The sequence below is a fragment of the Nocardia sp. NPDC050408 genome (assembly GCF_044458905.1).
Lineage (GTDB): Bacteria > Actinomycetota > Actinomycetes > Mycobacteriales > Mycobacteriaceae > Nocardia.
On record NZ_JBITIL010000002.1, the window covers coordinates 837868 to 949822 of the forward strand.

At 65.8% G+C, this 111955-nt stretch carries 99 protein-coding genes and 1 pseudogene (1 of these 100 cut by a window edge); 36 read left to right on the top strand and 64 right to left on the bottom strand.

The features are described 5' to 3' along the window. Both ACIBJI_RS08645 and ACIBJI_RS08650 read right to left on the bottom strand, forming a co-directional pair. A protein-coding gene (locus ACIBJI_RS08645; RefSeq protein WP_397083536.1) for an SDR family NAD(P)-dependent oxidoreductase crosses the window boundary here: on the bottom strand, positions 1–312 show its beginning. Its footprint begins 456 nt before the window's first position; 312 of the gene's 768 nt are visible here — the first part of the coding sequence; the start codon lies at positions 310–312; its stop codon lies beyond the left edge, outside the window. 10 nt (positions 313–322) lie between these two features. Further along, positions 323–1471, bottom strand: coding sequence for an acyl-CoA dehydrogenase family protein (locus ACIBJI_RS08650; protein ID WP_397083538.1), 1149 nt, complete (start codon positions 1469–1471; stop codon positions 323–325). 165 nt (positions 1472–1636) lie between these two features. Between ACIBJI_RS08650 and ACIBJI_RS08655 the strand changes: the two genes are divergently transcribed. The 4 genes from ACIBJI_RS08655 to ACIBJI_RS08670 are packed head-to-tail and all read left to right on the top strand — an operon-like array spanning position 1637 to position 6421. Next, a complete protein-coding gene (locus tag ACIBJI_RS08655; RefSeq protein WP_397083540.1) occupies positions 1637–2401 on the top strand; it encodes a crotonase/enoyl-CoA hydratase family protein in 765 nt (254 codons plus the stop codon). Then, a complete protein-coding gene (locus ACIBJI_RS08660) occupies positions 2401–3585 on the top strand; it encodes a CaiB/BaiF CoA transferase family protein (protein WP_397083542.1) in 1185 nt (394 codons plus the stop codon). The genes ACIBJI_RS08655 and ACIBJI_RS08660 overlap by 1 nt, the downstream gene beginning before the upstream one ends. 11 nt (positions 3586–3596) lie before the next feature. After that, positions 3597–4742, top strand: a complete 1146-nt coding sequence (locus tag ACIBJI_RS08665) for a thiolase family protein (protein ID WP_397083544.1) — start codon at positions 3597–3599, stop codon at positions 4740–4742. 20 nt (positions 4743–4762) lie between these two features. Next, positions 4763–6421, top strand: a complete 1659-nt coding sequence (locus ACIBJI_RS08670) for a thiolase C-terminal domain-containing protein (RefSeq protein WP_397083546.1) — start codon at positions 4763–4765, stop codon at positions 6419–6421. 25 nt (positions 6422–6446) lie between these two features. Here ACIBJI_RS08670 and ACIBJI_RS08675 read toward each other — a convergent pair whose 3' ends face one another. Then, positions 6447–6854, bottom strand: a complete 408-nt coding sequence (locus ACIBJI_RS08675; RefSeq protein WP_364342479.1) for a hypothetical protein — start codon at positions 6852–6854, stop codon at positions 6447–6449. Positions 6855–6881: 27 nt separating this feature from the next. Further along, a complete protein-coding gene (locus tag ACIBJI_RS08680; RefSeq protein WP_364342482.1) occupies positions 6882–7553 on the bottom strand; it encodes a TetR/AcrR family transcriptional regulator in 672 nt (223 codons plus the stop codon). Between the two features lie 108 nt (positions 7554–7661). On the opposite strand from ACIBJI_RS08680, the gene ACIBJI_RS08685 reads away from it, so the two are divergent. Beyond that, entirely contained in the window at positions 7662–8033 is a 372-nt protein-coding gene (locus tag ACIBJI_RS08685) for a DoxX family protein (RefSeq protein ID WP_364342485.1), read from the top strand. Positions 8034–8123: 90 nt separating this feature from the next. On the opposite strand, the gene ACIBJI_RS08690 is transcribed toward ACIBJI_RS08685, so the two are convergent. Beyond that, on the bottom strand, positions 8124–9323 hold the full coding sequence (locus ACIBJI_RS08690; protein WP_397083550.1) for an acyl-CoA dehydrogenase family protein: 1200 nt from the start codon (positions 9321–9323) through the stop codon (positions 8124–8126). A gap of 147 nt (positions 9324–9470) precedes the next feature. Here ACIBJI_RS08690 and ACIBJI_RS08695 point away from each other — a divergent pair, with 147 nt between their 5' ends. Both ACIBJI_RS08695 and ACIBJI_RS08700 read left to right on the top strand, forming a co-directional pair. Next, positions 9471–10262: an SDR family NAD(P)-dependent oxidoreductase gene (locus ACIBJI_RS08695; RefSeq protein ID WP_396958168.1), complete on the top strand. Its 792-nt coding sequence runs from the start codon at positions 9471–9473 to the stop codon at positions 10260–10262. A gap of 229 nt (positions 10263–10491) precedes the next feature. After that, complete coding sequence (locus tag ACIBJI_RS08700) at positions 10492–11892, top strand: FCD domain-containing protein (protein ID WP_364343081.1); 1401 nt, start codon at positions 10492–10494, stop codon at positions 11890–11892. 276 nt (positions 11893–12168) lie between these two features. On the opposite strand, the gene ACIBJI_RS08705 is transcribed toward ACIBJI_RS08700, so the two are convergent. The 7 genes from ACIBJI_RS08705 to ACIBJI_RS08735 form a co-directional block, all read right to left on the bottom strand. Continuing rightward, complete coding sequence (locus ACIBJI_RS08705; protein WP_364342495.1) at positions 12169–13422, bottom strand: MaoC family dehydratase N-terminal domain-containing protein; 1254 nt, start codon at positions 13420–13422, stop codon at positions 12169–12171. 22 nt (positions 13423–13444) lie between these two features. Then, the gene (locus tag ACIBJI_RS08710; protein ID WP_364342498.1) at positions 13445–14941 is read right to left on the bottom strand and encodes an AMP-binding protein; all 1497 of its coding nucleotides are present in this window, start codon (positions 14939–14941) and stop codon (positions 13445–13447) included. 1061 nt (positions 14942–16002) lie between these two features. Continuing rightward, on the bottom strand, positions 16003–17118 hold the full coding sequence (locus tag ACIBJI_RS08715) for an acyl-CoA dehydrogenase family protein (RefSeq protein WP_396958167.1): 1116 nt from the start codon (positions 17116–17118) through the stop codon (positions 16003–16005). Then, positions 17118–17588, bottom strand: a complete 471-nt coding sequence (locus tag ACIBJI_RS08720) for a VOC family protein (protein WP_364342504.1) — start codon at positions 17586–17588, stop codon at positions 17118–17120. The genes ACIBJI_RS08715 and ACIBJI_RS08720 overlap by 1 nt, the downstream gene beginning before the upstream one ends. Positions 17589–17608: 20 nt before the next feature. Next, positions 17609–18808, bottom strand: a complete 1200-nt coding sequence (locus ACIBJI_RS08725; protein WP_364342507.1) for a cytochrome P450 — start codon at positions 18806–18808, stop codon at positions 17609–17611. A 340-nt stretch (positions 18809–19148) separates the two neighbouring features. Beyond that, on the bottom strand, positions 19149–20381 hold the full coding sequence (locus tag ACIBJI_RS08730) for a CaiB/BaiF CoA transferase family protein (protein WP_396958165.1): 1233 nt from the start codon (positions 20379–20381) through the stop codon (positions 19149–19151). 76 nt (positions 20382–20457) lie between these two features. Continuing rightward, entirely contained in the window at positions 20458–21117 is a 660-nt protein-coding gene (locus ACIBJI_RS08735; protein ID WP_397083553.1) for a TetR/AcrR family transcriptional regulator, read from the bottom strand. Positions 21118–21201: 84 nt separating this feature from the next. Here ACIBJI_RS08735 and ACIBJI_RS08740 point away from each other — a divergent pair, with 84 nt between their 5' ends. From ACIBJI_RS08740 to ACIBJI_RS08755, 4 genes are all read left to right on the top strand, one after another. Then, positions 21202–22221, top strand: a complete 1020-nt coding sequence (locus ACIBJI_RS08740; protein ID WP_364342516.1) for a phosphotransferase family protein — start codon at positions 21202–21204, stop codon at positions 22219–22221. A gap of 18 nt (positions 22222–22239) precedes the next feature. Further along, positions 22240–23559 carry an acyl-CoA dehydrogenase family protein gene (locus ACIBJI_RS08745; protein ID WP_364342519.1) on the top strand — a complete coding sequence of 440 codons (1320 nt, stop codon included), beginning with the start codon at positions 22240–22242 and terminating at the stop codon, positions 23557–23559. Beyond that, a complete protein-coding gene (locus tag ACIBJI_RS08750) occupies positions 23556–24302 on the top strand; it encodes a glucose 1-dehydrogenase (RefSeq protein ID WP_364342522.1) in 747 nt (248 codons plus the stop codon). The genes ACIBJI_RS08745 and ACIBJI_RS08750 overlap by 4 nt, the downstream gene beginning before the upstream one ends. Positions 24303–24381: 79 nt before the next feature. Next, complete coding sequence (locus tag ACIBJI_RS08755; RefSeq protein WP_364342525.1) at positions 24382–24981, top strand: cysteine hydrolase; 600 nt, start codon at positions 24382–24384, stop codon at positions 24979–24981. Between the two features lie 324 nt (positions 24982–25305). On the opposite strand, the gene ACIBJI_RS08760 is transcribed toward ACIBJI_RS08755, so the two are convergent. The 3 genes from ACIBJI_RS08760 to ACIBJI_RS08770 all read right to left on the bottom strand — a co-directional run bounded on the left by ACIBJI_RS08760 (position 25306) and on the right by ACIBJI_RS08770 (position 28489). Next, on the bottom strand, positions 25306–26376 hold the full coding sequence (locus ACIBJI_RS08760) for a phosphotransferase family protein (protein WP_397083556.1): 1071 nt from the start codon (positions 26374–26376) through the stop codon (positions 25306–25308). Between the two features lie 282 nt (positions 26377–26658). After that, positions 26659–28167, bottom strand: a complete 1509-nt coding sequence (locus ACIBJI_RS08765; RefSeq protein WP_397083558.1) for a class I adenylate-forming enzyme family protein — start codon at positions 28165–28167, stop codon at positions 26659–26661. Between the two features lie 10 nt (positions 28168–28177). Further along, the gene (locus ACIBJI_RS08770) at positions 28178–28489 is read right to left on the bottom strand and encodes a hypothetical protein (RefSeq protein WP_364342534.1); all 312 of its coding nucleotides are present in this window, start codon (positions 28487–28489) and stop codon (positions 28178–28180) included. 295 nt (positions 28490–28784) lie between these two features. Here ACIBJI_RS08770 and ACIBJI_RS08775 point away from each other — a divergent pair, with 295 nt between their 5' ends. Both ACIBJI_RS08775 and ACIBJI_RS08780 read left to right on the top strand, forming a co-directional pair. Then, positions 28785–29558, top strand: coding sequence for an enoyl-CoA hydratase/isomerase family protein (locus tag ACIBJI_RS08775; protein ID WP_364342537.1), 774 nt, complete (start codon positions 28785–28787; stop codon positions 29556–29558). A gap of 42 nt (positions 29559–29600) precedes the next feature. Continuing rightward, on the top strand, positions 29601–30593 hold the full coding sequence (locus ACIBJI_RS08780) for an LLM class flavin-dependent oxidoreductase (protein WP_396958161.1): 993 nt from the start codon (positions 29601–29603) through the stop codon (positions 30591–30593). 41 nt (positions 30594–30634) lie between these two features. On the opposite strand, the gene ACIBJI_RS08785 is transcribed toward ACIBJI_RS08780, so the two are convergent. Beyond that, positions 30635–32131, bottom strand: a complete 1497-nt coding sequence (locus tag ACIBJI_RS08785; protein ID WP_364342544.1) for an MFS transporter — start codon at positions 32129–32131, stop codon at positions 30635–30637. A gap of 298 nt (positions 32132–32429) precedes the next feature. On the opposite strand from ACIBJI_RS08785, the gene ACIBJI_RS08790 reads away from it, so the two are divergent. Both ACIBJI_RS08790 and hsaA (ACIBJI_RS08795) read left to right on the top strand, forming a co-directional pair. Then, the gene (locus ACIBJI_RS08790) at positions 32430–33908 is read left to right on the top strand and encodes an aldehyde dehydrogenase family protein (protein WP_397083561.1); all 1479 of its coding nucleotides are present in this window, start codon (positions 32430–32432) and stop codon (positions 33906–33908) included. A 79-nt stretch (positions 33909–33987) separates the two neighbouring features. Beyond that, positions 33988–35148: a 3-hydroxy-9,10-secoandrosta-1,3,5(10)-triene-9,17-dione monooxygenase oxygenase subunit gene (gene hsaA / locus ACIBJI_RS08795; RefSeq protein WP_397083563.1), complete on the top strand. Its 1161-nt coding sequence runs from the start codon at positions 33988–33990 to the stop codon at positions 35146–35148. Positions 35149–35166: 18 nt separating this feature from the next. Here hsaA (ACIBJI_RS08795) and ACIBJI_RS08800 read toward each other — a convergent pair whose 3' ends face one another. From ACIBJI_RS08800 to ACIBJI_RS08830, 7 genes are all read right to left on the bottom strand, one after another. Further along, a complete protein-coding gene (locus ACIBJI_RS08800; protein ID WP_364342550.1) occupies positions 35167–35706 on the bottom strand; it encodes a flavin reductase family protein in 540 nt (179 codons plus the stop codon). A gap of 128 nt (positions 35707–35834) precedes the next feature. Further along, on the bottom strand, positions 35835–36737 hold the full coding sequence (locus ACIBJI_RS08805) for an IclR family transcriptional regulator (RefSeq protein WP_364342553.1): 903 nt from the start codon (positions 36735–36737) through the stop codon (positions 35835–35837). Between the two features lie 80 nt (positions 36738–36817). After that, positions 36818–37645, bottom strand: a complete 828-nt coding sequence (locus ACIBJI_RS08810; RefSeq protein ID WP_396958159.1) for an NAD(P)-dependent oxidoreductase — start codon at positions 37643–37645, stop codon at positions 36818–36820. Then, positions 37642–39129: a class I adenylate-forming enzyme family protein gene (locus ACIBJI_RS08815; RefSeq protein WP_396958158.1), complete on the bottom strand. Its 1488-nt coding sequence runs from the start codon at positions 39127–39129 to the stop codon at positions 37642–37644. Before ACIBJI_RS08815 ends, ACIBJI_RS08810 begins: the two co-directional genes overlap by 4 nt. A gap of 36 nt (positions 39130–39165) precedes the next feature. After that, positions 39166–40359 carry a cytochrome P450 gene (locus ACIBJI_RS08820; RefSeq protein ID WP_364342562.1) on the bottom strand — a complete coding sequence of 398 codons (1194 nt, stop codon included), beginning with the start codon at positions 40357–40359 and terminating at the stop codon, positions 39166–39168. Between the two features lie 10 nt (positions 40360–40369). Then, the gene (locus ACIBJI_RS08825) at positions 40370–41365 is read right to left on the bottom strand and encodes a VOC family protein (protein ID WP_364342565.1); all 996 of its coding nucleotides are present in this window, start codon (positions 41363–41365) and stop codon (positions 40370–40372) included. Between the two features lie 152 nt (positions 41366–41517). Continuing rightward, positions 41518–41688, bottom strand: a complete 171-nt coding sequence (locus ACIBJI_RS08830) for a hypothetical protein (RefSeq protein ID WP_364342568.1) — start codon at positions 41686–41688, stop codon at positions 41518–41520. Positions 41689–41727: 39 nt separating this feature from the next. Between ACIBJI_RS08830 and ACIBJI_RS08835 the strand changes: the two genes are divergently transcribed. From ACIBJI_RS08835 to ACIBJI_RS08845, 3 genes are all read left to right on the top strand, one after another. Then, on the top strand, positions 41728–43338 hold the full coding sequence (locus ACIBJI_RS08835) for an FAD-dependent oxidoreductase (protein ID WP_364342571.1): 1611 nt from the start codon (positions 41728–41730) through the stop codon (positions 43336–43338). Between the two features lie 9 nt (positions 43339–43347). Next, positions 43348–43725, top strand: coding sequence for a hypothetical protein (locus ACIBJI_RS08840; protein ID WP_364342574.1), 378 nt, complete (start codon positions 43348–43350; stop codon positions 43723–43725). 324 nt (positions 43726–44049) lie between these two features. Further along, on the top strand, positions 44050–44586 hold the full coding sequence (locus ACIBJI_RS08845; protein WP_364342576.1) for an NUDIX domain-containing protein: 537 nt from the start codon (positions 44050–44052) through the stop codon (positions 44584–44586). Here ACIBJI_RS08845 and ACIBJI_RS08850 read toward each other — a convergent pair. Further along, positions 44570–45436, bottom strand: a complete 867-nt coding sequence (locus ACIBJI_RS08850) for a hypothetical protein (protein WP_364342579.1) — start codon at positions 45434–45436, stop codon at positions 44570–44572. The two genes, ACIBJI_RS08845 and ACIBJI_RS08850, sit on opposite strands and share 17 nt — an antisense overlap. 642 nt (positions 45437–46078) lie before the next feature. On the opposite strand from ACIBJI_RS08850, the gene ACIBJI_RS08855 reads away from it, so the two are divergent. The 4 genes from ACIBJI_RS08855 (at position 46079) to cyaB (ending at position 49069) form a co-directional block, all read left to right on the top strand. Then, on the top strand, positions 46079–46729 hold the full coding sequence (locus tag ACIBJI_RS08855; protein WP_364342582.1) for a hypothetical protein: 651 nt from the start codon (positions 46079–46081) through the stop codon (positions 46727–46729). A 118-nt stretch (positions 46730–46847) separates the two neighbouring features. Then, the gene (locus ACIBJI_RS08860; RefSeq protein WP_364342585.1) at positions 46848–47069 is read left to right on the top strand and encodes a hypothetical protein; all 222 of its coding nucleotides are present in this window, start codon (positions 46848–46850) and stop codon (positions 47067–47069) included. 61 nt (positions 47070–47130) lie between these two features. Next, positions 47131–48498, top strand: coding sequence for a hypothetical protein (locus ACIBJI_RS08865; protein ID WP_364342588.1), 1368 nt, complete (start codon positions 47131–47133; stop codon positions 48496–48498). A gap of 7 nt (positions 48499–48505) precedes the next feature. After that, positions 48506–49069, top strand: a complete 564-nt coding sequence (gene cyaB / locus ACIBJI_RS08870) for a class IV adenylate cyclase (protein WP_364342591.1) — start codon at positions 48506–48508, stop codon at positions 49067–49069. 275 nt (positions 49070–49344) lie between these two features. On the opposite strand, the gene ACIBJI_RS08875 is transcribed toward cyaB, so the two are convergent. The 12 genes from ACIBJI_RS08875 to ACIBJI_RS08930 all read right to left on the bottom strand — a co-directional run bounded on the left by ACIBJI_RS08875 (position 49345) and on the right by ACIBJI_RS08930 (position 62973). Beyond that, entirely contained in the window at positions 49345–49656 is a 312-nt protein-coding gene (locus tag ACIBJI_RS08875; protein WP_364342594.1) for a hypothetical protein, read from the bottom strand. A 16-nt stretch (positions 49657–49672) separates the two neighbouring features. Next, positions 49673–51145, bottom strand: coding sequence for a class I adenylate-forming enzyme family protein (locus tag ACIBJI_RS08880; RefSeq protein WP_397083567.1), 1473 nt, complete (start codon positions 51143–51145; stop codon positions 49673–49675). A gap of 222 nt (positions 51146–51367) precedes the next feature. Further along, entirely contained in the window at positions 51368–53041 is a 1674-nt protein-coding gene (locus ACIBJI_RS08885; protein ID WP_397083569.1) for an FAD-binding protein, read from the bottom strand. Beyond that, complete coding sequence (locus ACIBJI_RS08890; RefSeq protein ID WP_397083571.1) at positions 53041–55455, bottom strand: CaiB/BaiF CoA transferase family protein; 2415 nt, start codon at positions 55453–55455, stop codon at positions 53041–53043. Before ACIBJI_RS08890 ends, ACIBJI_RS08885 begins: the two co-directional genes overlap by 1 nt. 3 nt (positions 55456–55458) lie before the next feature. After that, complete coding sequence (locus ACIBJI_RS08895; protein WP_396958152.1) at positions 55459–56415, bottom strand: enoyl-CoA hydratase/isomerase family protein; 957 nt, start codon at positions 56413–56415, stop codon at positions 55459–55461. Continuing rightward, entirely contained in the window at positions 56408–57562 is a 1155-nt protein-coding gene (locus ACIBJI_RS08900; RefSeq protein WP_364342609.1) for a M24 family metallopeptidase, read from the bottom strand. The genes ACIBJI_RS08895 and ACIBJI_RS08900 overlap by 8 nt, the downstream gene beginning before the upstream one ends. Further along, the gene (locus ACIBJI_RS08905) at positions 57552–58787 is read right to left on the bottom strand and encodes a M24 family metallopeptidase (RefSeq protein ID WP_397083574.1); all 1236 of its coding nucleotides are present in this window, start codon (positions 58785–58787) and stop codon (positions 57552–57554) included. Before ACIBJI_RS08905 ends, ACIBJI_RS08900 begins: the two co-directional genes overlap by 11 nt. Beyond that, a complete protein-coding gene (locus tag ACIBJI_RS08910; RefSeq protein ID WP_327100537.1) occupies positions 58784–59956 on the bottom strand; it encodes an amidohydrolase family protein in 1173 nt (390 codons plus the stop codon). Before ACIBJI_RS08910 ends, ACIBJI_RS08905 begins: the two co-directional genes overlap by 4 nt. A 34-nt stretch (positions 59957–59990) precedes the next feature. Beyond that, a complete protein-coding gene (locus ACIBJI_RS08915; RefSeq protein WP_364342616.1) occupies positions 59991–61229 on the bottom strand; it encodes a cytochrome P450 in 1239 nt (412 codons plus the stop codon). Between the two features lie 9 nt (positions 61230–61238). Beyond that, positions 61239–61433 (bottom strand): ferredoxin, encoded by a 195-nt coding sequence (locus ACIBJI_RS08920; RefSeq protein WP_364342619.1) that lies wholly within the window; start codon positions 61431–61433, stop codon positions 61239–61241. Then, positions 61430–62239 carry an SDR family oxidoreductase gene (locus ACIBJI_RS08925; RefSeq protein WP_364342622.1) on the bottom strand — a complete coding sequence of 270 codons (810 nt, stop codon included), beginning with the start codon at positions 62237–62239 and terminating at the stop codon, positions 61430–61432. The genes ACIBJI_RS08920 and ACIBJI_RS08925 overlap by 4 nt, the downstream gene beginning before the upstream one ends. A gap of 221 nt (positions 62240–62460) precedes the next feature. Further along, positions 62461–62973, bottom strand: a complete 513-nt coding sequence (locus tag ACIBJI_RS08930; protein ID WP_364342625.1) for a hypothetical protein — start codon at positions 62971–62973, stop codon at positions 62461–62463. A gap of 307 nt (positions 62974–63280) precedes the next feature. On the opposite strand from ACIBJI_RS08930, the gene ACIBJI_RS08935 reads away from it, so the two are divergent. Both ACIBJI_RS08935 and ACIBJI_RS08940 read left to right on the top strand, forming a co-directional pair. Beyond that, positions 63281–64900 carry an MFS transporter gene (locus ACIBJI_RS08935; protein WP_364342628.1) on the top strand — a complete coding sequence of 540 codons (1620 nt, stop codon included), beginning with the start codon at positions 63281–63283 and terminating at the stop codon, positions 64898–64900. 320 nt (positions 64901–65220) lie between these two features. Next, the gene (locus ACIBJI_RS08940) at positions 65221–66816 is read left to right on the top strand and encodes a GMC oxidoreductase (RefSeq protein WP_397083576.1); all 1596 of its coding nucleotides are present in this window, start codon (positions 65221–65223) and stop codon (positions 66814–66816) included. A 47-nt stretch (positions 66817–66863) separates the two neighbouring features. Here the strand turns inward: ACIBJI_RS08940 and ACIBJI_RS08945 are convergent, their stop codons facing one another. Then, on the bottom strand, positions 66864–67469 hold the full coding sequence (locus ACIBJI_RS08945) for a TetR family transcriptional regulator (RefSeq protein ID WP_364342634.1): 606 nt from the start codon (positions 67467–67469) through the stop codon (positions 66864–66866). A gap of 135 nt (positions 67470–67604) precedes the next feature. Between ACIBJI_RS08945 and ACIBJI_RS08950 the strand changes: the two genes are divergently transcribed. Further along, positions 67605–68876: an amidohydrolase family protein gene (locus ACIBJI_RS08950; RefSeq protein ID WP_397083578.1), complete on the top strand. Its 1272-nt coding sequence runs from the start codon at positions 67605–67607 to the stop codon at positions 68874–68876. Between the two features lie 230 nt (positions 68877–69106). On the opposite strand, the gene ACIBJI_RS08955 is transcribed toward ACIBJI_RS08950, so the two are convergent. From ACIBJI_RS08955 to ACIBJI_RS08965, 3 genes are all read right to left on the bottom strand, one after another. Beyond that, entirely contained in the window at positions 69107–69829 is a 723-nt protein-coding gene (locus ACIBJI_RS08955) for an ABC transporter ATP-binding protein (RefSeq protein ID WP_397083580.1), read from the bottom strand. Further along, positions 69826–70638: an ABC transporter ATP-binding protein gene (locus ACIBJI_RS08960; RefSeq protein WP_397083582.1), complete on the bottom strand. Its 813-nt coding sequence runs from the start codon at positions 70636–70638 to the stop codon at positions 69826–69828. Before ACIBJI_RS08960 ends, ACIBJI_RS08955 begins: the two co-directional genes overlap by 4 nt. A gap of 76 nt (positions 70639–70714) precedes the next feature. After that, positions 70715–72739 carry an ABC transporter permease gene (locus ACIBJI_RS08965; protein WP_397083584.1) on the bottom strand — a complete coding sequence of 675 codons (2025 nt, stop codon included), beginning with the start codon at positions 72737–72739 and terminating at the stop codon, positions 70715–70717. Between the two features lie 189 nt (positions 72740–72928). Here ACIBJI_RS08965 and ACIBJI_RS08970 point away from each other — a divergent pair, with 189 nt between their 5' ends. Both ACIBJI_RS08970 and ACIBJI_RS08975 read left to right on the top strand, forming a co-directional pair. Then, positions 72929–74182, top strand: a complete 1254-nt coding sequence (locus ACIBJI_RS08970; RefSeq protein ID WP_397083586.1) for an ABC transporter substrate-binding protein — start codon at positions 72929–72931, stop codon at positions 74180–74182. A gap of 52 nt (positions 74183–74234) precedes the next feature. Beyond that, on the top strand, positions 74235–74936 hold the full coding sequence (locus ACIBJI_RS08975; protein WP_397083588.1) for a hypothetical protein: 702 nt from the start codon (positions 74235–74237) through the stop codon (positions 74934–74936). A 149-nt stretch (positions 74937–75085) separates the two neighbouring features. Here ACIBJI_RS08975 and ACIBJI_RS08980 read toward each other — a convergent pair whose 3' ends face one another. Beyond that, entirely contained in the window at positions 75086–76216 is a 1131-nt protein-coding gene (locus ACIBJI_RS08980; protein WP_397083590.1) for an enoyl-CoA hydratase-related protein, read from the bottom strand. Between the two features lie 34 nt (positions 76217–76250). Further along, complete coding sequence (locus ACIBJI_RS08985; protein WP_364342658.1) at positions 76251–77423, bottom strand: thiolase family protein; 1173 nt, start codon at positions 77421–77423, stop codon at positions 76251–76253. Positions 77424–77554: 131 nt separating this feature from the next. Between ACIBJI_RS08985 and ACIBJI_RS08990 the strand changes: the two genes are divergently transcribed. The 3 genes from ACIBJI_RS08990 (at position 77555) to ACIBJI_RS09000 (ending at position 80277) form a co-directional block, all read left to right on the top strand. Beyond that, on the top strand, positions 77555–78673 hold the full coding sequence (locus ACIBJI_RS08990) for an acyl-CoA dehydrogenase family protein (protein WP_364342661.1): 1119 nt from the start codon (positions 77555–77557) through the stop codon (positions 78671–78673). A 15-nt stretch (positions 78674–78688) separates the two neighbouring features. Beyond that, entirely contained in the window at positions 78689–79459 is a 771-nt protein-coding gene (locus tag ACIBJI_RS08995) for an SDR family NAD(P)-dependent oxidoreductase (RefSeq protein WP_364342664.1), read from the top strand. 68 nt (positions 79460–79527) lie between these two features. After that, the gene (locus ACIBJI_RS09000; RefSeq protein ID WP_364342667.1) at positions 79528–80277 is read left to right on the top strand and encodes a glucose 1-dehydrogenase; all 750 of its coding nucleotides are present in this window, start codon (positions 79528–79530) and stop codon (positions 80275–80277) included. 234 nt (positions 80278–80511) lie between these two features. On the opposite strand, the gene ACIBJI_RS09005 is transcribed toward ACIBJI_RS09000, so the two are convergent. Next, the gene (locus ACIBJI_RS09005) at positions 80512–81255 is read right to left on the bottom strand and encodes a hypothetical protein (protein ID WP_364342670.1); all 744 of its coding nucleotides are present in this window, start codon (positions 81253–81255) and stop codon (positions 80512–80514) included. Positions 81256–81484: 229 nt separating this feature from the next. On the opposite strand from ACIBJI_RS09005, the gene hsaA (ACIBJI_RS09010) reads away from it, so the two are divergent. Next, complete coding sequence (hsaA, locus tag ACIBJI_RS09010; protein WP_364343087.1) at positions 81485–82651, top strand: 3-hydroxy-9,10-secoandrosta-1,3,5(10)-triene-9,17-dione monooxygenase oxygenase subunit; 1167 nt, start codon at positions 81485–81487, stop codon at positions 82649–82651. Positions 82652–82726: 75 nt separating this feature from the next. On the opposite strand, the gene ACIBJI_RS09015 is transcribed toward hsaA (ACIBJI_RS09010), so the two are convergent. The 4 genes from ACIBJI_RS09015 to ACIBJI_RS09030 form a co-directional block, all read right to left on the bottom strand. Further along, a complete protein-coding gene (locus tag ACIBJI_RS09015; RefSeq protein WP_364342673.1) occupies positions 82727–83275 on the bottom strand; it encodes a flavin reductase family protein in 549 nt (182 codons plus the stop codon). 26 nt (positions 83276–83301) lie between these two features. Beyond that, positions 83302–84483: a hydroxylase gene (locus ACIBJI_RS09020; RefSeq protein WP_364342676.1), complete on the bottom strand. Its 1182-nt coding sequence runs from the start codon at positions 84481–84483 to the stop codon at positions 83302–83304. 164 nt (positions 84484–84647) lie between these two features. Continuing rightward, positions 84648–85493, bottom strand: coding sequence for an alpha/beta fold hydrolase (locus tag ACIBJI_RS09025; protein ID WP_364342679.1), 846 nt, complete (start codon positions 85491–85493; stop codon positions 84648–84650). Further along, positions 85490–86491: a VOC family protein gene (locus ACIBJI_RS09030; protein WP_364342682.1), complete on the bottom strand. Its 1002-nt coding sequence runs from the start codon at positions 86489–86491 to the stop codon at positions 85490–85492. The genes ACIBJI_RS09025 and ACIBJI_RS09030 overlap by 4 nt, the downstream gene beginning before the upstream one ends. 250 nt (positions 86492–86741) lie before the next feature. On the opposite strand from ACIBJI_RS09030, the gene ACIBJI_RS09035 reads away from it, so the two are divergent. Together ACIBJI_RS09035 and ACIBJI_RS09040 are read left to right on the top strand one after the other, a co-directional pair. Next, entirely contained in the window at positions 86742–88343 is a 1602-nt protein-coding gene (locus ACIBJI_RS09035) for an FAD-dependent oxidoreductase (protein WP_397083594.1), read from the top strand. Positions 88344–88600: 257 nt separating this feature from the next. Continuing rightward, the gene (locus ACIBJI_RS09040) at positions 88601–89494 is read left to right on the top strand and encodes an IclR family transcriptional regulator (protein WP_397083596.1); all 894 of its coding nucleotides are present in this window, start codon (positions 88601–88603) and stop codon (positions 89492–89494) included. Between the two features lie 49 nt (positions 89495–89543). Here ACIBJI_RS09040 and ACIBJI_RS09045 read toward each other — a convergent pair whose 3' ends face one another. The 4 genes from ACIBJI_RS09045 to ACIBJI_RS09060 form a co-directional block, all read right to left on the bottom strand. Next, positions 89544–90050, bottom strand: coding sequence for a DoxX family protein (locus ACIBJI_RS09045; RefSeq protein ID WP_364342692.1), 507 nt, complete (start codon positions 90048–90050; stop codon positions 89544–89546). Between the two features lie 32 nt (positions 90051–90082). Beyond that, a complete protein-coding gene (locus ACIBJI_RS09050; RefSeq protein ID WP_396958144.1) occupies positions 90083–90346 on the bottom strand; it encodes a hypothetical protein in 264 nt (87 codons plus the stop codon). Positions 90347–90500: 154 nt separating this feature from the next. Then, entirely contained in the window at positions 90501–92186 is a 1686-nt protein-coding gene (locus tag ACIBJI_RS09055; RefSeq protein WP_397083598.1) for a hypothetical protein, read from the bottom strand. A gap of 5 nt (positions 92187–92191) precedes the next feature. Then, a complete protein-coding gene (locus tag ACIBJI_RS09060; RefSeq protein WP_397083600.1) occupies positions 92192–93943 on the bottom strand; it encodes a protein kinase in 1752 nt (583 codons plus the stop codon). 317 nt (positions 93944–94260) lie between these two features. On the opposite strand from ACIBJI_RS09060, the pseudogene mftA reads away from it, so the two are divergent. Beyond that, positions 94261–94332 (top strand): annotated as a pseudogene (gene mftA / locus ACIBJI_RS09065) (mycofactocin precursor MftA); the annotation flags it as partial. Here mftA and ACIBJI_RS09070 read toward each other — a convergent pair. From ACIBJI_RS09070 to ACIBJI_RS09080, 3 genes are read right to left on the bottom strand one after another with little or no spacing between them, the layout of a single operon-like run. After that, a complete protein-coding gene (locus ACIBJI_RS09070) occupies positions 94326–95711 on the bottom strand; it encodes an amidohydrolase family protein (protein ID WP_397083602.1) in 1386 nt (461 codons plus the stop codon). The pseudogene mftA and the gene ACIBJI_RS09070 overlap by 7 nt on opposite strands. A gap of 19 nt (positions 95712–95730) precedes the next feature. Further along, positions 95731–97533: a CoA transferase gene (locus ACIBJI_RS09075; protein ID WP_397083604.1), complete on the bottom strand. Its 1803-nt coding sequence runs from the start codon at positions 97531–97533 to the stop codon at positions 95731–95733. Next, positions 97530–98585, bottom strand: a complete 1056-nt coding sequence (locus tag ACIBJI_RS09080) for an enoyl-CoA hydratase/isomerase family protein (RefSeq protein ID WP_397083606.1) — start codon at positions 98583–98585, stop codon at positions 97530–97532. Before ACIBJI_RS09080 ends, ACIBJI_RS09075 begins: the two co-directional genes overlap by 4 nt. Before the next feature lie 136 nt (positions 98586–98721). Here ACIBJI_RS09080 and ACIBJI_RS09085 point away from each other — a divergent pair, with 136 nt between their 5' ends. Then, on the top strand, positions 98722–99498 hold the full coding sequence (locus ACIBJI_RS09085) for an enoyl-CoA hydratase (protein WP_396958139.1): 777 nt from the start codon (positions 98722–98724) through the stop codon (positions 99496–99498). A 30-nt stretch (positions 99499–99528) separates the two neighbouring features. Here the strand turns inward: ACIBJI_RS09085 and ACIBJI_RS09090 are convergent, their stop codons facing one another. From ACIBJI_RS09090 to ACIBJI_RS09135, 10 genes are all read right to left on the bottom strand, one after another. Next, positions 99529–101073, bottom strand: a complete 1545-nt coding sequence (locus ACIBJI_RS09090) for a carboxylesterase/lipase family protein (protein WP_397083608.1) — start codon at positions 101071–101073, stop codon at positions 99529–99531. 110 nt (positions 101074–101183) lie between these two features. Further along, positions 101184–102239 (bottom strand): zinc-binding dehydrogenase, encoded by a 1056-nt coding sequence (locus ACIBJI_RS09095; RefSeq protein WP_364343090.1) that lies wholly within the window; start codon positions 102237–102239, stop codon positions 101184–101186. Between the two features lie 376 nt (positions 102240–102615). Next, positions 102616–103341, bottom strand: coding sequence for a hypothetical protein (locus tag ACIBJI_RS09100; protein ID WP_364342713.1), 726 nt, complete (start codon positions 103339–103341; stop codon positions 102616–102618). A gap of 24 nt (positions 103342–103365) precedes the next feature. Next, positions 103366–103872, bottom strand: coding sequence for a hypothetical protein (locus ACIBJI_RS09105; RefSeq protein WP_397083611.1), 507 nt, complete (start codon positions 103870–103872; stop codon positions 103366–103368). Positions 103873–104220: 348 nt separating this feature from the next. After that, positions 104221–104880, bottom strand: a complete 660-nt coding sequence (locus ACIBJI_RS09110; RefSeq protein ID WP_397083612.1) for a PaaI family thioesterase — start codon at positions 104878–104880, stop codon at positions 104221–104223. A 52-nt stretch (positions 104881–104932) separates the two neighbouring features. Continuing rightward, entirely contained in the window at positions 104933–105298 is a 366-nt protein-coding gene (locus ACIBJI_RS09115; protein ID WP_364342722.1) for a hypothetical protein, read from the bottom strand. Then, the gene (locus tag ACIBJI_RS09120) at positions 105295–106050 is read right to left on the bottom strand and encodes an ABC transporter ATP-binding protein (protein ID WP_396958135.1); all 756 of its coding nucleotides are present in this window, start codon (positions 106048–106050) and stop codon (positions 105295–105297) included. The genes ACIBJI_RS09115 and ACIBJI_RS09120 overlap by 4 nt, the downstream gene beginning before the upstream one ends. Then, positions 106047–106760, bottom strand: coding sequence for an ABC transporter ATP-binding protein (locus ACIBJI_RS09125; RefSeq protein ID WP_397083614.1), 714 nt, complete (start codon positions 106758–106760; stop codon positions 106047–106049). Before ACIBJI_RS09125 ends, ACIBJI_RS09120 begins: the two co-directional genes overlap by 4 nt. Continuing rightward, complete coding sequence (locus ACIBJI_RS09130; protein ID WP_397083616.1) at positions 106738–108858, bottom strand: ABC transporter permease; 2121 nt, start codon at positions 108856–108858, stop codon at positions 106738–106740. Before ACIBJI_RS09130 ends, ACIBJI_RS09125 begins: the two co-directional genes overlap by 23 nt. Before the next feature lie 15 nt (positions 108859–108873). Continuing rightward, on the bottom strand, positions 108874–110250 hold the full coding sequence (locus ACIBJI_RS09135) for an ABC transporter substrate-binding protein (protein ID WP_397083619.1): 1377 nt from the start codon (positions 110248–110250) through the stop codon (positions 108874–108876). A 279-nt stretch (positions 110251–110529) separates the two neighbouring features. On the opposite strand from ACIBJI_RS09135, the gene ACIBJI_RS09140 reads away from it, so the two are divergent. After that, on the top strand, positions 110530–111714 hold the full coding sequence (locus ACIBJI_RS09140; protein ID WP_364342734.1) for an amidohydrolase family protein: 1185 nt from the start codon (positions 110530–110532) through the stop codon (positions 111712–111714). Positions 111715–111955 lie beyond the last annotated feature (241 nt).

A 111955-nucleotide genomic window follows, 5' to 3' on the forward strand; every position in this document is an offset into this window, starting at 1 on the left:
TTCGCCCGGGGTGCGGTCGCGGTCGATGATCCGGACCCGGTCGCCGCCGCGGCCGGCGCAGTGCACGACGAAACGCAGCGGACCGCTCTTTTCGGCGGCATCGAGGGCGGCGGAGATCTCGGCCTCGTCGGTCACATCCGCACGAACGAACTGTGCCGCGTCGCCGAGTTCGGCGACGGCCTTGGCGCCCTGCTCCTCGGAGATGTCGGCGAGGACGACGCGGCCGCCGCGGTCGATGATCCGACGCGCGGTGGCCAGGCCGAGCCCGGAGGCGCCACCGGTGACCAGTGCCGAGGAACCGTCGATGTGCATACCAAACTCCTTATAAGCCAAGGGATTTACTGATGATGGTCTTCATGACCTCGCTGGTGCCGCCATAGATGCGGCTCACCCGGGCGTCGGCGTAGAGCCGGGCGATCGGGGATTCGAGGATGTAGCCGTAGCCGCCGTGCAGTTGCAGGCAGCGGTCGACCACCCGGCCCTGCATCTCGGTGCAGAAGAGCTTGGTCTTGGCCGCGTCGACGGGACTCAATTCGCCGGCGACCAATGCTGTGACGGCCGCGTCGAGCATGGTCTGGGCGGCCTCGACTTCGGCGGCGATGGCCGCGAGTTCGAATTTGGTGTTCTGGAAGTGCGCTACCGGTTTACCGAATACGGTCCGGTCCCGCACGTAGGTGATGGTCATTTCGAGCGCGGCCCTGGCCTGCGCGACCGCACCGACCGAGATGGCCAGCCGCTCCTGCGCCAGATTGCGGCCGAGGTAGGAGAACGCCTCGCCTTCCGCGCCGAGCAGATTGGCAACGGGGACGCGCACATCGGCGAAAGACAGCTCGACGGTGTCCTGCACGGTGAGACCGAGTTTGTCGAGTTTGCGCCCGACGGTGAAGCCCGCCATCCCCTTCTCCACCACCAGCAGGGAAAGGCCCGCGCGGCGATTGTCCGGATCGGTGCTGGTCCGTGCGACGACGATAACCAGGTCGGCATGGTAGCCACCGGTAATGAAGGTCTTGGCTCCGTTGAGAACGTAGTAGTCGCCGCCGCGGACCGCCTTGGTCGCGACGCCCGCCAGATCCGAACCGGTCCCGGGTTCGCTCATCGCGATCGCGGTGTAGAGCGCACCCGAGGCCAGGCCCGGGAACCAGCGGGACCGCTGGGGGTCGTCGGCCAGGCCGAGGAAGTACGGGACGACGATGTCGAGATGGGTACGCAGGCCGCCGAGCGTCACACCCGCCCGCGCGCACTCTTCCTGGAGCACCACGTTGTAGCGGTAGTCGTCCTGACCGCCGCCGCCGAATTCCTCGGGAACGGCGGTGCCGATGATGCCGAGCTTGCCCAGCGAGGTGAACAGTTCGCGGGGGACCAGGCCCGCCGCGCGCCACTGCTCGTACTCCGGGACCACCTCGCGGGCGAGGTAATCGCGGACCAGGAGGCGGAAGTCCTCGTGGTCCTGGGTGAACAGCGTCCGGCGCATCCGGTTACCTCCTCGTAGCGAGCGCGTCGCCATGGCCGCCAAGGGCCGCCGCGACGAATTCAGTATACGCATTCATTCGGAAAATTAGCCAAATTAAGTATACTGTTCTGAATCGACGGGCCCGAGAGCGGCGCCGATCGACGGCCAGTGCGCGAAGGAGAAGATGTGTCGGACGAAGTGCTTGTGGAGCGCCGGGGCGCGGTCCAGGTCATAACGATCAATCGCCCGGCGGCGAAGAACGCGCTCAACGCCGGGGTCGCGGCCGGGGTGGCGGCCGCAGTCGATGAGCTCGACCAGTCCGACGAGCTATGGGCAGGCGTGCTCACCGGCGCCGGAGGAACTTTCTCGTCCGGAATGGATTTGAAGGCGTGGCTGCGCGGTGAGAGTCCCGCGATCGAAGGCCGCGGCCTGTGCGGGATCACGATGACGCCGCCGCGCAAACCGCTGATCGCGGCGGTCGAGGGTTGGGCCGTGGCCGGTGGCTTCGAACTGCTACTGGCCTGCGATCTCGTGGTCGCGGCCCGCACCGCGCGGGTGGGCGTGCCCGAGGTGAAGCGGTCGCTGGTCGCCCGTGGCGGCGCCGCCTTGCTGCTGCCCCGGCGAGTGCCGTTCGCGATCGCATTGGAGTTGCTGCTGACCGGTGATCCGATCGGCGCCGAGCGAGCGGCCGAGATCGGCCTGGTCAATCGGCTCACCGAGGAGGGCGCCGCGCTGGAGGGTGCGCTGGCGCTCGCCGAAACGATCACGGCGAATGGACCTTTGGCCGTCTCGGCGACCAAGCAGATCGCCCGTTCCAGCGCCGACTGGACGCTGGAGGAGGGCTGGGCCGCACAGGTCGCGATCGCGCAGCCGGTGTTCTCCTCTGCCGATGCCGTAGAAGGCGCCACCGCCTTCGCCGAAAAGAGGGCACCGATCTGGAAAGGTCGCTGATGACCGGCGGACCGCTGGCGGGGTGCCGGGTGGTCGAGCTCGGCGGCATCGGTCCCGGCCCCTTCGCTGGCATGTTCCTCGCCGATCTCGGTGCCGAGGTCGTCCGGGTGGATCGACCGGAACGCGCCGATGAGCCGGACGCGAGCGGCCCGACCAATGTGACCGATCGCGGGAAGCGTTCTGTGGTACTCGATCTCAAGCATCCGTCGGGCCCGGCCGCACTGCTCGACCTGATCGAGCGTGCCGACGTCCTGATCGAAGGATTTCGTCCCGGCGTCACCGAGCGTCTCGGTATCGGGCCGCACGAATGCCTGGCTCGCAACCCCCGGCTGGTGTACGGCCGGATGACCGGATGGGGTCAGGATGGCCCGCTGGCCGCCGCGGCCGGGCACGATATCGGATATATCGCCCTCACGGGCGCGCTGAGTGCGATCGGATCAGCGGGCGGACCACCACAGATCCCACTCAATCTGGTCGGTGATTTCGGAGGCGGCGGTTGCTATCTGGTGATCGGGGTGCTCGCCGCGCTGTATGCCGTCGAGCGAACCGGCCGCGGCCAAGTCGTCGATGCGGCGATCGTGGATGGCACCGCGCATCTGCTCGCGAGCACCTTCGCCAAACTCGCGCGCGGTGCGTGGACCGACGAGCGCGGGGTCAACCAACTCGACGGTGGTTGGCCGTTCTATTCCGTCTACGAGACCAAAGACGGTCGACACATGGCCGTCGGTGCGCTGGAAGCGAAGTTCTACCGGCAGCTGATCGAACTGCTCGACCTCGATATCGATCCCGCACAACAGCACGACCGCTCGACCTGGCCGAAGCTGCGAAATATATTGGCCGAACGATTCGCCGAACGCACCCGCGACGAATGGGCCCAGTTGTTCGAGGGGACCGACGCCTGCGTCGCGCCCGTACTCGGCCTCACCGAGGCGGCAGCGCATCCGCATCTGGCCGCGCGCGGGAGTGTGATCACTCGAGACGGTGTGGTCCAACCCGCTGCGGCGCCGCGGTTTTCGGCCACCCCGGCGCGACCAGGCGCTACCGCACCGACCATCGGCGCCGACACCCGCGCGGTATTTCAGGATTGGGGCATCGGCAGCGGCGACGAGCTCGTCCACAGCGGTGCCGCCAGGCAGGCAACCAACACCAGACCGGGTCGCCACCGTGCCGACCCACAGGACTGAGGAGGTCCATCATGAGAGACGCCGTCATCGTCGATGCGGTCCGCACCCCGATCGGTAAACGCAACGGCACCCTCGGGCCGGTGCACGCGGCCGATCTGTCCGCGAAGGTACTCAATGCGCTGGTGGAGCGCACCGGAATCGATCCCGCCATCGTGGACGATGTGGTCTGGGGCTGTGTTACCCAGATCGGTGACCAGTCGAGCAATATCGGGCGGTTCGCGGTACTCGCGGCCGGGTGGCCGGAACACGTGCCCGGTGTGACGATCAACCGGGCCTGTGGTTCCAGCCAGCAGGCCATCGACTCCGCGGCGCACGCCGTCATGGCCGGGCAGTACGACCTCGTGGTCGCCGGTGGTGTGGAGACGATGACCCGGGTTCCGCTCGGCTCGCACCGGACCACGGGACAGCCTTACGGTCCCGCGGTGCTGGCCCGCTATGACAACTTCGAGTTCAACCAGGGCATCGGTGCCGAGTTGATGGTCGAACGGTGGGGCTTCACCCGAACCCAGCTCGACGAGTTCGCGGCACAATCGCATGCCAAGGCGGCCGCGGCGATCGACGACGGTGTGTTCGACGACCACATCGTGCCGATCGAGGTCGACGGCACCAAATTCACCGTGGACGAAGGACTGCGCCGGGGTACCACGGCGGAGAAGTTGGCCGGGCTGAAGCCGTCGTTCAAGCCCGACGGCACGATCCACGCGGGCAATTCGTCCCAGATCGCCGACGGTGCGGCCGCGCTGCTCATCACGACCAGCGAACGGGCCCGCGAACTCGGGCTCACCCCGATCGCGCGTTACCACTCCGGCGCGGTGAGCGGCGCCGACCCGATCCTGATGCTGACCGGGCCTATCCCGGCGACGGAGAAGGTGCTGCGCAAGGCCGGACTGTCCATCGACGATATCGGTGCGTTCGAGGTCAACGAGGCCTTCGCGCCGGTGCCGCTGGCTTGGCTCGCCGAAACCGGTGCCGATGCCGAAAAGCTCAATCCGCTCGGCGGCGCGATCGGTGTCGGCCACCCGCTCGGCGGTTCGGGTGCCATTCTGATGACGCGACTGCTGGCCCAGCTGCGACGCGAGAACCTGCGGTACGGATTGCAGACCATGTGTGAGGGCGGCGGCACCGCCAACGCGACCATTATCGAACTGCTGCACTGAAATTCGAGGATTGCGACATTATGACTTCCGCCCCGGATCGTCCGCTTCCGCAAACGACACTCGCGAGCGCGGAATTCTGGCGATCCGGTGCCGACGGCGTGCTCAGGATTTCGCACTGCGCCGACTGCGGGCGGTTCTTCCATCCGCCGATGCCGATATGCCCGACCTGCCGCGGGCGCGCGGTGTCGCTCGCACCGACTTCCGGGAAGGCGGTGGTCGTCGGGTTCAGCGTGAACCATCAGACCTGGTTGCCGAAGTTCCCGCCGCCGTATGTGGTTGCGGTCGTCGCGCTCACCGAGGACGATCGGGCGCGACTGACCACCAATATCGTGGGGTGTGAGCCGGACGACGTGCACATCGGGATGCGGGTGCGTGTGCGTTTCGAACAGGTCGAGGATGTGTACCTTCCGCTGTTCGAGCCGGACCCGGAAACCGAAGCGGCCGAAGGGCCCGGGCCGCTGCCCGAGCCGCGCGAGGTACGAAATGCGCTGCGGCCCATGGCTTCCACACGCAAGTACGAGGACAAGGTCGCACTCACCGGAGTCGGGCAATCACAAGTGGGTCGACGGCTCATGGTCGACCCGATCTCGCTGACCGTCGACGCTTGCCTGGCCGCGGTGGCGGACGCCGGGCTCGACCTGAGCGAGATCGATGGACTGTCCACCTACCCGGGAGCAGTCCCCGGCGGGATGAGCGAAGGCGGCATCACCGCCCTGACCGAGGCATTGCAACTGACTCCGACCTGGGTCAACGGCGCACGCGAGGTGCCGGGGCAGATCGGCTCCATCACCGCCGCCATGCTCGCGGTCGCGGCTGGGCTGTGTCGGCATGTGCTGTGCTTCCGCACGGTCTGGGAGTCCTCGCACAGTGCGCTGCTGCGCTCGGGCGAATGGCATCCCGACGGCGGACGCGCGAGCGGGATGATGGAGTTCCGGGCCCCATTCGGGGCCATGTCGGCCGCGCAGTGGATCGGCTGCAACGCCTCGCACTACCTGCACCGGTACGGTGTCGGCCGCGAAGCGCTCGGCGCCATCGCGGTCACCACACGCGCGGGGGCGGCCCGCAACCCGGAGGCCCTCTACCGCGACCCGCTCACCATCGACGACTACTTCGATGCCCGCATGGTGACCACGCCCTTCGGGCTCTACGACTGCGATGTGCCGTGCGACGGCGCGATCGCGGTCGTGGTCTCTGCGATCGAAACCGCCGACGACCGCCCGCACCCACCGGTGCTGGTCGAGGCCGTCGGCACCGCGATCCTGGAGCGGCTCAGCTGGGACCAGGACACCCTGACCCACACCCCACAGTCCCGCGGCCCGTCGGCCCACCTCTGGACCCGCACCGACCTGACCCCCGCCGACGTGGACGTCGCCCTCCTCTACGACGGCTTCACCTTCAACGCCCTCTCCTGGATCGAGGGGCTCGGCTTCTGCGGCCCTGGCGAGGCAACCGATTTCATCGCAGGCGGTAAAACCATCGCCCTCGATGGCCCCCTCCCCCTGAACCCGCACGGCGGACAACTCTCGGCCGGTCGGCTGCACGGCTACGGTTTCATCCGCGAGGCGATGCTGCAACTGCGCGGTGATGCCCACGGCCGTCAGGTCGACGACGCACGAGTCGCGGTGGTCACCGCGGGAGGCGGTGTCCCTTCCGGGGCAATGCTTTTGAAACGGGCGTAGGCACCCGATCACCGCAGCGTCGAAGCTACGCCCGGTCCTCGTAGGCCTTCATCAGTTCGCGGCGCAGGATTTTGCCGCTGGGGAGACGAGGCACCGCCTCGAAGGAGATCGATGTGGGGCATTTGTAGTGGGCGAGGTTTTCGCGGCAGTAGGCGATCAGGGTTGCGGCGAACTCCGGGCCTGGGGTGGCTGGGGCGGCGGGTTGGACGACAGCGTGGACGCGTTGGCCGAATTCGGCGTCGGAGATGCCGATCACGGCCACGTCGTCTACTGCGGGGTGCAGAGTGAGTGCGTCCTCGATTTCTCGGGGGTAGATATTGACGCCGCCGGACAGGATCAGGTCGGTGCGGCTTCCGATGTCCCGGTTCAGCTTCGAGTCACGTTCTTGTCGCGACCTGAGCACAGGGCGACCGACCAGGTGAACCCGAGGCACCCTGGCGATATTAGAGTATCCTGAATCCTATCCAGGATCGGCAGGCCCGCCGTGGCGTCCTACCGGAACGCCGAGACAGGTGTCCAACGGGTTCGACGTGGTGAGTCGTTCGACCAGCCGCTGCCACCCGTCAGCCAATTGATGTCGCGCGGCGGCGGCATCCGCCGCGGTCGCGGTGTGCAGATAGAGCAGGACGGGGGCTTCCAGGGCCGCGGTCAGCTGGATGGCGAGGACATCGGTGTCGGGAATGTCGACGCGCGCCTGGTTCAGCAGCATGCGGATGTGAAATTGGGAGATGGTGGCCGCGCCGACGGGGATCGGCTGGTTGGCGTCCAGGGATGCGCGGGCGATCGCGATGTGGTCGAACAGGAAATCCAGGCGGGCGCGGCCGAAGGCGATCAAGCGCTGGATCGGGTCGGCGCCGGGGCCCAGCGGCGGTGGGCCCGACAGCACCGATTGCTGGAAGACTTTTTCGTCCTCGTCCATCAGCGCGTGGAAGATGCCCGCTCTGGTCCGGAATCGGCGGAATACCGTGCCCTTGCCGAGTCCGGCACGTTCGGCCAGTCCGTCCATAGTCACTTTTTCGACGCCGAGTTCGTCGACCAACTGCCGTGCGACATCCAGCAGACGTCGTCGATTGCGTGCGGCATCACCGCGTTCATTGCGCGGCAGACCCAGGCGTAGTGCGGTCGGTTCCACGAGTTCCAAGGTACCGCCGGGAATGAAAGCGGGGTAAAGTCCGTTTTTGATTCTGTTCGCGTTTGCCCGCTCACCGCCTCCGGTCGAGCGATTGACTAGGAGTTCTCGATGAACGTCTTCCTCTGGATCCTGCAGGGCCTGCTGGCCGTGGTCTTGGTGGCCGCCGGCGCGACGAAACTGGCCCAGCCGCGCGAGAAACTCGCCGACAAGATGTCCTGGGTCGAGAGCTTCACCGATCAGCAGGTCAAGGCGATCGGCGCGGTCGAGGTGGTGGGCGGGCTCGGCCTCGTGCTGCCCGCGCTCACCGGAATCGTCCCGATACTCACCCCGATCGCCGCGGTCGGCGTCGCGATCATCATGATCGGCGCCGCCCTGACGCACGCGCGGCGGAGCGAATGGGCCGAAATCACGCCCAGCGTGGTGCTATTCGTGCTCGCCGCCGTGATCGCGTGGGGCCGGTTCGGTCCTTACTCATTCTGATGCCGCATCCGGCGCGGCCGCCCGCGCCGGATGGCGAGCGGCCGTGTACTACCTATCGCGGCACCATCTCGCGCGGAACGACGACCGTCATCACCGGGATTCTCGGGGTAACCCCAGTCCCCGCTCCGCAACCTGGGTTCGCAGGATCTCGTTCGCGCCACCGGCGATGGTGTAGGCACGCGAATACAGGTGCGCGTCCTGCCACCAGCCCGCCGCCACCGCATCCGGGTCGGCCTCGGTCAGTAGCGCCTCGGTGCCCTGCAGCCGCATCCCGAATTCGACCAGGTCGTAATTGAGTTCGCTGAAGAAGATCTTGCCGATCGGAGCGTCGGCGGGCCGTTCGGTGTGGTGCAGCATCCGGGACTGAGCGAGGCCGACCATTGCCGCGTTGACGTAGACCCGCGTGGCGAGCTCACCGATCGCCTGCCGCGTGGCCGAATCCTCGAGTGCGGGCCTGCCGCCGACCGATGTCGCCCCGGCCAGTCGCAGCAGATCGTCCAGCACGGCGAACAACTCCACCCCACGCGCGGCCACGCCGGAGCGCTCGTGGCCGAGGCTGCTCATCGCCACCCGCCAGCCGTCGTCCACCCGGCCGATCACATTCGCGACCGGAATCCGGACGCCGTCGAGGAATACCTCGTTGAAGTCGGTGGTTCCGGTGATCTCGCGCAGCGGCCGGATGTCGACGCCCGGACTGCGCATATCGAGCGCAAATGCGGTGATGCCCTTATGTTTCGGCGCATCACGGTCGGTGCGCGCGAGCAGATATCCCATATCCGCGTGCTGGCCGTTGGTGGTCCAGACCTTCTGACCGTCGATGACGAACACGGCGTCGTCGCCTTCACCCTCGAGCCGCGCGCGCGTCTGCAATGCCGCCAGATCACTGCCCGCACCCGGCTCACTGAACAACTGGCACCACACGTCTTCGCAGGTGCGGATGCGGGGTAGAAAGCGCGCCTGCTGCTCGTCGGTGCCGAATTCGATCACCGCGGCCGACGCGAGCGCGGCCGCGCCGATGGGCTGCCAGGTGCGGGCCCGGGTGATCTCTTCGACGACGATGAACGGTTCGAGCGGATGCGCGTCGGGCCGACCGCCGTATTCGGCGGGCCAGTTGATGCCGAGGAAGCCCGCCTCGAACAGCTTCGCGGTCCACTCGCGGATCGCGGGCATGAGTTCGGGCTCGGGCGCGCGCACACCGGTGTGGGTCTTGATTCCGGGCGCGTGTTCGGCGACGAATGCCCGCACCTTCTTTCGGAACGCTTCGAGCTCCGGCGTGGACTCCAGCTGCATCGCTATCTCCTCCTCATCGTCGCGCCACACGCCCCACGATGGGGCCACTCTAACCCACGGTTCGACCAGGGATTCGCGGCATTCTCCGCGATACACCTTGATCACACAGTAAAAAGAGTATACTCCTTTTTAACGAAAGGATCTGCGATGCGCACGACCTCCGAGGAGGAGCAGGTAGCGGCGGACCGCCCGCTCACCGGCCGCCGCGCCGTGGTGACCGGTGCGGCCACCGGAATCGGCGCCGCGGCCGTTGCCGCGTTCCTCGATGCCGGCGCCGATGTCGTCGGCCTCTTCCATCAGACACCCCCGCCGGATGAGTTGAAGGGGCGCTGCGACTGGTTGTCCTGCGATGCGCGCGACCGCGCTTCCGTCGCCGCCGCCTTCGAATCGGCCACCGCGATCCTCGGCGGACTCGATATCCTGCTGAGCGCGGCGGGCCTCTGGCAGGCCAGCACGCCGGAGACGCTGACCGAGGACGAGTTCGATTTCGTACTGGACGCCAACCTTCGGACCACAATCCTCACCAATCAGGCGGCGTTCGAGCGCATGCGCGACACGGGCGGTCGAATCATCAATCTCGGTTCGGGCGAAGCGATTCGCGGAAATCCGCTCGCGCCGCACTATGCGGCGGCCAAGGCCGGTGTGCAGGCATGGACCCGGTCCGCGGCGGCGGCATGGGGAAAGTTCGATGTCACGGTGAACGCACTCGCACCTGCGGTCGAGACGCCGGGCACCGAACGGCTTCGGGAGCATCTCGGCCCCGCGGGTTCGGCCGCGCTCGCCGAACGCCTGCGCGAGACCATCCCACTGCGCGGTGAACTCGGTGATCCGTACGCCGACCTCGGGCCCGTTATGGTGTTCCTGGCCGGACCGGGGTCACGCTATATGACCGGCCAGTTGATCGCGGTCAGCGGTGGATTGCAGATGCTGGGCGCTTGATCCGGTGAGTGAGTGACAAACAGTGGCCCTAATCCCGTCATTCACCACTTCCCCCCGCACGTCGCACACGCTTTTGGCCAACCGGCCAGTAGACTGAGGATCCGCAAAATCCGCATTGAGGAGTTGGCCCATAGTGACTGCCGTCGACGTCGAGCCCGCCGACAGCGAGCAGGACTCCGACCTCACCACCGTCGAGACCGGCGCACCGGTCGGCAAACTCGCGGCCCAGATCGCCCGTCGTATCGAGGCGGATGTCATGCGCCGCGGTTGGCCGGTCGGCGAATCCCTGGGATCCGAGGTGGACCTGCGCGAACGCTTCGGGGTCAGCCGAGCGGTGCTGCGCGAGGCGGTGCGGCTGGTCGAACATCATCAGGTCGCCAAGATGCGGCGCGGCCCCAATGGGGGCCTGTTCGTCTGCGCTCCCGATGCCGGGCCTGCGACACGAGCCATGGTGATCTACCTCGAATACATCGGCACCAGCGTGTCGGATCTGCTGCAGGCCCGGCTGCTGCTGGAACCGATCGCGGCGGGTCTTGCCGCGGAGCGGATCACCGAGGACGGAATCGATACCCTGCGCACGGCACTCGAACACGAACTCCGCCACGCCGAGGCGCCTGAGGTTCAGTCGCAGGATCCGTTGCATCCGATGCTCGGTGCATTGTCCGGAAATCCGGTGCTGCATTTGTTCATCGATGTACTGACCCGCCTCACCGCACGATATGCGCATACCTCACGCCGGCTCTCGAAGGCCGAGATACTGAGCTCCAAAGAGACTTCACGTATCGCGCATCGGGCCATCATCGAGGCCGTCATCGATGGCGACGGCGCGCGAGCCCAGACGGATCTGACCGCACACCTGGAGTCGGTGGCCGCCTGGATCGAAAAGCATCGGGTGCGTCGTGGCCAGCGGGTCGCGGGCAATGTGATCGAACCCGAAATGGTCGAGGGGCCAAGGGCAAAGCTGGCCGAGGTGGTCGCCGCCAGGATTCATGACGATATCGCCGCGCGCGGCTGGCAGGTCGGCATGGTGCTCGGCTCGGAGACCGATATGCTCGCCCGCTACGAGATCAGCCGTGCGGTGCTGCGCGAGGCCGTCCGACTGCTCGAATACCACGCGGTCGCCCAGATGCGCCGCGGGCCGGGCGGTGGACTGGTCGTCACCGAACCCGAACCGCAAGCCAGTATCGACACGATGGCGCTGTTCCTGGAATACGAGGGCGTCACCGCAGACGATCTGCGAATCGTCCGCAATGCCATCGAACTCGGCACCCTCGCCCGGGTGACCGCGCGCCACGCCGACGGCGACAACGAAGTGGCGCAACGTCTTTCGGCAGCGGTCCGGTGGCCGACCGACGGTCCCGCCGACGACCCGCGCAAGGCCGACCTCTTCCACACCGAATTGGCCGATTTGGCTGGGAATCCGGTACTTTCGCTGTTCCTGTCGATCATCACCGAGCTTTTCCGCCGCCATGCGGCCGGACACGATCAGCCTCTCCCCGGCGACACCGCCGCTGCGGAAGTCGAACACGTACACCAACTCATCCTCGACGCGATCGTCCAGGGCGATGCCGGAATCGCCCGGCACCGCATGCGCCGCCACCTCGACGCCCTCGCCCCCTGGTGGCACTGACCCTCCCTGCCACACGGCGGTGTCAGGCCGCCAACTCGGCGTGATGTGATGGTGCAGCGCACGGATTCGCGCGCCGCGCACGATCTCGCCGGGCAAACTCGCGCGCGTCACGCCAGAACATGCGCGGCATGGCACCGAACTCGTCCGTGCCACTGGGTGCTTCGGCGATCGGGAGCGCTGCCGTATAGCCGCTGACGGCCTCGCACAAGCTATATCGTGTTTCACTGTGTGCGGTCGTCAGTAGATCTGCGGCAGCGCGGTCCCGGTCGCCGGGGGTCAGCCGGTGACGCTGAACCGGGCCAGTTCGTGGGACACCATGCCGTCCAGATCAGGGGCGGGGGGCGTGGGGAGTTCGACGGGGTGATCTCGTGTCGGGAGCAGCACTACGGCGGTGCCGGGGGTGGTGATCTCACCTCGCTGGTTCTCGCAGCGCACCTCGAGGTGAATCTCGTTGCGCCCGTCGGCCTGTCGCTTGTCGACGACGGTGCCGCGCACCCAGGTGGTGTCGCCGATGTAGTTGAATTTGCGGTGTTCGCAGCGCAGCTTCCACAGCCAGCCGTCGTCGCCGATCCAGTCGGTGAGCAGGTGACACAGCCAGGTCTCGCGCATGCCGCCGTAGTCATAGGAATTCGGAAGGCCGAGCTCCTGTGCCCGCGCGGGCTCCCAATGCAGCCGCTGCACGGTATCCGGAATGTTCAACCCGTTGGCCGGGTACAGCCCCGGTGCCTTGCGCCGGATATTGGCGGCGATCTTGAATGCGCCCGGTGGGGTGAGCTGCATACCCCAGCCCAGATGCCAGACGACCACATCGGTGGTGGTCAGCGGCCCCTTCACCTTGGGTTGCAGCACCTCGCCGACCGCCACGTCCTCCCAGTAGCGCGGTTCGGTGCCGCGCCTGGTCTCGGCGGCGTACGCCGCGTCGATTTCGGCGAGTTGCGCTGGCGTATAGGGGGTTTGCTCCATTTTCTCTTTGGCCCGCTTACTCGAGGTGTGCCGCTCGGCATTGATCCAGGTACCGCGCCGCACGGCGTGCATCTCACCGGATCCGTTGGTGTACAGGTAATCCTGGGTGACGTGCGCGGTGCGGCCACCGAAGCTGCTGCGCTTGGGCTGCACGCCCACCTGTGTCTGTAGGACCCTGCTGCGGTCACCGAGGCGCAGCGGCTGCCACCACTCGAATTCCATTACGGCCTGATAGGAGCCCAGTCCGGCGAAGGGGTCGCCCTTCAGCAGTGCCTTGGTCTCGGCGTCCGGCTTCGGTGCGGCATCTTCGCCCATCGTGTACAGGAAGGTGGGTGGCGCGATGAGCGAACCCCAGCGGGTGCGTTGCGCGTATTCCGGGTCGCAGTACAGCGGATTGTCGTCGCCGTAGCCGAATGCGAAGTGGCGCACACCATCCCAGGTCACCTGGTAGTTGTGCGGCGGATTGCGCTGCGGATTCGGTATGCCGAGGCGGCGGCGGGACCGCTCGATCGCCTGGTCGGTCAGCACGCCGAACTGCTCGGCGGACTTGTCCTCGGTGCTCGTCACAGATCCTCCTCGATCCTTACGGTCAGGCCGTCGTGCGTTCGGCGAGTCGGGCTCGCACGATATCCAGCAGTTCCACGCGACTCACCTTGCTCGACGGTGTACGCGGCAATTCGTCGAGCACGACGATGTGCGCGGGCACCTCATAGGGCATCAGCTGAGTACGGCAGAGCGCGACGAGTTCGGCGACCGCGGGCGGCGTGCGTCCGGGTTCGATCTCGACGGCCGCCACCGGCACCGCGCCGAGTCGCGCATCCGGCAGTCCGGCCACCGCCGCCTCCCGCACCGCGTCGTGCGCTTCCAGTACGCGTTGGACCGTCTCCGGCTGCACCTTGAAGCCGCCGCGAATAATGGCGTCATCGGCGCGGCCCTCGATCCACAGGAACCCGTCCTCGTCGATTCGGGCCAGATCACTGGTGCGCACCCACACCGCGGCGCCCTGTGCGGTCTGCTCGGTTCGGACCTCGAGCCGTCCGGTCTTCCCGGTCGGCAGTTCGATGCCGTTCTCGTCGGTCACGCGCAGCTCGACGCCGTCCAAGGCGCGCCCGGTACTGCCGACCTTGCGGTCCCACCACTGCTCGTGCATCGGCAGTGTCCACCCGGCGACGGCACCGGCGAATTCGGTTGCGCCGTAGGTCATCAGGACGCGCAGACCGTATTTCTGAAAGAACGCGTCGGCGAGTTCGGGCGGACAGGGCGCGGTGCCGGAGGTAACCACCTGCAGGCTCGCCAACCGCTGCTTCGGCACATCGGCCTCTAGCACGGTGCGCAGGGCCGCGGGCACCAAACTCACCGCACGCAGCTGGTGGCGTTCCACCGCACGCAGCCACGGCTCCAAGGCGAATTTGGACATCAGGATCATGCGACGCCCGGTGGCCAGACAGGCCAATGCCCGCCACAGCCCGCCGATATGCACCAGCGGCGCGGATACGAGTGCCGCCGATCGTGTCAGCAGCCGACCAGGCTTCGGCGTTTGTCCACCCGAAACGAGGGCGTGGTCGAGCTGTCCGACGCGTAGGTGCACCCGCTTCGGCGGACCGGTCGTGCCGGAGGTGAGCATTTCGACGGCGACGCCCGGATTGGTCGCGGCGTCAGGGGCGGTGGCACCACCCGCCGGACGCAGCGCACCATCGGTGCCGAGTTCCATGGCGAGACCGTGCGCGGTCACCGCGGCGAGTACGCCCGCACGCGCGAGCGCCTCGGACCCGGCGATAACGATCGGAAGCTCGCAGCGGGCGATATCGGCCGCGAGCCGGGCGGCAGGCTGCAGCGGGCTGAGCATCACCACGCAGCGCCCGGAGGCGATCACCGCGGCGACGACCGCGACATGTTCGGGACGGTTCTCCAACACAACGCCGACGCGCGCGTCGGCGCGCAGGCCAGCGGCATCGAGCGCAGCATCGACGGTCCGCGCGGTCTGCTGGACCATGCCCCAGGTCCACCAGCGCTCCTCGTGCTCGATCGCCTCGGCATCGGCGGGCGCCTCGGCCAGCAACAGGGACAGTCGGTCGCGAATTCCCATGTGATCAGCCTTTCGGAAGGCCGAGCACCTGCTCGGCGAGAACGTCGGTCGAGGTGTTCGACTCCGCGCGATAGCGCCGCATCGGGCCGTTGCTCGGACCACTCCGTCTTGCGCGGAGATCGAGTCCACGAGCTCACCACTCGAATAAGAGTACACTGATTTATTCATTCGAACAGACACCCGAGAAGCCTGATAGATCACATCCGTGGCATGAAGGTGCAGATTTCCGCACCAGATTTCCAATCTGCCACCTGATTCCAGCGCGCGAACCGGACCGCGGCACCAGTAAAGAGAGCGGCGGACCTAATGCCTACTTTGGCTCAGCCGACTCATTTCAGGGCACCGTTACCCCAACCGTTTGCGGAATCAACGGATCCCACACCCGCGCCGACATCGCTACAGCGGCCGAGCGGATCCCGGCGGCACTACACGGATCACTTGCAGCGGCTACACCGCGACACCGCCGCTCCACCCGATACCCCAGCGCGGTCGGCGCCAGCAGCTCGAACTGGGGAGACAGCGACCGTCGGTTACGCGCGGCCGACCGGGTGACGCCCGCGGGCCTGGCCGCTGCCACAGTCGGTCCACGCGGTGTCAGGAAACCGTTCTGAACCAAGACCATGGATCTCGGCGACACGGTGCCGCCATGTCCGCGTGTACGCGGCCTGGCCCGCCACCCCGACGCTGCATTCCAGGCGTGATGCTGCGCCTGACAGGACCACCGAGACCTCCGCACGCGAGTCGCCGGAAAGCCTTGGCAGAGTGCGGATTCGGGGCCGAGCCAGCGCCGTCGACATCTCCTGGCCCGGCCGCTGCCGCAGTCGGTCCACGCGCGGTGTCAGGAAACCGTTCTGAACGAAGACCATGGATCTCGGCGGCACCGTACTGCCACTGCCACGTCCGCGTGTATGGGGCCTGGCCCGCCAACCCGCCGTTGCATTCCAGGCGTGATGCTGCGCCTGACAGGATCATGGCGACGTCCGCACGCAGTCGTCGGAAAGCCATGGCCGCGTGCGGATTACGGGCCGGGCCAGCGCCATCGACATCTCCCGGCCCGGCCGCTAGATTCCGACGAGGTCGGCCAGCCGCGCCCGATGCGAAGCCGGGCCGCCGAACAGCTGCTCGGAGGACTTCGCGCGCTTCAGATACAGGTGCGCGTCATGCTCCCAGGTGTATCCGATGCCACCGTGGATCTGGATGTTCTCCTTGGCGGCATGGGTACCGATCTGCGAGCAGTACGCCGCCGCCAATGCCGCGGCCGTCGACAGCTCGGTCGAACCGGCGGCCGCCACAGTGGCGGCATGGTAGGCGGCCGAGCGTGCCGCCTCGACCTCGAGCAGCATGTCCGCACACTTGTGCTTGATGGCCTGGAACGAGCCGATCGGCCGGTCGAACTGAACCCGGATCTTGGCGTATTCGACCGCGGCGTCCAGACATGCCTGCGCCACACCGACCTGCTCGGCGGCCAGCGCGACGACCGCGAGGTCGAGAACGCGGCGCAGATACGCCGGGGCATCCGTGGGCGGGCTGATCCGTTGCGCCACAGCGTTGTTCAGGTCGATCTTGGCCAGTCGGCGGGTCGGATCCAGCGTCTCCAACCGGGTTCTGGTGACCCCGGCCGCGGTTGCGTCCACGGCGAACAGTCCGAGTCCGGCCTCACCGCCCGCCACGACGAGCAGCAGATCGGCTTTGTCGCCGTCGACGACGAACATTTTGGTGCCGGACAGCGTCCAGGCCTCCCCCGCCCGCGTCGCCATGGTGGTGACATCCGCCAGCCGCCACGAGCCGCTCTCCTCGGCCAGCGCCAGTGTCGCGGTCAGCGAGCCGTCGGCGACTGCGGGCAGCCAGCGCGCCTTGGCCGACTCGTCATCGCAGGTGGAAAGCGCCTGGCCCGCTAGTGCGACCGTCGAGAAATATGGCGAGGGTAGCAGCGCCCGCCCCATCTCCTCGAGCACGATGCCCAATTCGACCGGACCGCCGCCCGATCCGCCGTACTCCTCCGGCAATGCCAGGCCGTGCAGGCCGAGTTGCTCGGCCATCTGCTTCCACAGCGCGAGATCGTGGCCCGGTTCGGTTTCCATCCAGTGCCGCACCGCCGCACTCGGGGATTTGTCCGCCAGGAAACGGCGCACGGTAGCGCGGAGTTCTTCCTGCTCCGCCGTGAACGAAAAGGCCATCACCGCGGCAACTTCGAGCGCAGATAGACATCGAAGTCCGGCATCCGCGACCGGTCGACGATCTCGAGCCGCACACCAGAAGGCGCCAGGTGGTAGGCGAAGATCGACGGCTCGCCGTCGACCACCGCGCAGGCCTCCAAGGCGAATCCCGCCGCCTCGAGCCGCTTCGATGTGGTCGCGACGTCGTCGCAGAAGTAGCCGAGATGGTGCGTCGCGACGTGCGGCGGCGCCGCCGTCCACGGTGTCCCGGGAATCTCCTGCACCAGTTCGATGTGCGGAGCGTCGAGCGAATAGGTGAAGCTCAGCTGCATCACCCGCTCGCCGTCGGCCAGCCGGACCGGCACTTCGGCGGTTTGCGTCGCGGTCCACCGGTAGCCCGCGAGCTCGGTCATCCGCACTTTCCATTCCTCGATATCCGGCACCACTATCCCGGTGTGATAGAGATCCGCGGCGCGGAGTATTTGTGTCACAGGGGAATCCGTCACGGCGATCACCACTCCAAGCGCAGTGACTGGATGCCGTACATGTTGCCGTGCTGCGACAGCTCCTGTCCGGGCACGATCCGATATTCCGGAATCCGCTTGTGCCACTCCTCGACCGCCACATTCAGCTCCAGGCGCGCCAGATGCGAACCCAGGCAACGGTGCGGACCGGATCCGAATGCGATGTGATTGGTCGCGGTGCGATGCAGATCCACCTCCAGCGGATTCTCGAACCGCTCGGGATCGCGATTGGTGACCGCCAGCGGCAGCATCACCATCTCGCCTGCCTTGACCGGGCAGCCACCGATCTCGGTGTCGCGCATCGCTTTCCGGGCGGGCACCACGAACGAGTAGACGCGCAGGATCTCCTCTACGCTCGTCGCGATCAGCGACGGGTCGGCGATGATCGCCTCGCGCTGCTCGGGATGGGTGGCGAAGTGATAGAGGGCCCAGCCGATGGAGATCGGGACCGTATCGAAGCCCGCCTGGAACAGCAGAATGCAGAACGCGTGCATATCCGCATCGCTGATCGGCTCGCCATCGATCTGGTAATTCATTGCCCGCGAGAGCAGATCGTCACGCGGGGCCTCGCGCCGCAGTGCGATCTGCTCGTCGAAGTAATCCGAAACGGCCCGCATCGCGGCAAGTTGTCGGGACCCTTCTGGATCCTCGTCGTAGGTCAGGTGCAGCATGTCGTGCACCCAGTCCAGGAAGATGGGCAGATCCGCCTCGGGCAGGCCGACCAGCCGCATGAAGATAATGGTCGGGAACCGGCGGGCGAATTCGTCGAGGACATCGGCACTGCCGCCGTCCTTCAGCTGATCGATCAGCTCGATCGCGACCTGCCGGATCTCCGCCTCACGGGCGGCGATGGTCTTCGGGGAAAAGTCGTTGCCGAGCAGTCGCCGCCATTTCGTGTGCACGGGCGGATCCAGCATCTCCGGAATCCAGAGGAACCTGGGATTCGGCTCGAGTGCGGTCACCGAGGTGTTCGAGAAGGTGCGCCAGTCCTGCAGCGCCTCCTGCACCGCCCGACCTTCCGTGACGACCCAGTACCCGCGCGCGATGGTGCTGCGGAATCCGGAATGGGTGCGGGCGATTTCATCCCATCGCCGCTGATGACTCAGGACCGGACCGCCGAGCCGGTTGTCGAAGTGATACGCGGGGACACCGTCGTAGGTGCCCTCGGGCTCGAGCGCAGTGCTCATCGCTGATCCTCTCTGGAAGGCGGCCGCACCGGGCTGCTGTATTCGCGTCCCCGCGGGCCGGTGGGCGTTACGGCCGCACCCATGCCGCATCGCGGCCTCGTAGTACGTCACGCGCATGCCGCGACCCGGCATGCCTCGACTCGTCGTGCTGGTCCAATATATCGGCCAGCCCTTATTTCGTAACCTCTTTTGCCTTCTGTTGACGAATTCTTCCTCGTCGTGCGCTGAAACAACTCGCAATTAGCAGCCTATTTGACTGCCAGCGCCAGTCGAGGCGCTATCCCATGGGATGGACATTCAGCTTCCGACGAGGACACATTCCCTTCGGCATGTCTCCCGGTCAGGTGACCGCGCCGTCGATCTTCAGCGCGATCAGCTCCTCCTCGCTGAGACCGAGCCCGAGCAGGATTTCGTCGGTATGTTCGGCGAATTGCGGTGCCCGCGTGAGGGTTACCGGCGTTTCGTCGAACTGGACCGGGTTGGCGACCAGTTCACGGTCGACGCCGTCGGCATCGACCACCGGGACGATCAAATCGTTGGCACGCAGCGACGGATCCCGACCGACCTCCCACGCGTTCTGCACCGCCGCCCATTGCCCCTCCCCACTGCCGAGGATCTCGACCCACTCGTCGAAGGGACGCGCCGCGATGATCTCGGCGACGAGCTCGGCGGCCCGCGCCGCATTGGCCATCAGCTTCTCGGTGCTGTCGAAGCGTTCATCGGCGGCCAATTCCGCGCGACCGGCCAGCCTGCAGAACTCGGGCCAGTAGCGGCCGGGTTGCAGCATCGACAATTCGAGCCACCGCTGATCTGAAGTGCGGTACGCCCCGATGAGCGGGTTCGTGGCCGAACCGTGCCGCGGCGGCGTATTCACCGGCAGCGGACCACCATTCATCAATGCGAGATTGACCGTGAACTGCGTCGCCCAGGCGCCGACGCCGAGCAGTGAGACGTCAACGACCGACGGTTCCCCCGTCATCTTCCGCGAGTAAAGGGCGGCCGCGATACCACCGGCAATGGTCATGCCGCCGATCGAATCGCCGTAGGCGCCCGCGGGCATCCGCGTCATACGGTCGGCGTCGGGCGGGGTCACCCCGGCGGCGCTGCCGCCGCGCGCCCAGAATGCCGTGCTGTCGTAGCCGCCCTTGGTCGCCTCCTCGCCGCGCACACCGAAGCCGCTGCCTCGCACGTAGATGATGTCCGGGTTGATCGCGCGCACGTCCTCGAGGTCGATCCGCAATTTGGCTCGCGCCTGCGGCAGGAAATTCGTCAGGAATACATCGCTGCTGCGGATCAACTCCTCTAGCACCCGGCGTGCGGACGGTTTCTCCAGTGCGAGACCGACACTGCGTTTGCCCCGGTTCGGGCCCTCCATGATCGGGAAGAACGACGATCCGGCGCTGTTCGCCTCGTAGCCGAGCACCCTGACCAGTCCGCGCTGGGCATCGCCCCGTTCCGCGTGCTCGATCTTGATCACGTCGGCGCCCCAGTCCGCGAGCACCGCACCCGCCGCCGGGACGAAGGTGAACTGCGCGACCTCGAGTACGCGCACGCCCTGCATCGGTTTGTGCATCGAACCAGCTCCTCTTAGCGTCGGTAATTCAAGAAGAGTATCCGCTATTCAACCGACACCACAAGGTTGTGCGGCCTCAGACCGCATCGGCCGCCCTGGGCTTCAATGGCACGATCCAGGCCACGAGATGCTCCACATCCAGGGCCGTCGGCACCCGCTCGGTCCACAGGAACTGCTCCATCACGGCGAAGATCGCACATGCGGCGACCATGGCGTCACGGTCCGGATCCGGGCTCCCGCCCGCCGCCAACGGCACCGCGAGCAGTTCGGCGATCCGGCGACGCAGCTCGACACCACCGAAGGCCGATCGCCCGTCGCGGGACGTATTGCGCAGCACCGCCCGTGTCGTCGCGGCCACCTCCCGGTCGGCCGCCTGCTTGAAAACCACCTGTATACAGGCCCTGACCTGATCGACGGGGTCGGTATAGCGAGCACATCGGCGACGGATATGACCGAGCAACCGCCGGGCTCCGTCGTCGGCGATCGCGGCCATGAGATCGTCCTTGCTCCGGAATGCCCGATAGAAGGCGTCATTGGAAACCCTTGCCCGGCGGACGATCTCGACGATTCGCGGATTTCCGTCCGGATCGTCGCGCATCAGCTCCATGCCCGCGTCGAGCAGGCGGCGCACTTCATCCCGTGCGATCGCGTAGCGATCCCCCGTTCGCCGCCGCACCGCCCGGGCCACCAGGGATTCGCCATCGACGGGGTCGTCCCCGACGTGTGGACTCGTCATATAAAAGAGTGTACTGTTCGAACATCGATTCACCAGAATCGTTTTCTTGCACGGTGGTATGGCGTTCTGTCGAACGGAGTTGGAATGGCCGAGGGGTCACAGGTCGTAGGACCGCGGATCGGCATTGCCGATCCCGCCGATATCGCGCTCCGTGCGGCCGCGGCGATCGGCCGTCCACTGCACGAGCTGACCCAGCTGACCGGTGGCACTTCCAGCCTCACCTACTCGGCCGTGACCGATGAGCGAGTTCGCGTCGTGGTCAAGGTCGCTCCGCCGGGTCTCGAGCCGGTCCGGAACCGGGATGTGCTGCGCCAAGCCCGCGCACTCACCGCCCTCGCCGCGGTGCCCGCCGTGGCCGTGCCGCGGGTGCTCGGTTCCGATGTCGGCGCACCGCCGCAAGTTCCGCCGCTGTTCGTCATGTCCTTCGCGGACGGTGAGGGTTACGAACCGCGCCATCTCGAGCTCGAACGTCGCCCCGCTCCGAACGAGGTGCGTGCGCGGGCGGCGGCGGCGGCCAGCATGCTGGCGGCACTGCATACGGTCGGCCCCGCCGAATTGGGCATCGACGAACCGGCGGTCGCCCTCGACACCGAGGTCGAGCGGTGGCAGCGGGCCTTCGCCACCTGTGTGCTCGAACCAGATGCCGAGCTCGACGAAGTCGAGTGCCGGACACTGCTCACCACGGCAGTTCCGAAGCCGCTGCCGCCCGCACTCCTGCACGGTGACTGGCGGCTGGGCAATATGCAGTGCGTCGGGACCGAAATCCGGGCTGTGATCGATTGGGAAATCTGGTCGGTCGGCGATCCGCGCCTGGACCTGGCGTGGCTGCGACTGATGTCCGATCCCGCCCATCCCACGGCCGTCGCGCCCGCGGCACCGACGCTCGAACCCGACGAACTGCTCGCCGCGTACGAGACGGCGCGCGGCACACCGGTCGCGGACCTCGGCTGGTTCGACGCCTTGGTCCGCTACAAACAGGCCGCCGCATCCGCGCTGCTGGTCAAGAACGCCGTACGCCGCGGGCAGGTCACCGAGCGGGTGGAACGGATGCGCCACGGCATCCGGCCGTTGCTCATGGCCGCCCGCACCTACCTGACCCACTGATCCCTTTCGGAGGACCCGATGCTGGATTTCACGATCGAACCCGAGTTCCAGGCCAAGCTGGACTGGGCCGCGGAGTTCGTGCGCAAGGAGGTCGAGCCGCTCGACCTGCTGTTCCCGCACGGCGGCGACCCGTACGACACCGGTAATGAAAAGGCCCGTGCGATCCTGCGGCCGCTGCAGGAGCAGGTCCGGGCGCAGGGCCTGTGGGCCTGTCACCTCGGCCCCGAACTCGGTGGGCCGGGCTACGGTCAGGTCAAACTCGCCTACCTCAACGAGATCCTCGGCCGATCCTATTGGGCGCCAACGGTTTTCGGCACCGCCGCACCGGACACCGGTAATGCGGAGATCCTGGCCATGTTCGGTACCGAGGAGCAGAAGACCCGCTACCTACAGCCGCTGCTCGACGGCGAGATCGTCTCCACCTTCTCGATGACCGAACCGCAGGCGGGCGCCGACCCGAAGGAGTTCGTGTGTCGCGCCTGGCGTGACGGGGATGAATGGGTGATCGACGGCGAGAAGTGGTTCTCCTCCAATGCCAGGTACGCGGCATTCCTCATCGTCATGGCCGTCACCGATCCGGATGCGCCGCCACACGCCCGCATGTCGATGCTGATCGTGCCCGCCGAGACGCCCGGCATCGAGATCAAGCGCAATGTCGGAACCATGGATGAACGCGACGCCCTCGATGAGGGCATCCACGGCTACATCCGCTACCACCAGGTCCGCGTTCCACTCGACGCCATGCTCGGCGCACCCGGCGAGGGCTTCAAGGTCGCCCAGGCCCGCCTCGGTGGCGGTCGCGTCCACCACGCGATGCGCACGGTAGGCAAATGCACCCGCGCCTTCGACATGATGTGCGAGCGAGCGCTGTCGCGCCGCACCCAGGGCACCCTGCTCGCCGATAAGCAGGCCGTTCAGCAGTTCATCGCGGACTCCTGGATCGAACTGCAGCAGTACCGATTGCTGGTGCTGAACACCGCCTGGATCATCGACACGCAGCCGCACGGCGCCGCCCGCACACAGATCGCGATGTGCAAGGTGGCGATGGCCAAGGTGCTGCACGACATCATCCAGCGCGCACTGCATCTGCACGGATCGCTCGGCACCACCAACGAGCTGCCGCTGGCGAAGTGGTGGATGGCCGCCCCGAATCTCGCCCTCGCCGATGGTCCGACCGAGGTGCACCGCACCACTGTCGCCAAGCAGATGCTGAAGAAGTACCGGCCCGCCGAGGGGCTGTTCCCCAGCGAGCACATTCCGCCGAAGCTCGAGGATGCGCGAAAGCGCTACGCGCACATCATTAATGACGACAGCCTGAGCGGTGGGGTGAACGCATGACGGCGGGGCTGTTCGACCTGTCCGGCAAGGTCGCGCTGGTCACCGGCGGCAGCCGCGGCCTCGGCCTGGAAATGGTGCGCGCCTTCGCCACCGCGGGCGCGGATGTGGTGATCACCAGCCGCAAACTCGAGGCCTGCGAGGTGGCCGCCAAGGAGGTCCGGGCGCTGGGGCGGCGCGCGCTGCCGTTCGCGGCGCATGTCGGTCACTGGGACGATCTCGGCCGACTCACCGACGCGGCGTACGAGGAGTTCGGCAAGGTCGACATCCTGGTCAACAATGCCGGTATGTCGCCGCTGGCGCCGTCCTCGGAGGAGACCAGTGAAGAGCTGTTCGACAAGGTGATCGGGGTCAATTTCAAGGGCCCGTTCCGGCTCGCATCGCTGATCGGGCGGCGGATGGCCGACGGCGACGGCGGCTCGATCATCAATATCTCCTCCTCGGGCGCGTTGCTGCCGCAACCGCGCTTCGGCCCTTACGCCGGAGCCAAGGCCGCCCTGAATGTGCTGACCACTGTCTTTGCCCAGGAGTACGGCCCGAAGGTGCGGGTCAACACCATCTCGGCGGGCCCGTTCCTCACCGATATCTCCAAGGCCTGGGCGGCGGAGAAACGACACACCACCCGCAGTGCGCTCGGCAGGCCGGGTAAGCCGGAGGAGATCATCAGCACCGCGCTTTACCTCGCCAGCGACGCCTCCAGCTACACCACCGACGCACTGATCCGGGTGGACGGCGGGCTGTACTGAGGGCTGATCCGACTGCCGGACAACGGAATTAATATTTCCGGTAGAGAATAACGTTGCTCTCGGACCGAAAGGTGATCACATGCCATTAACCGAAATAGATGCGCACACCGCGCTGGTCGTCGTCGACCTCCAGGATGCGGTGGTAGCGCTGCCGACCGTGCGCTCCGCGAAGTCGATTGTCGAGCAGTCGATCCGGCTGGCCGACGCGTTCCGGAAACGCAACCTGCCGGTCGTGATCGTGACGGCGGCCGGCGTCGCGCCCGGCCGCACCGAGGCGAGCCGTGCTCGCGCGGCGGGCGGACAGTCCAGCTCGGCGGCCGCGAATTCGGCGGCCGAGGCCGTCGCGCTGCTGTCCGAGTTGGGGCCGCGGCCGGGTGACCACACCGTGATCAAACGGGTCTGGGGCGCGTTCCACGATCCCGTGCTCGCGGCGTGGCTGCGCGAGCACGACGTCACCCAGGTCGTGGTTACCGGTATCGCCACCAGTATGGGTGTCGAATCGACCGCGCGTGGCGCACACGAGTACGGCTTCAACGTCACGATCGCCACCGACGCGGTGACCGATCTGGATCAGGAAGATCACGACTACGTGCTGCGCAAGGTGTTTCCCAAGATCGCGGAAACCGGCACCACCGACGAGATACTCGCCCTCCTCGACAGGTCCACGATCAGCGGATGAATCTCGCCGAGACGGCGGCCTGGACCAACCTCCGGACCCACCAGGGCGACCTGCGCAAAACCCCGCTGCGCGAATTGTTCAGCCGGGAGTACCGGCACGCCCGAAAGTAACCGACGGATCCACCGCACCGACAGCGGTCTTCGCTGCCTAAGTCGCACGCCCACCAGGATGGCCGACAGGATCGGAGCGACGGCGGCGCTGGCGGCCGCAGTAGCGAAAGCCACGGAATACGCAGTTGCCGAGGATATTTCGAGGCCCTCGACCCGCATTGTGAACGCGGCGACCGACTTCGACGTTCCGGGGGTGCGCCTCACCGCGTTCGCGCTATCGGCGCGCCCGATCCGTATCACCCCGTCTAGATCGGCGGTATCGGCCCAGCAGTTCCATCGCCTCGTCCAGCAGCAGCGGGAGGGCGGGCAGCATGCGTTGGTGCATGTCGTTCCACTGGCCGGACTTGCGGCCGCGTTTGATCAGCAAGGCGGTCGCGGCGGACTCCTTGTATTTGGTGAGCGCCTCGAACCACGGCAGGTCCCGCAGGGCGGCGCCGCGCGCCTCCTGGTAGGCGTCGACCAGTTCGGCCTTGCCCGGCATGCCGGTCGGCTCATCGGATACCGACGCCGGATGTGCGGCCTCGTCGGTGAAGAAGGTCAACCAGCTCACGTCGATCCTGGGGTCGCCGAGGGACCAGATTTCCCAGTCGATGATCGAGGTGATGTGGTCGGCCTCGCACAGTGTGTTGCCGAGTCGGTAATCACCATGGGTGAAGACCGGTGTCATGGCGGCGGGCACGGTGGCGCGCAGGCGGTCCGCGACCGCTTCGTATCCGGTGCGCAGATCGTCCGTCACAGTGATGAAAGCCCTTGTCCAGCGGTCGATCTCAGCGCCGAGAGTGACCACCGGCTCAGTCGCGAGCGCGGTGTGCCCTGGGTTCACCCGATGCAGATCGGCGAGCATTCTGGCCGCGTCCAAGGCACGAGCCCGCACCTGGTTCGCGGGCAGCGTGCCGCGCGGCACGAGCACCGGCTCGACGCAGGTACCAGGCACCCGGTCCATGGCGACGAACGGTGGGACCGTCGGCGGTGCGCCCCCGTCGTGGAACAGAACCTTCGGCACCCGCACCCCTGGTCGATCCGCCAGTGCTTCCATGATCCGCGCCTGGCGCAGCACATCTCGGTTGCGAACCGGTGCCAAACCGGGCGGCGCCACCTTCAGCACGACACGTTCGTATCCAGTTGGCGCACCCGTTAATTCGGCCAAGTAGGTCAGGCTCGATGTCCCGCCCGTGAGTGGTTCGATACCGACAACCGTGGCGCCGGGCGCCCAGCTACGGACCGCGGTCGCGCTACGCGCGGTTAGGTCCCGCATCAACGCCGAACTATTCGCGACAATGCTCATACTCACCCTTATCCTTTCGTCGGTACGATCGGCGGACCATATGTGCCGGCTCACGTTTCAGCGAAAGGCTCACGATGTCGTTGCTGCGCCTCCGCACAAGGCTCTGAGCGAGAAGGTGTTTCGCGACTGCGGTCGGCGCGGCGGCGATCAGATTGCAGGTGCCCTACGAGCGGATGCGCATCTCGGCGAGAGTGTTGCGTGCGTCCGGCCGGTCGAACCGCACCCATGCGACGGCCCCCTCGACCGTGGCGTCGTGCGATACCGGTCCCGGTTGGCTGATACTCACCCTGCGGTCGGCTGACGATCGGCCGTCAGCGCCGCGACGATATCTCGGCGCACCAACTTGCCGGTCGCAGTGCGCGGCAGTTCCGGCCAGTACGTGATGTGATCGGGAGTCTTGGAGCCGCGCAATGTCTTTCGCACCTGCGCGCGCAGTTGCTCGGCATCGACGTGCACTCCGCTGCGCGGCACGACGACGGCCTCGATCCGCTGACCCCACTCCTCGTCGGCCACACCGACGACCACCGCGTCGAGCACGTCGGGATGCCGCAGCAGGACGTCCTCGATCTCGGCGGGCGCGATATTCTCCGCGCCGCGGATGATGGTGTCGTCGACCCGGCCCTCGATGTAGAGATAGCCGTCGGCATCGAGGCGGCCGTGGTCGCGGGTGTTGAAGTAACCGCGTTCATCGACCGAGGCACCGTGCCCGGCGTATTCACCCGAGACCTGCTCGCCGCGCACCCAGATCTGGCCGGGCTGCCCGGACGCGGCGACACCGCCGGATTCGGTGCGAACCTCGAGTTCGATACCGGGCACCGGCCGACCGGCCGAACCGATGCGGGCACGCACCGCGGGATCGTCACTGGCGACGGCCGCGCGATGCTCCTCGGGCCCGAGCACCGAGATCGTGGACGAGGTCTCCGTCAGCCCATAGGCATTGACGAAATCGACATGGGGCCACTCGCGCAGCGCGGTCTCGATCACCCGTACCGGCATCTTGGCGCCGCCGTAAGCGAGCCCACGCAACGACGGCACCGCGCGGTCCAGCCCGTCACCGTCCATGATCCGGGCGAGCATGGTCGGCACGACCATCGCATTCGTTATCCGCTGCTCACGCACGAGTTCGAGCCACTGCTGGGGGCTGAACTGTTCGAGGGTGAGCACCCGACGCCCGGCATACAGGTTCGTCAAAACATTCGACACGGCCGCGATGTGGTACGGCGGCACGCTCATCAGCGCGGCCTCGTCGGCGTCCGCGCCCGCGAATTCCACCGTCCCGAGCACATACGACACCAAGTTGTGGTGCCGCAGCACCACACCCTTCGGCGCGGATGTCGTGCCGCTGGTATAGATCAATACCGCCGGTGTTTCCGGAGCCGCCGGAACCTCGTCATCGTCGCCACCGGCATCCGCCGCGGCAGCAATCCACTCTTCGGGACTCCGCACCGACAACCCCGCCCGACGCAATGCCTCGGCCTGCTCAGGATCTGCGATACCAAGTGCGCGTGGGTGATTCGCCAACAACGCGTCCAGTTGCTCCGCACCGAGGCGGTAGTTCACCGGCACCAACGGCACACCCGCCTGGGCCGCCGCGAACAGCGCCACCGGGAAGGCCGGACCGTTGACAGCGAGGTAGACGATCGCGTCGGCACCGGCCGCACGAACTACCCGCGCAGCACCGGCGGCCAGTTCACGCAGCCGAACCGGAGTCAGTCCATCGTCGGTCCGCCCGACCACGATTCGGTCGCCGAAGCCGTCGGCGGCCATATCCAACAGCATCGCTACGTTCATCGATGCGCTTTCAGTCCGAGGCCGGCAGCGGCTTGGCGTTCTTGAGCGGCAGCGCGACGCCGTTCGCCGCCAGCGTGCCCTGACCCGCTTTCGTGCAGAGCAGTTCCACACCGATTTCCTCGTCAGCGTAGCGCTTGCCGAGCTGCGAACCGCCGAGTTGTGCGGGATCGGCGGTGCCCACCGGGACGCCGTCGGGGCCCTTCGGATCGACCATCGCCGCACCGCCACAGGTGATCTCGAGGTCGACCTGCGGAGCGCGGACGACAATGACCGTCGTCGTGTCGACCGTGCTGGCGAGCGTCTGCCCCACGCGTGGCTTCATCGCAACTTCCTCCGTGGATCTCGTCGTGCATCTCGCCCCGACCGCCGCCGTCACGAGCACATCCGGACGACCGAGACCAGAGAAGAGTATACGACTTATCTAGAACCCGCAGCAGTCCGAGGCCAGCCCGAGGTGCCGGACAGCGCGCTGCTATTGCTTGTCTACCACATATTAAGCGGTTCGATTCGGACGGCGACCAGCACGCACTCCAATGTCGCTGGTAGAACAATTTGTTACACTCTAATCCGGCTGCTGCGCCGCATTCAGGCCGACCCACGAACATCGGAGTTTCCGGATGGAGCTGAAAACCGTCCTGTTCGACGTGACCGAGCACGTCGCGACGATCACCCTGAACCGACCGGAAGCGATGAACAGCTTCAATCAGGAGATGCTCGAGGACTTCGATCGCATCTGGCAGCGAGTGAAGTTCGATGACGATATCCGTGTCGTCGTGCTGCGCGGCGCGGGCGACCGCGCATTCTGCACCGGTATGGACGTCAAACAGGGCATCGACCGGCACACCAATGTCTGGTCGCAGACCGATCCCGGCGAGAAGTTGTCGCCCAAGCTCAACCAGGTGTGGAAACCACTGGTCTGCGCGGTGCACGGGATGGCGGCCGGTGGCGCGTTCTATTGGCTCAACGAGGCCGACATCATCATCTGCGCGCAGGACGCGAGCTTCTTCGACCCGCATGTCAGCTACGGACTGACCGCGGCGCTGGAGCCGATCGGGCTCGCGCGCCGCATTCCGCTGGGTGAGACATTGCGCATCGCGCTGCTCGGCCTGGACGAGCGCCTGTCCCCCGAGCGCGCCATGCAGATCGGCCTGGTCAGCGAGATACTGCCGCGCGATCAACTCTGGGATCGCGCCGACGAGATCGCCCGCATCATCGCCGCCAAACCACCCGCTGCCATCCAGGGCACGGTCCGGGCGATCTGGGAGTCGCTCGACACCGGCCGCACCCAGGCACTGCGCACCGGCCTGTCCTACACCCAGATCGGAAACCCCATCGGCAAGGCCGAAGTAGACCGCGCCGCGGTGCCGCGCAGCAAATGGACGCTGCGCTGACGCGCTTCCATCACCGATCACAAAGTCCAAGAGGAGAATTCGATGAAGTTCGGCATGCCGTGGCCCGGCCGCGACGTCGGGAGGGAGGCCGAGCAGGCCGGTGTGCAGGCCTTCTGCACCGGGGACTTCGTCGACCACGACGCCTACCTGACCGTGGCCGAGATCGTCGCCAATACCGAACGCGCACTGGTCGGCCCGGCCATCGCCTACGCCTTCGCGCGTACCCCGTACGCGCACGCCACCGCCCTGCGTCAACTGCACCGCCAGGCGCCCGGCCGATTGTTCCTCGGCCTCGGCACCGCCGCATTCCGGATCAACCGCGACTGGTTCGGCGTCCCCGCCGATCGTCCCGTGGACCGGATCGCCGAGACCATCGATGTGGTGCGCGCCTGGCTGCATGCGGAAAACGGCGAAAAGATCCAGTACTCCGGGGAGTTCTACTCGATCGACGCCGATGTCCGGGCTCCGGTGCTCGGCCGCCTCGATATCCCGGTGCTGCTCGCCGGATTCAACAGCCGGATGGCTGCCACCGCGGGCCGAGTCGGCGACGGTGTGATCGGCCACGGCCTGTTCACCCGCACCTGGTGGAGCGACGTCGTGCGCCCTGCGGTCGACCGCGGCGCGGCCGATAGTGGTCGGAGCCCACTCGAACACGGTTGGATCATCACCGCGATCGATGACAACGCACCCGAACGCGCCATCGCCGACGCCAAGCGGATGATCGCCTTCTACCTCACCGTCAAGACCTACGACCCCTACGTCACCCATCACGGCTGGGAAAGCCCTGTGGCACAACTGCGCTCGGCATTCCGGGCGGGCGATACCGACGGCATGGTCAAGGCGGTCACCGACGAAATGCTCGCCGAGATCGCGCTGTGCGGGACCACCGCCGACGCCCGTGCGGCCCTCGCGCGCCGCGCCGACGCACTGCCCCGCGATGTCGGCTACTTCGCCCCGCCGTCGTATCTGGTGAGTCCCAAACGTCGTGCGGCATATGCCCATTCCAGCCTCGCCCTGATCGGCGCCACATCCTGAGAGAGGGCGGCCGCGTTCGCACGCGGCCGCCCTCGGCTCGATCAGTGCGCCAGTACCGGAGCCTCGGCATCCTGCGCGACAGGCGCCGGAAGTTGTTCGATCTTACGGGGCAGCAGCACGGCGAGCAGCGCGCCGATGGCGCAGGCCACCGCGCCGATCAGGAATGCGACCTGGAATCCCTTTTCCGTGTAAAGCACGGCGCCATGAGTCATTTCGAGCGGGATCGGTGCCATATAGGAGTTGTTCAGCACCGTGAACGCGAGCACCGGCAAGACCGCCGCGATGACACTCTGCGCGGCGCCCGCGACACTCGCCGTACTGGCTTGCAACTGCGGCGGAACCGCTTCGATCAAGAGATTCGGAACCGATGCGTAGCCCAGCCCCATACCGGTGCCCGCCATACCAGCGAACACGAGCAGCAGCGCCTTGTCGTCATGCTTGACCGCGATGAGCACGAAAGCGAGCGCGAACAGCAGCAGGCCGACGATCATCAGCAACCGCGGCCGAACATTGCGGCCGACCAGAACGCCGACCACCACTCCGCCGACCACGACCATGCCGCCGATAGGCGCCTGGAAGACCGCGAATCCCTTTGCGCTGACACCGAATCCGTAGCCCAGTCCGATGGCGGCGGGAGTCATCACCATCATCGGCAGCAGAATCGTGATGAGGGCACTGCAGCCATAACACATGCCCGAGCCGATGGAGATCAGCAGGACCGGCCGCCTGCGCACCACATCCAGATCGAGCAGCGGATCGCGCACGATTCCGGCCGAAACCAACCAGGCCGCCACCAGCACGCCGCCGCCGACGAGGTACGCGAGCGTCGAACCGGTCGTCCAGCCCCAGCTGGGACCGAAGCTGACCGCGACGAGTATGCCCGCGATGCCGAAACCGAGCAGCAGCGCACCGGCGAAGTCGATCCGCGACCGCACCCGCACGGTGGATTCGCCGGTGGTGAGCGAGATCAGGGTGCCGAAGACCGCGAGCCCGATCACGAACAACCAGAAGATGCTGCGGAAACCGTAGTCATCGAGCAGCCAGCCGGTGATGAACGGAGCCGGTATCGCGATGAGTCCCAAACCACTGGTGGTAACGCTGACCGCGAGCGCGACTGTCTTCTTCGGGAACACATCCCGGATCAGCGAATAGGCCAGGAAGACACACGGCGTGAGTACCCCCATCAACGCTCGCCCGGCGATCAGCACCGCGTAACTGGTCGCGACCGCGGAGACCAGCGAGCCGAGCACCGAGACAGCGACGCAGGACAACAGGATCTTGCGCTTGCCGTACATATCGGCCAGCTTGCCGAGCAGCGGACCCGTCACAGCCCCGACCAGCAGGAATGCTGTCAGCAGCCAGGCACCCTGCGTCGTCTGGAAATGCATGGAGATTTCCGGGGCCGCCATCGAAACCATCATGTAGCTGAGGGTGAGTATCTCGAGCGTCAGCACGATCGAGGCCAGGGAAAGCACCAGCCGCGGCGTCCATGACTGTGCGACATCGGGCGATTCGTCGAATTGCATTGCAGGGCTCATCGAACGAGTCCTTTCGGGGGCTGCCACGGAGCTCTCGTTTCCGACTCGCACCGAGCAATCGAGCCGTGGCTGTGGTTGGTGATCGCGTTCGCCCTGCTCGGAGTGGGGCGAAGACGTACGCGACAGCACACTCCCTGTGGGTCGGGTCACACAATCGGACTTTCCACTCAGCGGCAATCGGACAAACGAATCAGCCAGTTCAGCTATTCAGTACACTTTTAAAGCGTGCTGTGCGGGCAGCGCCGCAGGTGAGCCTGCCCAGAAGACCGACGCAGATCCGGCAATCAGGAGACCGAACATGACCACGGCGTACTCGTTCTCGACGCAGCTCTATATCGACGGGCACCGCACCGACGGCGAATCGGACGAGCTCATCAGTGTGCGCAATCCCGCGACGGAGGAGACGATCGCCTACGTCCCGCAAGCCTCGATCCCGGACGTGCGTTGCGCGATCACGGCCGCGCGCAAGGCATTCGACGAGGGGCCATGGCCGCGGATGAAGCCTGCCGAGCGGGCGGCGGTACTGCTGCGCATGGCCGAGGAAATGGAGCGTCGCCTGCCCGAGCTCGTCGCCGTCAATATGTCCGAGGCGGGTTCGGTCCGCTCATTGGCCGAGACCCTGCAAACCCGGGTGCCGGTAGCCCATCTGCGCGATATGGCCGAACGCGTCATGCCGACCTTCGCGTGGGAGCGCCCGATGGAACCCACGATCGCGCCGGGCATCGGCATCTCCCAGGGACAGATCCGGCGCGAGGGCTTCGGGGTCTGCGCACTGATCGCGGCCTACAACTTCCCGTTCTTCCTCAGCATGATGAAGGTGATACCGGCCCTGGCCGCGGGATGCACCGCCGTGCTGAAGCCCGCGCCGACCACCCCGCTGGAATCCCTGCTGATCGGTGACTTCGCCGATGCCGCCGGTCTGCCGCCGGGTGTGCTGAACATCGTGACCGGCGATATCGACGCGGGCCGGGAGCTGACCACCAATCCCATGGTGGACCTGGTCAGCTTCACCGGATCGGACACCGTCGGACGGATGGTCTATACCCAGGCCGCGAGCTCGATCAAGAAGGTCGTGCTCGAGCTCGGCGGCAAGTCCGCCAATATCGTCCGCGCCGATGCCGACCTCGACGGGGCGGTCCGGTCCGCACTGATGGGCATCACGGTGCACGCGGGCCAGGGCTGTTCGATCCTGACCCGCACGATCGTGCACGAATCCGTCCACGACGAACTGGTCGCGCGGCTGCGCGTCGCGCTCGCCGGTGTCCGGGTCGGCGATCCGGCACAGGAATCCACCACGATGGGCCCGCTGATCACCGAGGCGCAGCGGGAAAAGGTAGAGAAGCTGATTCGTGTCGGCGAGGAGGAGGGTGCGCGGATCGTCGCCGGTGGCGGGCGCCCGGCCGGGCTGGACAAGGGCTACTTCGTGGAACCGACCCTGTTTGTCGATGTCGACAATTCGATGACGATCGCGCAGACGGAGTTCTTCGGCCCGGTGGGCGTCGTCATTCCGTTCCGCACCGACGACGAGGCGGTACGCATCGCGAACGACAGCCCATACGGTCTGGCCGGTGCTGTCTGGAGCGCCGACACCAAGGCCGCGTATGAGATCGCCACGCGCGTCCGCGCGGGCGGCATAGCGATCAACGGCGGCAGTGCGGGGGTCAACCCGCGCTCGCCGTTCGGTGGATACAAGCAGAGCGGAATCGGCAGGGAGTGGGGCGAATTCGGCCTAGACGAATTCCTGCAGACCAAGGCGATCAGCTGGGCCGCCCGCTGATCGGCCGGGCAGTGCCGGTGCCTGTTACGCTCCGCCGTGGAGCCAATGGCGTAGGGGGCGAGGACACGAGAGAGCCGGCATGAATGCAGACGTAGCCGCAGCGGTCGGCGAACTGTTGCCAACGCTCGCCGAACGGGCGGCGCTGGTCGACGAGACCGGCGAGATACCGGTCGAGACGATGACCGATCTGATCGGTACCGGCATCTTCCGACTGCTGCGCCCGAAAGCCCAGGGTGGGCTGGAGGCCGATCCGCTGGACTTCTACGACGCGGTGCGCATGGTCGCCACCGCGTGCGGTTCGACCGGGTGGGTGACGTCGGTACTCGGCTTGGCCCCTTGGCATGTGGCACTTTTCGATGAGCGCGCGCAACGTGATGTGTGGTCGGACGATCCGGACGCATTGATCTGCTCGTCCTATGCGCCGGTCGGCAGATTCGTTCCGGTCGCCGGAGGTTACGAAGTCTCGGGCCAGTGGCGATTCGCCAGCGGTTGTGCGCACTCGTCGTGGGCGCTGCTGGGCGGCACCATCGTGGCCGAGAACGGCCAGCCGGTGGATATGGTCAGCGGGCTGGTGCCCTGCGTCGACTATCGGATTTCGAAGGTGTGGGATGCGGCTGGACTGTGCGGCGCGGGCAGCGACGATCTGTACGTCGACCGGATTTTCGTCCCGGAACACCGGGTAACGCGGTTCTACGACATCGCACGACTGGAGAGCCCGGGACATAAGGCGAACCCAGGCCCGCTCTACCGGATGCCATACGGAACCATGTACACCTACGCGAACAGCTCACCCATGGTCGGCATGGCACAGGGTTGCCTCGATGTCTTTCTGAGCCGGATGCGCGACAGTAACCGGCTCAGTTTCGGTGGCGGCAGTATCACCGCGGATCAGCCGACCGCCGCGGCGCGCGCCAGCGCGGAAATCGACGCGGCCATCCTGCAGATGAGCCGGAGCCTTCGCGATTTGTACGAGTGCGTGTGTGCGCGACAGGAGATTCCGCTGGAGTTGCGGTTGCGCGCCCGCCGTGATCAGGCGTGTGGCGCCGAACGCGCGTTGACGTCGATCGATCTGGTTTTCGCGGCGACCGGTGGGATGCTGCTGCGCCGTCGCAATCCGATCGAGCGGGCCTGGCGTGACGCACATATCGCGGGCATTCACGCGTCCAACGATGTCGGCACGGCATTGACGCTCTACGGCCGCGGCACATTCGGATTGCCGGTCGACGACATGTTGGTCTGAGTCCGAATCCGGACCCGGTCACCACCAGCCGACGAGACGGTCCATCAGCAGCGTCGCACTGGCGAGGTAGTCGCCGTACCCACCGCGGAAGAAGAGCAGCGGTGTTCGCACCGACTCGATATTCAGATCGCTGACCCGGCCGACGACCAGATAGTGGTCACCGATTTCGACCACGTTTTCGAGCTTGCAGTCGACCCATGCCACGATGCCGTCCAGCACCGGATTGCCCAGCGGTGACGGTGCCCAGACCACGCCCTCGAAACGGTCCGATCCGCGAGCCGACAATCGGCGTGACGTCGGCTCCTGGTTGCCCGCGAGCGCGTTGGCGCAGAAGCCGCCCGCCTCCTGGATCATTGCCAGCGTCGACGAGGATCGGTTCACCAGAAAAGACACCAATGGCGGCTCGAGCGAAACCGAGGTGAAGGTACCGACGATCAACCCGTGCGGACGCCCGTCGGATGCCGTGGTGGTAATCGCGACGACACTCGTCGGAAAATGTCCCAGCACGTCGCGGAAGCGCCTGGCACCCATCGACACCGGATCCGGAAGCGGACTCATATGGGCCCTCACCTCTCTTGCGCAACGGTCGAGCCGACGGCCGACTGAACGCAAGTTTGGTCAGGAAACCCGGTGGACCCGTGGTTGTTTCCGCTCAGCGGAAAGCGGTCCGGATACGTGCGCGAACCTCAGAACCACTCACCGCGTTCGCCCAGTGCGACGATTCGTCCGAGGGTCTCGGTGAGTGCCGGGATCGGCGGTTCATCCCGCACGACGACGGGTTCGAAGCGCGCCGAATGTTTGCGCGCGGTGTCGCCCATCAGCTTTTCAGATATCGCGTGCGCGGTATTGGCGACCAGCGGCGCCAGCCGCTCGAGCGGTGCTCGCACATCGCCGACGAGCGAAATCCCGCCGACCGGCCCCTTGGGACCGCGGACGGCCGCACCCACACAGGCGATGTGCTGGAAGCATTCGCCGCGCTCGAAAGCCAGGCCGCGACGCGCACGAATGCGAATCAACTCCTGGTGCAGGACCTCGAGATCGCCGATGCTGTGCGCGGTCCGCTTGACCAGGACATCGCGGTACAGATCGTCGATCTGTTCCGGCGACAGCCACGCCAGCATGCTCTTTCCGACGGCCGTGCAGTGCGCGGGTACCCGGCCGCCGACGACGGACGGCACCTGGACGGCGGCCTTGCCGCCGAACTTGTCCAGGTAGTACGCCTCGGCGCCGTCCAGAACAGCCAGGTGCACCACCATTTCGGTGCGCACCGACAAGTTGTGCAGGAGTGGGAACGCCGCGGTCCGCAACGCGCCGTGGCCCTCTTCCCGGCCGCCGAACCCGAGCGCCCGTTGACCGAGGCCGTAGTCACGACCGTTGCGCTCGAGCCATCGCAGCCGAACCAGCTGTTCCAGGATGCGATGAGTCGTCGAGCGCGGCAGATTTGTGCGTCCGGCAACATCCTCGAGCGAGAGCCGGATCTGCGGACCACCGAACGAATCCATGATCAGTGTCATCCGCTCCACCATGGACGGTGGCGCCTCGTGTCGTTCGGAGGTGGCGACCGCATTGTCATTCACCACTGAGGCCATTGGCCAGCCTCCTTCTTGGAGCTCGAACCTCAGGCGCGAGTGTAGCGAAAGAGAGCCGCTGTGTAATGGTGATATCGAAATTAAGTTTCCTCTTTAGGGGCAATATCGCCGATGTCGATCGGTCCGCCGCAGGCCACGCCGAGCAGACCCGAGAAATCTACGCCGGAATCGGTCAATGCGGCTCGGCAGGCGGCGACGTCCTTGTGCAGAAAAGGTGCGACCGCGGCGGCGAAGGATTCCGATCCGCCACGGTCGGCGATATAGCGTCCAGCCGTCGTACCGCCACTGCTCACCGCGAGCGCCTCGAGCATTACGTCTTCGTCTATGCCCACCCCGCGGCCCAATGTCAGGCCTTGCAGGGTGAGCTGTGAGACCGCGGCGAAGAGCAGGTTATTGATCAACTTCACGCGCAGCGCCGACCCCCGCCCACCTGTTTCTATGACCGTTCCGGCATAGCACTCGACGACCCGTCGCGCGATCGAGACGTTTTCGGGCGTGCCACCGAGGAAGACCACCAGCTCACCCGCACGCACCGCCTCCGGTGTGCCACTGAATGTCGCGTCCACGAGCGCGGCCTGTCCGATCGGCGCGAACCGGTCCAGACCGTGCAGCACCTCCGGCGTCCCTGTGGTGTGCGACAGCAGTACCGTGCCCTCCCCCATCGCGCCGACGACCTCGGGCAGCAGCGTGGATATCTGCTCGTCGCCGAACAGGCAGCTGACGATGACATCCGCGGCCGCGATATCCCGGGCCCGATCGACGGGCTCTGCTCCGAGTGCCGCCAGCCGGTCCCGTACCTCCGGCCGCCGTGCGTACAGCCGGACCCGGTGCCCCGCCGCCAGTAATCGCTCCACCATCGCCGCACCGATCCGGCCGGCGCCGATGAATCCGATCGTCAGTGCCGTCATGATCGGCTCCTTCGCTCCCGAACGATGTCGAGCAGTTCCATCCTGCTCACCTTGCTCGATGGCGTGCGTGGTAGCTGGTCCAGGACCACCACGTGCACCGGTACCTCGTACGGCAGCAGGTGAGCGCGGCAGAGTTCGACGAGTTCGTCGCTGTCGGGAGGTATGAGTCCGGGTTCGGTTTCGATCGCCGCCACGGGTACGTGTCCGAGGCGGGCGTCGGGCAGTCCGGCCACCGCGGCCTCGCGCACCGCCGCATGCGTCTCCAGCACTCGCTTGACGGTCTCCGGCTGGACCTTGAAGCCACCGCGGATGATCGCGTCGTCCGCGCGGCCGTCGATCCAGAGGAAGCCGTCGACATCGATCCGCGCCAGATCGCTGGTCTGGACCCACTCGCCGGCGCCCGCCGCGGTCTGCGCGGTGCGGACCTCGAGCCGTCCGGTCGTCCAACCGCCGAGTTCGACGCCATCCTCGCCGGTCACCCGCAACTCGACGCCCGGGAAGGCGCGACCGGCGCTGCCCGCCTTCAGGTCCCACCACTGTTCGTGCAGCGCCAGCGTCCAACCCGCCACCGCGCCCGCGAATTCGGTGGCACCGTATGTCATCAGCACCGGGATGCCGTAGGTGCGAAAGAACGAGTCCGCCAACTCTTTCGGGCATGGCGCTGTCCCGGAGGTGACGACCTGTAGGCTCGCGAGCCGCGCCCGCGACACTCCGGAATCGAGCACCGCCCGCAATGCCGCGGGCACCAGACTCACGGCACGCAACCGATGCCGCTCCACGGCGCTGACCCATGGTTCCAGGACGAACTTGGGCATGAGAATCATCCGCCGACCGGTGGCCAGGCACGCCAGTGCCCGCCACAGGCCGCCGATATGCACCAGCGGCGCGTTCACCAGTACCGCGGAGGTGGAAAGCAATCGGTCGTCCCTGGCCGTCTGCCCGCCGGAAGTCAGTGCCTGATCCAACTGCTCGGTCCGCAGATGCACGCGCTTCGGCGCGCCAGTCGTCCCCGAGGTGAGCATTTCCACCACGGTCCCCGGATTCGTCACGGCCGACGCGCGGATCGTGCCGCTCACGCGTCGCACCGAACCGTCGTCCCGCAGTTCCAGGGCGAAACCGGCCGTCGTCGCGGCATCGAGTACGCCATCTCGGGCCAGCAGCACGGATCCGCACACAACCGCGGGCAGGTCACAGGCGATGATGTCGGCGGCCAGCCGCGGCGCCGGTTGCAGCGGAGCGAGGAGTACGACGCATCGACCGGTCGCGATCAGCGCGGCGACAACCGCGACATGTTCAGGCCGGTTCTCCAGGACCACACCGACTCGGGATCCCGCGCCCAAACCGGCGGATTCCAGTGCATCCACGACCGAGCGCGCGGTGGTCTGGATCCGACCCCAGGTCCACCAGGTCTCCTCGTGCTCGATCGCTTCGGCATCGGCGGGAGCCTCGGCAAGCAGTCGGGTCAGCCGGTCACGAATTCCCACGTGGTAATGCCTTTCGTATCGTGTGCCGGCCGTGGTTCACCATTCGAGGCGCAAGGACATCAGGCCATACATGTTTCCGGTCTGCTCGAGTTGCTGTCCGGGTGCGATCCGGTACTCCGGTATCCGCTTGTGCCACTCCTCCATCGCCACGTTCAGCTCCAGTCGAGCCAGGTGCGAACCCAAGCAGCGGTGCGGTCCCGAACCAAAGGCGATGTGGTTGTTCGTGGCGCGCTGCAGATCCACCTCGAGCGGATTGTCGAACCGCTCGGCATCCCGGTTGCTCACCGCTAGTGGCAGCATCACCATGTCGCCGGACTTCACCGGACAGCCGCCGATCTCGGTATCCCGTGTCGCCTTTCGTGCCGGAATGACGAACGAATAGACACGTAGGACTTCCTCGACGCCATTGGCGATCAGCGATGGGTCGGCCACGATGGCCGCGCGATCCTCATGATGCGCGGCGAAGTGGTACATGGCCCAGCCGATGGCGATGGGGACCGTATCGAAACCGGCCTGGAACATCAGAATGCAGAACGCGTGCATATCGGCGTCGCTGAGTAGCTCGCCATCGATGCGCCAGCTCATCATGCGCGACAGCAGATCATCGCGCGGGGCGTCGCGACGCAGCGCGATCTGCTCTTCGAAATAGGCCGACGCAGCGGTCATCGCGGCAAGTTGGCGACGGTGGTCGGGATCCTCGGCGTGCGGCAGGTGCAGCATCTCATGGACCCATTCCAGGAATTGGTCCAGATCCTGCTCGGGCAGGCCCATAAGCCGCATGAAGATCAGGGTCGGGAACCGGCGCGCGAACTCGTCGAGAACATCCGCGGCCCCCTTCGGCAGCAGCCGGTCGATCATATCCGCCGCGATCTTGCGGATCTCCGGCTCGCGGGCGGCGACCCACTTGGGCCCGAACTCGCTGCCCAGCAGCCGCCGCCACTTGGTGTGCAGCGGCGGATCCAGCATCTCCGGAATCCACAGGAATTTCGGATTCGGCTCGAGCACCGTCACCGAGGTGCTGGAGAACGTCCGCCAGTCCTGTAGCGCCTCTTGAATCGCCTGGCCGTCCGTAATGACCCAATAACCCTGTGCGACAGTACTTCTGAACGCGGAGTGGGTGCCGGCGAGTCGGTCCCACTGCTCATGATGGCTCAGCAGTGGACCGGATAGGCGATTGTCGAAATAGTAGGCGGGCACACCGTCATGGGTGCCCTGGGATTCGAGCGTCATACCGATCCTCTCACAACCCGGCCGACGGTGTGGTCGACAGGAACGCGCCGCCCGGGCCCACATCGAGGGCCTCGCCGTACCACGTCTGCCCCCACTGCAATTCGGGGATCTTCCACTCCAGCGCCTGCCAATCCGGATCCATGATCAAATACCCGCCGGAGTAGAGCTCGACGCGGTGACCGGAGCCGGGATCGTGGATGTAGAGGTACATCGCCTGCCCGATGCCGTGCTTGCCCGGACCGTGCCCGTAGTCGATCTCGAGATCACGGATCTCGTCTGCGGCCCGCAGAATGTCGTGGTAGTTCTCGATATTGAAGGCCACGTGGTGGAACGCCCCGTTCTTCTCCTCCCCGTTGACACCGATCGCGATGTCGTGCACCTGCGGGGTCACCGACAGCCAGGAAGCCAGGATGGTCTCCGGGAACTGCGGGATCATCGCGAACTCCCGCCGCTTGAACCCCAGCGCGTTGCGCAGCCAGCCCTCGGCCTGGTTCACCGTGGTCGGGCTGCACTGCACGTTCAGATGGTCCAGCCGCCGAACTCCGAAACCGCGGCGGCGGGAACTGTTGCTGAGCAGCTTCGAGCGCAATTCCGGTGGGGCAACCGGCTTTTCGATGTCGTAGTAGAGCTCGAAGGGATGCTCGCTGCCGGGCACGAGGAAGCGGATCGCGGTGCCGCGGCCGAGTTCGTGATCGACGGGCAACTCCACCGCCTCGATCTCCGCCTCGGTCAGCTGCTTGTGGAACAGCTCGACATCCTGGGGCCGTTTCACCCGGAAGCTGTAGCTGTTCACCCGCGCCTCGTCCTGCTGGGTGAGCACCAGCGAGTGGTGCACCAATTCCTGGTACCCGCGCAGATATGCCACACCGTCGGATTCGGCGACCACCTCCATGCCCAGCAGGTCCCGGAAGAACCAGATCGAACGCCGCAGATCCGGCGTCCCCAGGTTCAGGCCACCGGCATGGGCAATCTCCGGGCCGGGATCGTAGTCGTGCGAACCAGCCATGCGAGCTCTCCTTCGAGTCGGAATGTCCTGCTGGCTGGCAAGTTTGAGCGGGAAACCGGGCAGCGCACGCCGGACTTTCCGAACACTGGGACGCGCTGCCTCCCGACGAGCCACCGTGGACTGCTCCCCCACCGCGACCGGCGCCATCCCGCTCAGCGGAATCCCGCACTCGACCCGACATCGCAGGTCGCACACTCATCCGACATCCGAATTCCCGTGAACCAGGTCACCCCACCGGCCATATCGCGTCGCGACCGGCTGCGGCAGATCAGCGAAACACCGCGGTGCACGAAGGGCTCGGCGGCGTCAGCCTGCGTCGCCACGCAAGGACCGGAGCGCCTCGATTCGACAAGGAGAACGCAATGCCCGCTGACGAGGAAACCTACGACGTCGTGGTCGTGGGGTCCGGAGGAGGTGGCCTGATCGCCGCCTATACGGCCGCCGCGCGCGGGCTGCGCACACTCCTGCTGGAAAAGTCCTCGCTGATCGGCGGTACCACCGCGTATTCCGGTGCGGGACTGTGGTTTCCCGGCAGCGCCCCGATCGCGCGCGCGGGCATCGAAGATGATCCCGAGGCCGCACGCACCTACCTGCACGACGTTGTCGCCGACAACTCGCGCGAACCGCTGCAGGATGCCTATCTGCGGACCGCGCCCCAGCTGATCGACGACCTCGAGCAGAACCCACTGTTCGGGTCCTTCACCTACCAGCCCGTGCCCGAATACTTCTACGGGCGTCCCGGATCCACCGCCACCGGGCGAACCATATTCCCGCAGGAAATCTCGGTAGCCGAACTCGAGGAACTCGCCCCGCTCATCCGGCGCTCCGTCCCGGAAGAACGCTGGGGTATCGACGAAGGGCCGGTGCTAGTCGGCGGCCGCGCACTGATCGGCCGGGCGCTGAAAGCCTTCCTGGCAACGGGCAACGGCTCCTACCTGCTCGAAACCGCCATGACCGACCTCGTTGTCGAGGACGACCGGGTCACCGGTGTGGTTGCGGTCAGCGGCGGCCAGCGCCGCACATTCCGCGCCACCCGCGGCGTGATCCTGGCGGCGGGCGGCTTCGAACACAACCGTGAGATGCGCGAGCAGTATTCGCCCGTACCGCTCACCGGCGAATGGTCCCACGGCGCGCCGGGCAACACCGGTGACGCGATCCTGGCCGGTCGCGCGATCGGCGCGGCCACCGACCTGCTCGATGAGGCCTGGTACGTCCCCGGGGTGGTGCAGCCCGACGGTCGGCCCGTCTTCCATACCGGCACCCGCGGCGGGATCTGGGTCAATGCCGAGGGCGAGCGCTTCATGAACGAGACGCAGCCCTACGATCGCGCCGGGCACGAAATGGCCCGGCTGCAACTCGAAACCGGCGTTACGCACAGCACCGCGCACTGGGTCTTCGACCACCGGCAGCTCGAGCGTGACGGCTTCGGGGGCGATCCGGAGCAGCCGGTGCGTCCGGAGTGGTTCGCATCGGGCGCCTTGCGCCGCGCCGACACTCTCGAAGAATTGGCCGATCTGATCGGCGTGCCGCCGGAGAAACTGCGCAAGTCGATCGAGGAGTTCAACGGCTATGCGAAATCCGGTGTCGACGAGCGTTTCCATCGCGGCGAGGCGCCGTGGGACCAGATGTTCCAGTACATCGTCGGTTACCCGGCCGATCCCCGGCAGAACTACATCGTGCCGCTGGCGACCGACCTCCCCAACCCGCTGCTCATCCCCGTCGACACCCCGCCCTACTACGCGGCCACCGTCGTGCTGTCCGATATCGGAACCAAGGGTGGTCTCGTGACCGACGAGCACGCCCGTGTACTCCGCTCGGACGCAACGCCGATCGAAGGTCTATACGCGACCGGCAACACCATGGCGGCGATGTCGGGCGGCGCGTACCCGGGCGCAGGAACACCGATCGGTTCGAGCCTCGTTTTCGCGTATCTCGCCGCACTCGACCTCGCCGGTGCCGCATCAAACGAATAGGAGTCGGCCATGACCCGAGTAGCCACACTCACCGAATCGACCCTGTCGGGAAGGCCCTTCCTGCCTGCCACACTCGATATCGCTCTGCGTTGTCCGGCCCGGTCCGACTACATCGAACTGCGCTTCGCGACCTCGGCAGGGTCGTGGCAATGGTGCTTCCCCGAACCACAGCACCGGTACGCCGACCCGAGCGCCGCCACCTCGATCGCGCTGGCATTCGGGCGGTACGGCGCCCAGGCTCATCTGATTCGAGCAGGTGGGCTCGGCCCAGCCCTCCCGAGCTCGGCGGCCCTGCCACTGATCCTCGCCGACGCCCGAATCCTGGTCGAGCGCCGGCTGATCACCCCAGGCTTGTCCGCGGCTCCTGCCAAAGGCCCTGCCGCATAGGGCAATACCGTCGTTGCCTGTGCACTCGTTGACCCCGCACAGGCAACGCACCAGGCTTCAGGAGAGAAATGGCTACGTTCGTTGTGGTGCACGGTGGCGGGCACGGGAGCTGGTGTTATCAACGGGTGGCTCGGTTGCTACCGAACCGCAAGCGGTGACCGACGCGCTACTCGAGATCGCCGCCGCCTGAGCAGAACTTACGGTGCACGTGCCTATCGGCAGCCGTGAGCGGGCATACCAGTGGTGGCGCATTCACAGTCTGCAGCCATATGGCAAGTACGACAGGAGCAGCCCGAGGTATTCCCGCGGGCGTAGGGTCGAGCCGTGAAGCGCACCCAGTGGAAGATCCACGGCGAGAAGCTGGTAGACGAGAACCGACACATTCGGTTGTCGACTGTGGATGTCGAGCTGCCGGATGGCGTGAAGTTCACGCAGTACGTGGCACGGATGCCGCGCTGTGCGATGACATTGGTACTCAACGAGAACCGCGAAGCTCTGTTGATGTACCGGCACCGGTTCATCATCGACAAGTGGGTGTGGGAATTGCCCGGTGGCTATGTCGACCACGCCGAAGACGTTGCTGCCGCCGCTGCGCGCGAAGTGGAGGAAGAAACAGGCTGGCGGCCGAAGTCGATGGAGCGATTGGTCACCTATCAGCCGTCGATCGGAAGCCTGGACCAGCCACAAGAGATCTACATAGCGCGAGGTGCCGACCTCACCGACACGGCGCCGGACATCAACGAAGCCGAAGACATCCGTTGGATACCGCTGGCTGACGCGGCGGCGATGATCGATCGAGGCGAGATCATCGGTGCGGCAACCGTTGTCGCGATCTATCGCGCGCTCAGTCTCGACGCGTAGTGAGTTCGCGGACCTGCTGCCGGAAGTCCTCAACATCCGGCATGGCGGCGTGGGGGCTCAGTCGTTGGCGCAGGTCACCCAGGTATGCGTAGCTGCGTCGCGACGACAAGCCCGCCGCGATATCGAGTGCCTGGTGGCCGATGCGTACGGCTTCCAGCGGGTCCTCGCTCGCGCGGGCGGAAGCGAGTAGCGCCAAGTTGAAGGCGCGTCCGCGCAGGTAGCCATGGGACATGTCGAGCGATTGTTCGGCGAACCGCGCGGTTCGCGCATTGTCTCCCAACTCCCGGAAGCAGTGGGCGATCTTGGCAGACATGTACGCGCTGTCGAAGTAGGCGAGCCATGCTGGCCGGTCAGACGATTCTGCCTTGGCGAACGTGCGTTCGGCCGCAGTAATCGATGCGGTGCACATCGAGTCGTCCAGTCGTGCGGCGTGGCCATGGGCCTCGACCATATGGCATTCTGACTCCAGCGCGGCCAGTCCCGCACTGCGAGCGGAGATTTGGGCTGCACGAGCCAGATCGACAGCATCACCTGGTCGACCGACGTATGTGGCCTGATGGCTCATGGCCGCAAGAATCTCCGCTCCCAGACCGGGGTCTCCGGCGGCGCGGGCCAGCCGCAACGCTTGGATTAGGTATCGCTGGGCCAGTCCGTGTTCTTCCTGGTCGTAGGCGGCCCATCCCGCGAGTTTGGTGAGTTCGGCTGTCGTGGCAAACAATTGGCGGCCGATTTGCTCGGCATAGTTGCCGCGCAGCAATGGTGCGACGGAGCTGTGCAGGTATTGCACGATCGTCGGCCTCACCTTGCCACCGCCGACCTTGTTGTCGAGGTCGCGAAATGCTGCGCTCATGGTGCGCACCGCATCGACATCTCTTTGACCAACGCGCCGGATACCCACTGAGACAGGGTGTTCCGGTCCGGGAAGAGTTAGCCAGCGCATCGAAGCAGCCGGATACACCGCCACCGCATATGAGGCGCCCTGCAGGAACCGTCTGCGCTCCACGTCACTCCTCCACAGCGCCGCTACCGACGCCGTCGCTTCCGCCAAACTCAGCGAGAACTCCAACCCCAAATCGACCGGATCCCGACCACCGGACATTCCGCACGCCGATGCAGTGATCCGACGGCCGAGAGCTTCGGTCATAACCTCCGCAATCAGTTCCGGCCCTGGCGAATTCGGCTGTTGACCATCAAGCCATCGACCGACCGATCGATGGTCATACGCCAGGTCCAGGCCGATCGCGCGCCCTCGCTCCACGACCCGCCGCGCGAGACCCTTGTTGCTGATACCGGACTCGTCGAGCAGCTCATCCAGTTCCCGGTTCGGCTGCTTGGGCTGGCGTCCCATAGCCGGAGTGTGGCACGAGCAACACCCCCGCGCCATCCTCAGCCGGATTCGCACGCCCCCCGTGCACACCCCCACCCCACCTGCGCACACCTCCACCACGCGCACGTCTTATGCGCGTACCCGGTAGCGCGGTGTCCTGAAGCGATGGAAGAGATGAAGCTGAAAGCCGTTGGCCTGGTACGTCCGGACAAATCCGGACTTGCCGCATCACGCCACGCGATCGCTGCCCGCCGCCACGCCGAGCAACTGGGGTACCGCTACCTGTACACAGTCCGGCCACCCGAGCGTCACCCCGATCCGATCGGGTACACGCTCAGTATCGCATTCGGTGTGCGTGCGGCCGCGTTGATCATCTACGACTTGGCCACGACCGATAACACACCGGCCCGCGTGTGTGACTTCTGCACACTCGAAACGGTGTGCCCTCCGACGACTTGGACCGCTGCGTTGCCCGGGGGCGTCGACCCTGCCCACGCACATCCCGATCACCCATTGACGCTCGCTGATTCTCGCCGAATCATGCAGACTCACATAGCATGTCGGGCCACCGCCTGCCCTCGCAAAGCGAGTGCGCTGAGCTGTCTCGTCCGCGCGGGCAAGCTCGTCCCGCCCATGACGACTCCCCGCGAACGCGCCGCTGCTCGCGGCCTGCCGTTCCCTCCGCTGGATTACAGTGCGCCGCTAACTGTCGGCCCTGACATTCACACGCTGCTGGAAGTGCTCGACGGCCTCACCGCTCCCGACGCTGACGCTCATGCGCTGGGTGCCCAACTCGCCCATAATCCGTGGAGGTGACGTGCCCGGGAGCGCCCATGGAATGGATGAGTTCGAATCCCCCGGATCGATTGCCCGCCAGCCTCCTTCACGTCGTTCGCACAAACCGGGCTCGATCGAGCACCGACGAGTCCACTTCATGACAGGACATTCAACCTCACCTCGTCCGGAGGAGGATGACGTTCATCTGTCGGTCCACTTGCACGATGTGCGAATGGATTTCGCCGCCTGCGTCACCGCGGCATTGCTGTTCGTGCAGGACTGGCGCACTTACCACTATCACGACGCCGTAACCGTCATCCCGGGTGACACCGACGGACTACCCCGCCTCCCGAATGAACGTTTGTTCCTCGAACCTTGAACGCCATCAGACCGCCCCCAGCCCGGCGGTCCCGGACTCTCAGCGGTGCGCCATGATCGGCATGACCAATCCTTTTGCCCACGAACACAAATCCGAATCCACTTATCTCGATGTCGCAGCCAACGACCACGGCTATGAAAAGGGGCTGCTGGTGCACCGCGCACTCACTCGCATCCCGGACACCGACCCACATCTAGTCGAGATAGGCCCCGGCGGCGGCGCCGCGGTCGAATTTCTCGCCGCGCAACTTCAGGATCAGCCGAAGACACCACGCCTCACTCTCATCGAAGCCCCTGGTGTCCGCTCGCAATCGCTGGCGCGGGCGATCGACCGGTTCAACTCTGTGGGGCAGTGCGCCCTTGTGCAAGGCTGGGCGCACGACCTAGCAACTCTCGTACCCGAGCCGGTGGACGTCATCAGTGCGTCGGCACTGCTGCACGAGGTCTATTCCTACGGTGGCGCATACAACGGATTGCACTCGATGATGCGCACCTTCCCGACCGTGTTGAAACCCTATGGATTCTTCGTCTACCGCGACGTATACGCCGTCGACGCGACCTCGCTGCACGAACCGGCGGTCCAGTCCTACAGCGCGCAGTCGTGGTTGCAGTTTCTACGCTTGTTCCTACCGCACTACCTGCGTGAGGGCGTCCATCCCTACCATCATCACGACGACGAGGTGACCGTCCGCCAAGACTCCCGCATCGTCCCGGCCATGAACCTGAATACCCGCATCTGCGCGGTCATTCAGGCACCCATCGGTGTGTTCCGTGAAGTACAACGCCACTACATCACACTGCGCGACCACATCTGGCGCTGCGGAGTTCTCGGATTCTCACCCATACTCGATGGCCAACTGTCCGGCGACTGGATCGATTTCCGCTCCGGACACAAACGCGTCCACTTCGAATTCACCGACAGCGGCTGGATATCGGCCACCGACCGCGAGAACATATTGGCAGTCAGCGAACCTTACGCCGACCATTACGTCGTCGACGGCGACATCTTCGACGCAGTCACCGATGTCGCCCTGAATCTATTCCTTGCTGCCACCGAGACCGACAAATCCTGCGCCGAGATCTGGCGAAGCTGGCTCGAGCGTGAGGGCCGCGAAACATACGCCTACCTCACCGCCGACGAACTAATGGCTGCATTCGCGATTAATACCGTTGAGGCGGAGTCCAATTCACACTCGGTGCTGATGCCTGTCAGGGATGCTGATGTCCTTGTCAGGCACAGGCACTACTACAACCGCTTTCTGACCAAGCAGCTTCCCAACCCGCTGATCGATGCCAAGCAGATGATCCTTTTCCAGAACATCCCAGTCACCGACGCGGCCGCGCTTCAGCAGGCCCTCGGTACCGTTCGCCTGCATTGCTCCAAACCCAATCTGGCCCGCGTGCACACCGCCATCCACACGAGAGGATGATCCATCCATGCACCTGATCGAGGTCGAACGCAAGCGCGAACTTCCCGACAGCGACACCCTCTTTGTCCGGCTTGCCGAACTGGGCTACCGGCAGGCCGGTCAGCTCACCGAGGTCGACACCTACTACAGCCGCCCCGACGTCGACTACATGGAAACCGTTGAATGCCTGCGGGTTCGACACCGCGAAGGCTTCGCGGAGGTCACCTACAAGCCGCCGTCGACCGCCAGCACACACAGCCATACCGACGTGATCGCGAAGCATGAAACCAACGTGATCCTCGACGGTCCCGACCAGGCCGACGCTGCCAACGAACTCCTCGCCGCTATCGGCATGGTCGAACTCGTCCGCGTCGAGAAAACCCGCACCACCTACCGCCACCCCTACCGCGAGGACATCGTGGTCAGCATCGACACAGTCACCGGAGCCGGAACCTTCGTCGAAACTGAAGTCACCGCCACCGAAACCACCGTCGCAACCGCGCATCTCGAACAAATTGAAAACGAGCTCGGAATCGCCGACCACGCCGTGGTCAACCTTCCCTACCGCGATCTCGTCATGGCGCACAGCTGATGACCTGACTTCATCGGGGAACCCATCCAATGCAAATACGGGCGCGATGTGCGATGGCTCCAAATACGTGCACCCAAGGGGTCTGCCCGCTACCACCAAATAGAACACCGGCGGCGGGTTCGCGGTGTCCCTCATGCTGGGGAGACAACGCCGTCGCGACCTCGTCCGTGAACGGCATAACCGATCGAGCTCTACTGCACAGTGGCTGTGCATCGCCGATCCGGTTCGAACGCTGATTGAAGGTGGCTCAGGCCTACCATCCAGCGCGACACCGGTCAGTCCGATGCCGGGAGCGGCTTGGCCGCCTTGAGCTCCAGCGCCTCGCCATCGATGGCGGGAATTCCGGGACCTGGCTTGGTGCAAAGCAATTCGACTGTTGCGTCGGCGTTGGTGTAGCGCTTTCCTATTGCGGTGCCGACGTTGGAGGTGGCCGGGGCGGCGGTGGCGTTCTTTTCCACTGCGGAGAGCACTGCGGGGGCGCCGCCGATGGTGAGTTCGATCGGGTCCGCGGGGACTTTGACGACGATCAGTTCTGTCGAATCGACGGCGCTGTAGACGCGTGTACCGGGCTTAAGGGATAGTGCCATGGGGTTTCTTACCTCTCTAAGGTGCGCTCAGGTCCTCGAGCACGAGCCTGCGCAGTAGCTTTCCGGTGTCGGTGTGCGGCAACGAATCTCGGAAGACGATCGTTTCCGGGGTCTTCGAGCCGCGCAGTCGCGAGCGGACGAGGATGCGCAACTCTTCATCGGTTGCGACAGCGCCTGCGCGGAGCACTACCGCTGCGGCGAGGGTCTGGCCCCATTCGTCACTCGGCGGTCCGACCACGCATGCTTGGGCGACTGCCGGATGTGACAGTAGAACCTCTTCGATCTCGGCTGGGGCTATGTTTTCGCCGCCTCGGATGATTGTGTCGTCGGCTCTGCCCTCGATGAATAGGTAGCCGTCGGGGTCCACATGGCCTTTGTCGCGGGTGCAGAACCAGCCGTCGGCGTCCAGGAGGCTGCCGGTGGCGTATTCGCCGGAGATTTGTTCGCCGCGTAGGAAGATGATGCCCGATTTTCCCGGTGGTAGTGCGTGGCCGTCGTCGCCGCGGACCTCGATCTCGATCGTGGGCAGCACTTGTCCGGCCGAGGACAGGCGGGCTCGGATCAGTGGGTCGTCGGAGAGCAGGGCGGCTCGGTGGTCTTCGGGGCCGAGGATGGCGATTGTCGATGCGGTTTCGGTCAAGCCGTAGGCGTTGACGAATCCGACTTCGGGGAATCGCATAAGCGCTTCTTGCAGTATGCGTTCGGAAACCCTCGCACCGCCGTATGACAGGGAGCGCAGCGTCGGGAGGTTCGCGCCGTCGGCTGCTACCGCGTCCACGATGCGCGCCAACATCGTCGGGACCACCATCGCGTTGGTCACGGCTTCGGCGCGGACCGTGTCGAGCCAGACCGATGGATCGAAGGCGCGCAGGTAGACCAGGCGTCGCCCGGCGAACAGATTCGACAGCATGTTGGCGACGCCTGCGACGTGGTAGGGCGGTACTGAAACCAGTACTGCCTCTTCGGGATCGGCGCTGCCGAATTCGACAGTACTGAGCAGGTAGGCCATGAGGTGGCGGTGCCGGAGTAGTGCCGACTTCGGGGCGGCCGTCGTGCCGCTGGTGTACAGCACGACCGCCACGGCGTCGTCGTTGAACTGCGGCTCCAGGGATGGCATGTCGGTGGGCAGAGCGGCCAGCCAGTCGTCGAAGACGTGTGCCCGCGCCGTCACTCGCGGCGCGGTCGCCGCATCCGCCAGCACGAGAGCGTCGGATTGCCGGTCGATCAAACTGTTCAGTTGAGCGTCGTCCAACCGGTAGTTCACCGGCACGAACGGCACCCCCGCGCACGCCGCCGCCAAGAGAGCGACCGGCAGTAGCGGGTGGTTCTCCCCCGCATACACAAGCGCGGGAGAATCGCGCAGCGTCGCCGCCCCGCCCCTCGCCAGCGCACCGAGTTCGGCCCCGGTCACTCGCCGGTCGGCGTCGCCCAACAGGACACGGTCGGCGAATCCCGACTCGATCATCTCGACCATCGCTGAGAGATGCATGTCTTCAACAACTTCCGAAATGCGTGGCGGTGATGGATCGGGACGGAACGAGCCGGTCGCTGATACCTCGTTCAGCAAAGTCGAGTACGAAACTCGTCATTCCGGCATGCTTTCTGCCCGTATCCATATTCCCGCGATGGCCCGAAAGCCTCAGCGGATTTTCGCTGAGAGCATGGCGGAATGGCGAGGGCCGTTGCTGCACAGGAGTTTCCGCACCAGACACTAGGCCACCCCGGCGGCCGAAGAAGCGTGATCCGCTGCGACATAACCGAATACCGCCGACGCGGCGATACTCGCTCCCGCTCCGAGATACTTGCGTCCCATCACGGAGGCAGTGCAGTTGCCCGTCGCATACAGCCCGGGAATCGGCTCGTAATCCGTATTCAATACCCGGGAGAACTCATCACAGAGCAGCCCACCGCTGGTACCGATATCTCCGGGGTACAGCGCGGCCGCGTAGAACGGCCCCTTCTCGACCGAGCCCAGACTAGGGTTCGGCTGGTGGGTGCGATCGCCATAGAATCGCTCGTGGTCGCCCTCGCCGCGATGGAAGTCCTCATCGACGCCGTTTTCGGCGAACAGATTGAACCGATCGATCGTCTCTCGGAGCGTGTCGGCGGGGATATCACATTGGCGCGCAAGGTCTTCCAGAGTGTCAGCGCGCTTCAGCACACCGCCGGTGATCAACTCCTTCGGGGTCCAGCCCGCGGGCGCCATCCCGAACACGTAGCGCGACCGGTGGCGCGAATCGATGATCAGCCAGGATGGAATCGCCGCACCGTTCTCGCGGTGCCGCGCGTACATCTGCTGTCCGGCTTCCTGATACGAGCAGGCCTCGTTGAAATACCGAAGGCCCTTCGCATCGACGATGAGCGAGCCCGGCTTGCACCGCTCGGACAGACACATGCCGGGGGTGCCGTCGGGCATGATCCACGAGGGCATCCACCACGCCTCGTCCAGCATGTCGGTCGCGGCTCCGAGACCCTCCGCGATCCGGATCGCCTCCCCGGTGTCCCCCGGGTTGGCCGAGGTCCAGTCGGCGCCGACCGGCAGCCCGTCCGAATGCTCCTTGCGCATCGTCTCGTTGCGGGCGAAACCGCCTGCGGCGAGCAAGATCCCGTCCCGGGCACGCACGCGCACATCCCGGCCCTCGCGATGGATGACGGCACCGACGACCCGGCCGTTCTCGACCACGAGATCCGTGAGCGCGGACTCGGTCCAGATCGGCACCTCGCGCCGCAGCAGCGCGTCGACCAACCGGGCGATCAAGGCCGCGCCATTGGCCGCCAACTTCTGTCCGCGAATGAGTCCGTCGACGGTGCGCCGTCCGACCCTGGCGATGGTTGCCATGCCGATTCGCGTGCGCATCAACGACATCGGCGCCGCTTCCACGGTGTAGATCACCATGCTGCCAGCGAAGCCGGGCCGGATCCGATCGCACCACGCCCCGAGTTTCTTCTTGTCGAAGATCTCCGGTTCGATTGATCTGCCCCGGGCGGATCCGCCTTCGATGCCCCGAACTCCGGCGTAGTAGTCGCTATATCCCTCGCAGCGCCGAAATTTCAGGCCCTCGGATTCGAGGAACGCGACCATCTCGATTCCGGAATTGACATAGGTCAGTCTCCGAGCCGGAGACGACGCCGGGCCAGCATCACCGACGACGGAGTCGAAATAGGCCATGGCGGTGTCGAGCGAATCGGACACGCCCTCGCGCTGCATCAGCGGATTGTTGGGCAGCCACATCACACCGCCCGACATGCAGGTCGATCCGCCGAGCAGGTCGGACTTCTCCACGACGAGAACATCTTTGCCGAGGACATGGGCACGCAGCGCGCCAACGACCCCGGCGCCGCTGCCGACGACCAGGAAGTCGGTCGTATGGTCCCAGTCGTTCATCACTTTCCCCTACCCATTGCGGGCGCCCGCCCGATGACACCGTCGTCTTCCAGTGCGGCGATCTCTGACGCAGTGAGTCCGAGTCCCGCCAGCACTTCCTGGTTGTGCTCCCCCAACAAGGGTGCGTGGCGCGTATGCCAGCGTTCGGGACCGTCCGACAGCGTGAACGGCACCGTGCTGTGCCGCACCGTCGGGTTCACCGGATGCTCGACGTACTCGTAGAAGCCACGCGACTCGAGTTGCGGCAGTTCGGCGACGCGATGCGGTTGCATGACTTTGCCCACCGGAACGCCTGCGTCCCAAAGGATTTGGACGATCTCTCCTGCACTGCGCTGCCCACACCAAGCGGCGAGGTTCTTGTCGATGAGGTCGTGCTGCTCGCGACGCCCACTGGCAGTGGACAGCGCCAACTCCATCGCCCAGTCGGGCCGACCGAGCGCATCGCACAAAGCCGACCATTGCTCATCGCTGGCCACCGCGACGGCGACCCAGGAGTCGTTGCCGCCGTATTCGTCGGTATCGGCGGTCCGGTAGAGGTTTTGCGGTGCCGCTTCCGGTCCCCGATTACCGTCGCGCACAAGGAGTTGCCCGTATGCGGAGTGCTCGATCACCTGTTCGGCAGCGACATTCATCGCGGCATCCACCATCGCCGCCTCGACGAGCATGCCATCGCCGGTACGCCGCCGATGTTCCAGTGCGAGCAGGAGCGCATTCAGGGCGTGCAGACCGGCATTCGGATCGCCGATCGAGAACGGCTCGACCGGGTTCTGGTCGGGATGGCCGGTCAACCAGGTGAGTCCGGACGCATCCTCGATGATGTAGGCGAAGGCCGGGTTGTCCCGCCACGGCCCGTCGAGGCCGAATCCCGGCATCCGGAGCATGATCGCGTCGGGGCGCAGCGCGCGCACCTTCTCGTAGTCGAGCCCGATCTGCTCGAGCACCCGCGGGGTGTAGTTCTCGACGATCACATCGCAACTCTGGATCAGCCGGTGCAGCACCTCGAGTCCGCGCTCGCTCCGGAAGTCCAGTGTGACGCTCTTCTTATTCGTGTTCAGGCTCGAGAAGATCGGCGAGCGTTCCCACCACTGTTCCTCGCTGAGCGGGACACCGGCGATGAGCCGGGTTCCGTCGGGGCGGGTGGTCGACTCGACGTGGATCACTTCGGCACCGAGCATGGCGAGCAAGTGTGTGCAGGACGGGCCGGCCCAGAAGGCGGTCATGTCCAGCACGCGAAGTCCGTTGAAGGGCAATGCTTTCGCCGTATCGGTGGCCGTCGTCTGCCGAGCGGCCGGGGGTGTGGTGGAATATCGTTCCCCGTGCTCGTCGAGGCGCGGGGCGGGCCTGGGTGCGCGCGGTGGTTCGGACCCCAGGCGGTACGGCGGGGCGGGTTGGATGTAGCTGTCGCGGGGGTTGGCCACGAACGACCCGCGCGCCCGGTAATGCTCCATCTCCGCGATGTTCTCGCCATTGGCTACCAATGAATTCGGAATTCTGAAAGCCGTTGCCAGCTCACGGATTTCCTCGACGGTGTGCTCGGCGAACCACGGAGCGATCTCACTTGCCAGATCGCCCGCCCGCCCACTGATCGAAAACGGTGCGCTCTCGTCGATCCACTCCGGGTGGCCGACCATCGCGCACAGGTCGAACCACTGCTGGGCGGTCCCGCATCCGACGGCCACCATGCCGTCCTTGGCGCTGGCCACCCCGGGCACCATGAGCCCTCGTCCCGGGCGCATCAGCCGACCGAGCGCCTCGAAGAACGTGACGGAATAGTAAGTGAGACTGAGGATCTGGGTCTCCAGCATGGACAGGTCGACCAGCGCGCCCACGCCGGTGTCGAGGGTCCGTGCCCGCGACGCCAAGGTGCCGGCGGCGGCATATGCCCCGGCAACCCATTCGCCGATTCGACCTCCAACGTGGACCGGGGCACGGTCGGGAGCGCCGCGGCCGAGCCCGATGATCCCGCCCGACCACGCCTGCAGAGTGAACTCGGTCGCCGGTCGGTCTTGCCAGGGACCATGCAGACCGAATGGGGTGATCGAGGTGACCGTCAGATGGGGATGGCGGTGCCGGATGGCTTCCGGTGTGAACGACGGATGCTCCGCCACCCGCGACCCGCGACTCCACACCACGGCGTCGGCCCATTCCAGCAATCGGTCCACGAAGTCGATCTCACCGGCGTCGTTCGGATCGGCGACGACACTGTGCTTGGAGCACGAGAGGAAACCGAACAGCGCACCGTCGGAACCCGACGGGATTTCGGCGTGCGAGGCCGACCAGCTCCGTAACCGATCGCCCTCGGGCGCTTCGACTTTGACGACCTCGGCACCGGCATCGGCCAGCAGCTTCGTACAGTAGGCTCCCGCGATTCCGCTGGAGAAATCGACGACCACATAACCATCGAGCGGTTCCACGAGCTAGTCCTTCCGCTCCCGAGCGCGCTTGCTCAGCCGCCATTCCGGCGGGAACTTGCTGTCGTTGTCCTTGACCGCGTTATTGATTCCGCGATTCATGGCCTGGTCGAACATCATGTCGTCGGTATCGGGCGCCGCGAAGCCGCCGACCGTCTCGAAGAGTCCGCTGATCATGCTGCCCAGATATTCGCCCTGGTACTGCTTCATGAACTCGAAGAAGGACTTCTGCATGAACACGGTGTCCGTGGGCCGGTTGCTGGCACAGGCCTGTGCGTACTTGTCCACTTCCGCTTCCAGCTGGTCCCTCGGGACAACACTGTTGAGGAAGTTGCACTGGTACATTTCCGCGGCGGTGAACGCCCGCCCGGTGAACACCATCTCCTGGAATTTACGCAGACCCATGGTCTGCGCCCACCACCACATGCGCGGCGCCCACCCGACGTATCGGAAGGCCGGATGGCCGAACAGCGCGTCGTCGGAGGAGATCACCAGATCGGCGTCGGCGGCCTGGTAGAAGTGCCACCCGTAGCAGTAGCCCTTCACCTCCAGGATGCTGATCTTCTTGAAATCCTGGAGACTGCGAATTCCGGAGTGGGAGTTGGCATACCACGAGCTGAGCGTGGCGCCGTGCCGGAACGAATTCTGCGGCGGATAGGTGACTTCGTCTGCGCCGATACGGAATTCGGCGAGCTTGGGCCCCTGATCGGGGTTGGTGTGCGCCGCCATGAACTCCGGCAAATCGGCACCGGTGCCAAGATCATCGCCCTCGCCGCGGATTACGAGTACCTTCACGTCGTCGTCGACACTGGCGCGGTGCAACAGATCGGCATAGCGCACCCGAGCGGCGATGGTCGGCGCATTGAGGTGGTCGGGCCGATTGAACGTGATCGTCGCGATCTTGGTCTTGGGATCCTTCTCGTAGAGGATGATTTCCTCCGCGGAAGGCGCGGGCTCACTCATTCGCCGCTCCGATCGCGATGCCCGCGTTGCTGTTCCACGACGGACCGGAGGTCAGCACCTCGGGGCCATCGGCGGTGATCAGCACCATCTCCCGCCCGAAGACCGCACCGATACCCTGCTCCCAGACATAACCGGTTACGGCGAGCACCATCCCGGGTTCCAGATACTCCGCGGCAGCGGTTGCCGGAAGTTGCGGCGATACCACGGGTGCGTCGAACCCCAGCCCCAGCGCATGTGCCACCGGCAGCGGCGGCAGCGGTTCGCCCGCGGCTTCGTAAGCACTGAGGAATTCGCTGGCGAGTCGACCCGGCCGACAAGCACCGAGCAGGCGCGACCAGAGCTGATCCCACCGCTCGTAGAGCGCGGTTGTGCCGTCTTTCGGCGCCCACGTCGGCCAGGTCCGGCCGATCTGGGCGATGTAACCATTTCCGATGACTCCCGCGGAGAACGCAACCAGGTCACCGGCCTGCGCACGCCGATCACCCGGCGCACGCCGCCACGGGTGATCCGCTGCGGTCACCCATGCGGCGTCCTGAGTGGCCGGGGTACTCATGCCCCCGGCCGCCATAGCCTGCAGCATGACTCCGGTCAGGGTCTTCTCGGTGACCCCGGGCCGCAGTTCGGCGACCGCCGCCGCCAGGCCCGCTTCCGCGATGCGGATCGAATCCCGAAGCACCACAATTTCTTCGGGAGTCTTGATCCGCCGGGCGGCCCGCATAGCCTGTTCGCCGTCTACCAGCTCCGCCTGTGGGAATGCCATCGGCAGGAACTGGGAGAACAGCGGGGACAGGGCATCGGTGCCCACCCGCCTGGCGGTGGCGGCACCGCCGATCTGGCGCAGCACCCCCACGAGGTTGAGCGGATTCCACATGATTCCGTACAGGTTCTCGTGCGGAATGTCCTCGGGAACGCCTTCGTCCCAAGTGCTCAACAGATGAATGTCGCCGGTTTCGCGGACGAGGACGCATCCGGGACCGAACGGCCTGGTCCCCGCGGTCCACAGCTGCGGTGTACCGGTGACATAGCGAATATTGGCCTGCCTGCCCAGTACGAGCAGGTCGAGGTCGTGGGCTTCCATCTGGGCCAGCACGCGCGCCCGTCGCCCGAGACGGAGTGCGCGTTCGTCGGCCAGGATTTCAGTTGCCATAGGGGGCGTAGGTGTAGTCGGTCAACGGAATGAAGCCTTCCTCGGTGATCACGATGATCTCCTCGCTGCGATAGCCCCCGGTGCCGTCCTCCCACACCACCGGTTCCAGCACCACCACCGTGCCCGGTGCGAGGACGAAGTTCTTGTCGAAGTCTTCGCCCAGGTCAGTGCCGATCATGGGCATCTCGGCGGGGCCGACGCCGATGCCGTGCCCCAGATAGAAGTGGGGCAGCCAGGGCTTTTCGCCGCCGTTGGCGTCGATGGCCGCCCTGGCCAGGTCATTCAGCGAGGCTCCTGCGCGAGTCACCGCGAGCACCGCGTCCAAGATCGCCCGCCATCTGGTGAATTGCGCCTGCTGCCGCGGGGTGGGGTCCTGGCCAACGACCCAGGTTCGGCCGAAGTCGGAGCAGTAGCCGCCGTAGCTGATGCTCACGTCGGTCCACAGCACATCGCCGCGTGCCAGCTCCCGTTCGGTTGTCAGCAAGGGCAGCGCGAGATCGTCGTGGACGGTCCAGACGCCTGCTTGCTTGCTTTCCGGCATGACCTGCCAGATGGGGTCGAGGATATTGGCGGTGGCGCCGAGCCCGAACGCCCGCCGCACGAATGCCGCCGAGAGGTCGATCTGGCGGATTCCGGGTGCCAGCGCCGCCTGGACATCGACCATCGCGGTGTCGGTAATCCGGCAGGCAGTGCGAATACAGGCCAGCTCGTCCTGGGTCTTGACCAATTTGGCCGCGCTGAGCACCAGGGCCGCGTCGGTGGGCGGACCGGACCGGAACAATCTCTGCTCCGCGCGCCGCATCGCTCCGGTGGATTGGTCCACGGCCATCCGTGCCCCGCTGGGGACGAGCTCGGCCAGGATCCGCGCGAAATCGGTTACGCCTTCATCGAATTCGAGATAGACCGGGCCGTGAACATAATCCGCGGGCAGCTCGGTTTCGGTGGCCGCGCCCTCACGGAAGGGCAGGAACAGGTGCGGCCACTCGTCATCGACCAGAACCACCGCGACCGGGCACTCGATATGCGACAAACCGGCGTCGCCGAGCGGCCAGCTCGCTCCGGTCGCGTACATGACGGATTGATCTTCGAGCAGAACCAGCGCATCCACGCCCTGCTCCGCCATCGCCGCCCGCAACCGAGCTCCGGTTTCGCGCCGCATGCGGGCGCGATCCGGTTCGTCCGGAATCCGGACCGACGTCCCTACCGCTGTCGGAGAATTAGTCATTCGATACCCAGGAACTTCTTGATATTGCCGCTGACGATTTGTGCTGCCTTTTCCGGGCCGACCGCGTCGATTACCAGCTGCAGCGACTTCTCCGAATAGCCGAAGGTGCTTTCGTTGTGCGGGTAGTCGGTGGACCACATCACGTTGTCCACGCCGATCTGGTCGATCAACTGCAAGCCGAGCGGATCCACCATGAACGCTGCGCTCATGTGCTTGTTCCAGTAGTAGCGGACGTCGTGCTTCAGTTTCGGCTCGCACATATGCAGGTAGGACGCGTACAGATGTTCGCCGTCCTGCAGTGCCGAGGGAACCCAGGAAATCCCGCCCTCGAACCAGCCGATCCGAAGTTTCGGATGCCGGTCCAGAATGCCGGAGAAGATGTACCTGGAAAACATCTCCCGGAAGGAGTCGACATTGACCATCATCCCGACCACGAGGGTATTGAACTCGCAAGGAGCCTTGAGCCCGGTCTCCCCGATGTGATGGGAAATGGGCACGCCCGACGCTTCGATCTCGTCCCACACCGGGTCCATCGCCGTACTGGCGTAGTCGATCTGGTTGCCGTCGGCGTCCGTACCCGGGTTGAGCGGCAGCAGGAAAGTCTTGAGCCCCAACGACTTCAGCTCTTCCAGGGTCCGGCGCGTACCGGCCGGATCCCACCAGTTGATCAGCCCCGCGGCATAGAACCGCCCCTTGGAGCGCTCCTGCAGGCCCGCCATGTACTGGTTGTAGATCCGGAACAAGCGCTCGCGCATTTCCTTGTCGGAATGGAAGAACAGCGCCAAGACGGCGTTCGGAAACGCCAGTTCCTTGTAAACGCCGTCTTCGGCAAGCTGCTGAATACGGGCCTCGAGGTTGCCGCTGGCCGCGCCGACGAGGTCGTCGTACTGCATCAGGACGGCACTGAATTCGGGCGGCAAGAACGAATGTCCAGCCGCGCCGACCTGATAGGCACCTTCCTCATACCAGATCCGCGGCGCCTGAGCCTTCAGCTCCTCGGGAAGGTACTGGAAGAAAATATCGTCCGAGAGGGAGATGTGATTATCCGCCGACCACACCTCCGTCCCCGGGGGAAGACCCACGTCGCCCGTGGCGTTACCTTGCCTGTCCTTCGGCGCGCCGTAGCCCTCGGGTGGATACAGCGAGACGTTCTTCGTCGGGCTTGACATCACTTGCCTCCCATGCATTTCTTATCGGAATTGGTCACCATTCGACCGGCAATTCGTAGACCCCATAGGCCAGCCGGTCGTGCTTGAAATCGACCCGGTCGATCGTCGTCGCCAGGCGCAGCGTCGGAATTCGGCGGAACAACGTCTGGAAGACGATCTGCAATTCCGCACGGGCGAGTTGCTGGCCGACGCACTGATGCCGCCCGTGCCCGAATGCCATGTGCTGGTTCGCATTCGCGCGGTCGAAATCCAGCCGGCCCGGCTCCTGGAAGGTGTTGGGGTCCCAGTTCGCCGGGGCGAGGTCGATGATGATGCCCTCGTCGGCGCGGATCACCTCGCCACCGATCTCGATGTCCTCCATGGCGACCCGCCGCTGCCCGGTGTGGATGATGCTGAGGTAACGCAGCAATTCCTCGATGGCATTGGCGAGCACCTTCGGATCGTCGGTGTCACGAACAACCGCCAGCTGTTCGGGATGCTCCAGCAAGGCGAGGGTGCCGAGACCGATCATGTTGCCGGTGGTCTCGTGACCCGCGAAGAGCAGGCCGACGCCCTGCATGGCGGCTTCCCATCGATCGATCTCACCGGCCTTGACCCGTTCCGCCAGATCGGAAATCGCGTCCTCGGCGGGATTCTCGGCCTTGGCATCCACCAGATCGGCCAGGTAATTGATCATCTCGACGACGTTGGCCTGTGTCTCCTCGGCCGTGTTGTTTCGACCGAGTCCGACGTTGCTGCGGTCCTGGAAGAATTCGTGATCCTCGTAGGGCACGCCGAGCAGTTCACTGATGACCAGAGAAGGCACGGGCAATGCCAGCGCCGCCACAAGGTCGGCCGGACGCGGTCCGGCGAGCATGGCATCGATATGCTCGTCGGTGATCTTCTGAATCGCCGACCGCAGTGCCTCGACGCGCTTGAGGGCGAAGGGCTTGGTCAGCATTCTGCGATGTCGGGCATGTTCGTCGAGATCCCGATTGAATACCGATCCCGGACGCACGGTCGACATGGCCCGCATACCTTCGTTCCAGTGCGGAAATCCGGGGCGACGGTCGTCGACGCTGACTCGCGGATCGTAGAACAGGGCTTTCGCTTCGGCGTATCCGGTGATCAACCACGGCGTGCTGCCATCCCAGATCCGCACTCGGCTGAGCGGATTCGCCGCGGCGAGTTCGAGCTCCAGGGGCGGCGGCGCGAAGGGGCAGCGCATCGAGCGCTCCATCGGATACTGGGGCACGGCGGCGTCGGTCGCGGTTCCGCTCGGTGTATCGGACATGGGTCTCCGTCATTCCTCGATATTGATGGCGCGCGCGGGGCAGGCCGCAGCTGCCTGATGGACGTCGTCGGCCCGGTCCGGCGCCGGATGTTCGTTCAGCAATACGACGACGCCGTCCTCGTCGCGTTGGTCGAATACGTCGCCCGCGTACAGCGCGCACTGACCGTTCGCGAGGCATTTGTCTTGGTCGACAATCACTTTCATCGAACGCCCTTGACCTGGCTTTTCATGCCCGCGACGGTGCCACCGTCGACCGGCAGGAGCGTGCCCGTCACATACGCCGACCGGTCGCTGCCGAAATACAGTGCGGCCTCGGCGACATCGCGGGCTTCGCCGTCTCGCCGCAGCGGTTTGGTATTTCGCATGATCTCGCGGGCGGCGCCGACAAATCTTTCGGCTTCCTCCGCACTCATGTTCGCGACGGCCGAGGCGAGCAGGGATGTCGGAATGTTTCCGGGTGCGATGCAATTGATTCGGATATCGGCGGCGGCGAATTCCATCGCGGCCGATTTGGTGAAATGTATTACCGCCGCTTTGGATGCGCGATAAGACATCACGCTGGCGCCCGCCTGAATACCGCCGATCGAAGAGACATTGATGATCGAGCCGCCCCCGTTGGCAACCATATGGCGTGCCGCTTCCCGCGTTCCCGCCATCACACCGAGCAGGTTGACACCGAGGACCTGATGGAAATCGGCGAGATCGTCGTCGAGGAATCCGGCATGCATCGCACCGGAAATGCCCGCGTTGTTGACCATGATGTCGAGACCGCCGAATCGCTCGACGGCGGTGGCGACCAGCTGGGCGACCTGCTCGGGATCCGCGACATCGGTCTTGGTGAAGATGACGTCCGCGCCGAGGCGTTCGGCCAGTTGTTCACCGCCATCCGAATCCCGGTCGGCGATGACGACCCGGGCGCCTTCGGCCGCGAACAGCTCGACAACGGCCGCGCCGATTCCAGCCGCGCCGCCGGTAACGATGGCGACTTTGCCAGCTAATTCATTCACCACAGCGTGTATGCCTTTCATCGACGGCCGAATGAGCATCGGCGAGCTGCTGCCGCCCGATACTCGGCGTGTGATACGAAAAATCTTGGACAACAACGGATCCCATGCAGACTGGTCGAGTTTCACCAGGCGCTGCGCTCATGGCCGATGCTATTGACCGCACGAATTTCGCGGGTCGCCGTCTCACTCAGTAGAAACCGAGTTACCGACCCGTATCGCGGCGATCAACAGCTGGCCGGAGCGCCGCCCTGCAACTTCAGCAGACCGCAGAAGGTCGCCGCGGCGACCTTCCACTTCCCGTCGACGCTGATGGCCTTGCCCGCCTGATTCGGCAGGGCCGGGTTGCCGTTGATCAGGACGGTGTAGGTGACCGAGGCATGCGTGCTGTCGTCGAGTTTCACATTGGACACCGTTGCCGTGGAACCGGCGGCCATCGGACTGCTCGCCTGCGCCGCGAGCGTCGGGGCGAAGGTCGAACCATTCTCCACGAGACCGGCTTTCGTGTCGGCGGGGGTCTTCCCGTCGAAGAATGCGACGAAGACGTCGGTGATTTCCTTGACCGCCGGGTCGTTCGAATCGGCCTGCGCGGACGTGGCCTGCGCCGCCGCGGCGCTCGTCGCCGTCGTGGTGGTGCTGGCGGAGTCGTCATTCGAGCTGGAACAACCGATAACAGTCGCCGAAACCACTGCCATGGCCCCGGCGGTGGCCAGTACACGGCGAACGAACAGATGGGTCATAGTGCGTCCTTGTGAAGGGGGTGTGTTGGGAGACACATGAAAGCCCTCGATGACGCATCGCATATCCGTTGTTCCGCTCAGCGGGCAAAGCGCGCTCGTAGCTCATCGGCGCGACACCGCTGAGGGCGACAACCACTACCGCCGCGCCCCGGTCTCGACCGCATCACCAAAGGTCGCCGCACGGATATGCACGAATTTCCGGTGAGTAGGACGAATGCGCGGACGACGGATGCGAGCTCATATCGTCCGCCGCCAAGAGCCACCTCATGTGACTCCCATCTCATCGTTTCTCCCCCTGGAGCGTTCTATGTCCGCTACCACCACTCCTCCACCGGATGAAGTCGACGTCGCCGTCGACACCGGTCGGCTCGAGAACGCCTCGCGACTTCGCATCTACGCGGTGCTCGCGCTCATCGTGCTGATGACCGAAGTCGTCCCCGTTCAGTACACGATGATCACCCCGGCACTGCACGATATGAGCGCCACCTTCCCCGACGTCGGGGCCAACATCAACTGGGTGGTCATCTTGATCGGCCTGGTCGGTGCCTCCGCGACACCGCTGCTGGGCAAGATGAGCGACATCTGGGGCAAGAAGCGGCTGTTCGTGGCGTGCGGCGTGCTGTTCGTCGTCGGCTCGTTGATCGATGCGGTCACCGACAACTGGACGCTGTTCCTGATCGGACGTGGTCTGCAGGCGTTCGCCGTCGCCAGCCAGTTCATTGCCTTCGGCCTGATCCGGGATCTGATGCCGCGGCGGTTCGTGGCGACCGCGCTCGGCTTCGTCGGCGCCGGGATCGGTATTGCCGCTGCGATAGCGCCGGTGATCGGCGGTGTGATGCTCGACCACTTCTCCTGGCGGTCGCTGTTCTGGGGTCTGGGCGGTTTCACCGCCGTGATGACGCTGCTCGTCATGCTCGTAGTCCCGGAATCGAAGCTGCGGGTACGCGATCGGATCGATCCCTTCGGCGCGGTGCTGCTGTCCGCCGGTACGCTGCTGGTTCTGCTCTACCTGGACAACGGCCAAAGCTGGGGTTGGGGCCGCGCAACCAGCATCGCCTGGCTGGTTGGCGGACTGCTGCTGCTGGCACTTTTCTTCGTGGTGGAAACCCGGGTGAGCCGCCCGATGGTCGACCTGCGGCTGTTGTTGAACCCCAAGGTCAGCATGGTGCTGCTGATGTCCTTCTTCGGTGTCGGCATCATCGCGATACAGCCGCTGACGCTGGCGTACATGACCCAGACCCCGAATGCCGACGGGCTGCGCGACCAGGTCGCACAGGGTGTCGTGGCCAAAGCCCATGAGATGACCGGAGCCACGCTCCCGGTCGACATGGTGAAGGTGGTCCTCGATCCCAGCTACAGCTACGGCAACGGCTTCACCATGTTGCAGTACGCGCTGCACGTCGGACTCTGGGCCGGGCTCGTCGCCGTCATCGCCGGCCCACTCGGCGGCTGGCTGGCGCACCGATACGGCGCCCGCATTCCGGCGATCTTGGGCTTCGCCGTCAACGTGGTCGCGGGGGTTGGCTACCTCCTGGTCGACTACAGCTGGGCCACCTATTCGGTGTTCTACGCGCTGTCCGGGATCGGGTTCGGCTTCTTCTACGCCGCCGTGGCCAATCTCGTCGTCGACGCGGTACCGCAGGAACAGCAAGGCATCAGTACCGGCATGCTCGGTGTCACCATCAACCTCGGCACGTCGGTCTCCCTCGCGGTTGTCACTGCCTTGCTCAACAACAATCCGATCAAGGCGAGCATCGACGTCATGGGCAACCACGTCGTCCAGCCGATACCGCAGGTGTTCGGCGACAGCGGCTACACCCAGACTTTCTGGCTAGCACTGGGCACCGCTGTGATCGCACTGGTCCTGGCGGTGATGCTGCGGCATGGCCGGGCAGCGGCGCGTGGCGGCGCCGACCACGCCGAATAACCCACTCCCGCAACACCCGATCCCCCGCCGACGGCCGTCACCCATCGAGCCCACGTCCGGTCGGCGGGCCAGACCTCCCGCGGATGTCGTCAACTCCCTGCACTCACCGACATCCGCGGGAGGTCCCCCGAACCCCCGCGCGCGCGAAATCCACTGCCGCGGGCCGGTATTCCTCCTCTCAACGTCCCGCCGGATTCGCCGCCGGGAGTTCCCCCGACACCCCGCGCGCGAAATCCACTGCCGCGCGGGCCGGTATTCCTTGCTCTCAACATCCCCGCGGGGATCCGATCCGATCACCGCGATCAGGAGGTCGATCAAACATGTCCGCATTCACGCGCCGGTCGTTTCTCGGTGGCGCCGCCGGTGCCGCAGTCGCATTGGCGGGTACGGGAATTGCCGCCGGCGGCAGCGGTATCGCGACAAATATGAGGAGTGTCCCGCTCGTCCGCGAAGACCATCGGGTCATCGTGATCGGGACGGGATTCGGCGGCGGCGTCACCGCGCTGCGCCTAGCCCAGGCCGGAGTTCCGGTCTTGATGCTGGAGCGCGGATTACGCTGGCCGACAGGCCCGAACGCGGAGACGTTCCCGCATGCCACGTCGCCGGATAAGCGCATTCTCTGGTACGAGTCCGCGCCGGAGCTGTTCGGTAAGCCGGTGGCGTTCGACCCCTACGCCGGACTGCTCGAGACGGTGTCAGGTGACAATATGACGGCGCTGTGCGCGGCCGGTGTCGGCGGCGGATCGCTTGTGTACCAAGGCATGTCGCTGCAGCCATCGCAGGCTGCATTCGCCACGCAGTTCCCGGACGGCTTGGATTGGCCGACAATGAACCGGGTCCACTATCCGCGCGTCGCGCAGATGTTGCAGCTCGCGGTCGCCCCGGACGAACTGATCGCCAGTCCGAACTATCAGGCCGTCCGGGTCTTCGAACAGCATGTACGCAAGGCCGGTTTGCCGGTGTCGAAGATTCCGATGCCGATCGACTGGAATTACGCGCTCGCCGAACTCCGTGGCGAGATGAAGCCCTCCTATACCAACGGTGACGGTGCGCTCGGCGTGAACAACGGCGGAAAACACTCCGTCGACGTCACCTATATCGCCGCGGCGGAGTCCACCGGCCGGGTGCAGGTCGAAATACTCCACCACGTCACCGCGGTCGAACGCGCCAGGGACGGACGGTGGACCGTCTACGTCGACCGGACCGACTCCTCCGGCACGGTGCTGGAGAACAAGATCCTCACCGCGGGCACACTGGTCATGGCCGCCGGAAGCCTCAACACCACCAGACTGCTGGTGCGAGCCAAGGCTAAGGGAACCATCCCGGATCTGCCGGACGGACTCGGCAGCGGTTGGGGCACCAACGCCGACCGCATCTACACCTGGACCTGCCTGGACAGCGATCTCGGCTACCCGCAGGGCGGACCGGTCGTCTACGGCAGCCTGAACTGGGACGATCCCACGAAAGCCGCCACGGTCATCCAGGCATCGATCCCGCCTGCGGGCATTGATGCGCGAACCACCATGCTCGTCGGCTACGGCGTCAGCAATGCCCGCGGACGCTTCGTCTACGACTCGGGCAAGGACGAGGCCGTGCTGCGTTGGCCCAAGGACGGGGACGCGGTGATCCAGAACGGCACCATCGGTCCGCTAGTGCAGAAGATCGCCGGCCCGGCAAGCGTTCTCGGCGATACGAACCTGGCGGCCCCGTCCACCTGGCACCCGCTCGGTGGTGCGAATATGGGCCCGGTCTGCGATCTGGAAGGCCGCGTGCACGGGCAGCGCGGACTCTATGTGCTCGACGGTGCGCTGATCCCGGGCAACAGCGCTGCCTGCAACCCATCGATGACCATCGCCGCCGTCGCCGAACGCGCACTCGACCACATCGTGGCGCAAGACGTCGGTTCCATCATCTGACCACCCTTCGGCGGGGTCACCCCTGAGCGGGCGACCCCGCCGATTCACTAGTGGACGCGCCCGTTGCGCACTGACGAGAGCGCGTCGAAAGCTTCATCGAGCAACTGCGCCAGATCGAGTTCGCCATCGGACGCCGACCAGCGCTCGACAGCGATATTCAGGCAACTCGTCGCAGCGGCGACCTTGATCTCCACCGCGATGGGGACGGGTCCCGACACGCCCGCCCGCTCGGCCAGCGCAGCGGTGAGGGCGGGTCGCCAACTGTGCTGTTTTTCCAACTGCCGCCCGGACAACTCCGGGGTATCGAAGATGAGTCGCGTCATGGCGAGCGCGGCAACCGGGTCCTCCAGATAGAACTCGGTGACCCCGGCCAATGCCCGGCGCAGCGCCGTCCAGTCGTCCTCTTCGGCGGGCCGGGCACGTAGCGCGTCCGCGAACCGGTCGGCGTGTGCGTCGAAGGCGCTCAGCACCGCTTCCTCCTTGCTGCCGAAATATCGCAGGAGAGTGCTGCGGGATACCCCGGCAGCTGCGGCCATGTCATCCACGGTGACGTTGTGGAACCCCCGCTCACGGGTCAGTTCATAGGCGACCTGTGCGAGGTCGGCTCGCACTGCGGCGCGGGCGATCAGTCTCGTGCGCTTGGTTCCGCTCATGGGCATGACGCTACCCTTTGCAATTTCGTGACATAACTGAATCTTTCGCGCTAGTCTGACACTCAGTCTCATTAATGAGGCAAAGTTCCTAATCGCGCCCGGTGCGCGGAACTGTCAAGAAAGCAAGGTGTCAACGTGTCGGATTTCTTCGTCGTATCGGGCGATACGCACATCATCGAGCCGGTCGACCTGTTCAAAACCCGGCTGCCCAAACATCTTCGGGACCGCGCCCTCTGGGAGGAGGAGTTCACCCTCGACGAACCGATCGTGGCGGGCGGGCACACCGAGTTCAAGAAACTGCACACCGTCGGGTTCGACGGCTGGACCATCTCCAAGTACCGCCAGCTCGGCGGGCGAACACCGGACGGCGAGCCGGAGAACATCATCCGGGATATGGATCTCGATGGCGTCGACGCCTCGGTGATGTTCCCGAACCTGTCGCTGTTCGTCCTGTTCACCGATGACCACGAGTTGTCGATGGCGCACGCGCGGGCCTGGAACGACTATCTCGTCGAACGGTATCTCCCGTACAAGGACCGGATGCGCCCGACGGCGGCGATCCCGCTCACCAACGTTCCAGATGCGGTTGCCGAGATCGAGCGATGTGCGCGCATGGGGTTGGGCGCCCTGCTACTGCCGGAGATCCCGCCGCTGCCCTACTGGTCACGGGAGTACGACCCGGTGTGGGCGGCCGCGCAGGCGCACGGGTTGCCGGTGTTCTTCCACGTCGCCACCGGCGGGGTGATGGTCAAGGAGTCGGTGTCGGAAACGGCGACCACCGTCAAGGGCCTGATGACGGCCATGAATATGGGCAAGGGACAGCTCACCGACGATATGGTCGCGGGCCGGACCATGGGCGGCGGGAACACCGCATCGGCCAGCCCGCAGGCCATCATCGCATCCCTCATCGGTGGCGGTGTCTGTGAACGGTTCCCTGACCTGCACTTCAACCTGACCGAGTTCGGGGCCGGTTGGCTGGTCTCGTTCATGGGCATGATGGACAAGTCCTGGCGGACCGGCATCGGCCAGGACGCCGACTGGTGGCTCGGGTTCTGGGACGACACCCGTCCGCCGAACGACCAGCCGACCATGGGACGACTGTTCGCCATCAACGGGAAATGGCCCTACCCGCTCGCGCCCAGCGAATACCTCCAACGTCAGATCCATGTGCAGTTCGCCGACGACCCGGTGGCCGTCAAGGCCCGCCACATCACCGGAATGTCGACCGTCATCTGGGGCAACGACTATCCACACGCGGAAGGCACCTTCCGCAGTAGCAAGGAATGCATCGACTTCAACTTCGACGGGGTCCCCGACGACGAGCGGGCGATCATCCTCGGCGGCACTCTGGCCGATGTCGTGGGCTTCGACAAGAGCGTGAAGAAGGCCCCGGTCGACGTCGCCTGACTGGTCAGCGCCCCCGCCACTGCGGTGGGCGCTTTTCCAGGAATGCGGCAACACCTTCTTTCAAGTCTTCGCTGCGCATTACCCGCGCTACGGCTTCGGCGGCATCATCGTCACCTGGAACGGGCCGGCCATCTCCCTGGGCATCGAATTCCTGTGCTATGAGGCGGTCCGTCATCGAAGCGGCGTGATCCGACGGAGGCCAAGGCAACTGGGTCCCTTTTTCGAATACCTCAGGCCGCGGTGGCGTCACCGAGATAGCCGCGCAGCAGTTCGTCACCGGCTTCGTCGGCGGCACCCGACCAGGCGATCCGGCCGCGCTGCAGGATGATGCAGTGGTCGGCGAAAGCCAGTGCGCGACTGGCGAACTGCTCGATCATGATCACCGCGACACCGGCTGCCCTGGCCCGCTGCAGGCTCTCGAAGACCACATCGACCATCTTCGGCGCCAGACCGAGCGACATCTCGTCGGCGATCACCAACCGCGGTTCGACCATCAGCGCCCTGGCCAGCGACAGCATCTGCTGTTCGCCGCCGGACAGGGTCCCCGCGGCCTGACGCTGCCGTTGCCGCAGCACGGGAAAGATCTCGAAGGCATGATCGATGGCCACGGCCCTGCGCCGCCGGTCGGCCGCGGTGGCCATGCGCAGATTCTCCAGCACGGTCAGGGTCGGGAATACGCCGCGCCCTTCGGGCAGATGCACGAGGCCCGCGCGCCGGATCCGGTCCGGTGTCGCACCGGTGATTTCGCGGCCGTCGAGCTCGACGGTTCCGCCCGCCGGTGCAACGAGCCCGGAAAGAGCCCTGGCCAGGGTGCTTTTTCCGGAACCGTTGGGACCGAGCACGGCGAGGGCGCTGTTCGGGTGCACGTCCAAGGTCACGCCCTGCAGTGCGCGCGCGGCGCCGTAGCGAACACTCAGATCGCGGACGGCGAGCAGGGAAGACGTTGTGGTCATGCCGAGGTCCTTTCCTCGTCGGGGCCCTCGCCCAGATATGCGGCGCGCACGGCCGGATCCGCGCGGACCTCGGCTGGGGTGCCTTCGCTGATCTTGACGCCGAAATCGAGCACATGGACGACATCGCTGAGCCCGAGCACCAGATCGACATCGTGCTCGACCAGCAGCAGCGATACACCGTGATCGGCGACAACACGAGTGAATGTGCCTGCGAGCTCATCGGTTTCGCGGGCGTCGAGCCCGGACGACGGCTCGTCGAGCAGTAGCACATACGGATCTACGGCCAGCGCCCTGGCGATCTCGACGAGCCGACTGGTGCCCAGCGGCAGTCCGGCCACCGGCAGATCGGCGTGCCCGGTCAGCTGCAGGGCGGCGAGGATCTCGCCGACCCGCCGGTCCTCGTCGGCGGGGGCTCGGCGGAAACCGCCCGCCGTCACGAGGTCGGTCCACATCCGGCTGCGGGCGTGCCGGAGCCGGTAGCCGAGCACCACGTGTTCGCGGACGGTCAGTCCGGGAAACAGTTCCGGATGCTGGAAGGTGCGGGCGAGGCCGCGTCGGGCGCGCGACTGCGCACTCGCCTTGGTGACATCGTGACCGTCCATCAGGACCGAACCGGAGCTCGGTTTCAACAGTCCGGACAGCACCGCGAACAAGGTGCTCTTACCCGCGCCGTTGGGGCCGACGAGACCGACGATGGAGGCAGGTGGGACCCGCAGGTCGACGTCATCGAGGGCGACGAGTCCGCCGAAGCGGACGGTCACGCCCTTGGCCTCGATTCGCGCTGGGGTGCTATCGGTGGTCGCGGTCATGCCCGCACCTCGCTGACGCTCGGTTCCGGCATGACCGCGTTGGCGGCCGTGTTGAATGATCGCTCGCTTCGCTCGCTCATGCCAGCTCTCCCGGGGTCAGTTGTGGTTCCTCGACACGCACGTTCGCAGCCGCTGTCGTGTCGGAATCTGTTGTTGCCTTTCCCATCTCAGAACTCGTGACAGGCCGTCGGTGCTGCCACCACCGGATGACATCGTCGAGCTGGCGCGCGTGCATGGCGACGATCCCGTCCGGATTGCGGGCGAGCATGATCGCACCGAAACCGAACATAATGACCGGAATCTCGGCCCAGCTCGTCGGCAGGTAGGTCTGGAATACGCTGGGCAGCACGGCGAAAGCCACTCCCGCGACCAGTGCGCCCATGATCGACCGCGAGCCCAGGGTGACCAGGACGGCCAGCCACACCAGGCCGGTGAACGCATTGAACGAATCGGGCAGTGCCGACTGGTAATTCAGCGCGAGGAAGCCGCCACCGATCGCGGCGACGAAGGTGGCCAGCGCCGATACCAGCACCTTGACCGGAAGAATGCTCAAGCCCAGTGTGCGCGAACCGGGCTCGCTCCACCGGACCGCGGTCACCGCGAGTCCCGCGGTCGAACGCCGCAGATTGACCACGAGCAGACCCAGCCCGACGAACACCACCAGCGCGAGCAGCGCGAATGTCGCGTTGTCCGTGGCCCATTCGGGACGCGGCATATAGATGCCCTGGCCGGAGTTGTAGAACCGATCCCGCATGAAGATCAGGTTCTGGGCGAGCAGGCCGAAGGTCAGCGTGACCAGGGCGACGTAAAGGTTGCCCAAACGGATCGTGAGCAATCCGAGGATCACACCGATCGGCACGATGCACAGCGCGCTGACCAGAACCGCCACCAGCGGCGACCATCCGGAGTTCGTGGTCAGATCGGCGGCGAAGATCGCGCCCAGTCCGGCGAAGGTGATCTGACACAGCCAGATCATGCCGCCCTCACCGGTGACCAGCGTGAAGGACAGCAGCGCGATCGCGAGCGCGATACCCGCACCGACCAGACCGGCCCAGAAGTCCTCGAGTACCAGGGGCAGTACCGCAACGATGATCAACGTGATCACGGCTGCGACAAGTGCGGCTGTCGGTCGGGTCCGCCCGGTGCGTGATCCGACCGAGGCGCTGGGTGCTCCGGCATTCGCCGTGCGGATCGCGCGATCGAGCGCGCCGCCCGCCGTGGTATCGCCCGCCTGTCCACGCACCGCGTAGTACAGCAGGAAGACCAGCATGAACATGAACGGGATGCTGGGCACGATCTGCGCCGAGAACGGACTCTGCGGGTCGAGGTAGCGCTGGATGACATTGGTGACCACACCCATGGCGAGCGCGACCGAGACCGCCATGGGCAGACTGCGCAGCCGCGCCGCGACCACCGCCGCGAAGGCGGCCGACATCAGGGAGGTCATGCCCTCGACCGTCAGTCCCGAGGTCGGGGCGATCAGCACACCCGCAAGTCCGGCCAACAGTGCACTGAATGCCCACACGCCGAGCGACACCCGCGTCGGGCTGACACCGGACATAGCGGTCAGTGCCTCGGAGTCGACCAAGGCCCGAACACGTAGGCCGATATCGGTATACCGCAGCAGCCCCGTGCCGACGAGTAGCACCACCGCCAGCCCGGTATAGGTGATCACCTGGTTCATATCGACGACCGCACCGAACACGTGGAATATCCGCAGCGGCTGGGGCGCCAGACCCGGTGCCGTGGTGTTCACCAGATGCCCCAATACGAGGTTGACCAGCGGCGGCAAAGCGACGGATAGGCCGATCGTCGCGACGATCTTGACCAGTGGCGAACGCAGTCGCAGATAGCGAAACAGCAACGCGTAGAGCGCGATACCGAGACCCGGGCCGAACAGCCCGATCGCGACCACGGCCGCGATCGGCATCGACCACCCGTGCTCGACGTGCAGGAAGAAGTAGAAGCGGGCGACGGCGAAGGCCATGGCGCCGAAGGCGAAGTTGAAAACGCCCGAGGAAACGTAGGTGACGACCAGCGATGCCGCGGCGATTGCGTAAATCGCTCCGAGGGCTAAGCCGGCGAGAACGTAGGAGAGCAACGGTGAGGCCCCTAAAAGTTCGACGCTCTGGAGGTATGGGTAAGAGTGCGCTAATAGAGGGTCATCGTCAAGGATTTTGTCCGGATTCTTGCTGAAAATTGGATACAGAGGGTACTGAATATGCTCCACTGTAGCTCTCACAGCCGTCCGGCACCCGTAGCTGGACCGGCGATAGCTAGAGGAGTGCAGATGCGCAGAGTCGGTGCGATCGCAGCGTGGTTATGCGCCGCAATGTTTGTTGTTCCCGCGTGCGGCAGCGGCGGCTCCGGCGGCGCGGGCAATACGAGCGGGCCGGTCAAGGTGGGGGTGCTGACCTCGCTCAGCGGTGCCGCGACCGCCAACTACGCAGGTACCGAGCCCGGGGTGAAGGCCCGCTTCGCCGCCTACCAGGCCGCGAACGGAAAGTGCGCCGCGCGTGGCTTCGACGTCGTTGTGGGTGATGACCAGTCCACACCGCAGGGCGCGTTGACCGCGGCACAGAAGTTGGTGCAACAGGATCACGTCTACGCGGTGCTGCCGGTGAGTACGTACTTCTACGGCGCGGGGCAGTACGCGGGCACCCAGGCGAGCAAGACGCCGTTCCTCGGCGCCGGGTTCGACGGCGGTGAGCAGTGGTTCAACCCGAAGTACGACAACCTCTTCGCCGCGACGGCGGGTACCGACTACAACAAGACCGCGACGACCCTCGGTGACTACTGGAAGAAGATCGGCGGCACCAAGGTCGCCGTGCTCTCCTACAACACCCCCAGTGCCACGAAGTCGGCGGAAGGCGCGGCGCTGTCGGCCGAGCACGCCGGGCTCGCCCGCGGTTATGTCAACATCCGCATTCCGTTCGGTACCACCGATGTCGGCCCCTATGTCCTCGGCATCAAGGAATCCGGTGCCGATGTGCTGTACGCACCGGTCATTCCGGATACCGGATTCGCGCTCATGACCGGTCTGCGACAAGCCGGGGTCGAGATGAAGTCCGTGCTGCTGGCCACCGGCTACGGGGCCGATCTGCTGAAGTCGCCGCCAGCGATCGCGGCGGGCCAGGGCGTCGGTTTCATGACCTCCTTCGCACCGACGGAGATGAATACCGAAGCGACTCGGGCATTTTCGGCGGCACTGAAGCAATACGCGGGCTCGGAGACCGGTATCCCGTCCTTCTCGATGGCGGTCGGCTGGGTCAGCGCGGACCTGCTGATCGAGGGGCTCGAGAAGGCTGGATGCAATGCCAGCCAGGAGCAGTTGATGTCCGCGCTGCGCACCGATAAGACCTGGACCGCCGGTGGATTGTTCCCGAAGCCTGCCGATTTCGAGAACCGGGGTTCCTACTCGGTCGGCTCCCCGGGCAACTGCACCTTCGTCTCGATCCTGCGCGGCGACAAGTTCGTCCCGGACACCAATGGCGCTCCGGCCTGCGGCGAGCAGATTCCGGACCTGAAGGTCGTGCCGAAGTAGACGTCCCTCCACATCGAAGTCCGAGGGATCCGAAAGAAAAGAGAAACAGAGGATGAGGAAGATCGCAGCAGCCGGTGTGTTACTGGCATCCGCGCTCGCCGTTACCGCACCCCCCGGGGCCGCCACACCACAGGCCGACGACCGTGGTGTGAACTACACGGCGAATGCCACCGAAAGGTCGACGATCATCACGACCGATGCCGGTTCGATGGCTGTGGAAGACGGGGTATTCAAGATCGAAGCAGCCGATGGGACCACCCTCGCCGGTGCCGAATTGGCTTTCCGGGTAGACGATTTCGTCTTTCCCATCGCTGCGGAGATCACGGATCGTACCGCGACGTTGACACCGCAGTTCGACCGGGAACACGCGGTGTACAAACCGGTCGCGCTGCCCTTCGAGGACCAAGCCCCCTGGAAGACTCAGTACGACCGGGAACAGGCCGCATTCGGCCGAATGATGGGCACCATCACGATGGGAGCGACAATCGGCAGCACGGTCGGCGGCATCGCCGGCGGGGCCATCGGCTGTGTGCTCGGCGGCATCGCCGGTGCCACTGTCGCCTCGGCGACGATCGTCGGATTGTTCGGTGCGTTCATTCCTGCCGCGGCCATCGGCTGTGTCGGCGGGATCTTGGCCATCGGTGCGCTGGGCACCCTGGCCGGGCAAATCCTGGTGACCGCCCCGATCGCGATCATGGCGGCCATGCAGTACTTCACCACGATCAGCTCGCCGATGCCCGCACCGGCGAAGTGACCGAAATGGAAAGACCTGTCAACAAATAGACAGGAACCCCCGCATCCCGACAGCGAGCACTCTGGCCGCCACAACCAGAGTGCTCGCTCGCGAAGCACCCCACTGGCTCACGAGAATGTAGTGGTGGCGGCAAACGCCGAGAACGCCACTCAACCAGTACATTCTCGGTCGTTGTTTCGCGTGCCCTGGGCACGGGTTCGGGAGGTGAAGCGGCGGGCTACGTCTATGACGTCTGAGCGCCAGCGGAGTTTGGCGCGCGACTCGAGGGCGAGGGCATGGGCCAGGCTGGTGCCTTCTCCGTCGGCGAGTAGTTCGAGTGTTCCCGCGACGGCGTCCGGATGGGCGAGACGGATCAGATCCGCGAGTTCCCGAGCCCGGTCGAGCAGCCGATCATGTGGGAGGACCTCGTTCACCAGCCCCGCCGTCAGCGCCCGGGTCGCATCGATCCGCTCCCCCGTGAGCATCATCTGACGCGCCAGCCGCACACCGACGGCCCGCGGTAGCAGTGCGCTCATTCCCCAGCCCGGCGGCAATCCGATCGCGGCATGGGTGTCGGCGAAACTCGCGTGTTCCGAGGCGATGAGGAATGAACATGACAGCGCCAATTCCAGTGCGCCCGTAAAGCGCAACCCGTTGATCACCCCGAGTACCGGCGTACGGGCCGCGCGCACGACCGCCGCCGGGTCGGTGCGTGCGCCGCGCGGTGATCCTGCGCCGTTGCCCAGCGCCTCCTTCAGATCGATCCCCGCCGAGAATGCCGGATCGGTGCCGGTGAGTACCACCAATCGGGTCGCCGCATCGGCATCTGCGGCACGCATCGCCGTGATCAGCCCCCGCCGCATGGTGATCGTCATCGCGTTGCGCACTCGCGGCCGGTCCAGGGTCAGCCACAGCACGCCGTCCACCCAGCGACAGTCCAGCCCTTCGACATTCAGCGCATCGGCGTCCAGCCCACTGGCGTCCCCCCGACCAGGGACCAGCCGACCGGCATCCAACCCACCGGCATCCAACCGACCAGCGTTCAGCTCACCGGCATCCAGCCCACTGGCGTCTCGCCGACCAGGGGCCAGCCCACTGGCATCCGACCGACCCGGATCAAACCCACCAGCATCCAACCGACCGGCATCCAGCCCTCCGACATCCGGCCCACCAGCGTCCAGCCCACCAGCACCTAGCCGACTGGCGTCCAACCCACCGGCATCCAACCCACTAGCACCGGCATTCGGCGCTTCAACACCTACGCCTTCGACAGTCAGACTGTCAGCGTCCGACTGCGGCACCCAGTCCTTCGTCCTGCCTCTCGATCACGGGCGTTCAGACCGTCAGTACCAGTGCCGAACCCATGCCGCCGCCCGCGCACATGGCCGCGACCGCCGTGCCGCCGCCGCGGCGGCGCAACTCGTGGGCCAGGGTCACCACCATTCGGGTGCCGGTGGTCGCGATGGGGTGACCGAGGCTGCAACCACTGCCGAACGGGTTGACCCGCTCGGGATCCAGGCCCAACTCGCGTACGGCGGCCACCGTCACCGACGCGAAGGCCTCGTTGATCTCGAACAGATCGACATCGCCGATGCCGATTCCGGCCCGGTCCAATGCCTTTCGGATCGCATCGATCGGCGCGAGGCCGGTGCGTACCGGATCGACGCCGATGCTGGCCCACGACCGCACCGTGGCCAGAGGTGCGAGCCCGTGTTCGGCGGCCAGTTCGGAACTGGCGACGACCACCGCGGCCGCGCCGTCGTTCAATCCGCTGGAGTTACCGGCGGTGATGGAGAAACCCTCGATCTCCGGATGCAGCGGCTTCAGCGCCGCGAGTTTCGCCATGCTGGAACCGCGGCGCGGATGTTCATCGACGTCGAAGACCGACACCCCGCCGTCCCGATCGGTGACCTTGACCGGGACGATCTCGTCGAGAAACCGGCCGGCATCGATCGCCGCGACGGCCCGCTCGTGCGACCCGAGAGCCCAGGCGTCCATCTCCTCCCGGGACACTCCGGCCAGCCGCGCCGTATTCCAACCGACGAGCATCGCCATATCGTTGCTCGGCGCCTCGGGCGTCGACACGTGCGACGGCGAGCTCCACGGGTCCTGCCAGTCGTCGGTACCGGGAATCCGCCGCCGCGAAACGGGAGCGGTCGAGAACGACTGGGTCCCACCGGCGATCACCGCACGATCCATCCCGGCCAGCACGCTCCCGGCGCCGGTCGCGATACTGGCCAATCCGGAAGCGCAATGCCGGTTGTGCGCCAAGCCGGGAACGTGCGTGAGCCCGGCCTCGATCGCGGCATACCTGGCGATATCGCCGCCACCGGCCACGGATTCGCCGAGCACGACGTCATCGATCAGCTCCGGCGGCAGGCCGCTGCGTTGTGCCGCCTCCCGGACGACAACGGTGGCGAGATCGAAGGCGCTGGTATCGCGCAGGGTGCCCTTGCGGGCGGTGCCGATGGCGGTACGGCAGGCGGAGAGCAAAACGGCGTCAGTCATATAATTCGTTGTACTCTATTACTGCGCCGCCTGAAAGATCCGAGGCGAAAAGCGTGGTGAATCTCGACTCGAGATGTAAAAAAGGATACCTTCGCAATGACGTTTATGTCTTCGGCATCGGGTGGTGACTGATGAACTTCGAGCTCAGCGACGAGCAGACGATGTTGTGCGCTGCCTCGCGCGACCTACTGTCGGACCGGGCGCCGATCGAGACGTTACGGAACTGGATGGAACGCGACGAAGACGTCGACCCGCAGCTGTGGCGGCTCACCGCCGAGCTCGGTTGGCCCGGCCTGGCTCTACCCGAGGAGTACGGCGGTGCTGGCCAGGGCCTGGTCGAGCTGACACTCGTCGCCGAGGAGATCGGGCGCGGGCTCGGGCGCGGCCCGTTCATATCGACCGCCGTCGTCGGTGCCGCGATCGCCGCCGCGGGTTCACCCGCATTGCGAGCCGAGGCGCTGCCCGCGCTTGCCGAGGGATCCGGTTGGGCCACTTGGGCTTTCGCGGAACCTCGGGCACCGTGGACTCTGGACGGGGTACACGCCGAAGCCCGGGGCGACGGGGATGGGTTCATTCTCGACGGAGTCAAGACCGCGGTGCAGGATGCGGGCGGCGCCCGCTGGCTGCTGGTCACCGCGCGGCACGAGGGCCTCCCGACATCATTCCTCGTCGACCGGGACAGTCCCGGGGTCACCCTGCGGCGCCAGCAGGTGCTGGATCTGACGCGCGCGTTCTACGAAGTCCGGCTCGAGCAGGTGCGCGTTCCGGCCGAGCGTCGCCTCGAGGTCGGGCCCACCGAGGTGCAATGGCTGCTCGACTACGCCTCGGTACTGCGATGCGCCGATGCCCTCGGGGCGATGGCGCGCATGCTGGAACTCACCGTCGAATATACCGAGGCCCGCGTGCAATTCGGGCGTCCGATCGGCACCTTCCAGGCCGTCAAGCACGCGTGCGCCGATATGGCGATGTTCGTGCACGGCGCTCGCGCGGCCACCTACTACGCGGCGATGGCCGCCGAAGCCGATGACGCCGTGCGCGCGGCATGTGTAGCCGCCTCCTATACCTCCTCCGCTGCCGGGGAGGTCACGGCCCGCGCCCTGCAATTACACGGTGGCATCGGGTTCACCTGGGAGCACGACCTGCATCTCTACCTGCGTCGAGCCGAGACCGACGCCGTCCTCTACGGCGGCGTCACCGTCCATCGGGACCGGCTGTGCACTCTGCTGCAAGAGTCGCCCGCATCCGTCTGAGCGAGAAGGAATTCCATGGAAATCAAGGGCAAGAAGGTCGTCGTATTCGGCGGCGCCTCCGGCATGGGCCGGGCCAGTGCCGAACTGCTTGCGGCGCGCGGCGCCGATGTCGCGGTGCTCGACCGTCCCGGTACGGCGGGCGCCGAGGTCGCCGCCGCACTCGGCGCCAGCTTCCACCCCGTCGACATCACCGACTTCGCAGCGACCGAGCAGGCACTCGCCGATGCGGTGGATTCCCTTGGCGGACTGCATGTCTCGATCACCACGGCGGGCGGCGGCAAGGCCAAGCGCACGCTCGGCAAGGAAGGTCCGCACGACCTCGAGACCTTCCGTCAGGTGCTCGACCTCAACGCCGTCGCGACCTTCAACATCAGTAGGCTCGCCGCAGTGCATATGAGCCGCAACGAACCGGAGGATCCCGAGGAGACCGGCGAACGCGGCGTCATCATCAATACTTCGTCGATCGCGGCCTTCGAAGGCCAGATCGGTCAGGTCGCCTATGGCGCCGCCAAGGCCGCCATCGCGGGTATGTGTCTCACCATGGCCCGTGATCTCGGCTCCCTCGGCATTCGGGTGCTCGCCATCGCGCCCAGCCTGTTCGACACCGGTATAACCGTCAAAATCCCGGACGAGATGCGGACGCAATTGGTCAAGGACGCCGCCTTCCCCAAGCGGCTCGGCCGTCCGGAGGAGTACGCCAAACTCGCCCTCGCCATCATCGACAACCCCATGCTCAACGGCCAGTGCCTGCGCTTGGACGCGGGCCAGCGCTTCGCCCCGAAGTGATCGCGGTTCCGAACGCGAAAGTTCAAGTCGGGCATCGCATTACGGTGCCCTGTTCGAAGGAGGACGCGATGTCCGACCACGAAGGCAAGATCGCGGTCATCACCGGAGGTGGCCGCGGCTTCGGTAAGGCATTCGGCACCGCATTGTCGGAACTGGGCGCGCACGTCGTGCTCGCCGATATCGACGGCGAGGTCGCCGGATCCGCAGCCGCGGAACTGATCGCGCAGGGCCGCAATGCGACCGGCGTGGCCTGCGATGTCGCCGACGAAGACGGCGTCGCCGCGATGATCGACGCGGTCGCCGAACGCCACGGCGGTATCGACATCCTGGTCAACAATGCGGGCCTGCACGCCGCATACAACAGACCGTTCACCGAACTCGGCCTGGCCAAGGTCCGGCGGGTATTCGATGTCAATGTTATGGGCGTGGTCAACTGCACCCTGGCGGCGCACAAGGCGATGACCGGGCGCGAGGGGGCATCGATCGTCAATATCTCGTCGTCTGCGGCCTACGCCAACCGAACCGTCTACGGCGTCTCCAAACTCGCCGTGCGCGGCCTGACCATGTCCTTCGCCCGCGAATTCGCCCCCGACGGCATTCGCGTCAACGCGATCGCACCGGGCCTGATCTTCACCGAGACCATTCGCGCCGAACTCGCTCGCGACGAGGCCGAGCGCGTCATGGGTCAGCAGATTCTGCAGCGCGAGGGCGAGGAGCGCGACATCGTCGAGGCACTGCTCTATCTGGTCTCGTCGAAGGCGTCCTTCGTCACGGGCGAAACGCTCCGCGTAACAGGCGGTTTCGCACTCTCCGTCTAGCCGAATTACGCTGCGCAGCAACGACTGTGGCAGGGTCTCGCAATGAGAATTGCGAGACCCGGCGCAGTTTCGGGTCAGCGCCCCGCCCAACGCTCGTCGACGAATCGGCGGATTTCCCCGGCCCTCTCCCGGTCCTCCGGTGCTGTCCCGAGGAACATGCCGTGCCCCGCGGCTTCGAAGACGTGCCCTGCCGGTTTCGTGCCACCCGCACGAAACCGGCAGCCTGCACCAGAGTTATGCGGTCGCAGGCTCCGCCTCGACGGTGTCCTTTTCGGCGAGTTCGGCTTCCTCGCCCTTGATCGCCTTCAGCAGTACCAGCGGCGTGGCGACCTTCCACACGAGGTAGGCGAGCGCCGGAATACCCTGGGCCAGAATGCCATTCCACGCGAACGGGCCGGTCTTGTTGAGGAATACGAAGGCGCCCGAGATGAGCAGTACACCCAGGAGCATGCTCAGGTGCGCGTACCAGCGCGGGAAAATCGGCTTGGCGCGCTGGTCGAAGTAGGAAGCGAATCCGATCGACCAGACCTGCAGGACGAAGATACAGGCATTGCCCACATACATCAGCCAGAAAATGTCGGTCATCGCGGACAGCACATCGGGGGAATGGCTTTCGGGCCGGTATGCGGCCGCGGCCAGAATCGCCAAGGGGTAGAAGAAACCGGTCGGCGCGACCACACCGGTGGTCAGCTGGACCATCGATAGCCAGCCCCAGCCGCCTTCGACCCGCTTCATCTGCATGCTGGTCACGACCACGTACGGATATTCGAATGGCACCGTCAGCACCATGATGGCCACACACAGCAGAATTCCGTGCTGGTTTTCCACGAGGAAGTCGACGATCTCGCCCTGGCTCATCGTCGGACTCATGGGTGATAGCAAATGGCCGACCCCGTAGGCGGTCAGCATGAGTACGAGAACCAGGAATCCGCTCCACGCCGACCAGCGTTGCAATCTGAAATAGACCGACTTTTTCATCTACGGATCTCCTTCGATCTGTTCACTCGTCGCGAGCAATTCCGTCCAGAGGACGAAAGCTCCACCAGTGTGATGACCCGCACATTCGACTGGCGGCGAACTTCCGCAGAGCGGGACGGCCGAACCGCCGCCGCGGCGGCCACGGCGGGTAATCCCGTTGAGCGGCAGCCGCGTGCGAATCCGAGGTGTGCGGCTGGAGTACGCGGTGCTCGAGGCGCAGGATTACCGCATGGACAACGATGTAGCCGAGGCGGTACACGGGCTGCTGCCGGAACTGGCCGAACGCGCGGCCCAGGTCGACGTGACCGGCGAAATTCCGGAACAGACGATGAGGGACCTGATCGCCACCGGGGTCTTTCGGCTGCTGCAACCGAAATGGACCGGCGGCCTGGAGGCCGATCCGAATCAGTTCTACGACGTGGTCCGAATGATCGCGGGCACCTGCGGCTCCACCGGGTGGGTGACCTCGGTACTCGGAGTCGTTCCGTGGCATATGGCGCTTTTCGACGAACGCGCACAACGCGAGGTGTGGTCCGATAACCCGAATGCGCTGATCTGTCCGTCCTATGCGCCGGTCGGCCGGTTGACGCCGGTCGAAGGTGGCTATGAACTCAGTGGACATTGGCGCTTCGCATCCGGCAGCGCGCATGCGTCATGGGCAGTACTCGGCGGCACTGTTTACGCGGACAACGGTGATCCGGTGGATATCGTGTCCGCGCTGGTACCGCGCGCGGACTACCGCATCGATAGGGTGTGGGACGCCGTCGGCCTGCGCGGCACGGGCAGCCATGATCTGCACATCGATCGTATTTTCGTCCCGGAATATCGAACGACGCGCAATTACGACGTCACCCATCGTCGTGGTCCCGGCCAGAAACTGAATACCGGCCCGCTGTATCGCATGCCGTTCGGCACGATGTACAGCTATTCGGTCACCGCGCCGATGATCGGCTTGGCCGAAGGCTGTCTGGAGAAATTCCTCACGCGCATGCGCAATCTCAACCGACCGAGTTTCGGCGGCGGCGGTCTCAGCACGGACCGGTCCGTGCAGATCGCCGTCGCACGTGCCGAATCCGATGTCGACGCCGCCGTCCTGCAGCTGCACCGGAACCTGCACGATCTGTACGAGCGGGCGCGCCGCCGCGAGGACATCTCGATGGAGCTACGACTGCGCGGCCGCCGGGATCAGGTATGCGGCACCGAGCGTGCGATCACCGCGATCGATCTGGTTTTCCAGGCCGCGGGCGGTATGTCACGACGTCGCGGCAATCCGATCGAAAGAGCCTGGCGGGACGCGCATACGGGCAGCATCCACGCCGGTAACGACGTCGAATCGTCACTGGCGCTGTGCGGCCGCGGCGCGTTCGGGTTGTACGTCGACGAAATGCTGGTCTGAACAGACGGCGACCCCGATGGCCTGCCCTGCCATCGGGGTCGCCGAATTGCGCACTGCCACACCGGGTTCAGGTGATTACCACCCGACGAGCCGCTCCAATACCAGCGGCGCGCTCGCGAGATAGTCGCCGTACCCGCCGCGGAAGAACAGCAGCGGAGTACGCACCGACTCCACCCGTAGTTCGTGCACCTGCCCGACGACCAGGACGTGATCACCGATCTCGACGATCTGGGCAACGGTGCAGTCCACCCACGCGACAACGCCATCCAATACCGGATTGCCCAATGCGGACGACTGCCACGGCACGCCCTCGAACCGGTCGCCGCTCCTGGACGCCATTCGCCGCGACACGTGTTCCTGGTTGCCCGCCAACGCATTTGCGCAGAACCGCCCGGTCTCGCGGATGCGTCGCAGGGTGGTGGAAGATGTGTCCACCAGGAACGACACCAGGGGCGGGTCGAGCGAGACGGAGGTGAACGTCCCGACGATGAACCCGTGCGGGCGCCGATCGTCGTCGAGTGTGGTGATCGCGACCACGCTCGTGGGGAAATGGCCGAGCACATCCCGGAAGTGGCGCGCGTTGATCGCCACGACCGTCTCCTGCATCGATCGGATCTCGTTCATGATCGGTCCTCCCTACCGCGCTCGCGTCAGACCATCACGATCATCGACGGCGGCAGCTCGAGCCCCATCTTGACCAGGGAATTCGCATGGTAGGCCGTACCGGGGACGTGGATCATGTGCTGCAGTGCCATATGCGCGTCACGCCAGTACCGCTGGATCGGGTTACTACGCCGACCGGCGTTTCCACCGGAGCGTGCGAAGATCTCGTCCAATGCCGAAACCGCCCGCCAGGCACAGCGGACCTGATTGCGCCGGATATTCGACCGATCCTCCAGCGTGACCGGCTTTCCGGCCTCCACCTGGTCGTAGAGCCGACTGACGCCTTCGATCAACTGAATCCGCGAGGCCTCGATCTCCGAAGCCGCTTCGCCCGCGGCGTAGAGCGTGTACGGATCGTCGCGCACCTGGACACCGGTCACCGCGACGCGGTCGCGCTGTTGGGCCAGGTGCACGGCCAGTCCGCCCTCGCAGATCCCGATGACCGCGGCGGTGAGCCCGAGCGGGAACATGGTGGTGAAGGGCAGCTTGTACACCGTATCGGTGAGCCCGCGCTTCTCGGCCGCCGCACCCTGCATGATCTCGTCCTGGACGATGACGTGGTAGTCGGGCAGGAACGCCCCCTCGATCACGACGTCCTTACTGCCGGTGCCGCACAGGCCGACCACGTCCCAGGAATCGTCGATGATCTTGTAGTCCGCGCGGGGAACGACCACATGCAACACGGTCGGCGGCCCGGCGGGTTTGCCGGTGCCGTCACCGAGCAGTGCGCCGAGGAAGACCCAGTCGCAGTGGTCGGTGCCCGAGGAGAACGGCCAGCGCCCGGTGAGCCGGTAACCGCCGTCGACCGGATCGGCGACGCCCATCGGCATATAGGGCGAGGCGATCCAGGTGTCCTGGTTCTCGCCCCAAACCTCTTGCGGCAGACGGGGATCCATCTGCGCCATCTCCCACGGATGAACGCCGACGACGCCGCACACCCAGCCCGCGGCGGGGTCGTGCTGGGCGACCGCCATCACGGCTTCGGCGAAGTCGCGCGGGTGCGCTTCATAACCGCCGAACTCCTTGGGCTGCAGCAGCCGGATCACCCCGGCCGAACGCAGCAGTTGGGCGGTCTTGTCGCTCAGCTTGCCGAGCTTCTCGTTCTCCTCGGCGAGTGCGGCCAGTTCCGGCCCCAGCTCCTCGACACGTTGGACTACTTCGTGTGCCACGACGCACACCTCCTACTTACTGGGAAACTACAGGTGCCGCCGCGATGGCCACCGAAAGTGCCGATCTGGCGAGGGGATTGGGTCATTGTGATTCCTTGGTCCATTCGGTCACCACGGACTTTCCGCTCACTGGAAAGACGCATGGTGCGCCGGAGTCGAGTGGACTACGTGGCGGACGGTTTGCGGGTGAGGAATTCGATCGCCACCCGCTCGAAATCGGACTTGCGCTCGATCTGCACCCAATGCCCGCAGCGGGCGAAGGTGTGCAGTTCGACATCGGGCAGCCAGCGGTTCGCGAAGTGCGCCTGGTCGTAGGGCAGCATCCGGTCGTCGCGGCCCCACAGCATCAGCGTCGGGGTCGTGATGGTGGCGGCCTTGGTCCACAGCGGCGTATACGTCTGACGCAGCTTCGGATCGAACATCGAACCGAAGATCACCTTCATCCGATCTACCACGCCCTCGGCGGTGGCATTGCGCATGCGTTCGTCGACGAGTTCGTCGGTGATCAGCGCGGGGTTGAAGACCATCGCCTTGATCCAGGCGATCATGCGGTCGCGGGTGGGATCGCCGAGGAATTCGAACAGCCGCTGAAAGCCCTCGCTGGGGTCGGTCTGGAAGATGCCGACCGAAAGTCCGCCGGAGCCCATGATGGCCATCCGGCGCACCCGTTCGGGATGCAGCGCGGCCAGTTCCGCCACTACCGCTCCGCCCATGGAGTTGCCGATGAACACCGCGGAATCGATGCCGAGGTGATCCATCAGCCGCGCGATTCGCTTCGCGGCGACCACCGGGTAGATCTCGTCGAGTTCGGGAAGCGCGCTACTGCCGAAGCCCGGCAGGTCGGGCGCGATCACCCGGAACTGCTCGCCGAAGACCGGCAGATTGTGCTGAAAGTTCGACCAGGCGCTGACGCCGGGCCCCGAACCGTGCAACAGAATCAGCGGCTCACCCTCGCCCACCTCGTGGTAGTTGACGGTGAGCCCATCGACGTCAGCGGTCCGCTGCGTCATTTCAGGCCCGCGGACGGCGAGGTGGTGAGGAATCCGGCGCCCGGGCCGACGTCGAGGACATCGCCGTACCAGGTCTGGCCGTACATCAGCTCGGGCACCTTCCACTCGAGCGCCTGCCAATCCGGATCCATGATCAAATACCCGCCGGAGTAGAGCTCGACGCGGTGACCGGAGCCGGGATCGTGGATGTAGAGGTACATGGCCTGACCGATGCCGTGCTTGCCCGGACCGTGCCCGAAGTCGATCTCGAGATCACGGATCTCGTCCGCGGCCCGCAGAATGTCGTGGTAGTTCTCGATATTGAAGGCGATGTGGTGGAACCGTGCCTTCGCGTCCTCCGCGTTCACACCGATCGCGATGTCGTGCACCTGCGGGGTCACCGACAGCCAGGAAGCCATGATGGTCTCCGGGAACTGCGGGATCATCGCGAACTCACGGCGCTTGAAGCCCAGCGCTTCGCGCAGCCACTGCTCGGACTGATTCACCGTGCTCGCGCTGGTCTGCACATTGAGATGGTCGAGGCGGCGCACGCCGAAACCGCGACGGCGCGAGCTGTTGCTCAGCAGCTTCGAGCGTAATTCCGGTGGGGCAACCGGCTTTTCGATGTCGTAGTACAGCTCGAACGGGTGCTCACTGCCCGGCACCAGGAAGCGGATCGCGGTGCCGCGGCCGAGTTCGTGCCCGGCGGGCAGTTCGATCGACTCGATCTCCTGCTGCTCGAGCTGCTTGTGGAAGAGCTCGACGTCCTGCGGGCGCTGGACCCGGAAACTGTAGGTGTTCACCGTGGCCTCGTCCTGCTGGGTCAGCACGAGCGAGTGGTGGGTGAGCTCCTGGTAGCCGCGCAGGTAGGCCACACCGTCGTCGGTCTGCGCGACGACCTCCATGCCGAGCAGGTCGCGGAAGAACCCCAGCGAACGCTCCAGGTCCGTCGTGCCGAGATTGATGCCACCGGCATGGGCGATCTGCGGGCCGGGATCGTAGTCGTGGGAAAGAGTCATGCAAGCTCTCCTTGAAATCGATTGACGGCCAGGAACGCTAATTCGTGTGGCGCGCGCCACCAGGAGAATTTCCGCCCACCGGAAGCCGCGCGGTCGCCGTGGCCGGAGCAGGCACCCCTTCCGCACAGCGGAAACCGATCCCGGCCCGATTGCCGCAGCCCCCACACTCAGGAGATCCACGCTCCGGGTGACCCAGGTCACTGGGCGGGCGATGGCAGGAGATTCGCGGTCTGGAAGCAAGGAGATACTCATGCCCGCTGACGAGGAAACCTACGACGTCGTGGTCGTCGGGTCCGGAGGAGGGCTGGTCGGCGCCTACGCCGCCGCGTCTCGTGGCCTGCGCACGCTCGTCATCGAGAAGACCGACCGCCTCGGCGGCACAACCGCCTATTCCGGTGCGGGACTGTGGTTTCCGGGCAGTGCCCCGCTGCGCCGCGCGGGCGTCGAGAACGATGTCGAAACGGTGCGCGGCTACCTCCGCGAGATCGTCGACGACCCGTCCCGCGAAGCCCTGCAAGACGCCTACCTGCGCACCGGGCCGATACTGATCGACGAACTCGAGCAGAACCCGCGGTTCGGGTCCTTCTTCTACCAGCCCGTGCCCGACTACTTCGCGGAGAAGCCGGGCGCGACGGTCGCGGGCAACACCATCTTCCCGGCCGAGATCGACGCCGCCGAACTCGGTGATCTCGCCCCGCTGATCCGCGACCTGCTGCCCATCGAGATCTGGGGCGGAGAGCCGGCACCCGTGCTCACCGGCGGCCGCGCGCTCATAGCGCGAACGCTGAAGGCGTTCCTGGAGACCGGGAACGGCTCCTACAAGCTCGAGACCGCGCTCGAGAGCCTGATCGTCGAGGGCGACCGAGTGGTCGGCGTGGAGGCGGTCAGCAAGGGCGAGCGGGTCCGGATTCGCGCTACCCGCGGCGTCATCCTCGCCGCGGGCGGATTCGAGCGCAATCGCGAGCTGCGCGAGAAGCACAAGGTCGCCCCGTACCACGGTGACTGGTCCGATGGCGCTCCTGGGAACACCGGCGACGCGCTGCAGGCTGCCGTCGCGATCGGAGCGGCCACCGAGTTGCTGGACCAAGCGTGGTACATCCCCGGTCTCGTGCAACCCGGCGGACGACCGGTCTTCCACACCGGTAGCCGCAGCGGCATCTGGGTCAACAGCGCAGGCGAGCGCTTCATGAACGAACTGCTGCCCTACGACCGGGCCGGGCGCGAGATGCTGCGTCTGCACAAGGAGACCGGCGTCGCGCACACTCCGTGCCACTGGATCTTCGATCAGCGCCACATCGACCGGGACAGCTTCGGTGGCGACCCGGCCGTGCCGCCCCGCCCGGAGTGGTTCGAATCGGGTGCGCTGCGCAAGGCCGACACCATCGAGGAGTTGGCCGATCTCATCGCCGTGCCCGCCGAGAACCTCCGTAAGTCGATCGAGGAGTTCAATTCCTATGCCGACAAGGGGGTCGACGAGAAGTTCCACCGTGGCGAGACCGCCTGGGACCAGATGACCCAGTACGTCATCGGGTTCCCCGCCGGACCCGTGATGAACTACGTGCAGCCCCTCGACAACGGCTACCCGAACCCGCTCGTGGCGCCGATCGACACTCCGCCCTACTACACCGCCACCATCGCACTCGCCGACATCGGCACCAAGGGTGGTGTGAAGACCGACGAGCACGCTCGCGTGCTGCGCGAGGACGGCGAGCCGATCGCGGGCCTGTACGCGAGCGGTAACACGATGGCCGCCATGTCCGGCCGGGTGTACCCGGGCGCCGGGACACCGGTCGGGTCGTCTCTCGTCTTCTCCTACCTCGCGGCACTCGACCTCGCGGGCGCCGCCGAATGACAGGCTCGATACCCGAGATTGCTTGAGCACGAGCAATATTCAGTAGCCTGAGGCTCGGCCGGAAGCATCCATTTCCGGCTGAGCCCAGGAGCGCCCGGCGGCGAGTAACAGCCGGGAGGCAGATCAGTATCCTCTTTGTTCCAAAAGGTTCTCTGTACCGATCTGTATAAATTTCGGCGATTTCCGCCGATCCGGCGCCTTCGCGTGTTTAGACTGGCCGCTGAAGTACGAGTCCGGCCAAGTTAGGAGGCGCTGAGATGACCTCGATGTTGAGGATCAGTGAAGCTGCCGACGCCGCAGAGCAGTCTGCGTTATCCCCCTCGCTCGTGGAACGCATGACACTGATCATGGAATCGTTCGGGGGCGCCCAGACGCGCCTCACGCTCGAGGAGGTCAGCGGCCGGACCAACATACCCCGGTCCTCGACCCACCGCATCCTGAAACATCTCGTTCAGCTGCGCTGGCTCGAGCGCGACGGCCGGGAGTACGGCCTCGGATCCCTAGCATTGGGTCTCGGCGGTCGAGAAGACGGCCACAACGCATTGCGTGCCGCGGCCTTCCCACTACTGCACGCGCTGGCGGTGCGCACCGAGATGGTCGTGCACCTGGCCGTACTGGATGGCACCGAGGTCTACTACCTGGATAAATTCGGCGGCCGGGCCGCGGTGGAGATTCCATCACGGGTCGGTGGCCGCGCCCCCGCGCACTGCACGGCCATCGGCAAAAGCATGCTCGCCTGGTTGTCACCCGAGCGGGTCGACAAACAGTTCAAGGGCGCGATCCAGCGGCGAACCGCCCGAAGCATCAGCGATATCGGCATCCTGCATCAGGAATTGAGCCGGATCCGCGGGCGCAACGGCCTGGCCTTCGAGCGCGGCGAATGTTATTCGCATATCGCCTGTGTCGGTGCGGCGGTGCGCGGTCCGGACGGGCCGATCGGCGCGATATCCATCGTCTGCGACGCCCAGGCCGCACTCGAACGACTGGCGCCGTTGGTCGCCAATACCGCGCACGCGATATCCGAGAAGTTGTTCGGCGTCACACCGCAGCCGGACCGGCCACGCCATATACCTGCCGCGCCACGGATCGCCTTGCCCAGCGAAGCGCTCGGCGAGCTGGTCGCCATGGGCGAGCGAGGCGCGTGGTTCTGAGATAGCGAACTGCCCCGCACCACGACGGTGCGGGGGTCGTCGAATTCCCTTATTCTGCTTGCGTTTTCGGCCGCCAACTCACGGCGAGCAGAATCGCCGCGCCGCCGACGCCACCGATTACCGCGACGGCCAATCCGAGACCACCGTCGAGCGTCGTATCAATGCCGAGCGCGCTATCGAGCGAGGCCGTGCCCGGCCCGATGGCCGCGATACAACCGGCTACCACAGCGAGCATCAGCACATACTCGTAGCCGTCCTTGAATACGAAGAAGCCGTTCTTCCGATGCGCGATGACCGCGGCCACCGCCATGCTGCCGACGATGAACGCCGCCGCGGGCGCGGTGAGTAGCCCGGCCGCGAAGGCGATTCCGGCCGCCAACTCCCCGGCACCGCTCAATATCGCGTGCACCCGGGGCGGCCGCAGTCCCATCGAGGCGAACCACCCCGCCGTACCGGCCACACCACCCGGGCCGAACAGGTGGTTATAGCCGTGCGCGGCCATGGTCAGCCCGACCACCAGCCGGAGTACCAGGATCGCGGCATCGATCATCGTCATGCGAAAAGAGACTCCTCATTGTCGGGATCTGGCTAAGAGGTCCACAGCCGCGCACAGGGCAGCGGAAGCAGCCCCTCGTCGAGCTCGGTATCAATGTCGACATCCACGCCCAATCCGCGCACGGCCGCAGCGAAACACTCGGCGGCCTCCCGCGCCGCGCGATACTGCAGCGTGGGGTGCCCGTGAAAATGCACTCGGATGCGGCAATCGTCACCACACGGGCGAGACCGGCGCAGCGAAATCGGGTTCCATTCGGGCTGGCATACGAGCGCCGTCGGTGAATTGTGTCGAGCCATTGTCGTGTCCTCGCCATGCAACACATCGATGTGTCCACTCCTCGCACGCGATGACCGGCGAATGAGTGACAGCCAGATTCAGTGCACTCAATATAGCCTCTGCGGCCGACCCAAGACGAACGACTGTGATCCACGCCACAAATGTTTTCCCGAGCTACTGCCGCCCGGTACCGGCTGGCAGCAACTGCGTCAGAAATGTCAGCGGCGTCCGGCGCAGCGCCGGATCGGTACCGATGAGCGCGACGACGGCGGGCTCGATGGCAGTTCCGGCATCAGCCGCCAACCGCGGCAGGCCGAGTTCAGCGCACCGCGCCAATACCGGATCCAGCACCGCGACAGCCTCTTCCAAACGGCCCGCGCTCGCCAGGCAGCACGCCAACAGCAGTCGCGCCTCCAATAGCGCCCGCGGGCGGCGCTGGTGTTCGAGGCCACGGACCAACCGCTCGGCCAGTACGGTGGCGGTCTCGATGCTTCCAGCCGAGCGATCCGCCAATAGCAGCCGGATCGCCGAATCCCACTGGATTTCCGAGGTCAGGATGGTGATCCCGTCGCCTTCGGCGCGGTAGGGCTCCAGTCGCTCGAGTGCGGCGACCTCGTCCGCGGCGATGGGCAGGCCGAGGCGGACCCGTTCGTTGACAATGCGCGCGGCCAACCGGGGCAGCGCGAGATTGTGCGCCATCTTCGCCCCCTCGGCGAGCCGCTCCCGCGCTGCCTCGAGATCGCCACGCAGTGCCGCGATTCGCGTGCCGATGCCATAGGTCGCCGACATGAATTCGACGGCACCACCTTCGGGCCCCGCCTTGACGCTCTCGTCGAGCAGCCCCTTGGCCTCGTCGATGTCGCCCCGCCAATAACACAGTGCACCGAGCAAGGCGCCCGTCATGCGCGTGATGTAGGAATAGCGGCCGGTCTCCAGTGCCAGCGCCCGAGCGGTTTCCAGATGCGCCTGCGCCGCCGCGATATCGAGTTGTTCGAAGGCAGCCACACCGGTCAGGCCGTAGCTGTGCAGCAAGCCGGTCGGTCCCTTGACCCGGGCCCGATGCGGCGCCACCCACCGCTGCCACCGGTACACCTCGTCGAAGTCGAACCGATAGAGGGCGGCGGCCGATCCAACGCCCGCCGCGATGGTCGCGATGAATGGGTTGACCTCCGTCTCGAGCCGATGCGCGACGAGCTCCGGCATTTCCGCGACTCGGTCGGAGGTGAGTCGGCACGCGGCACGCGCCAGCGCGGCCTCGACATTGAGATCGGTGATGTCGTCCATATCCGGCTGACCAGCACCCGGCACCGCGTCGGCCCGATCCAACGCCGCCTCGGCTGGCACCGGCCGCTGCAGCGAGATATTCGCCCATGCCACGAACAGTTGTAGACGCGCACTCGATACCGCGACCGCGGTCGGCAGTTTCGCGACCAGCCCGAGCAGTGTGGCCGTGCGGGCACTCTCGAGCAGTTCCGTCGCGCGATCCTCGATCAATCGCAGCGCACCCACCGAATCATGGGCGGCCAGTGCATGATCCACCGCCTCGTTCAACATCGCGTGATCGGCGAACCAGTCGGCCGCGATGCGATGCAGCCGCAGGCATCGGTCGGGATCCTGTTCGGCGAGCCTGCGACGCAGGAAGTCGCCGAACATACGGTGATAGCGGAACCACTCGAATTCGCCGCCGATATTGTCCAGGGAGTCGACATTGCGCAGGAACAGATCTCGGGCCTTGACCTGCTGCAACAGCTGCGCAGCCGCAGGGCCCGACAGTGCTTCGGCCAGTCCGGCACAGATTTTTTCGGTGATCGAGGTCGCCAGCAGAAAGTCGAGCAGCTCCGGATCCAGCGTATCGAGCACGTTTTCTACGAGGTATTCGCCGATCGCCTGATTTCGGCCCGAGAGTTGATCGATGAATCCGGCGGGGTCACGGCTACCGCGCAGCGAGGCGAGGCGAGTTGTAATGCCGCGATCCAGCCTTCGGTCGAGTCGAGCAGTTCGGCGACCTGCGATCGGTCCAGCCTCAGCCGATTGATATCGAGCAAGAACGCCGCCGACTCGGCATCGTCGAACCGCAGGTCGTCGGAATCTATTTCGACCAGTTCGTCACCGACCCGCATCCGGCTGAGCGGCAATCCCGCCCGCGTTCGGCCGGTGACGATCACCCGCAGGTGATGACATCCGTTATCCAGCAGGAATTCCATGGCGGCGCGGGTACCGGCATCGGTGACCAGGTTCCAGTCATCGATGACGACGGCGATCGGCGCACCGCTGTCGTGCACTTCATCGATGAGCGATGCCAGCACGTAGCGAGTGGCATCGCTGGAACGCTCCTCCAGCATTGTCACCAGCCCGCCGGCCAGATCCGGGCGCGCTCGGCGAATCGCCTCGACCAAGTGGGCGAGGAACCAGACGACATTGTTGTCGTCGTGGTCGATCGTCAACCAGCCGACCGACATCCCTTGTGCGGTAAGCACATCGCGCCACTGCGCGGCCAGCGTGCTCTTGCCGAAGCCCGGCGGCGCGTGGATGAGCAGTAGTCGACGATTGCCGCCCTCCTGCAGTTTGCGCAGCAGCCGCGGCCGGTCCACCAGGGGACGGGCCGAGGTTGGCGGGCGATATTTGGTGGACGGGACCGGCGGTGGCGCCGTGGTGCGCGGGCCGGTCCCACGCTGTGCGGGAACCATTATCGGACCGGACCGCGGCTGCTGCGCGTCCGCGGGCACCGCCATGGCGTCCACATCGAGCCCACTATGGCGTTGGACATCGCGCAGCAGATATCCGAATTCGACTGCCGTACGCGGTCTTCGATCCGGATCGGTGGCCATCGCCGCTTCGATCGCGGCGCGGAGTTCGGCGGGAACATCGACTTCGCCCAGGTCTGGCCCGGGAGTCGAGGTGACTCGGACGAAATGCGCGAGCACGGCCTCACCAGTGCGGCGTTCGACGGCCGCGTGCCCGGTCAGCAGGGTGAACAAAGTGGCGCCGAGGCTGTAGATGTCCGCAACCGCGCTCGGCGGCGTGCCCCGCAGCACCTCGGGTGCGGTGAATGCCGGTGTGCCGGTGATGCGTCCGTCGGAGGTTTCGAATCCACCGCCGATATGCGCGATGCCGAAGTCCGCCAGTTGCGGCTCTCCGTAGTCGGTCACCAAGATGTTCGCGGGCTTCACATCACGGTGCAATGTGCCCGCGGCATGCGCCGCGGCCAGCGCCCCGGCGATCTTCACGCCGATCGACAGCAAGTCCTGCCACGGCAGCGGGCCCGTCGCGCGCAATCGCGCATCCAGCGAACCGCGCGAATGGAACGGCATGACGATGAACGGGCGGCCGTCGGCGGTCACATCGGCCTGGTGGACCGCAACGATATTGGGGTGGCCCGAGAGTCGGCCGAGCGCGTGCTGCTCGCGGACGAAGCGCTCGCGTTCGCCGCCGGTGATCTCCGAGGTCAGCACCTTGACCGCGACGGTGCGATCGAGCGAGCGCTCCAGACACCGGTAGACGACCCCGAAACCTCCGCGACCGATCTCCTCGGCATCCTCGAATCCGGCGGCGGTCAGTTCCGCGACGATTCCGAACTGGATATCGCGCTGGGTGCGGTCGTTCTCGGAATCGGGCATGGCGAATCGGCTAATCGACCGTCGTCGATGCGTGCGAACCCCCGAAGCCGCAATGTCGGAACATACGATCACCTCTCGAGGCTGAACTGCCGACCCCGACCTGCCGATCATAGTCGTGAAAGCCGAGCTCGGGTCGGGTTGGCGAGGCTGTCTCGGGATTACGGAAAGCGGCTACCGACGCGAAGACCGGGCATACTCGAGGTCATCCCGCTCACCGGGATCCAACCGAGCCCGCTAGTGGGCATCGCTATCGTTCGATATTCGTCACAAACTGACAATATCGGTTCGAAGGGCGTGCGGAACAGGGCACTGCGCACGAGTCCGACCTGGTGAACGCTGACGGGCTGGTCGAAGAGGTCTCGATCGACGGTATGTGCGGCGTCTACTGACCCGAATACACCAGCTCACCGGCCACGATGGTCGCCGAGACGAGCTCGGCATCGATGTGGTGTGCGGCCTGCCTCGGCGGCACCGACAGCAATGTCAAGTCAGCGACCGCGCCTGGTGTGATCCGGCGCGGTGTCGCCGGGGTGTCGGATGCGCCGAAGAACAGTGACAGCGCTGCGAGGAGCGACACTCCTTCCGCGGCATGGAATTCCGGCGGGCGATGTACCGCGGCACGCAGTACCGACCACGGATCGGGCGCGCCGAATGGCGCATCGGATCCGGCTGCGACCCCTACCCCGGCATCGAGCAGCGAACGCAGACGCCAGAGATCCGGCAGATCCTCGGCGGGCACCTCGGCGTGGTACTGCTCGGCTCGTTCGACCACGAAATGCGGTTGGGTGACGACCGAAATATGCTGTCCGCGTAGCCAATCCAGTGATTCGTACGGGATCACCGCGCCGTGTTCGATCCGGTCCCCCGCGCGCACACCGGCCGAATCCAGTGCGGCCATGGTCAAGATGAACTGCACCCGCGTGACGCAGTGCACCGCGACTGACCGGCCTGCCGCATGAATCACGCGCAGCCGGTCGGCGAATTCATCGAAGGCAGGCAGATCGAAATCATCGAGCACGATCTTGGTTGGGCCCAACGTGAAACGTGCGCCGTCGGGCTCGTACACTTCGGGAGGAGCCATGCAGTGCACGCGCTGGACAATCCGCCCGGCGTCGACCGTCTCGGCCAATTGGTCGATATCGGCCTGTGCGAGTCCCGGGGTCGCGTCGGTGAATCCGGTGATGCCCATTGCCGCCGCAGCCACGCTGACGGCGGCCAGATCCGTTGTGCGCGAGTCGATTCGTTCCCCTAGCCAGGAGTCCAGTCGGCGCAATCGCCCGGTCGGCCGACCGGTCTCGTCGCGTTCCACACCCGGTGCATCATTACTGTCCAGGTCGACCAGGTCGCACGCCATCGAGTTGAGCTGCCACAGCACACCCGTGCGGTGCTGTACGCGCACAGGACGGTGCGGGACTATCCGGTCGAGCGCCGCGCGATCGAGGGGTCCGGCTACCGACTCGTGGTAGCCGGTGCCACGAATCCACTTGCCCGGCTTCAGCTTTCGATCAATCTCCCGTAGTCGCGCCGCAAGCTCCGTTGCGGTGCGCACCTGCGGTGGGCCCAGCGGAACGGATTCGTAGGTCGCCGCGAGTGAACGCAGGTGAATGTGGTGGTCGTGCAGTCCGGGCAACAACCAGCCACCGGCTGCGTTGATCTCGTCCTCACCTGGCAGGCGAACCAATCCGGTTGCGCATTCGACGATGACACCGCCGCGAGTGCGCACGTCCATCCGACCGGAACCGAATACCTCGGCGTCACGAATCAGCATGGGGAACAATATATTTCGTTCATGTCCCGCCACCCAGGCGCGGTACCCGCGGGCGCAGCACCCGTTGCGAACGACCGTATCGCGCGCATTCGACAACCCAATCCGCGCCATCGGCGAGTACTCGATGCGGTCCATGGGTGAGCGCGGGGGCCGCAGCAAAGGCGGCGGCGGTGGCCCGCATGGACAGATCAATCAGCTGTCCTCCGCCACCCAGAACGGCACAGCACACCGCAAGGGCAGCACAGATTCCGGTAAGTGGATCGGCGATGGCGTCACCGCAGAACACCGGCTCAGCCCCGTCCCAGCCGACCAGCCCGCCCGCCACCGCGGCGTCATCGCCGAACGCCACCCGCATCGGCTCGGCGCGACCATACCCCGTAAGGCTCAGCCAGACCTGCCCGTCGCGATGCACGCGCTCCCCGGGAGCCAGTCCCAGTTCTGCCAGTGCCCGCGGCCGGGATGCCTCGATCACCACATCCGCGGTGGATATGAGCTCGCGCAGTTTGGCCTGCCCTTCGGGCGTATGGAAGTCGACGGCGAGCTGTTCGTGCCCGTCGTGGAGCCAATCGAAGAACCGGGGATCACCACGGCGTGCGCCATCCGGACGTCGGGTGCTTTCTACCTTGATGACCCGCGCCCCGGCGCGCCCGAGCAGGTGGGCACACAGCGGCCCCGCCCACATCGAGGACAGGTCCACGACCACCGCCCCGTCGAGCCGTGCTCCGACGACCGGTTCGGCGATCCGCCTTGTCTGCCAGGGGGATTGGGGACCCGGCGTCGCGGACGGTGCGGCTGATGGTCCCGCGACAGGACGTACCGCGTCATCGGGCAAATCACTGACAGGGGGCGCAGCAGCAGGCGGCGCAGCAGCAGGCGGCGCAGCAGCAGGCGGCGCAGCAGCAGGCGGCGCAGCAGCAGGCGGCGCAGCAGCAGGCGGCGCAGCAGCGGGACGCGCGTCGGCCGGGCGCCTGGCCGCAGACAGCGCAGCGGCAGGGGGCGCGGCGCCAGGGCGTACGTCAGCGGGAGGACGTGCGTCGGCCGGGCGGACGTCAGCAGGGCGGACGGCGGCAGACGGCGCAGCGGCGGGGTCCACGGCAGCGGGCACCGCGGCGGCAGAGTCCGCGTCGACGGGCACCGCGGCGGGGCGCGCACCAGCGGACGCGGCGGCAGGGGGCGCGGCGCTAGGGAGCGGGTCGGCAGGAAGTGCGGCGGCGGGGCGCGCAGCGGCAGACAGCTCGGTGGCGGCAGGGGGCGCGGCGGCAGGGTGGACAGCGGAGGGTAGCGCGGCGGCGGGAACGCCGAGTAGCTGTGCTCGGTCGGCGAGGTCGGTTGCGGTCCACTCGCGGGCGGCTTCGGTGAGTGTTTCCCAGGGATCGTCGGGCACCGAATCCACGCCGAGGATCGCAGGTATCGAGTCGATGTCGTCTTGGCGGCTCAAGGTGATCGCGCACCAGCCGTCCGAGGTTCGCAGTAATCGACCGGCGCCGCCTGCCGTTTGCTGACCGGCGCGTCGTAGGTTCAGGAGTCCGGCTCGGCCGGTCAGTAACAGCCCTGGGTCGGCTCGGACTTTGGAGCCGACCTCTGCGGTGATTCGCGCCAGGGCCTCGGCAGTCTCGAGGAGTAGTCCGTACGCCGCTGCGGGAGAAAGGGCGGGGGCGCTGTCGCGGCGTCCGGTCAGATCCATGCCGCCGGATGCGGCCCAGGCGAGCGCGGCGCACTCCGGCTGCGTTTCGAGCGGGCGCGACAGGACATCGGACGGGCACAGCGAGCACACCCAATCCCGCAGCACCGCTGCCGTAGCCGAGGTACCCGTTGCGATCACCTCCTCGTCCGTTCGACCGCATCGACCATGCCCCATTCCAACGCGGCCGCCGCCGCCAACCGCTGTTCGGTCAGCATCAACCAGGCGGCGCGCCAGCGACCGATCCGTCGCGGCACGCTGACGGTACCGCCCGCTCCCGGCACCAGGCCCATTCGCACTTCCGGGAATGCGAAGTAGGTGTCGGGGGCAGCGATCACCGTGCCCGCGAAGGCGGCGACCTCCGCGCCCGCCCCGATGCAGGCGCCGTGGGCGCGCACCGTGACGCGCTCCCGAATGCGGTCGATGATCCGCCATGGCGCCCGGTCCAGCCGGACCAGGTACGCGGCCACCAGATCCGTCGCTGTACCGAATTCGTCCAGATCACCGCCGCTGCTGAAAACCGGTCCCGCGCCGTTGATTTCGACTGTGGTGAGCGTGGGGTCGAGGTCCGCCAGGCGCACCGCCTCCAGCAGCTCCTCACGCAGCCGCATGCTGAGTGCGTTGCGGCGTTGCGGGTGATCCAGCGTGATCGTCAGGCGCTCGTCGTCGCGGGAGGTCCGGACCAATGGATGCGATGGTGGTTCGACCGTGCGCGGCGCGCCACGCTCGACCAGCCAACGCTCGAATTCGGTGCCGCCGAGGAGCATCGAGTACACCGCCGCCTCCGCCGCCAGCGCGGGCACGGTCGGCAATCGCACCGTCTGGCGCAGCAGCTGCCCGCAGGCAACGGCCGCGCGCGGTGAACGCCGCACCGCCCCCCGTAACAGATCGAGCGCGGCATCGACATCGTCCACCACGACGGCCTGCGGCAGCGAACTCGCCGTGGCATCCGTCGCGACGGTAAGTGTGGCCGCCTCCAGCAGCGGCGCAAGGCCCGGTGTCACAGGGCCGCGCAGCACCCCGATCACCAGCGGTAGTGCCTGATTCATCCGTTCGATGGTCCGGGCGATTCGGTCCGGTGTTTCTGTGCCGAATGCGTCCAGCGAGACCACCACCATGGGTGCGGTCGGAGTTCCGTCCGCGGTGAGTTCCACCGCGAACTCGTCGAACAGATCGATCTCCGAATCCGGCATAGCTAAAAACTAACCGTGCCGGCGAGACGGGCCAACTGCATCGACGCTCCAGTGGACATGGCCGCATTCGACCGGAAAGAGTATACCTAATCTGGTTAGATTAGCTCAGATCCGATCTCGACCCGGAAGGCCGACAATGCCCGACCAGCCCGATGTCCTCGTGGAACGAACCGACGCGATCGTGCGGCTGACCCTCAACCGCCCCGAACGGCTCAACGCCCTCAACACCGACATGATGAACGAGGCCGCGGCGGTCATCGAAAAACTCGGCGACGATTCGACTGTTCGGGTATTCGTGCTGACCGGCAACGGGCGGGCCTTCAGTTCGGGAGCGGATCTTTCCAACTCGGCCAGCAACGGTCCACAGGTCGCGACCCTCGATGCGGCGAACCGATTGATCCGCGCCCTGCGCGCCGCACCACAACCCGTGCTCGCCGCGATCAACGGCCCTGCCGTCGGCGTCGGCTGCTCACTGGCCCTGGCCGCGGATATCACCGTCGCCCGCGAATCCGCCTATCTCCTGCTCGCCTTCGCCAATATCGGCCTGATGCCCGATGGCGGCGCTACCGCTCTGGTCCCGAGTCTGATCGGATATGCCCGCGCCGCACGCATGGCCATGCTGGCCGAGCGCATTCCCGCACCGGTGGCGGCCGAATGGGGCTTGATCGGCCAGTTCGTGCCCGATGACGACTACGATGCCGAAATCGCAAGGCTGACAACCAAGCTCGCCGATGGGCCGACGGCGGCATATACCCGCACCAAGCGCGCGTTCAATGCGATGGCCCTCGCCCAACTGGAGCAGGCACTCGATCTGGAGCGCGAAGGCCAGTCCGCTCTCTTCGAGACCGCTGATGTCGCCGAGGGTATCGCGGCATTCAAAGCCAAACGCGCGCCGGGCTTCATCGGCCGCTGATTACCCGAGAGCGGTGCTCGTCGCCGTCGGCTACCGCTGACCACGAAGAGGCAGCGCGGAGAAGACGTGGTCGCGCCACAGACTTCGGGAGGTTTCCTCTGGATAAGGGGCGACCGAAGGGTGCACATCGAGGATATGGGTCAGACGCTGCTCGGGATCATAAGCGGCCCAACCTGGTTCGCCCGTCCTGGCGAACCCGCTCCAGCGCGCACGGATATAGGCCGACAGTTCCCGCGCTTCGGCCGACGGTTCGGGACCGAGCAGCAGCGGGCCGAGCTGGGCACCGAAGGCGGCGAACAACAGCGGTCCGTCGAGCCCGTGGCAGGCGCGCAGGACACCGCCGTTTCCGGGTGCGTGCCAGGTCAGCTCGTACATATAGGCTCGGCCACCGCCTGCGGCCTGGGCATCGGCCAAGTGCAGCGCGGGCATCCGGAACAGCCAGTCCGTCTGAACCAGTTCGAACAGTTCCTCCGGTCCGGCGCAGGGGAATGCCGTACGGTACGCGTCCGCACCGTCGGATCCCGGGCCGAACACCTGCAGCGCATCGGCCGCCTGCGTGTCATCGATCGTGCCGAGTTGGCCGCCGAGGGCGAGGAACAGCCGGAATTCGTCCCGGTTGTGCCCAATGACCACCGTGACGTCGCGGGCAGAGCCGCCGGCGAGCGCTTGCCACGGCGCCTTCGGCAGTACCTCGCCGTCGACCACGGGCGAGAACGCGGTAATAGTGTGGGCCACCGCACCCCATCGCTCGTACTGCCGCATCGATGCGCCGACTTCGGCTCCCGCGTCGGTCAACTGCCGTGGATCCACACCCGACAGGTCCGCCACCGTCGGTCGCAGGCCGACGTGCGCGGCGATGGCCCTCGCGATATCGGTGCCGAGCTCATCGGAGAAAAAGGTGCCCGGCATGCTCTGCAGGATCGCTTGCCGAAACAGTCCGGCCGCCCTCGGCATGGCGAGCAGCGCCGCGATGGACCCTGCCCCAGCGGATTCCCCGCAGACGGTGACCTGATCGGGATCCCCGCCGAATGCGGTGATGTTCTCCCGCACCCACTCGAGGGCGGCGACTTGGTCGAGCAGACCGCGGTTGGCTGGTGCGCCGTCGATGCGCGCGAAGCCCTCGATACCGACCCGGTAGTTCAGCGTGACGACAACGAGGTCGCCGTCCCGCGCGATGTGTTGCGCGTCGTAGCCGGGACTGCCGGAGAAACCGAGCTTGTATGCGCCGCCGTAGATCCACACCAGCACCGGCCGACATGCAGCCGGATCGGGATCGGGTGTCCAGACGTTCACCGTGAGCCAGTCGTCGCCGTCCGGCAGCGCGACAGTGCCGGAGCGGTTACCGAACGAGGTTTCCTGCGGCGGCGGTGGGCCGAATTCGAAGGCGTCCCGGACACCGTCCCACTTCGCGACCGGCTGCGGTGCCGCGAAGCGCGCGGTACCGATCGGTGGTTGCGCGAAAGGGATCCCACGGAAGACGACCACGTCGTGCTCCCATCGACCACGGACCGACCCCGCGGCGGTGCGCACTGTGGGCTCGGCGTGTTCGGACGGTCGCGCCGTAACTTCGGTCATTCACAGTCCTTGTCGATCGGACGGGAGAGTAGTTCTCGAATTGAAGAATGCTATTTCGCAGGTCGATGGCCCACCAGCGTCGTTACCGTCCAGCGGGAGCACACTGCGGCTCACTCGTAGGTGACGACCACCTTTTCCGCCGCGCCCGGGGTGAGGGCCAATTCGAAGGCCTTCTGCACGTCGGAGAAGGGCACCTGGTGACTGATGAGCCGGGCGAAGCGGTCGGCGTGCTCGGCGATTTCGGAAGTCACTTCGAAGATCTCGGAGGGGTAGCCCTGGGAGCCGATGATGGTCATCTCATTACGCAGGATGGCACCCAGGTCGATCGGTTCGGGCCGCTTGTGCACGGCGACGGTAACCAGCTTGGCACCCCACTTGCCGTTGGCGAGTGCGGTATTGACGACAGCGGCGACGCCTGCCGCATCGATGTAGATGTCGGTGTCGGGGCGCGGTGCGCCGAGGGCATTGCGACCGTGACCGTGCAGTTCACCGAGACGGGCAGCGACATCCTCGGTGGCGGAGTTGATGACCGCGTCGGCCCCGACCGCGAGCGCGGTGTCGAGCCTCGAGGCAATCACGTCGGCGACGACGACGTGCTCGACACCGCGCAGCTTCAGCCAGATCACCGCACCCAGCCCGATCGGGCCCGCACCGAAGACGATCGCCTTATCACCGGGCTCGGCCTCGGAGCGGTTCACCGCATGCCGCGATACAGCCATCGGCTCGTTGAGCGCGGCCACGGCGAAGGGCACGGAATCCGGCACGATGGCGACGCTGGAGCCGACCTCGGCATTCTCGATGAGCAGATATTCGCTCATACCGCCCAGCGGTCCGCCGCAACCGATGATGCCCGACGGGGCGGCCTGCGGATTGACCACGACGTGATCACCCACTCGCAGTCCGGTGACGTCCGCGCCGACCTCGACGATCTCGCCTGCGGGTTCGTGGCCGAGCACCACCGGCCGCATCTGGTCCGGCGTCAGAGCCTCGGCCTTGACCTGTGGCCCGAGCACCTTGGGCATACCACCCATGTGCACGAAAGTCGCGTCGGTACCGCAGATTCCACACGCCCGGATCCGCACCAGCACATCCGCGGGGCCGGGCGTCGGGAGCTGCTGCTCGACCACCGTGACCGCGCCTGGTGTGCTGGTCTGAACCGACTTCATCGTTGCCATGCTGGCTGTCCTCTCTGGATATCGGCTCGGTGCGAGGCCGACGGGTTCGTTGAGATCAACAATGCCGTCGCCGCAGGAGGGAGCCCAGGGAGTGCGGTCCCGAAATGATGGTGTACCTGGGTCCACCACCACCCCGTAACTCAGGTCGATCGCTGGGCGAGCACTTTTCGGATTCAGTCGTCGGTCTCGATCACAGACCGGAACCGACCTACCGACCCGCGAGCCGCCGCACCGGCGAGTTCGCGGATGGCGAGCGGCGGGGAACGACGACACCCCGGGTCTCGAGGAACCAGCGCGGTCGCGGCACCGGCGGGGCGATCATCGGAGCACAGCCGGTGAACGCCCCGCTGGTAACTGCGTGCGGGGATTACGAATGGGCGGGAGCCGCAGGTGCATCGGTGGCGTGCTGAGCCTGCAGCTGGTTGTACTTCTGCGTTCCGGCAGCGAGACCGACCGGGATGGCCAGGGCGAGACCGCCGACCGTGGCTCCGAAGCCGCCCACCGCGACCGCACCGATCAGGCAGGTCGCCGCGAGCGCGGGGACCGTCAGCGTGCCCGCCGACATGAGCGTCATCAGGGTGCCGCCGGTCGCCATGCCGAACGGACAGCCCACCACCGCGCCGATCACCGAACCCACCGCGGAACCCACCGCGAAGGCGGCACCCATATGCGGATTCGCAGCCTCGACAGCCTGGTTGAAGTTCGACATGGGGTCACCCGCCACCGGCGCCGCGGCCGCGGTGACCGGAAGCGCCGCAGGTGTGGCGCTCGAGTCGGGGACAGCCGGTGCCGAAGTGGCGTCGTCCTGAATGGGAGCTCCGGCGACCGTCCGGCCCGTGGCATCACGGACATCGAATTGGCCCTGTTGCATGACTACAGTGCCGAACGGCGTACTGAGCACCGACTTTCCGGTGGCGAGATCGTCGCTGAAATGCACGCCGGGCGCTACGTCCGTGGTGACGGATTGATTCTGCTGGGCATCGACGGCGACCGTGGTATCCGCGTCGGCGCGCGCGGTACCAGCGGCGATCGCGACCGCTGCCGCGGTCAAGGTGGTGACGGCCACGCCACGAGTCTTGAGGTTCATTGTCATCTATCTCCTGGGTCGGGTGTAGAGCTACTGGGCCGAATCGGGATTCGGGACCTCTTGCGCGATCAGTCCCTTGGAATGCAGCGAGTTGTATTGCTGGCCAAGGGCATTGCTCATCGCGGGTGAGCCGGTGACGATGCTGCCGACGGTCCCGCCCAGGAAGCCGAGGGTGCTCGCACCGATGATGCAGCCGCCGACGATCCCTACCGGTGTCAATACGGCCGTCGGGAGCGTGAGGGCTCCGCCGGTCACCGCACCCAATGGGCACCCGACCAGCACACCGATCGTCGTCCCGACCACCCGGCCGGCCGTGGAATCGCTGGCGAAGGCGCCAGTGATCGAGGTGAACGCGTTCAGGTACTCCTGCCCGGGATCTATGGGCGCCGCACCGGGCTGCTGCTGGGAACTATCGACTACCGCGGCGGTGGACGGGGTAGTCGCCTGGTCCGGTTCGGCGGTTGCGGTTCCGGCGCAAATCGTGCTGGCCACGATCGCGACGGCCGCCCATCCGGCCGCTTTGGGTATCTGATGCATGTTGCTGCCTCACTGATATTCGAGCTGGAAAAAAGAGAGAATCACGATCTCACAGAAAGAGAATGCCAAGGCGACTAAGGGCGCAGCCAAGGAATAGAAAGGCGTCATGCCCGCATGCAAGATCGGCATGGCTATGCACCACTGGGCACGGACAGGCTGATACACGTCGGCTGAGGCGGTTCACAACTTCTACCCCTCAGCGGTTCTGCCGGTGAACGGCCACCGCGGCGAGGTTCCTCATCTGCGGGATAACTTCCTTCTGCACTGCGCGAATCTCTCTCTCCATATGGAGAATGTCATTCTTACAACGGATGCGGGCAGCCAGAGGGGTTTTGCGAATATTGGCGACTACTGCTGTCCGGGCCGCAAGGTGAGGAATAGTGCGCGCGCCTCGGCGCACAACCGGTCGCCGTCGCGCAGGGTCGCGACCAAGAAGATCTTGCGCGCCTCCTGCCGCTCGACCCTGGCACGAATGGTCAGCTCCGTGTCGAGCGGGGTAATGGATCGGTAGTCGACGGTCAGTGATGCGGTGCGGATCGCCGCCCCCGAATAGGCGACCCCACTCATGCCGAGCACGGTATCGAAGGCGAGCGCGATATGACCGCCGTGCACCGCCGAATTGCCGCCGACATGGAACCGGCGGAAGGTAATTCGAGCCGACACACCGTCGCGGTCGGAGCGATCGACGACGAACGGCGGCAGGGTGATGTTGCCGTTCGCGGGCACGTCGGGTCGGACCCAACCGGGCACCGACCACTCATCGACCAGGACCGTGTCCAACAGGCCGTTGAGTTCCTTCAGCGCCGTGATGGCCTCCAATGCCACGTCATCGGAAGGGGAGGCCAGTCGAACACGGTCCATCAGTCCCCGAACCTGTTCGATGAACTCGCCGTAATGCGGACCGCCACGGGAGATGTCGGGCGTGCGATCCACCGACTGAGACCGCGCCGGCCGAAACCCACCTTCGTGGTGCTCCTCGGTGGGCAACGGCTCCAGGCTCTCATTCATGAGAATTACATTATCGTCCGGTGCCGCGGCACCACGGACCGCTGCCGCCACACTAGGGAGCGGCGGCACCGTCGTGGGTGATCGCCTTTCCGTTCAACCGGTCCCCCAGCTGGGCGAGATCGTAGGACTGTCTGGCCAGCCAGAAGCGCAAGAATCCGGTCAGCGAATACCGTAGGAACAGCGCCGATCCCACCACGCTCGCGGCCACGCCGCCGATTGCGAGGGTTATCGCATCGCGTTGCGCCAGTGGGTCTTTGGTACCGTGCGACATGAAGTAGGCCAGCACGGCCAGCACCAGGCCGAGCACCATCAGGGTCACGCCGGCGCGCAGCCACAGCACGGCCCGCCCGGCAGCGGGATCGGGAATCTTGGCTTCACTGAGTTCGCGGACGAATCGGTCCGCGCGTGTTTCGGTCATTCGGAACTTCCTAAGTAGAGGGCCGCCAATTCGTCGCGGATACCGCTGTCGGGGTGGCCATGTTTTTCGATGCGACCGCGCACCAGCACGGCCGCGTGGTCGGCGATATCCAGCACCGCCGCGGCGAACTGCTCGACGACCAGGACGGCCACGCCCTGCCGGGCGATTTCAGCGACCTGCTCGTAGAGCTGGCCGACCACCAGCGGCGCCAACCCCATCGACAACTCGTCGAGCATGAGTACCGCCGGATCGGTGGCCAGGCCGCGGGCCAGCGCGAGCATCTGCTGTTCACCGCCGGACATGGTGCCCGCCGTCTGATCGGCCCGCTTCCCGAGAATCGGGAATCGGGTGAAGGCGATCTCCTGGATCTCCTCACGGGAGCGGCCCGTGAAGGTCATCATCAGCAGGTTGTCGCGCACCGACAGGTTGGGAAAGACACCGCGCCCCTCCGGGATCAGGCAGACCCCGGCCCTGGCCAGGTCGCGCGGGTGGGCACCGGTCATATCCCGTCCACCCAACCGCAGTTGGCCGGAGGCGACCGGATGGACACCGGCGGCGACCTGCAGGGTGGTGGTCTTGCCCGCGCCGTTCGGCCCGAGCAGAGCGACCACCTGACCCGCGACGACGCTCAGATCGATACCGTGCAGCACCGTGATCGCGTCATAGGCCGCGCGCACCTCGCGCAGTTCCAATAGTGGGGCGGCGGCAAGATCGGTTGTCGCCGTGGCTGTTTCGATGCTGTCCACAGTCATGCCGCCCCCAGATAGGCCGCGAGCACGGTTTCGTCGCGCCGGATCACCTCGGGTGGTCCGGCGGCGATGACCTTGCCGAGGTCGAGCACATAGACCTCGTCACAGACATTCATGACCAAGCCCATATCGTGTTCGACCAGCAGCACCGCCGTGCCGTCGGCGGCCAGCGAACGCAGTAGCGCCGCGAATCGTTCGGTCTCGCTTCGGTCCTGACCGGCGGCGGGTTCATCGAGCAGGATGAGCTCGGGTCGCGCGGCCAGCGCCCGGCCCACCTCGATCAATCGGCCAGTTCCCGTTGGTAGCGCATCGGCACTGCTGTCGGCGACTTCGCGCAGATCCAACCGTTCGATGATCTCGTCGACGACCCGGGCGCCGTGCCGACGCTGCGGACCGAGTTCCGCGGCGACCAGCAGATTGTCACGAACACTCAACCGGCCGAACAATTCCAGACGCTGGAAGGTGCGAGCCATCCCGAGCCGAGCACGACGGGCCGTGCCGAGTCGGGTGACATCGCGCCCATTGATGAGCACGCTCCCCGAGGCCGGTTTACGCAGACCGCAGATCACATCGAAGAATGTGCTCTTGCCTGCACCGTTCGGCCCGATCAAGCCGGTGACCCGACCGGCTTCGGCCACCAACCCGGCGCCATCGAGCGCGCGGTGGCCCCCGAAGATGACGCTCACATCCTCAACTCGCAGCAGCGGTGGCACGGCCCAACACCTCCTCGTCCTGTGTGCGCCATGGTCGCCGAATCCCCCACCATTCGAGCGGCACTTCGGGTTCGGCGGCCACGCGCTGCTGCCGCGCGATCCAGACGCGGGCACCGATCACCATGAGCACCAGGCCGAAGAAGAAATGCCAGCCGGTGATCACATCAGCAACTCGAAGCACCCACAGCAGCACCGAGGCGACCAGCACCACCGGCCCCACCACGCGATCGCGGAACATCGGCAGCCATTCCTCCCGCATGGTGGCAATCGCACCCTGACCGAGCATGCCGCCCGCGAAGGCGATACCGCCGAGCGACGGCAACACCTGCGACAGGTTCAACAGCGATGGCCACAGCACCGGAATCACCAGCAGCGGCCCGGCATACGCGACACCGGCGAAGAAGCCACTGCCGACCGCGCCGAGACCGGCGATCACCACGATCAGGAAGATCGGCAATCCGGACACCAGGTTGAAGTGATCGGAGGTGACCGCACGCAACTGCATGCCGTACAGCGCACCGCCGAGTCCGGCGATCGCCGCCGAGAGCGCGAACACCAGCACCTTCGCCATCAACAGATTGCCACCGAGGGTCGCGTAGGCGGCCTCACTGTCACGCATCGCGATCAATCGCCGCCCGAACCGGCTGCGCCGCAACATCGCAATCGCGAAGCTCGCCATCGCGAGGCATACCGCCGCGAATACGGTCACCTGGGCGGTGCTGTCGAGATGCCAGCCGAACAGTCGTGGCCCGACCAGATTCAGCGAACCCTGTTCGAAGAAGGTGATCTTCACGCCGAATATGTGCACGGTCGGCAAGGTGAAGACCCACCGGTCCAGGACGACGGAGAAGGCCACCGTCGCCAGAGCCAGGTAGACCCCGGACAGCCGCAGCGCGGGCAATGCGATCACCGCACCCACCGCACCCGCGACCGCCATTGCCAGCAGCAATGCCCACCATTGCCCGTCCGCGCCGTACTGGGCATAGATGACCGCCCCGACTCCGGCGATGCTGAGTTGGCACAGCGAGATCTGCCCGGCGTATCCGGCCAATGGCACGAACGACAATCCGATCACGCCGAAAGCGAAGATCTGCCCGTAGGTGATCAGATCGGCCTCACCGAGCACGGTGGCCAGCACCACGCCCAGCGCCACGACCACCGCCGCGAAGGCGGCCGATCCCGAAATCGTCGGCAGCGGAACCGGACTGAGCCGCCGATCGCGCCCGCGCAGCCGTCCGTGCGGGAACAGCAGCAGCGCGATGAACAACAACAGCGCGGGCGCGGCCAGCCGCAGGCCCGGCAAATATTCGTTCTGCGGCAGATAGCCGGTGAGGTAGCTCTCCAGACAGCCGACCACAATCGCACCGAGGAAGGTCATCGGCAGGCTGCGCAACCGACCGAAGATCGCCGCGGTGTAGGCGCTGACGATCAGCAGCGACAGCTGGGGGGCATCGAGCGCGACGGTCGGCGCCACCAGAATGCCGCCGATCGCCGCCAACTCGATGCCCAGAATCCACGCCACTCGGTTCGCCCGCCGCGGGTCGGCGCCGGTCAAACCGACGAGCGCACGATCGTCGACCGTGGCCCGCATCTCGGCCCCGGTCCTGGTGCGGTACAACAGGATCCGCAGGCCAAAGGCCACCGCGATCGCGACCACCATCGTCAATGCCTGATGCCAGGTGACGGTGACGACGCCGAAGTGCAGCGGTCGCTGTTCGTCGAAGAACTTCGGCAGGGTGCGGGCCGTGTTGGGGTCCCACACCCATTGGGCGAGCAGGATCAGACCACTCAGTAGGGCAATGGTCATCACCAACTTCTCCGCGTCACCGAGGCCCTGGGTCGGGGCCAACGCCCACGCGAAGACCAGGCCGAACAGCGGCGCGAATACCAGCAGTACCGCGGCGATCGCCAGCGGCGCCGGCACACCCCAGCCGATATGCAACTGCCAGTACACGAACGCCGACACCATGCCCGCCGCACCGTGCGCGAAATTGAATACGCCGGTGGTGGTGTAGGTGAGCACCAGGCCGCTGCCGATGATCGCGTAGATCGCCGCGGTGCTCAGCCCGACGATGCCGAAGGCGAGGAATTGCTCCATTGCCGAACGACTCCGCTACTTGAAGTCGTTGATGCTGAGTCCGACGTCGGCGAGGGTCAGACCCTTGCCGTAGTCGTTCTTGTACACGTAGGCGTTCATATCGCAGCGGTACGGGCCGTTATCGGGCTTGAATTCCGCGGGCTGCCGCCAGCCCTGCGGTGTTGCCTGCACGATGTTGTAGCACTTCGGCAGTGCTCCCCCGGTCGACCGCACATCCGCTGGTGCCTGCAGACCGCCCGCGGTCCACACCGTCTCCTTGGTTGCGGCGTCGTACACGCACTTGCGGGTCAACTGGTCACCGCAGCCCGCCGCCGATTTGGCGAAAAGCAGCCACGCGGAGAACGCACGCAGTACCGGGTAGGTGACATCCTTACCGGGGGCGTACTTGGCGAACAGGTCCTTCACCAGCTTGACGGTCGGTACCGTCGCGCCCGCCTCGACCGGCGCGATGCCGGCCAGATCGGCGAAATTGTTCTGTCCCGCAAGGGATTTGCCGCCCAGCTCCAGGAACTGCGAGTTGTAGGCGTTGCTGTTGGCGTCAATCCAGTCCAGCTTGTAATCCATCCCGGTCAGCACATCCTCCAGCTTGGCCAGGCTGCGGAAATCGCCGAGGAAGAGCAGTCCTTTGACGCCCTTGCTCTTGATCGACTGCGCGTACGGTGTCCAGTCCGCGACGCCGGTGGCCGGATAGAGCTCGTTGTAGACGACCGACGCGTTCATCGCGGTCATCGATTCCTGGAATTTGGGCACCATCACCTTGGTCGACGGCGAATCGCCGGTGATGATGCCGACCGCACCGGCGGAGGCCGGATAGGTGGTGATCAGCCACTGGTGGTAGCCGGTGTAGGGGTTGTACGGGCGAGATGCCGACGCCCCGGACCCGGAAGCCTGCAGGTCGGACCCGGTGTTCTTGACGTCGACTACCTGCGCCGGAAAGTCCGGCAGCAGGCACTTCAACCGATCCTCGGTGCCGAGCGAATCCAGCGCGGCGCCGCCACCGACCAGCGCGAAGTCCTCGCGGCAGGCCTCGATCATCCGCTGGCGGACTTCCCTGAGCTTCGCATCACGCACGGTGGCCACCAGCTTGCGCCCGCCGATACCGCCGGCGGCATTGCACCAGGAGGTGAAAACGTTTGCCGCATCGACGAATTCGGTGTTCTTGGTGAACCCGACGTCACTGAAGACACCGACCTCGAGCTCGCCCGCGGTCACGCCCTGCGCGGGCGAACTCGATGGCTTGCCGCCCTGGCAGACATTCTTCAGATCACCGAAGTCGCCCGACGCAGTCGAGCTGGTGGTGTTGGTGCCCTCGACTTCTTCACCACCACGACTACAGCCGGCCGCCAGCAGCGTGGCTGCCAGCAGAGCAACGAGTATTCGCTGCGATTTCACGTTTCCTCCTCTACGGACGCCACCGCCGCACCGATCCGAGATCGGTCGAGGCCGAGTCCTTGTTCTACATCGAGCGGCGCCCCACCGGATCTGGCGCTCTCGCCGCTGGGAAGGCAGCTTCCCATATTTAGAGAATTAAGGTCACTGATTCGGGAAATGTGTTCTACGTCGACCTTCCGTATCGCGCGACCAAGCCGACCCTGCGGCGACCGTCCCACGACCGATTGCCACCGACCGAGAATGAGAATAAGATTCTCGCAAATAGCGAAGGAGGATTTCATGTCGGCACAAACTCCGCTGCCGTATCCGCTGTTCGACGCGGACAACCACCTGTACGAGACCAAGGAAGCACTGACTCGCCACCTACCCAAGCGGTACGAGGGCATCATCCAGTACGTCGAGGTCAACGGCCGGACCAAGATCGCGGTACGGGGGCAGATCAGCCAGTACATCCCCAATCCCACCTTCTCGGTGGTTGCGCGTCCGGGCGCCATGGAGGACTACTTCAAGAACGGCAACCCGGAGGGCAAGAGCCGCCGCGAGATCTTCGGCGAGCCGATGAAGGCCATCGACGCCTTCCGTGAGCCCGGGCCGCGCCTGGCGCTCATGGACGAGCTGAAGGTCGACCGGAGCTTGATGTTCCCTACCCTGGCCAGCCTGGTGGAGGAGCGCCTGCGCGATGATCCGGAAGCCATCCACGCCATCGTGCACGCACTCAACCAGTGGATGCACGAGACCTGGTCGTTCAACTACAAGGACCGGATCTTCGCGGTTCCGGTGATCACCCTGCCGATCGTCGAGGAGGCCATCAGGGAACTGGAGTGGGTGGTCGAGCACGGCGCCAAGGCCATTCTGATCCGCCCCGCTCCGGTGCCGGGCTTCCGCGGTCCGCGCTCCTTCGCGCTGCCGGAATTCGATCCGTTCTGGAAGCGGGTGGTCGAGCTGGGCGTCGCGGTGACCATGCACACCTCCGACAGCGGCTACGCCCGCTACACCCAGGAATGGGACGGTGCCAACGCCGAGATGCTGCCCTTCGTCACCAATGCATTCAGCATGGTCAACGAATGGCGGCCCGTGGAGGACGCCGTGACCTCACTGCTGTGCCACGGTGCGCTGCTGCGGCATCCGGATCTGAAGGTAGCCATCATCGAAAGCGGCGCCGCCTGGCTGGGCCCGCTCATGAACAAACTGTCCGAAACCTTCAAGAAGGCGCCCGAAGGCTTCGGCATGCAGAACCCGATCGAAACCATCAAAAACCAGATCTTCGTCAGTCCCTTCTACGAGGAGGGAGTGAGCGACCTGATCGATCTCATCGGCGTGGATCGGGTGCTGTTCGGATCCGACTACCCGCACCCCGAAGGCCTGGCCCAGCCCACGCACTTCGCCGACATGCTCACCCATCTGCCGGTCGAGGATCAGGCCAAGATCATGGGCGGCAACCTGGCGGGTCTGCTCGGCGTATGAGTGGTCAGGCCCGGAGACGGCAGCGAAGCATAACCACGCAGGGCCCCACACATACGCCCAAAAGGCACAGCGTATGAGTGGTCAGGCCCGGAGACGGCAGCGAAGCGTAACCACGCAGGGCCCCAGTCATACGCCCAAAAGGCACAGCGTATGAGTGGTCAGGCCCGGAGACGGCAGCGAAGCATAACCACGCAGGGCCCCACACATACGCCCAAAAGGCACAGCGTATGAGTGGTCAGGC

What these genes read in the sequence shown, in the direction of transcription:
- ACIBJI_RS08650 (WP_397083538.1), bottom strand. Translation starts at nt 1,471, where the DNA reads ATGCGCCGGACGCTGTTCACCCAGGACCACGAGGACTTCCGCCTCCTG.
- ACIBJI_RS08660 (WP_397083542.1), top strand. Translation starts at nt 2,401, where the DNA reads ATGACCGGCGGACCGCTGGCGGGGTGCCGGGTGGTCGAGCTCGGCGGC.
- ACIBJI_RS08665 (WP_397083544.1), top strand. Translation starts at nt 3,597, where the DNA reads ATGAGAGACGCCGTCATCGTCGATGCGGTCCGCACCCCGATCGGTAAA.
- ACIBJI_RS08670 (WP_397083546.1), top strand. Translation starts at nt 4,763, where the DNA reads ATGACTTCCGCCCCGGATCGTCCGCTTCCGCAAACGACACTCGCGAGC.
- ACIBJI_RS08685 (WP_364342485.1), top strand. Translation starts at nt 7,662, where the DNA reads ATGAACGTCTTCCTCTGGATCCTGCAGGGCCTGCTGGCCGTGGTCTTG.
- ACIBJI_RS08690 (WP_397083550.1), bottom strand. Translation starts at nt 9,323, where the DNA reads ATGCAGCTGGAGTCCACGCCGGAGCTCGAAGCGTTCCGAAAGAAGGTG.
- ACIBJI_RS08695 (WP_396958168.1), top strand. Translation starts at nt 9,471, where the DNA reads ATGCGCACGACCTCCGAGGAGGAGCAGGTAGCGGCGGACCGCCCGCTC.
- ACIBJI_RS08710 (WP_364342498.1), bottom strand. Translation starts at nt 14,941, where the DNA reads ATGGGAATTCGCGACCGACTGTCCCTGTTGCTGGCCGAGGCGCCCGCC.
- ACIBJI_RS08715 (WP_396958167.1), bottom strand. Translation starts at nt 17,118, where the DNA reads ATGGCCTTTTCGTTCACGGCGGAGCAGGAAGAACTCCGCGCTACCGTG.
- ACIBJI_RS08725 (WP_364342507.1), bottom strand. Translation starts at nt 18,808, where the DNA reads ATGAGCACTGCGCTCGAGCCCGAGGGCACCTACGACGGTGTCCCCGCG.
- ACIBJI_RS08730 (WP_396958165.1), bottom strand. Translation starts at nt 20,381, where the DNA reads ATGCACAAACCGATGCAGGGCGTGCGCGTACTCGAGGTCGCGCAGTTC.
- ACIBJI_RS08735 (WP_397083553.1), bottom strand. Translation starts at nt 21,117, where the DNA reads ATGACGAGTCCACACGTCGGGGACGACCCCGTCGATGGCGAATCCCTG.
- ACIBJI_RS08740 (WP_364342516.1), top strand. Translation starts at nt 21,202, where the DNA reads ATGGCCGAGGGGTCACAGGTCGTAGGACCGCGGATCGGCATTGCCGAT.
- ACIBJI_RS08745 (WP_364342519.1), top strand. Translation starts at nt 22,240, where the DNA reads ATGCTGGATTTCACGATCGAACCCGAGTTCCAGGCCAAGCTGGACTGG.
- ACIBJI_RS08750 (WP_364342522.1), top strand. Translation starts at nt 23,556, where the DNA reads ATGACGGCGGGGCTGTTCGACCTGTCCGGCAAGGTCGCGCTGGTCACC.
- ACIBJI_RS08755 (WP_364342525.1), top strand. Translation starts at nt 24,382, where the DNA reads ATGCCATTAACCGAAATAGATGCGCACACCGCGCTGGTCGTCGTCGAC.
- ACIBJI_RS08760 (WP_397083556.1), bottom strand. Translation starts at nt 26,376, where the DNA reads ATGAGCATTGTCGCGAATAGTTCGGCGTTGATGCGGGACCTAACCGCG.
- ACIBJI_RS08765 (WP_397083558.1), bottom strand. Translation starts at nt 28,167, where the DNA reads ATGAACGTAGCGATGCTGTTGGATATGGCCGCCGACGGCTTCGGCGAC.
- ACIBJI_RS08770 (WP_364342534.1), bottom strand. Translation starts at nt 28,489, where the DNA reads ATGAAGCCACGCGTGGGGCAGACGCTCGCCAGCACGGTCGACACGACG.
- ACIBJI_RS08775 (WP_364342537.1), top strand. Translation starts at nt 28,785, where the DNA reads ATGGAGCTGAAAACCGTCCTGTTCGACGTGACCGAGCACGTCGCGACG.
- ACIBJI_RS08780 (WP_396958161.1), top strand. Translation starts at nt 29,601, where the DNA reads ATGAAGTTCGGCATGCCGTGGCCCGGCCGCGACGTCGGGAGGGAGGCC.
- ACIBJI_RS08785 (WP_364342544.1), bottom strand. Translation starts at nt 32,131, where the DNA reads ATGAGCCCTGCAATGCAATTCGACGAATCGCCCGATGTCGCACAGTCA.
- ACIBJI_RS08790 (WP_397083561.1), top strand. Translation starts at nt 32,430, where the DNA reads ATGACCACGGCGTACTCGTTCTCGACGCAGCTCTATATCGACGGGCAC.
- hsaA (WP_397083563.1), top strand. Translation starts at nt 33,988, where the DNA reads ATGAATGCAGACGTAGCCGCAGCGGTCGGCGAACTGTTGCCAACGCTC.
- ACIBJI_RS08800 (WP_364342550.1), bottom strand. Translation starts at nt 35,706, where the DNA reads ATGAGTCCGCTTCCGGATCCGGTGTCGATGGGTGCCAGGCGCTTCCGC.
- ACIBJI_RS08805 (WP_364342553.1), bottom strand. Translation starts at nt 36,737, where the DNA reads ATGGCCTCAGTGGTGAATGACAATGCGGTCGCCACCTCCGAACGACAC.
- ACIBJI_RS08810 (WP_396958159.1), bottom strand. Translation starts at nt 37,645, where the DNA reads ATGACGGCACTGACGATCGGATTCATCGGCGCCGGCCGGATCGGTGCG.
- ACIBJI_RS08820 (WP_364342562.1), bottom strand. Translation starts at nt 40,359, where the DNA reads ATGACGCTCGAATCCCAGGGCACCCATGACGGTGTGCCCGCCTACTAT.
- ACIBJI_RS08825 (WP_364342565.1), bottom strand. Translation starts at nt 41,365, where the DNA reads ATGGCTGGTTCGCACGACTACGATCCCGGCCCGGAGATTGCCCATGCC.
- ACIBJI_RS08835 (WP_364342571.1), top strand. Translation starts at nt 41,728, where the DNA reads ATGCCCGCTGACGAGGAAACCTACGACGTCGTGGTCGTGGGGTCCGGA.
- ACIBJI_RS08840 (WP_364342574.1), top strand. Translation starts at nt 43,348, where the DNA reads ATGACCCGAGTAGCCACACTCACCGAATCGACCCTGTCGGGAAGGCCC.
- ACIBJI_RS08850 (WP_364342579.1), bottom strand. Translation starts at nt 45,436, where the DNA reads ATGAGCGCAGCATTTCGCGACCTCGACAACAAGGTCGGCGGTGGCAAG.
- ACIBJI_RS08855 (WP_364342582.1), top strand. Translation starts at nt 46,079, where the DNA reads ATGGAAGAGATGAAGCTGAAAGCCGTTGGCCTGGTACGTCCGGACAAA.
- ACIBJI_RS08860 (WP_364342585.1), top strand. Translation starts at nt 46,848, where the DNA reads ATGACAGGACATTCAACCTCACCTCGTCCGGAGGAGGATGACGTTCAT.
- ACIBJI_RS08865 (WP_364342588.1), top strand. Translation starts at nt 47,131, where the DNA reads ATGACCAATCCTTTTGCCCACGAACACAAATCCGAATCCACTTATCTC.
- cyaB (WP_364342591.1), top strand. Translation starts at nt 48,506, where the DNA reads ATGCACCTGATCGAGGTCGAACGCAAGCGCGAACTTCCCGACAGCGAC.
- ACIBJI_RS08875 (WP_364342594.1), bottom strand. Translation starts at nt 49,656, where the DNA reads ATGGCACTATCCCTTAAGCCCGGTACACGCGTCTACAGCGCCGTCGAT.
- ACIBJI_RS08880 (WP_397083567.1), bottom strand. Translation starts at nt 51,145, where the DNA reads ATGCATCTCTCAGCGATGGTCGAGATGATCGAGTCGGGATTCGCCGAC.
- ACIBJI_RS08885 (WP_397083569.1), bottom strand. Translation starts at nt 53,041, where the DNA reads ATGAACGACTGGGACCATACGACCGACTTCCTGGTCGTCGGCAGCGGC.
- ACIBJI_RS08895 (WP_396958152.1), bottom strand. Translation starts at nt 56,415, where the DNA reads ATGAGTGAGCCCGCGCCTTCCGCGGAGGAAATCATCCTCTACGAGAAG.
- ACIBJI_RS08900 (WP_364342609.1), bottom strand. Translation starts at nt 57,562, where the DNA reads ATGGCAACTGAAATCCTGGCCGACGAACGCGCACTCCGTCTCGGGCGA.
- ACIBJI_RS08905 (WP_397083574.1), bottom strand. Translation starts at nt 58,787, where the DNA reads ATGACTAATTCTCCGACAGCGGTAGGGACGTCGGTCCGGATTCCGGAC.
- ACIBJI_RS08910 (WP_327100537.1), bottom strand. Translation starts at nt 59,956, where the DNA reads ATGTCAAGCCCGACGAAGAACGTCTCGCTGTATCCACCCGAGGGCTAC.
- ACIBJI_RS08915 (WP_364342616.1), bottom strand. Translation starts at nt 61,229, where the DNA reads ATGTCCGATACACCGAGCGGAACCGCGACCGACGCCGCCGTGCCCCAG.
- ACIBJI_RS08920 (WP_364342619.1), bottom strand. Translation starts at nt 61,433, where the DNA reads ATGAAAGTGATTGTCGACCAAGACAAATGCCTCGCGAACGGTCAGTGC.
- ACIBJI_RS08930 (WP_364342625.1), bottom strand. Translation starts at nt 62,973, where the DNA reads ATGACCCATCTGTTCGTTCGCCGTGTACTGGCCACCGCCGGGGCCATG.
- ACIBJI_RS08935 (WP_364342628.1), top strand. Translation starts at nt 63,281, where the DNA reads ATGTCCGCTACCACCACTCCTCCACCGGATGAAGTCGACGTCGCCGTC.
- ACIBJI_RS08940 (WP_397083576.1), top strand. Translation starts at nt 65,221, where the DNA reads ATGTCCGCATTCACGCGCCGGTCGTTTCTCGGTGGCGCCGCCGGTGCC.
- ACIBJI_RS08945 (WP_364342634.1), bottom strand. Translation starts at nt 67,469, where the DNA reads ATGAGCGGAACCAAGCGCACGAGACTGATCGCCCGCGCCGCAGTGCGA.
- ACIBJI_RS08955 (WP_397083580.1), bottom strand. Translation starts at nt 69,829, where the DNA reads ATGACCACAACGTCTTCCCTGCTCGCCGTCCGCGATCTGAGTGTTCGC.
- ACIBJI_RS08960 (WP_397083582.1), bottom strand. Translation starts at nt 70,638, where the DNA reads ATGACCGCGACCACCGATAGCACCCCAGCGCGAATCGAGGCCAAGGGC.
- ACIBJI_RS08970 (WP_397083586.1), top strand. Translation starts at nt 72,929, where the DNA reads ATGCGCAGAGTCGGTGCGATCGCAGCGTGGTTATGCGCCGCAATGTTT.
- ACIBJI_RS08975 (WP_397083588.1), top strand. Translation starts at nt 74,235, where the DNA reads ATGAGGAAGATCGCAGCAGCCGGTGTGTTACTGGCATCCGCGCTCGCC.
- ACIBJI_RS08985 (WP_364342658.1), bottom strand. Translation starts at nt 77,423, where the DNA reads ATGACTGACGCCGTTTTGCTCTCCGCCTGCCGTACCGCCATCGGCACC.
- ACIBJI_RS08990 (WP_364342661.1), top strand. Translation starts at nt 77,555, where the DNA reads ATGAACTTCGAGCTCAGCGACGAGCAGACGATGTTGTGCGCTGCCTCG.
- ACIBJI_RS08995 (WP_364342664.1), top strand. Translation starts at nt 78,689, where the DNA reads ATGGAAATCAAGGGCAAGAAGGTCGTCGTATTCGGCGGCGCCTCCGGC.
- ACIBJI_RS09000 (WP_364342667.1), top strand. Translation starts at nt 79,528, where the DNA reads ATGTCCGACCACGAAGGCAAGATCGCGGTCATCACCGGAGGTGGCCGC.
- ACIBJI_RS09005 (WP_364342670.1), bottom strand. Translation starts at nt 81,255, where the DNA reads ATGAAAAAGTCGGTCTATTTCAGATTGCAACGCTGGTCGGCGTGGAGC.
- hsaA (WP_364343087.1), top strand. Translation starts at nt 81,485, where the DNA reads ATGGACAACGATGTAGCCGAGGCGGTACACGGGCTGCTGCCGGAACTG.
- ACIBJI_RS09015 (WP_364342673.1), bottom strand. Translation starts at nt 83,275, where the DNA reads ATGAACGAGATCCGATCGATGCAGGAGACGGTCGTGGCGATCAACGCG.
- ACIBJI_RS09025 (WP_364342679.1), bottom strand. Translation starts at nt 85,493, where the DNA reads ATGACGCAGCGGACCGCTGACGTCGATGGGCTCACCGTCAACTACCAC.
- ACIBJI_RS09030 (WP_364342682.1), bottom strand. Translation starts at nt 86,491, where the DNA reads ATGACTCTTTCCCACGACTACGATCCCGGCCCGCAGATCGCCCATGCC.
- ACIBJI_RS09035 (WP_397083594.1), top strand. Translation starts at nt 86,742, where the DNA reads ATGCCCGCTGACGAGGAAACCTACGACGTCGTGGTCGTCGGGTCCGGA.
- ACIBJI_RS09040 (WP_397083596.1), top strand. Translation starts at nt 88,601, where the DNA reads ATGACCTCGATGTTGAGGATCAGTGAAGCTGCCGACGCCGCAGAGCAG.
- ACIBJI_RS09045 (WP_364342692.1), bottom strand. Translation starts at nt 90,050, where the DNA reads ATGACGATGATCGATGCCGCGATCCTGGTACTCCGGCTGGTGGTCGGG.
- ACIBJI_RS09050 (WP_396958144.1), bottom strand. Translation starts at nt 90,346, where the DNA reads ATGGCTCGACACAATTCACCGACGGCGCTCGTATGCCAGCCCGAATGG.
- ACIBJI_RS09060 (WP_397083600.1), bottom strand. Translation starts at nt 93,943, where the DNA reads ATGCCCGATTCCGAGAACGACCGCACCCAGCGCGATATCCAGTTCGGA.
- ACIBJI_RS09070 (WP_397083602.1), bottom strand. Translation starts at nt 95,711, where the DNA reads ATGCTGATTCGTGACGCCGAGGTATTCGGTTCCGGTCGGATGGACGTG.
- ACIBJI_RS09080 (WP_397083606.1), bottom strand. Translation starts at nt 98,585, where the DNA reads ATGCCGGATTCGGAGATCGATCTGTTCGACGAGTTCGCGGTGGAACTC.
- ACIBJI_RS09085 (WP_396958139.1), top strand. Translation starts at nt 98,722, where the DNA reads ATGCCCGACCAGCCCGATGTCCTCGTGGAACGAACCGACGCGATCGTG.
- ACIBJI_RS09090 (WP_397083608.1), bottom strand. Translation starts at nt 101,073, where the DNA reads ATGACCGAAGTTACGGCGCGACCGTCCGAACACGCCGAGCCCACAGTG.
- ACIBJI_RS09095 (WP_364343090.1), bottom strand. Translation starts at nt 102,239, where the DNA reads ATGAAGTCGGTTCAGACCAGCACACCAGGCGCGGTCACGGTGGTCGAG.
- ACIBJI_RS09100 (WP_364342713.1), bottom strand. Translation starts at nt 103,341, where the DNA reads ATGACAATGAACCTCAAGACTCGTGGCGTGGCCGTCACCACCTTGACC.
- ACIBJI_RS09105 (WP_397083611.1), bottom strand. Translation starts at nt 103,872, where the DNA reads ATGCATCAGATACCCAAAGCGGCCGGATGGGCGGCCGTCGCGATCGTG.
- ACIBJI_RS09110 (WP_397083612.1), bottom strand. Translation starts at nt 104,880, where the DNA reads ATGAATGAGAGCCTGGAGCCGTTGCCCACCGAGGAGCACCACGAAGGT.
- ACIBJI_RS09115 (WP_364342722.1), bottom strand. Translation starts at nt 105,298, where the DNA reads ATGACCGAAACACGCGCGGACCGATTCGTCCGCGAACTCAGTGAAGCC.
- ACIBJI_RS09120 (WP_396958135.1), bottom strand. Translation starts at nt 106,050, where the DNA reads ATGACTGTGGACAGCATCGAAACAGCCACGGCGACAACCGATCTTGCC.
- ACIBJI_RS09130 (WP_397083616.1), bottom strand. Translation starts at nt 108,858, where the DNA reads ATGGAGCAATTCCTCGCCTTCGGCATCGTCGGGCTGAGCACCGCGGCG.
- ACIBJI_RS09140 (WP_364342734.1), top strand. Translation starts at nt 110,530, where the DNA reads ATGTCGGCACAAACTCCGCTGCCGTATCCGCTGTTCGACGCGGACAAC.